This window comes from Cloacibacterium sp., assembly GCF_047601505.1.
In the GTDB taxonomy this organism is placed as follows: domain Bacteria; phylum Bacteroidota; class Bacteroidia; order Flavobacteriales; family Weeksellaceae; genus Cloacibacterium.
Window position 1 is genome coordinate 1,959,024 of the sequence record NZ_JASGJD010000001.1, and the last position, 115,343, is coordinate 2,074,366.

The 115,343-nt window shown below is 32.0% G+C and carries 105 protein-coding genes and 2 pseudogenes (1 of these 107 only partly in view); 50 read left to right on the forward strand and 57 right to left on the reverse strand.

All coding sequences use genetic code 11. The features are described 5' to 3' along the window. The 4 genes from QM746_RS09015 to dnaX form a co-directional block, all read left to right on the forward strand. Positions 1-46, forward strand: the final stretch of a protein-coding gene (locus QM746_RS09015) for a hypothetical protein (RefSeq protein ID WP_414983916.1). It extends 467 nt beyond the left edge of the window; 46 of the gene's 513 nt are visible here — the last part of the coding sequence; its start codon lies off the left edge, out of view; its stop codon occupies positions 44-46. A gap of 28 nt (positions 47-74) precedes the next feature. Continuing rightward, on the forward strand, positions 75-692 hold the full coding sequence (locus QM746_RS09020; protein ID WP_374365172.1) for an inorganic pyrophosphatase: 618 nt from the start codon (positions 75-77) through the stop codon (positions 690-692). A gap of 175 nt (positions 693-867) precedes the next feature. Further along, positions 868-3,147, forward strand: a complete 2,280-nt coding sequence (locus QM746_RS09025) for a sodium-translocating pyrophosphatase (RefSeq protein WP_414983917.1) — start codon at positions 868-870, stop codon at positions 3,145-3,147. A 91-nt stretch (positions 3,148-3,238) separates the two neighbouring features. Beyond that, positions 3,239-4,324, forward strand: a complete 1,086-nt coding sequence (gene dnaX / locus QM746_RS09030) for a DNA polymerase III subunit gamma/tau (protein ID WP_374365169.1) — start codon at positions 3,239-3,241, stop codon at positions 4,322-4,324. On the opposite strand, the gene QM746_RS09035 is transcribed toward dnaX, so the two are convergent. Next, entirely contained in the window at positions 4,305-4,484 is a 180-nt protein-coding gene (locus QM746_RS09035) for a hypothetical protein (protein ID WP_414983918.1), read from the reverse strand. The two genes, dnaX and QM746_RS09035, sit on opposite strands and share 20 nt — an antisense overlap. Before the next feature lie 37 nt (positions 4,485-4,521). Here QM746_RS09035 and QM746_RS09040 point away from each other — a divergent pair, with 37 nt between their 5' ends. From QM746_RS09040 to QM746_RS09090, 11 genes are all read left to right on the forward strand, one after another. Next, the gene (locus tag QM746_RS09040; RefSeq protein WP_414983919.1) at positions 4,522-4,920 is read left to right on the forward strand and encodes a hypothetical protein; all 399 of its coding nucleotides are present in this window, start codon (positions 4,522-4,524) and stop codon (positions 4,918-4,920) included. Between the two features lie 192 nt (positions 4,921-5,112). Then, the gene (locus QM746_RS09045) at positions 5,113-6,189 is read left to right on the forward strand and encodes a chorismate mutase (protein ID WP_414983920.1); all 1,077 of its coding nucleotides are present in this window, start codon (positions 5,113-5,115) and stop codon (positions 6,187-6,189) included. A 78-nt stretch (positions 6,190-6,267) separates the two neighbouring features. Further along, positions 6,268-6,897 carry a hypothetical protein gene (locus QM746_RS09050; RefSeq protein WP_414983921.1) on the forward strand — a complete coding sequence of 210 codons (630 nt, stop codon included), beginning with the start codon at positions 6,268-6,270 and terminating at the stop codon, positions 6,895-6,897. A 75-nt stretch (positions 6,898-6,972) separates the two neighbouring features. Continuing rightward, entirely contained in the window at positions 6,973-7,899 is a 927-nt protein-coding gene (gene rsgA, locus QM746_RS09055) for a ribosome small subunit-dependent GTPase A (RefSeq protein ID WP_374365162.1), read from the forward strand. A 91-nt stretch (positions 7,900-7,990) separates the two neighbouring features. Further along, the gene (locus tag QM746_RS09060; protein ID WP_414983922.1) at positions 7,991-8,917 is read left to right on the forward strand and encodes a mevalonate kinase; all 927 of its coding nucleotides are present in this window, start codon (positions 7,991-7,993) and stop codon (positions 8,915-8,917) included. 168 nt (positions 8,918-9,085) lie between these two features. Beyond that, complete coding sequence (locus tag QM746_RS09065) at positions 9,086-9,973, forward strand: UbiA family prenyltransferase (RefSeq protein ID WP_414983923.1); 888 nt, start codon at positions 9,086-9,088, stop codon at positions 9,971-9,973. Positions 9,974-10,053: 80 nt separating this feature from the next. Next, positions 10,054-11,046, forward strand: coding sequence for a pseudouridine synthase (locus tag QM746_RS09070; protein WP_374365158.1), 993 nt, complete (start codon positions 10,054-10,056; stop codon positions 11,044-11,046). A gap of 79 nt (positions 11,047-11,125) precedes the next feature. Then, on the forward strand, positions 11,126-11,500 hold the full coding sequence (gene ytxJ, locus QM746_RS09075; RefSeq protein ID WP_414983924.1) for a bacillithiol system redox-active protein YtxJ: 375 nt from the start codon (positions 11,126-11,128) through the stop codon (positions 11,498-11,500). Positions 11,501-11,503: 3 nt separating this feature from the next. Next, entirely contained in the window at positions 11,504-12,082 is a 579-nt protein-coding gene (locus QM746_RS09080) for a Crp/Fnr family transcriptional regulator (RefSeq protein WP_414983925.1), read from the forward strand. A 5-nt stretch (positions 12,083-12,087) separates the two neighbouring features. After that, entirely contained in the window at positions 12,088-13,023 is a 936-nt protein-coding gene (locus QM746_RS09085) for an MBL fold metallo-hydrolase (protein WP_414983926.1), read from the forward strand. A 99-nt stretch (positions 13,024-13,122) separates the two neighbouring features. Beyond that, positions 13,123-13,386 (forward strand): GNAT family N-acetyltransferase, encoded by a 264-nt coding sequence (locus QM746_RS09090; RefSeq protein ID WP_414983927.1) that lies wholly within the window; start codon positions 13,123-13,125, stop codon positions 13,384-13,386. 45 nt (positions 13,387-13,431) lie between these two features. Here QM746_RS09090 and QM746_RS09095 read toward each other — a convergent pair whose 3' ends face one another. From QM746_RS09095 to QM746_RS09130, 8 genes and pseudogenes are all read right to left on the reverse strand, one after another. Further along, the gene (locus QM746_RS09095; RefSeq protein WP_414983928.1) at positions 13,432-14,088 is read right to left on the reverse strand and encodes a 3-oxoacid CoA-transferase subunit B; all 657 of its coding nucleotides are present in this window, start codon (positions 14,086-14,088) and stop codon (positions 13,432-13,434) included. A 28-nt stretch (positions 14,089-14,116) separates the two neighbouring features. Beyond that, positions 14,117-14,818: a CoA transferase subunit A gene (locus QM746_RS09100; protein WP_414983929.1), complete on the reverse strand. Its 702-nt coding sequence runs from the start codon at positions 14,816-14,818 to the stop codon at positions 14,117-14,119. Between the two features lie 334 nt (positions 14,819-15,152). Further along, a complete protein-coding gene (locus QM746_RS09105) occupies positions 15,153-15,290 on the reverse strand; it encodes a hypothetical protein (protein ID WP_414983930.1) in 138 nt (45 codons plus the stop codon). 50 nt (positions 15,291-15,340) lie between these two features. Continuing rightward, positions 15,341-16,168 (reverse strand): annotated as a pseudogene (locus tag QM746_RS09110) (IS982 family transposase). Between the two features lie 620 nt (positions 16,169-16,788). Next, positions 16,789-17,832 (reverse strand): acyltransferase family protein, encoded by a 1,044-nt coding sequence (locus QM746_RS09115; protein ID WP_414983931.1) that lies wholly within the window; start codon positions 17,830-17,832, stop codon positions 16,789-16,791. A 374-nt stretch (positions 17,833-18,206) separates the two neighbouring features. After that, the gene (locus tag QM746_RS09120) at positions 18,207-18,416 is read right to left on the reverse strand and encodes a hypothetical protein (RefSeq protein WP_414983932.1); all 210 of its coding nucleotides are present in this window, start codon (positions 18,414-18,416) and stop codon (positions 18,207-18,209) included. Continuing rightward, a complete protein-coding gene (locus QM746_RS09125) occupies positions 18,413-19,300 on the reverse strand; it encodes a hypothetical protein (protein WP_414983933.1) in 888 nt (295 codons plus the stop codon). The genes QM746_RS09120 and QM746_RS09125 overlap by 4 nt, the downstream gene beginning before the upstream one ends. 1 nt (position 19,301) lies before the next feature. Further along, positions 19,302-20,120: an RNA polymerase sigma factor gene (locus QM746_RS09130; protein ID WP_414983934.1), complete on the reverse strand. Its 819-nt coding sequence runs from the start codon at positions 20,118-20,120 to the stop codon at positions 19,302-19,304. A 368-nt stretch (positions 20,121-20,488) separates the two neighbouring features. On the opposite strand from QM746_RS09130, the gene QM746_RS09135 reads away from it, so the two are divergent. Further along, positions 20,489-20,722 carry a helix-turn-helix domain-containing protein gene (locus tag QM746_RS09135; protein WP_213188542.1) on the forward strand — a complete coding sequence of 78 codons (234 nt, stop codon included), beginning with the start codon at positions 20,489-20,491 and terminating at the stop codon, positions 20,720-20,722. 76 nt (positions 20,723-20,798) lie between these two features. On the opposite strand, the gene QM746_RS09140 is transcribed toward QM746_RS09135, so the two are convergent. The 6 genes from QM746_RS09140 to QM746_RS09165 all read right to left on the reverse strand — a co-directional run bounded on the left by QM746_RS09140 (position 20,799) and on the right by QM746_RS09165 (position 24,767). After that, the gene (locus QM746_RS09140) at positions 20,799-21,350 is read right to left on the reverse strand and encodes a hypothetical protein (RefSeq protein WP_414983935.1); all 552 of its coding nucleotides are present in this window, start codon (positions 21,348-21,350) and stop codon (positions 20,799-20,801) included. Next, a complete protein-coding gene (locus QM746_RS09145; RefSeq protein ID WP_414983936.1) occupies positions 21,340-21,873 on the reverse strand; it encodes a hypothetical protein in 534 nt (177 codons plus the stop codon). Before QM746_RS09145 ends, QM746_RS09140 begins: the two co-directional genes overlap by 11 nt. 489 nt (positions 21,874-22,362) lie before the next feature. Beyond that, positions 22,363-23,019, reverse strand: a complete 657-nt coding sequence (locus QM746_RS09150; RefSeq protein WP_414983937.1) for a hypothetical protein — start codon at positions 23,017-23,019, stop codon at positions 22,363-22,365. 602 nt (positions 23,020-23,621) lie between these two features. Then, positions 23,622-23,819, reverse strand: a complete 198-nt coding sequence (locus QM746_RS09155; protein WP_414983938.1) for a hypothetical protein — start codon at positions 23,817-23,819, stop codon at positions 23,622-23,624. 344 nt (positions 23,820-24,163) lie between these two features. Next, positions 24,164-24,475 carry a HigA family addiction module antitoxin gene (locus QM746_RS09160; protein WP_414983939.1) on the reverse strand — a complete coding sequence of 104 codons (312 nt, stop codon included), beginning with the start codon at positions 24,473-24,475 and terminating at the stop codon, positions 24,164-24,166. A gap of 10 nt (positions 24,476-24,485) precedes the next feature. Beyond that, complete coding sequence (locus QM746_RS09165; RefSeq protein WP_414983940.1) at positions 24,486-24,767, reverse strand: type II toxin-antitoxin system RelE/ParE family toxin; 282 nt, start codon at positions 24,765-24,767, stop codon at positions 24,486-24,488. Positions 24,768-24,939: 172 nt separating this feature from the next. Between QM746_RS09165 and QM746_RS09170 the strand changes: the two genes are divergently transcribed. Then, a complete protein-coding gene (locus tag QM746_RS09170) occupies positions 24,940-26,484 on the forward strand; it encodes an IS1182 family transposase (protein WP_414983941.1) in 1,545 nt (514 codons plus the stop codon). 229 nt (positions 26,485-26,713) lie between these two features. Here QM746_RS09170 and QM746_RS09175 read toward each other — a convergent pair whose 3' ends face one another. The 3 genes from QM746_RS09175 to QM746_RS09185 form a co-directional block, all read right to left on the reverse strand. After that, on the reverse strand, positions 26,714-27,097 hold the full coding sequence (locus tag QM746_RS09175) for a VOC family protein (protein ID WP_414983942.1): 384 nt from the start codon (positions 27,095-27,097) through the stop codon (positions 26,714-26,716). 62 nt (positions 27,098-27,159) lie between these two features. Then, positions 27,160-27,957, reverse strand: a complete 798-nt coding sequence (locus QM746_RS09180; protein WP_414983943.1) for a type 1 glutamine amidotransferase domain-containing protein — start codon at positions 27,955-27,957, stop codon at positions 27,160-27,162. Positions 27,958-28,039: 82 nt separating this feature from the next. Then, entirely contained in the window at positions 28,040-28,603 is a 564-nt protein-coding gene (locus QM746_RS09185; RefSeq protein WP_414983944.1) for a Crp/Fnr family transcriptional regulator, read from the reverse strand. A gap of 521 nt (positions 28,604-29,124) precedes the next feature. On the opposite strand from QM746_RS09185, the gene QM746_RS09190 reads away from it, so the two are divergent. Continuing rightward, positions 29,125-30,471, forward strand: a complete 1,347-nt coding sequence (locus QM746_RS09190) for a transposase (RefSeq protein ID WP_414983945.1) — start codon at positions 29,125-29,127, stop codon at positions 30,469-30,471. 152 nt (positions 30,472-30,623) lie between these two features. On the opposite strand, the gene QM746_RS09195 is transcribed toward QM746_RS09190, so the two are convergent. The 13 genes from QM746_RS09195 to QM746_RS09255 all read right to left on the reverse strand — a co-directional run bounded on the left by QM746_RS09195 (position 30,624) and on the right by QM746_RS09255 (position 57,477). Next, a complete protein-coding gene (locus QM746_RS09195; RefSeq protein ID WP_414983946.1) occupies positions 30,624-31,118 on the reverse strand; it encodes a hypothetical protein in 495 nt (164 codons plus the stop codon). A gap of 398 nt (positions 31,119-31,516) precedes the next feature. Beyond that, complete coding sequence (locus QM746_RS09200) at positions 31,517-32,686, reverse strand: DUF5700 domain-containing putative Zn-dependent protease (protein ID WP_414983947.1); 1,170 nt, start codon at positions 32,684-32,686, stop codon at positions 31,517-31,519. 262 nt (positions 32,687-32,948) lie between these two features. After that, on the reverse strand, positions 32,949-33,530 hold the full coding sequence (locus QM746_RS09205; protein ID WP_414983948.1) for a hypothetical protein: 582 nt from the start codon (positions 33,528-33,530) through the stop codon (positions 32,949-32,951). Beyond that, positions 33,508-36,939, reverse strand: a complete 3,432-nt coding sequence (locus QM746_RS09210) for a DEAD/DEAH box helicase (RefSeq protein WP_414983949.1) — start codon at positions 36,937-36,939, stop codon at positions 33,508-33,510. The genes QM746_RS09205 and QM746_RS09210 overlap by 23 nt, the downstream gene beginning before the upstream one ends. Positions 36,940-37,352: 413 nt before the next feature. Further along, complete coding sequence (locus QM746_RS09215) at positions 37,353-38,255, reverse strand: BRCT domain-containing protein (RefSeq protein WP_414983950.1); 903 nt, start codon at positions 38,253-38,255, stop codon at positions 37,353-37,355. 685 nt (positions 38,256-38,940) lie between these two features. Then, positions 38,941-39,222 (reverse strand): helix-turn-helix domain-containing protein, encoded by a 282-nt coding sequence (locus QM746_RS09220; RefSeq protein WP_414983951.1) that lies wholly within the window; start codon positions 39,220-39,222, stop codon positions 38,941-38,943. Positions 39,223-39,993: 771 nt separating this feature from the next. Further along, on the reverse strand, positions 39,994-40,329 hold the full coding sequence (locus tag QM746_RS09225) for a hypothetical protein (protein WP_414983952.1): 336 nt from the start codon (positions 40,327-40,329) through the stop codon (positions 39,994-39,996). A 1-nt stretch (position 40,330) separates the two neighbouring features. Further along, on the reverse strand, positions 40,331-44,308 hold the full coding sequence (locus QM746_RS09230; protein WP_414983953.1) for a DUF6443 domain-containing protein: 3,978 nt from the start codon (positions 44,306-44,308) through the stop codon (positions 40,331-40,333). A 92-nt stretch (positions 44,309-44,400) separates the two neighbouring features. Then, complete coding sequence (locus tag QM746_RS09235) at positions 44,401-47,997, reverse strand: DUF5977 domain-containing protein (RefSeq protein ID WP_414983954.1); 3,597 nt, start codon at positions 47,995-47,997, stop codon at positions 44,401-44,403. After that, the gene (locus tag QM746_RS09240) at positions 47,994-49,715 is read right to left on the reverse strand and encodes a T9SS type A sorting domain-containing protein (RefSeq protein ID WP_414983955.1); all 1,722 of its coding nucleotides are present in this window, start codon (positions 49,713-49,715) and stop codon (positions 47,994-47,996) included. Before QM746_RS09240 ends, QM746_RS09235 begins: the two co-directional genes overlap by 4 nt. 740 nt (positions 49,716-50,455) lie before the next feature. Further along, on the reverse strand, positions 50,456-53,050 hold the full coding sequence (locus QM746_RS09245) for an alpha/beta hydrolase family protein (protein ID WP_414983956.1): 2,595 nt from the start codon (positions 53,048-53,050) through the stop codon (positions 50,456-50,458). Then, entirely contained in the window at positions 53,040-54,476 is a 1,437-nt protein-coding gene (locus tag QM746_RS09250) for a RagB/SusD family nutrient uptake outer membrane protein (protein ID WP_414983957.1), read from the reverse strand. Before QM746_RS09250 ends, QM746_RS09245 begins: the two co-directional genes overlap by 11 nt. Positions 54,477-54,480: 4 nt before the next feature. Next, positions 54,481-57,477: a SusC/RagA family TonB-linked outer membrane protein gene (locus tag QM746_RS09255; RefSeq protein WP_414983958.1), complete on the reverse strand. Its 2,997-nt coding sequence runs from the start codon at positions 57,475-57,477 to the stop codon at positions 54,481-54,483. Between the two features lie 733 nt (positions 57,478-58,210). On the opposite strand from QM746_RS09255, the gene QM746_RS09260 reads away from it, so the two are divergent. Further along, positions 58,211-58,462: a transcriptional regulator gene (locus QM746_RS09260; RefSeq protein WP_414983959.1), complete on the forward strand. Its 252-nt coding sequence runs from the start codon at positions 58,211-58,213 to the stop codon at positions 58,460-58,462. 102 nt (positions 58,463-58,564) lie between these two features. Here QM746_RS09260 and QM746_RS09265 read toward each other — a convergent pair whose 3' ends face one another. Then, positions 58,565-59,710, reverse strand: a complete 1,146-nt coding sequence (locus tag QM746_RS09265) for a hypothetical protein (RefSeq protein WP_414983960.1) — start codon at positions 59,708-59,710, stop codon at positions 58,565-58,567. A 316-nt stretch (positions 59,711-60,026) separates the two neighbouring features. Continuing rightward, positions 60,027-61,244: a tyrosine-type recombinase/integrase gene (locus tag QM746_RS09270; protein ID WP_414983961.1), complete on the reverse strand. Its 1,218-nt coding sequence runs from the start codon at positions 61,242-61,244 to the stop codon at positions 60,027-60,029. Between the two features lie 416 nt (positions 61,245-61,660). Here QM746_RS09270 and QM746_RS09275 point away from each other — a divergent pair, with 416 nt between their 5' ends. Further along, positions 61,661-62,728 carry a tyrosine-type recombinase/integrase gene (locus QM746_RS09275; RefSeq protein ID WP_414983962.1) on the forward strand — a complete coding sequence of 356 codons (1,068 nt, stop codon included), beginning with the start codon at positions 61,661-61,663 and terminating at the stop codon, positions 62,726-62,728. 65 nt (positions 62,729-62,793) lie between these two features. Further along, positions 62,794-63,702 (forward strand): bile acid:sodium symporter family protein, encoded by a 909-nt coding sequence (locus QM746_RS09280; RefSeq protein WP_414983963.1) that lies wholly within the window; start codon positions 62,794-62,796, stop codon positions 63,700-63,702. Between the two features lie 1,068 nt (positions 63,703-64,770). On the opposite strand, the gene QM746_RS09285 is transcribed toward QM746_RS09280, so the two are convergent. Next, positions 64,771-65,427, reverse strand: a complete 657-nt coding sequence (locus QM746_RS09285) for a hypothetical protein (protein WP_414983964.1) — start codon at positions 65,425-65,427, stop codon at positions 64,771-64,773. A 268-nt stretch (positions 65,428-65,695) separates the two neighbouring features. Here QM746_RS09285 and QM746_RS09290 point away from each other — a divergent pair, with 268 nt between their 5' ends. From QM746_RS09290 to QM746_RS09300, 3 genes are all read left to right on the forward strand, one after another. Beyond that, a complete protein-coding gene (locus QM746_RS09290; protein WP_414983965.1) occupies positions 65,696-66,235 on the forward strand; it encodes a C40 family peptidase in 540 nt (179 codons plus the stop codon). Positions 66,236-66,324: 89 nt separating this feature from the next. Beyond that, the gene (locus tag QM746_RS09295) at positions 66,325-67,137 is read left to right on the forward strand and encodes a 2,3,4,5-tetrahydropyridine-2,6-dicarboxylate N-succinyltransferase (protein WP_414983966.1); all 813 of its coding nucleotides are present in this window, start codon (positions 66,325-66,327) and stop codon (positions 67,135-67,137) included. Further along, complete coding sequence (locus QM746_RS09300) at positions 67,137-67,886, forward strand: glycosyltransferase domain-containing protein (protein ID WP_414983967.1); 750 nt, start codon at positions 67,137-67,139, stop codon at positions 67,884-67,886. Before QM746_RS09295 ends, QM746_RS09300 begins: the two co-directional genes overlap by 1 nt. Before the next feature lie 113 nt (positions 67,887-67,999). Here the strand turns inward: QM746_RS09300 and QM746_RS09305 are convergent, their stop codons facing one another. Then, the gene (locus QM746_RS09305; RefSeq protein WP_414983968.1) at positions 68,000-69,184 is read right to left on the reverse strand and encodes a sigma-54-dependent transcriptional regulator; all 1,185 of its coding nucleotides are present in this window, start codon (positions 69,182-69,184) and stop codon (positions 68,000-68,002) included. 116 nt (positions 69,185-69,300) lie between these two features. After that, entirely contained in the window at positions 69,301-69,954 is a 654-nt protein-coding gene (locus QM746_RS09310; protein ID WP_414983969.1) for a YggS family pyridoxal phosphate-dependent enzyme, read from the reverse strand. 120 nt (positions 69,955-70,074) lie between these two features. Here QM746_RS09310 and QM746_RS09315 point away from each other — a divergent pair, with 120 nt between their 5' ends. From QM746_RS09315 to arsB, 5 genes are all read left to right on the forward strand, one after another. Then, complete coding sequence (locus tag QM746_RS09315; RefSeq protein WP_414983970.1) at positions 70,075-70,404, forward strand: ArsR/SmtB family transcription factor; 330 nt, start codon at positions 70,075-70,077, stop codon at positions 70,402-70,404. Positions 70,405-70,413: 9 nt separating this feature from the next. Next, a complete protein-coding gene (locus QM746_RS09320; protein WP_414983971.1) occupies positions 70,414-70,914 on the forward strand; it encodes a GNAT family N-acetyltransferase in 501 nt (166 codons plus the stop codon). An 11-nt stretch (positions 70,915-70,925) separates the two neighbouring features. After that, entirely contained in the window at positions 70,926-71,762 is an 837-nt protein-coding gene (locus tag QM746_RS09325; RefSeq protein ID WP_414983972.1) for an arsenite methyltransferase, read from the forward strand. 71 nt (positions 71,763-71,833) lie between these two features. Beyond that, positions 71,834-72,445: a low molecular weight phosphatase family protein gene (locus QM746_RS09330; RefSeq protein WP_414983973.1), complete on the forward strand. Its 612-nt coding sequence runs from the start codon at positions 71,834-71,836 to the stop codon at positions 72,443-72,445. A gap of 5 nt (positions 72,446-72,450) precedes the next feature. Further along, positions 72,451-73,479: an ACR3 family arsenite efflux transporter gene (gene arsB, locus QM746_RS09335; protein WP_414983974.1), complete on the forward strand. Its 1,029-nt coding sequence runs from the start codon at positions 72,451-72,453 to the stop codon at positions 73,477-73,479. An 18-nt stretch (positions 73,480-73,497) separates the two neighbouring features. Here the strand turns inward: arsB and QM746_RS09340 are convergent, their stop codons facing one another. The 6 genes from QM746_RS09340 to QM746_RS09365 form a co-directional block, all read right to left on the reverse strand. Continuing rightward, positions 73,498-74,178 carry an SIR2 family NAD-dependent protein deacylase gene (locus tag QM746_RS09340; protein WP_414983975.1) on the reverse strand — a complete coding sequence of 227 codons (681 nt, stop codon included), beginning with the start codon at positions 74,176-74,178 and terminating at the stop codon, positions 73,498-73,500. Further along, positions 74,178-74,501, reverse strand: coding sequence for a hypothetical protein (locus tag QM746_RS09345; protein WP_414983976.1), 324 nt, complete (start codon positions 74,499-74,501; stop codon positions 74,178-74,180). The genes QM746_RS09340 and QM746_RS09345 overlap by 1 nt, the downstream gene beginning before the upstream one ends. A gap of 11 nt (positions 74,502-74,512) precedes the next feature. Beyond that, entirely contained in the window at positions 74,513-77,080 is a 2,568-nt protein-coding gene (locus tag QM746_RS09350; protein ID WP_414983977.1) for a heavy metal translocating P-type ATPase, read from the reverse strand. Between the two features lie 108 nt (positions 77,081-77,188). Beyond that, positions 77,189-77,749: a helix-turn-helix domain-containing protein gene (locus QM746_RS09355; RefSeq protein WP_414983978.1), complete on the reverse strand. Its 561-nt coding sequence runs from the start codon at positions 77,747-77,749 to the stop codon at positions 77,189-77,191. Continuing rightward, positions 77,750-78,142 (reverse strand): acyl-CoA thioesterase, encoded by a 393-nt coding sequence (locus QM746_RS09360; RefSeq protein ID WP_374364212.1) that lies wholly within the window; start codon positions 78,140-78,142, stop codon positions 77,750-77,752. Positions 78,143-78,509: 367 nt separating this feature from the next. Then, positions 78,510-79,343 carry an SMP-30/gluconolactonase/LRE family protein gene (locus tag QM746_RS09365; RefSeq protein WP_414983979.1) on the reverse strand — a complete coding sequence of 278 codons (834 nt, stop codon included), beginning with the start codon at positions 79,341-79,343 and terminating at the stop codon, positions 78,510-78,512. Between the two features lie 227 nt (positions 79,344-79,570). Here QM746_RS09365 and hemN point away from each other — a divergent pair, with 227 nt between their 5' ends. The 6 genes from hemN to QM746_RS09395 all read left to right on the forward strand — a co-directional run bounded on the left by hemN (position 79,571) and on the right by QM746_RS09395 (position 86,795). Continuing rightward, positions 79,571-80,998 (forward strand): oxygen-independent coproporphyrinogen III oxidase, encoded by a 1,428-nt coding sequence (gene hemN / locus QM746_RS09370; RefSeq protein ID WP_414983980.1) that lies wholly within the window; start codon positions 79,571-79,573, stop codon positions 80,996-80,998. Between the two features lie 51 nt (positions 80,999-81,049). Continuing rightward, positions 81,050-81,292 carry a hypothetical protein gene (locus QM746_RS09375; RefSeq protein ID WP_414983981.1) on the forward strand — a complete coding sequence of 81 codons (243 nt, stop codon included), beginning with the start codon at positions 81,050-81,052 and terminating at the stop codon, positions 81,290-81,292. A 353-nt stretch (positions 81,293-81,645) separates the two neighbouring features. After that, positions 81,646-84,537: a protein translocase subunit SecD gene (gene secD / locus QM746_RS09380; RefSeq protein WP_414983982.1), complete on the forward strand. Its 2,892-nt coding sequence runs from the start codon at positions 81,646-81,648 to the stop codon at positions 84,535-84,537. An 86-nt stretch (positions 84,538-84,623) separates the two neighbouring features. Beyond that, positions 84,624-85,838: a TCR/Tet family MFS transporter gene (locus QM746_RS09385; RefSeq protein ID WP_414983983.1), complete on the forward strand. Its 1,215-nt coding sequence runs from the start codon at positions 84,624-84,626 to the stop codon at positions 85,836-85,838. A 34-nt stretch (positions 85,839-85,872) separates the two neighbouring features. Then, a complete protein-coding gene (locus tag QM746_RS09390) occupies positions 85,873-86,229 on the forward strand; it encodes a twin-arginine translocase TatA/TatE family subunit (RefSeq protein ID WP_414983984.1) in 357 nt (118 codons plus the stop codon). After that, positions 86,229-86,795: a phosphatase PAP2 family protein gene (locus tag QM746_RS09395; protein ID WP_414983985.1), complete on the forward strand. Its 567-nt coding sequence runs from the start codon at positions 86,229-86,231 to the stop codon at positions 86,793-86,795. The genes QM746_RS09390 and QM746_RS09395 overlap by 1 nt, the downstream gene beginning before the upstream one ends. A 53-nt stretch (positions 86,796-86,848) precedes the next feature. Here the strand turns inward: QM746_RS09395 and QM746_RS09400 are convergent, their stop codons facing one another. Further along, positions 86,849-87,145, reverse strand: coding sequence for a YtxH domain-containing protein (locus tag QM746_RS09400; RefSeq protein WP_374360883.1), 297 nt, complete (start codon positions 87,143-87,145; stop codon positions 86,849-86,851). 501 nt (positions 87,146-87,646) lie between these two features. Continuing rightward, on the reverse strand, positions 87,647-89,272 hold the full coding sequence (pruA, locus tag QM746_RS09405) for an L-glutamate gamma-semialdehyde dehydrogenase (RefSeq protein ID WP_414983986.1): 1,626 nt from the start codon (positions 89,270-89,272) through the stop codon (positions 87,647-87,649). A 182-nt stretch (positions 89,273-89,454) separates the two neighbouring features. On the opposite strand from pruA, the gene QM746_RS09410 reads away from it, so the two are divergent. After that, positions 89,455-89,712 carry a lipocalin family protein gene (locus QM746_RS09410; RefSeq protein ID WP_414983987.1) on the forward strand — a complete coding sequence of 86 codons (258 nt, stop codon included), beginning with the start codon at positions 89,455-89,457 and terminating at the stop codon, positions 89,710-89,712. Positions 89,713-89,750: 38 nt separating this feature from the next. On the opposite strand, the gene rffA is transcribed toward QM746_RS09410, so the two are convergent. The 4 genes from rffA to QM746_RS09430 form a co-directional block, all read right to left on the reverse strand. Continuing rightward, on the reverse strand, positions 89,751-90,872 hold the full coding sequence (rffA, locus tag QM746_RS09415; protein WP_414983988.1) for a dTDP-4-amino-4,6-dideoxygalactose transaminase: 1,122 nt from the start codon (positions 90,870-90,872) through the stop codon (positions 89,751-89,753). 69 nt (positions 90,873-90,941) lie between these two features. Further along, on the reverse strand, positions 90,942-91,637 hold the full coding sequence (locus QM746_RS09420; RefSeq protein ID WP_414983989.1) for a GNAT family N-acetyltransferase: 696 nt from the start codon (positions 91,635-91,637) through the stop codon (positions 90,942-90,944). Positions 91,638-91,645: 8 nt separating this feature from the next. Continuing rightward, positions 91,646-92,755 carry a TDP-N-acetylfucosamine:lipid II N-acetylfucosaminyltransferase gene (locus tag QM746_RS09425; RefSeq protein ID WP_414983990.1) on the reverse strand — a complete coding sequence of 370 codons (1,110 nt, stop codon included), beginning with the start codon at positions 92,753-92,755 and terminating at the stop codon, positions 91,646-91,648. Between the two features lie 21 nt (positions 92,756-92,776). Next, positions 92,777-93,589 carry a glycosyltransferase family 2 protein gene (locus QM746_RS09430; RefSeq protein ID WP_414983991.1) on the reverse strand — a complete coding sequence of 271 codons (813 nt, stop codon included), beginning with the start codon at positions 93,587-93,589 and terminating at the stop codon, positions 92,777-92,779. 50 nt (positions 93,590-93,639) lie between these two features. On the opposite strand from QM746_RS09430, the gene QM746_RS09435 reads away from it, so the two are divergent. The 9 genes and pseudogenes from QM746_RS09435 (at position 93,640) to hisIE (ending at position 102,040) form a co-directional block, all read left to right on the forward strand. Beyond that, positions 93,640-94,482, forward strand: a complete 843-nt coding sequence (locus QM746_RS09435; RefSeq protein WP_414983992.1) for a glycosyltransferase — start codon at positions 93,640-93,642, stop codon at positions 94,480-94,482. 221 nt (positions 94,483-94,703) lie between these two features. After that, positions 94,704-95,561, forward strand: a complete 858-nt coding sequence (gene hisG / locus QM746_RS09440) for an ATP phosphoribosyltransferase (protein WP_414983993.1) — start codon at positions 94,704-94,706, stop codon at positions 95,559-95,561. Between the two features lie 46 nt (positions 95,562-95,607). After that, positions 95,608-96,891 (forward strand): histidinol dehydrogenase, encoded by a 1,284-nt coding sequence (gene hisD, locus QM746_RS09445; RefSeq protein ID WP_414983994.1) that lies wholly within the window; start codon positions 95,608-95,610, stop codon positions 96,889-96,891. A 54-nt stretch (positions 96,892-96,945) separates the two neighbouring features. Further along, positions 96,946-97,995 (forward strand): annotated as a pseudogene (gene hisC, locus QM746_RS09450) (histidinol-phosphate transaminase); the annotation flags it as partial. Positions 97,996-98,049: 54 nt separating this feature from the next. Further along, positions 98,050-99,147: a bifunctional histidinol-phosphatase/imidazoleglycerol-phosphate dehydratase HisB gene (gene hisB, locus QM746_RS09455; protein WP_414983995.1), complete on the forward strand. Its 1,098-nt coding sequence runs from the start codon at positions 98,050-98,052 to the stop codon at positions 99,145-99,147. Between the two features lie 108 nt (positions 99,148-99,255). Further along, positions 99,256-99,882, forward strand: a complete 627-nt coding sequence (hisH, locus tag QM746_RS09460) for an imidazole glycerol phosphate synthase subunit HisH (RefSeq protein WP_414983996.1) — start codon at positions 99,256-99,258, stop codon at positions 99,880-99,882. 23 nt (positions 99,883-99,905) lie between these two features. Continuing rightward, on the forward strand, positions 99,906-100,616 hold the full coding sequence (gene hisA / locus QM746_RS09465; RefSeq protein WP_414983997.1) for a 1-(5-phosphoribosyl)-5-[(5-phosphoribosylamino)methylideneamino]imidazole-4-carboxamide isomerase: 711 nt from the start codon (positions 99,906-99,908) through the stop codon (positions 100,614-100,616). Positions 100,617-100,619: 3 nt separating this feature from the next. Next, positions 100,620-101,372: an imidazole glycerol phosphate synthase subunit HisF gene (gene hisF, locus QM746_RS09470; RefSeq protein WP_414983998.1), complete on the forward strand. Its 753-nt coding sequence runs from the start codon at positions 100,620-100,622 to the stop codon at positions 101,370-101,372. An 86-nt stretch (positions 101,373-101,458) separates the two neighbouring features. Further along, positions 101,459-102,040, forward strand: a complete 582-nt coding sequence (gene hisIE / locus QM746_RS09475; protein WP_414983999.1) for a bifunctional phosphoribosyl-AMP cyclohydrolase/phosphoribosyl-ATP diphosphatase HisIE — start codon at positions 101,459-101,461, stop codon at positions 102,038-102,040. 61 nt (positions 102,041-102,101) lie between these two features. Here hisIE and rplT read toward each other — a convergent pair whose 3' ends face one another. The 5 genes from rplT to QM746_RS09500 form a co-directional block, all read right to left on the reverse strand. Further along, positions 102,102-102,446 (reverse strand): 50S ribosomal protein L20, encoded by a 345-nt coding sequence (gene rplT, locus QM746_RS09480; RefSeq protein WP_414984000.1) that lies wholly within the window; start codon positions 102,444-102,446, stop codon positions 102,102-102,104. Between the two features lie 131 nt (positions 102,447-102,577). Next, positions 102,578-102,775 carry a 50S ribosomal protein L35 gene (gene rpmI / locus QM746_RS09485; protein WP_069799163.1) on the reverse strand — a complete coding sequence of 66 codons (198 nt, stop codon included), beginning with the start codon at positions 102,773-102,775 and terminating at the stop codon, positions 102,578-102,580. A gap of 150 nt (positions 102,776-102,925) precedes the next feature. Further along, a complete protein-coding gene (gene infC, locus QM746_RS09490; protein WP_414984001.1) occupies positions 102,926-103,456 on the reverse strand; it encodes a translation initiation factor IF-3 in 531 nt (176 codons plus the stop codon). Between the two features lie 83 nt (positions 103,457-103,539). Further along, positions 103,540-105,477, reverse strand: coding sequence for a threonine--tRNA ligase (thrS, locus tag QM746_RS09495; RefSeq protein WP_414984002.1), 1,938 nt, complete (start codon positions 105,475-105,477; stop codon positions 103,540-103,542). Positions 105,478-105,607: 130 nt separating this feature from the next. Then, positions 105,608-107,143 carry a hypothetical protein gene (locus QM746_RS09500; protein ID WP_414984003.1) on the reverse strand — a complete coding sequence of 512 codons (1,536 nt, stop codon included), beginning with the start codon at positions 107,141-107,143 and terminating at the stop codon, positions 105,608-105,610. 146 nt (positions 107,144-107,289) lie between these two features. Here QM746_RS09500 and QM746_RS09505 point away from each other — a divergent pair, with 146 nt between their 5' ends. From QM746_RS09505 to leuB, 5 genes are read left to right on the forward strand one after another with little or no spacing between them, the layout of a single operon-like run. Further along, the gene (locus tag QM746_RS09505; protein ID WP_414984004.1) at positions 107,290-108,450 is read left to right on the forward strand and encodes a 2-isopropylmalate synthase; all 1,161 of its coding nucleotides are present in this window, start codon (positions 107,290-107,292) and stop codon (positions 108,448-108,450) included. A gap of 36 nt (positions 108,451-108,486) precedes the next feature. After that, on the forward strand, positions 108,487-109,863 hold the full coding sequence (gene leuC / locus QM746_RS09510) for a 3-isopropylmalate dehydratase large subunit (RefSeq protein ID WP_414984005.1): 1,377 nt from the start codon (positions 108,487-108,489) through the stop codon (positions 109,861-109,863). Position 109,864: 1 nt separating this feature from the next. Beyond that, positions 109,865-110,548: a class I SAM-dependent methyltransferase gene (locus QM746_RS09515; RefSeq protein ID WP_414984006.1), complete on the forward strand. Its 684-nt coding sequence runs from the start codon at positions 109,865-109,867 to the stop codon at positions 110,546-110,548. A 12-nt stretch (positions 110,549-110,560) separates the two neighbouring features. Beyond that, complete coding sequence (gene leuD, locus QM746_RS09520) at positions 110,561-111,160, forward strand: 3-isopropylmalate dehydratase small subunit (protein WP_414984007.1); 600 nt, start codon at positions 110,561-110,563, stop codon at positions 111,158-111,160. Continuing rightward, positions 111,150-112,271: a 3-isopropylmalate dehydrogenase gene (leuB, locus tag QM746_RS09525; protein WP_414984008.1), complete on the forward strand. Its 1,122-nt coding sequence runs from the start codon at positions 111,150-111,152 to the stop codon at positions 112,269-112,271. The genes leuD and leuB overlap by 11 nt, the downstream gene beginning before the upstream one ends. Before the next feature lie 122 nt (positions 112,272-112,393). Here the strand turns inward: leuB and QM746_RS09530 are convergent, their stop codons facing one another. From QM746_RS09530 to QM746_RS09545, 4 genes are all read right to left on the reverse strand, one after another. Continuing rightward, positions 112,394-112,999 carry a DUF4230 domain-containing protein gene (locus QM746_RS09530; RefSeq protein WP_414984009.1) on the reverse strand — a complete coding sequence of 202 codons (606 nt, stop codon included), beginning with the start codon at positions 112,997-112,999 and terminating at the stop codon, positions 112,394-112,396. Between the two features lie 31 nt (positions 113,000-113,030). Then, a complete protein-coding gene (locus QM746_RS09535; protein ID WP_414984010.1) occupies positions 113,031-113,546 on the reverse strand; it encodes a TlpA family protein disulfide reductase in 516 nt (171 codons plus the stop codon). Positions 113,547-113,562: 16 nt separating this feature from the next. After that, positions 113,563-114,030 carry a hypothetical protein gene (locus QM746_RS09540; RefSeq protein ID WP_414984011.1) on the reverse strand — a complete coding sequence of 156 codons (468 nt, stop codon included), beginning with the start codon at positions 114,028-114,030 and terminating at the stop codon, positions 113,563-113,565. A gap of 119 nt (positions 114,031-114,149) precedes the next feature. Continuing rightward, positions 114,150-115,292, reverse strand: a complete 1,143-nt coding sequence (locus tag QM746_RS09545; protein ID WP_414984012.1) for an acyl-CoA dehydrogenase family protein — start codon at positions 115,290-115,292, stop codon at positions 114,150-114,152. Positions 115,293-115,343 lie beyond the last annotated feature (51 nt).

Below are 115,343 nucleotides of genomic sequence, written 5' to 3' on the forward strand. Positions count from 1 at the left end.
AGACACCATAGAAGAACTTAGAAGAGAAGCATTGTTATTAAACTAAATGAATTAAAATAAAATTAAAAAAAATTATGATTCCAAATTTTAAAGCGCATCCTTGGCACGGAATCTCTGCTGGCGAAGATGCTCCTAATGTCGTAAATACATTTATAGAAATAGTTCCTTCTGATACGATAAAATATGAGGTTGATAAGAAAAGTGGTTATTTGAAAGTAGATAGACCTCAGAAATTTTCTAACATTATTCCTGCACTTTACGGTTTTATTCCAAGAACTTATTGCCACGAAGAAGTGAAAAAATTAGCAATAAGAGAAGGCGCTGTAGATGTAAGCGAAGGAGATCATGACCCTCTTGATATTTTGGTTTTATGTAGCCATAATATTCACTCTGGAGGTCTTTTGATGGATGCTATTCCAATCGGAGGTTTCAAAATGATAGATAAAGGTGAAGCTGATGATAAAATTGTAGCTGTAATGGTAGGAGACCAAGTTTATGGGCACATGAGAGATATTTCAGAATTGCCTCAAGCTGAAGTTTTCAGACTAAAACACTACTTTTTAACTTACAAAAATCTTCCTTACGAAGAAGCAAATTGTAGAATCGAAGAAATCTACGGTGCAGAACATGCCAAAGAAGTAATTAATGCTTCTCTTAAAGATTATTCAGATAAATTTGGTGGAGAGCTTTAATAAGCACAAAATCAATCAAAGTTAGTAAAAGCCGGACAATTTGTTCGGCTTTTTGCTTTTTATTTCGTTTTTTCAAGATTAAAATCATTTTTCTTAACATGATAATTGTCATTTTATTTTTCATTTACAGGATTTTATTATATTAGACCTATTAAATGTTAATAAAAATTAATATATGAATACACTATTTTATCTAGTTCCTGTCTTTGGTGTTGTAGCGCTATTCTACACATTTATTAAAAGTTCTTGGGTAAGCAAACAGCCCGCAGGAAACGAAAAAATGCAAACTATTAGCGGACATATTGCAGATGGAGCAATGGCTTTTTTGAAAGCTGAGTATCGTATTTTGACATATTTTGTAATTGTAGTTGCTGTTTTATTAGGAATTATGGGGTATAGCAATGCTAATTCTCATTGGAGTATTGGGATAGCTTTTGTATTTGGAGCAGTTTTTAGTGCGACAGCTGGTTTTATTGGGATGAAAATCGCCACAAAATCTAATGTAAGAACCGCAGAAGCTGCTAAGACTTCTCTTGCAAAAGCTCTCAAGGTTTCATTTACAGGAGGTTCTGTAATGGGAATGGGAGTTGCTGGTTTGGCAGTTTTAGGTTTAGGAGCTTTGTTTTTAATTATTAAACAAATTTTTGCTTCTGGTGCTGAAGTTAATTCTTTAGAAATGGAAAGAACGATAGAAATTCTTACAGGTTTTTCTCTTGGTGCAGAATCTATTGCTCTTTTTGCCAGAGTTGGTGGCGGAATTTATACCAAAGCTGCAGATGTAGGAGCGGATTTAGTAGGAAAAGTGGAAGCGGGTATTCCAGAAGATGACCCTAGAAATCCGGCAACAATTGCAGATAATGTTGGAGATAATGTTGGAGATGTTGCGGGTATGGGAGCAGACCTTTTTGGTTCTTATGTAGCCACGGTTTTAGCAACAATGGTTTTGGGTAGAGAAACTCAATCTATTGATAATTACGGTGGTTTTGCGCCTATTCTTTTGCCAATGCTTATTGCTGGTTTAGGTATTCTATTTTCTATTTTTGGAACTCTTTTTGTTAAAATTTCGGATGTAGGAGAAGATACTACTTCGAAAGTTCAAAAAGCGCTTAATCTAGGAAATTGGGGAAGCATTATTCTTACTGCCGTTTCATCTTATTTTTTAGTGAATTTTCTTTTGCCCGAAAATATGAGTTTAAGAGGTGTTGAATTTACAAAATTGGGTGTTTTCGGAGCAATAATGGTGGGTTTGGTAGTAGGAACTTTAATGAGTTTTATTACAGAGTATTACACGGCAATGGGCAAAAGACCTGTTAGAAGTATCATTAATCAATCTTCAACGGGGCACGCTACTAATATTATTGGCGGAATTTCTGTTGGTATGGAATCTACGTTATTTCCGATGATGGTTTTAGCTGCGGGAATTTGGGGTTCATATCTTTGTGCTGGTTTGTATGGCGTTGCTATTGCAGCCGCAGGAATGATGGCTACTACAGCGATGCAATTGGCGATAGATGCTTTCGGCCCTATTGCAGATAACGCTGGCGGAATTGCAGAAATGAGCGAATTGCCAAAAGAAGTAAGAGAAAGAACAGATATTTTAGATGCTGTAGGAAATACAACAGCTGCTACAGGAAAAGGTTTTGCAATTGCATCTGCTGCACTTACAGCTTTGGCATTATTTGCGGCATTTGTAGGTATTGCTGGTATCGACGGAATAGATATTTACAAAGCAGATGTGCTTTCAGGATTGTTTATTGGTGCAATGATTCCATTTATTTTTTCATCATTAGCCATTAAAGCTGTCGGAAAAGCAGCAATGGCAATGGTAGAAGAAGTGAGAAGACAATTTAGAGAAATTCCGGGAATTCTAGAAGGAACAGGGAAGCCAGAATATGACAAATGTGTGGCTATTTCTACAGATGCTTCTATTAGAAAAATGTTACTTCCAGGTTCTATTGCAATTGTGACGCCATTGTTAGTTGGTTTTATTTGGGGACCAGAAGTTTTAGGAGGTTTCTTGGCAGGAGCTACTGCAAGTGGCGTTTTACTGGGAATGTTTCAAAATAATGCAGGTGGAGCTTGGGATAATGCTAAAAAATCTTTCGAAAAAGGAGCTGTAATTCATGGCGAGACTTTCTATAAAGGTTCAGACCAGCATAAAGCTTCCGTTACGGGAGACACCGTTGGAGACCCTTTCAAAGATACATCAGGGCCTTCTATGAATATTTTAATTAAGCTGATGTCTATTGTTTCTTTGGTAATTGCGCCAACTTTAGCTAAAATTTATTCTGAAAAAATTCAGGAAGACAGAAAAGAAAAAATAGAAATTTTGCAAAAAGCAATGTCTAAAAATGAAGCTAATATTCAAGGTGTTACCTGTACAAAAGAATGTATGGAAGAATGCAAAGAAGAAGGAATGAATTGTGAGGAAAATAGTTTTGAATGTTGTAAATAAATGATAGACCGTCGCTATAAAGTGGCGGTTTTTGTTGAAAACTTTTCACGTTAAATTTTTAAAATATCATTTATTTCCCTATTTTTGACCAATGGAAAATTTTATTGTATCTGCCAGGAAATACCGTCCACAAGAGTTTGACACTGTTGTAGGGCAATCTCACGTTACAGATACTTTAGAACATGCCATAGATAACAGTCAATTGGCTCAGGCTCTGCTTTTTTGCGGACCAAGAGGAGTTGGTAAAACTACTTGCGCCAGAATTTTGGCAAGAAAAATCAACGAAAAATCGGGAGCGTCAGACGATAGTGGTTTCGCTTTTAATATTTATGAATTAGATGCCGCTTCTAATAACTCAGTTGATGATATTAGAGAATTAATAGACCAAGTTCGATTTGCTCCACAAGTAGGAAAATTCAAAGTTTATATTATAGACGAGGTTCACATGCTTTCGGCAGCAGCTTTCAATGCATTTCTTAAAACTTTGGAAGAACCACCTGCGCACGCCATTTTTATCTTGGCAACCACCGAAAAGCATAAGATTATTCCTACTATTTTGTCCAGATGTCAGATTTATGATTTCAAAAGAATTACGATTGAAGACATCCAAGAACATTTAAGGAAAATTGCAGACAAAGAAGGTGTAACCTACGAAGATGATGCTTTGTTTCTTATTGCTCAAAAAGCTGATGGAGCTTTGAGAGACGCTTTGTCTATTTTTGATAGGCTTACCACTTTTACACAAAAAAATATCACTCTTGCTAAAGCTGCAGAAGTTCTCAATATTTTAGATTACGACCAATATTTGAATATTGTAGATTTAGCGAAAGAAAATAATATACCTTCTATTTTAGCTGCATTTAACGAAATCGTAAAAAAAGGTTTTGATCCACATATTTTTATTGCAGGTTTAGGAAGTCATTTCAGAGATTTAATGATGGCACAAAATGCTTCTACATTAGCTTTAATTGAAGTTGGTGAGAAAACGAAAGCCAAATATGCCGAACAATCTCAAAAATGGAATGCTCAACAATTAATAGATGCTATAGAAATCTGTAATCATGCAGATATTAATTATAAAAATTCTAAAAATCCGAGATTAACGGTAGAAATCGCACTAATGCAATTGGCAAGTCTAACGGCAAATGGTGCTGATACTAAAAAAAAAAGTTTCTGATTTTAGCTCCGCTTCTTAAAGGTAAAACTTCAGAAAATAAAGCAGTTGCAGAAAAAACTTCAGAAAATAAAACCGAAATTCCTGCGGAAATTCCCACAAAAACGGTTAAGAAAATCTCCGAACCTATTGCTAAAAAGGTAATTAATTCTGAATTCAGCATTCATGCTGCTCTCAATAAAAAAGAAGAGGAAGAAGAAGTGCATTTGGTTGTTAAAAAAGAAGAAGATTTGCCAGAACATCATTTTTCTGATGTTGATTTACAAAGAGAGTGGAAGATTTTTTTAGATGATTTACAACAAAAAAACACAGTGCTTTTCTATGCCGTAAACACACTGAAAGTTTACAAAAAAGACGAAAATATAATCAATATTCTTTATCCTTCAGATTCTGTAAAGTCTGAATTCGAGAAAGTACAAGGAGAATTTTTTAATCATTTCAAAAGAAAAGTTAACAATTATAAAATAGAAGTAGAGTACAGCAATGATGTAACTCTGAAAAAAGAGATTGTAACCAAACGCTCAATTTTTGAAAAATTTGTAGAAATTAATCCCGTTTTGAAAGATTTAGACGATTTATTAAAATTAGATTTAAGTTAACGAACTTGTAAAATAGCTCTAATTGCCAATTTATAGTTATTTTTTCTTATAAAATAGAGAAAATATCTAAAATCTATCAAAAATTTAAATGAGTTTTAACATTAATTTCTATATTTGAACAAAATTTCAAAATGATTTTTAAAAACGCATCTTTTGCGTTTTTATTTTTAATACTAAGAAGAGATAAGTAGAATGGACTTAAAAGAATTAGAAAGCAATTGGATTAAAGAATTCCCAACTCCGTTGGTAATTGCAGGTCCTTGTAGCGCAGAGTCTGAAGCGCAGATGCTAGAAACAGCGCAAAGGTTGAAGGAAAGTGGAGCAGATGTTCCTGTCTTTAGAGCAGGAATTTGGAAGCCTAGAACTAAACCATTTGGTTTTGAGGGGGTTGGAGTTATTGGTCTTAACTGGCTGAAAAAAGTAAAAGACGAATTTGGTTTTAAAACTGCAACAGAAGTAGCTAATGCACACCACGTTTATGCAGCTTTAGAAGCAGATGTAGATATTCTTTGGATTGGCGCACGTTCTACAGTTAATCCTTTTACTGTTCAAGAAATTGCAGTAGCACTTAAAGGAACAGATAAGCCTGTTTTGGTGAAAAATCCGGTAAATCCAGATTTAGCACTTTGGGTAGGAGCTTTAGAAAGACTTTTGGGACAAGATGTTAAAAACCTTGGAGCAATTCACAGAGGTTTTTCTTCTTACCAAAAAACAAAATATAGAAACGTTCCGAACTGGCAAATTGCTTTAGATTTTAAAAATCAATATCCAAATATCCCAATGTTTGTAGATCCTTCTCACATCTGTGGTAGAAGAGATTTATTGAAAGATATTACCCAAGAAGCTTTCAATGTAGGTTATGAAGGGGCAATGATAGAGTCTCATCCAAATCCTGATGCAGCTTGGAGTGATGCGGCACAACAAATTACGCCAGAAGTTTTGGCAGATATGTTGGGAAGTATCCAAATTAGAAATTCTGATATTTCTGGTTTTGATGAAGAAATGGGCAAACACAGAGCTTTAATTTCTGATATTGATTTTCAATTAATCAACTTGCTTTCTAGCAGAATGAAAATTTCTGAGAAAATTGGTACATTAAAAAAACAAAACAATATTGCTATTTTCCAACCAGACAGATGGAAAGTAATTACTGAATATGCAAACCAAAAAGCTACTGAAACAGGTATGTCTCAAGAGTTTATAGAAAAAGTTTTCAAAGCAATACACGAAGAATCTATTGAGGTTCAAAATAATATTATGATTGATTAATTTTTGTCAAAATATATCATGAGAACGCACCTTTTTGGTGCGTTCTTTTTTTAAGTAGATTTTTGTAAATTGCGTTATATGAATCATTTTTTAATGAAGTATAAAAAAATATTAATTTTGGCTATTGTGTGGATTGTTTTAGTTTTGATGAATTACTATTACACTCCGTATTTTATTCTTCCATTTGTTTGGTTATTAAATATTTTAATTTTTTTAGTTATTGTTTTACTTCAACTAATAAAAATTTTTAAAGAAAGAAATAATATTTCTAGGCAAAGAATTATAATTTTCATTTCAGTTTTATTCCTAACATTTTTATCTTTTTATAATTTTTACGGAATTCCAAATTTATTTATAGAAAAACTAGATTGGATTATTTTAAAAGAGAAGCGTAAAGATATTGTTTCTGATGTAAAAAGGGGAATTTTAAAATCTAACGTTAGTTGGAATAATGTAGTTTGTGAACTTCCTTTTGAGTTTCCTTTTGTTTCTAACGGAGGAAACGATATTTGGATTTTTAAAAATGAAACCAATCAAAAATACACAGTGAAATTTTGGGTTTTTAGAAATTTTTTTGATTCACCTTCTACGTGTTTTATTTATACTGAAGATGAAAAAAATATAAAATATTATAATGAAAAAATAAAAAATGACCCAGAAAGAAACTGGAAAATTGATAATAATTGGTATAGGATTTTTGGAGATTAAAGTTTATTGAACACTCTGAAAAGCGTGTTTTTTTATTGCGAGAAGATTTCGTAAATTGCACAAAAGAATAAAGTTTTGAAAGGACTCATCACAAAATCTACAGGAAGTTGGTATCAAGTTTTAGATTTGGAAACCCAAAAAGTTTTCGAAGCCAGAATTCGTGGGAAATTTAAATTGATAAAAACCAGACTTACCAATCCTTTGGCGGTAGGAGATTTTGTAGAATTTCAACTCGAAAAAGATGACATTGCGTGGATTACCAAAATAGAACCTCGTAAGAATTATCTCATCAGAAAATCAGTAAATTTATCTAAAGAAGCACACATTATTGCGAGTAATTTAGATTTGGCATGTATTATTTTTACTTTGCAATCTCCCGAAACTTCGCTTGGTTTTTTAGACCGATTTTTGGCGTGCTGCGAAGCGTATAATATTCCGGTTTTGATACTTTTTAACAAAATTGATTTGCTCAATTTTGAAGAAGTAGAATTGGTAGAAGAATTGCAAACGATGTACGAGAATTTAGGTTATCAAACGTTACAAACTTCTTCTGAGAATAATTTGAACTTAGATAAACTTCAAGAAATTTTAAAAGATAAAACGTGTGTTTTCTTTGGACATTCTGGTGCAGGAAAATCTACTTTGGCAAATGCACTGCAACCAGATTTGAACCTGAAAACTAATGAAATTTCGGATGTTCATAACAAAGGCAAACATACCACTACTTTTGCCCAAATGCATTTTTGGAGCTTTGGTGGCGCTGTAATAGACACACCTGGAGTTCGAGAATTTGCAATGATAGATGTAGAAAAAGAAGAAATACAACATTATTTTCCCGAAATTTTTGAAAAAGGAAGAGAATGTAAATTTCATAATTGTAAACACATCAACGAACCAAAATGCGCTGTTTTAGAGGCTTTAGAAACTGGCGAAATTTTGGAAAGTAGATATATTACTTATCTTAAATTGATGGAAGAAGCGGAAGAACAGAATCAATTGTAGGTTATTTTGTTAGATTTCAATTGAAATTCAGTATATTTACATTGAAGTTATATTTTTTGTATCTTTGCATCACCAAACATAGTATTGATTAATGACCAATCCATTATTTTACGCTAAAATAATTCTTTTCGGGGAGTATGGCATGATTGAAAACTCCCAAGGTCTTGTTGTACCTTTTAGTTTTTATAAAGGAACCCTTAAATTTTCTGATTCTAATTCTGATTTTGAGAAAAATTCTAATCAACATCTTAAAAAATACGCAGATTTTTTGAGTGATTTAAAACTTTCGCAGAATTTTAAATTAGATATTGATCAATTTAAACAAGATATTGCAAACGGAATGTTTTTCGATTCTAATATTCCTCAAGGATATGGTGTAGGAAGTTCTGGCGCTTTGGTTGCTGCAATTTTCGAGAGATATTCTTTTTCTAAACACAATCCTGAAAATATTTCAAAAGAAGATTTAAAAAATATAAAATCTGTTTTTGGTGAGATGGAAAGCTATTTTCATGGCAAAAGTTCTGGCATGGATCCGCTTATTTGCTACATGAATTTACCAATTCTTATCGAAAATAAAGACAATCTGGATAAAGTTTCTATTCCAAAAGAAGAAGTAGGAAAAGGTGCAATTTTTTTAATTGACTCTGGGAGCGTTGGCGAAACTGGACCAATGATACAAATTTTCTTTGAGAAATTAAAAAACGAAGGTTTTAGAAAAACTTTAAAAGAAGAATTCATTAAGTATAACAATGCGTGCATTGATACTTTCCTTAATAAAGAAATGACTCCATTTTTCAAACACCTGAAAAATCTATCAAAATGGGCTTATGTGCATTTCAAACCGATGATTCCAGAGAATATTTATAACGCTTGGAAAAAAGGTCTGGATAGCAATGTATATTATCTAAAACTTTGCGGTAGTGGAGGTGGAGGCTACATCTTGGGCTTTACAAAAGATTACGAAAAAGCTGATAAAATGCTAGAAGGTTTCAATAAAGAAGTGATTTATAGATTTTAAAATTTGCGAAATCGTTTATTTATAAATTTGTGAGACTTTTTTAAAAAGCATTTTGAAACTCAGTTTTTTTACAATTTTATAATTACTTAAAATAGAATCTTAACGATTTCTCAGCTTTACATTTTAACAGTTTTTCCCTTTTTAACGGTTTCACGATTTTACAAAAAAATGAAGAACAATCCTATACTTTATCGACTGTCTCAATTGATGAGTTTGCTTTTGGGAGCTAGGATTTTCGTACTTTTACTTTTTACTTTTGCGTTGTATGTTTCTACATTTTTTCTGTTCAATCAAGAAGAAAGTCTTAGAAAATTTGTTTTCGATTATAAAGTTCATGGGATTATTTTTTGTTCTATTCTTAGTATTGCAGCTGGCGGAATTATCAATAGATTTTATGATAATGAGAAAGATATGCTTGCAAGACCGTTTAGAACCAGATTGCAGAGTTTTCTAAAGGAGCGATATTTTTTATATTCTTACATTACGCTTAATTTGGTTAGCATAATTATTTCGGCATTGCTTTCGCCAAGAATTTTGTTTTTTTTCTTAATTTATCAGTTTTTTATTTGGTTTTATAGTCATAAACTGAGCAAAATTTTCATTATTAATAATTTTACGTACGTAAGTTTGTCGCTTTATCCTTTTTTTGGGATGTTGGTGTATTATCAGCACTTTTCGTATAAAATTTTTTTAATGGCAATTTTTCTTTTTTTATTGATGCTAAGTATAGATTTAATTAAAGATGTTTTGACACGAAATGTAGATAAAGTATTCGGATATAATACTATAGCGAATGTTTTTAGCAAGAAATTTTCTTATAATAATATTGCTGTTGTTATTTTTTTCAACATCTTAATTTCAATAATAATTGTAATTACTTACCATCAATTCAATATATTTTCTTGGTATTTTATATTGAGTATTTTCTTTTTTCTTTTTTTACTTTTCCCGGTTTTAACTTATCAAAAAAATAAAATGTTTTGGGTAATTAATTTACTTAGAATTTGGGTTTTTATTGGGGTTCTTTTTATGCTTTTTAATGGAATTTATTCTTAAAAATCTATTTTATATCTTCCAAAACATCAAATAAATAACATCCGAGAAAATTCCCTATCTTTGCAGAAATTTAAATTTATATGAGCAGAGAAAGAAATTCAGGTAAAAGCAATAATAGAAATTCTGATAGGAGACCTTCGTCGCCTAAAAGCTCAAAACCTTCTTTCGATAAACCAAAAAGAGCCAGAGGTACAGACACCCCAAAAAGAGGTGGCGAAAGAACTTTTGATTCTAGAGAAAAATACGAAAAAGGAGACCTTAAATTTGGAAAAAAACCTTTCAAAAAATTTGATAAAGATGACGATAGAGCAAAATCTTTCGTTCAAAAAAGACGTTTAGATAAATTGTCAAAATCTGATAACAAAGAAACCATTCGTCTTAATAAATATATTGCTAATTCTGGTATTTGTAGCAGAAGAGAAGCAGATGATTTAATTACACAAGGTTTGGTAGAAGTAAATGGTAAAGTAGTTACAGAAATGGGCTACCAAGTTCAGAAAACTGATAGAGTGGTTTTTGATGGACAAGGAATTACGCCAGAAAAACCTGTTTATGTGCTTCTAAACAAACCAAAAGGTTATATTTCTACTACAAAAGACGAAAAAATGCGTAAAACTGTAATGGAATTGGTAGCCAATGCTTCGCCTTACAGATTATTTCCTGTTGGTAGATTAGACAGAAGTACAACTGGTGTTATTTTACTTACCAATGATGGACATTTAACCAAAAAGTTAACGCATCCATCTTTCGATATGAAGAAAATCTATCATGTTACTTTAGATAGAAAATTAGATAGAGCAGACCTTAATGCAATAGCAGAAGGAATTAGATTAGAAGAAGGTGTTGCAGAAGTAGATGCCATTTCTTACATTGATGGAAAACCTAAAAACGAAATCGGGATTGAATTGCATATTGGCTGGAACAGAGTAGTACGTAGAATTTTCCAAAAAATGGGCTACGAAGTAGAAGCACTAGACCGAGTAATGTTTGCAGGTCTTACCAAGAAAAATATCAAACGAGGACACTGGAGAATTCTTACAGAACTAGAAGTAAATAACTTGAAAATGTTATAAAATAACAAGAGCGCAATTTAAGCGCTCTTTTTTATTTTTTAATTCTGTTTTTTGAATTAATTTTGAAAAAAATTAAAATATGAGTTTTTTTGGTTCTTCCTCAAAAAGTATTTCGGAAATTTGGCACAAAATAGAATCTGAAAACGATTTAAATGCCGCTATAGAAAATTCAAATACTAAGAATGTTGTTATTTTTAAACATTCTACAAGATGTATCATTAGCAAAACTGTTTTGAAGAATTTTGAAAATGAAGCAGAAAATTCTAACACCGAAAATATAGACTTTTATTATCTGGATTTGCTTAATTATAGAAATATTTCTAATGAAATAGCTGAGCAATTTAACATTACACACCAGAGCCCACAAGTGATTTTGATTAAAAATGAAGAAGCCATTTATAATGCATCACATGACGGGATTTCACAGGAAACAATAAAACAACATCTTATATAAATAATGGAAAACTTTCAATTACAAATTTCTGCATTGTTAGACATTCCTATGTCAACAGTAGAATATTGCAGCGAAAAAATTAAAGTTAAAAAAGTGCCAAAAGGAGGCGTTTTGCTTAGGGAAGGCGAAGTTTGTAAAGATACATTTTTTGTAAACAGTGGTTTATTAAGAATGTACAGCATTGATAAAAATGGGAAAGAACATATTTTGCATTTTGCACCAGAAAATTGGATTTTGGTAGATAGATCTAGTTTGTATCTCAATCATCCCTCAGATTATTATATTGACGCGATAGAAGAAACAGAAGTTTTAATTCTTTCTCCAGAATATTTTGATTTTATTGGAGAAAAACAACCGTCTGTATTTTCCAGACAAAATGTTCTGTTGCACAATCATATCAGCAGTTTGCAAAAAAGAATTAATCAATTACTAGGTGCAACAGCCGAAGAAAGATATCTAGATTTTCTAAAAACATATCCTAGTATTTTCGAAAGAGTACCGCAATGGATGGTAGCTTCTTATCTTGGCATTACACCAGAAAGCTTGAGCAGAGTAAGAAAAGAATTGGTGAAGAAAAAATAATTTTAATGAAAAGATTAGTAATATTTTGTTTTATAGCAATATCTTTTTTTGCAAAATCTCAATCGTTTGACGTCGTTCCTTTGGGGATTTATGGTGGCGAAAAAGAAGATAATTTGTCTTCTTATTTGGTTTCGGTTGCTGGGAAGAACAATTTCCTTTGTTTAGATGCAGGAACTATTAATTCGGGCATTCAAAAAGCAATAGAAAATAAAACTTTTGCAACAGACGAAGCTACAGTTCTAAAAGATTATATTAAAGCGTATTTTGTTTCTCACGGACATTTGGACCACGTTTCTGGTTTGGTTATCAATTCACCGGCAGACAGTAAAAAGAATATTTACGCCATTCCGTTTGTTAAAAATATTTTACTTCAAAAGTATTTTAGTAATGATGTTTGGGCAAATTTTAGTGATGAAGGAGCTAATGCAATTGGGAAGTATCACATCAATGCAATAGAACCTCAAAAGAATTTTAATATCCCTGAAACTGATTTTGAAGCGCAATTGTTTGAGCTAAGTCATACCAAAACGCATTTGAGTTCTGCTATTTTAATTCAACATCAATCAGATTATTTACTGTATTTGGGAGATATTGGTGCAGATAGAGTAGAGCAAAGCAATAAACTAGAAAATCTTTGGAAAAATATATCTCCTTTGATTAAAAATAAATCTCTAAAAGCCATTTTAATAGAAGTTTCTTTTCCGAATGCTCAGAAAGAAAATCTGTTATTCGGACATTTAACACCAAAATTGTTAAACGAAGAACTATCAAAATTAGCAAATTTTGTAGGAAAAGAGAATTTGAAAGGTTTAAATATTGTAATTACACATAGAAAACCAACAGGAAAAAATCCTGAAATTATTGCTGAAGAATTGAGGAATGATAATCCTTTTCAGGTCAATTTAGTCTTTCCTGAACAAGGCAAAAAGTTGAGTTTTTAAATTCAAAATATGATTTTTTTAATAATTTGAAAATAATTATTGCATGGTGTTATTTTTTGCTATAACTTTGATTAGTAGCAAACTATAAAAGACACAGTGATGGAATTTAAAGAAATAATTAAAGGATTTGAGTTGTTCGACTCTGGTGATAAGATTGGTCACATAGAATTTTCTGAAAGAGAAGGTGTTTTGAAAATTACTCACACAGAAGTTCATGATAAATACCACGGTAAAGACCTTGTGAAAAAATTAGTAATGGCTGTTGTAGAGCACGCCAAAAAACATAATTTTAAGATAAGACCATTGTGTTCTACAGCACATCAGGTTCTCAGAAATGATGAATTTTCTGATGTCTTAGCTTAAATAATTAATAAATTAAAGGAATTTCGTAAGAGATTCCTTTTTTGTTTAAAAACTCATTTCTGGTACGTTTTCATCAATGATTAATTTTCCTGCTGTTGCTTTTTTTATGTCTTCTACTGAAATTCCCGGAGCTCTTTCAATGCAATGAAATGCACCATTTTTTACTTCGTAAACTCCTAATTCGGTTACAATTTTTTTAATACATTTTACACCAGTTAGTGGTAATGTACAATTGTGTAAAAGTTTGCTTTCTCCTAATTTATTAACTTGTTGCATGGCTACAATTATATTTTTTGCCGAAGCCACCAAATCCATTGCTCCTCCCATTCCTTTTACCATTTTCCCTGGGATTTTCCAATTGGCAATGTCTCCATTTTCAGAAACTTCCATAGCGCCTAGAATCGTTAAATCTACTTTTTGAGCTCTAATCATTCCAAAACTTGTAGCGCCATCAAAAATGGAAGCACCTTTAAGTAAAGTTACGGTTTGTTTTCCGGCGTTAATTAAATCTGCATCTTCTTCGCCTTTGTAAGGGAAAGGTCCCATTCCCAAGATTCCGTTTTCAGATTGTAAAACTACATTAAAACCTTCTGGGATGTAATTCGCAACCAATGTAGGAATCCCGATTCCTAAATTTACATAGGTGTTATTTTGTATCTCTTTTGCAATGCGCATCGCAATTTGTTCTTTTGTAAGTCCCATTTTTTTAATTTTTCAAATTAGCATATTTTCAAATTTTATCGCGAACTGTTCTTTTTTCGATGCGTTTTTCGTAGTTTTTACCTTCAAAAATTCTGTGAACGTAAATTCCCGGTGTGTGAATTTGGTCTGGCTCCAATTCGCCAGCTTCTACCAATTCTTCCACTTCTGCAATGGTAATTTTACCAGCCATTGCCATCATGGGATTAAAATTTCTGGCAGTAGATTTGTAGATAAGATTTCCTGCGGTGTCGCCTTTCCAAGCTTTTACAATGGCAAAATCCGAATCAAAAGCATATTCCAGAAGATAATCTTTTCCGTTAAAATTTCTAATTTCTTTTCCTTCGGCTACTTCCGTTCCTACTCCAGCTGGTGTAAAAATGGCAGGCATACCATAACCTGTTGCCATACATCTTGTGGCAAGAGTTCCTTGCGGAATGAGCTCTACTTCTAATTCTCCAGAAAGCAATTGGCGCTCGAATTCTGCGTTTTCGCCAACGTAAGAAGAAATCATTTTTTTGATTTGTTTTTGATGGAGAAGTAATCCCAATCCGAAGTTGTCAACACCAGCATTATTGGAAATGCAAGTAAGATTTTTAACATTCATTTTTACCAATTCAGCAATGCAATTTTCGGGAATTCCGCATAAACCAAAACCGCCAAACATAATGGTTGCGCCGTCTCTAATGTCTGCACAAGCTTCTGAAACGTTTTTTACTGTTTTGTTAATCATGAGATTTCATTTTGCCTAAAATACAAATTTTTTGGATTGACAAAGTGATTGATTGAAAATTTTGAACAAAAGACAATTAGACTGCTTATATATATAAACTTTTTCTGAGTTTTTCGAACAGCTAAAGAGGTTGTAATTTGTGTTTTCAAAAGTATATTTTAAAAAATTGGTGTTGTGGAACAGCTACCAATGTTTTTCGCTGTTTTTCTTATGAAGTATAACATTTATCGGTTTTGTAGTATATTCCGTTGCTTTTATACTCAATCTCTTGAGTTTTTCTATTAATTTTAATTATAAAGGATTCACGACTTACTTGGCAACTGCTAAATTTTACTTAATATAAATACACAAAATTATTTTCCATTTTGTAAGAACCTCCATTTTTTTCTTTCTTATCAAACCAAAAGTCATAAGTCTTAGCAATCAAAAGAGCTTCTGGTATATTATCTATAAAGCCAATAAAATCTCTCAATTATTTTTCATTGGGGATAATAAATTTATAAATTCTACCCGTTGTGCATTTTAGATAATATTGACTTTTAAATTATTGATATTTCGCTTGAAATAGACTTTATTGATGAATTGCACAACGGTTAAAGCTGTTATTTTAGCTAATATTCTGGTTTTAAATCCCTCAAAACTCTTTGCATAATTACGTCTAATCATAAATTGGTCACATAATTGCGAAAACAGTGTCTCAATTCTCTTTCTCTGTTTTTTGAACAAATAAAATTGAGGTCTGTAATCTTTCTGATTCACTCTTTTGGGCGTTTCTAATTCTATATTTGCATAATTGAATAAATCAATTTGAATTTCAGATGACAAATATCCTTTATCCCCAAGTAATGTACAATCTGACAATTGTTCTTTAATATCTTTTAAATAGTGAATGTCGTGAACAGAGGCTGGACTTAAATCGATACTTTGGAAAATTCCACTTATAGAACAAACCGCATGAAGTTTGTAACCATAAAAATGCATTTGTTGGGAGGCACAAAAACCTCTGTTTGGATAACAATATTAAGCATCTTTACAAATTTTTGAGGTGTGACTTCTGGAAAGTTTGCAAACTTCTACAGGCATACTATCAATGATAAAGAACTTCTCATGTTCGTTAAAACTTCTTGCCAGTTTCATTCTTATTTCATTAATCTTACTGGCTAATCTGCGTTTCCGTCGATTATATACACTTCGATCTATTTTTTGCCCAAGTGTATCGGGGATATGGCGAAAAAGATGGTTTTCACTATCAATTCCCATAAATTCAACAGTTAGAACGAGACTAATCAATTCCAAATCTTTTAGTTTTGGCACTCGTCTTTGGTAAGATAGAAGATTTTCACTGGATATTTTTCTTAAAACTTCCAAAATTGACTCCGTCGAACCACTTCGTTAGGTTTCTTTCGTAATTTGCTTGCAAGTTGTTCATTGTAAATGTTTTGTGGTAAAAACAATTTACTGATTTTAAATCGAATGAACAACTTTATTCTTTTTATTCATAATGCACAACGGGTTAAATTCTATATCTATAGAAAAGACAGTAAGGATTTTTTTATAATCATCTCCAACTATTATTTGAGAAAATAAAAGTTTTTAAAACATCAATATAATTATAAAGATTATTTTTTGGAACGTATTTTTTATAAAATTCTGACTAACGAAAAAATATTTGCGAAGGCAGGCGAAAAGAGAACTACAAGTTCAATTTAGAGCCAAACGAAGCCGAAGTTTTTCCATGAACTAAGTTAATAAAAAATGTGATTGGAAATAAGAGGATACATGAAAATATTTAGACTTTATCTCGTCATTTAGCAAATATATAATGCTTGTTGTTTTTATAGAATTATAAAAAAACTCTCCAGTATCTGTTTTCTGAGTGTACAGAAGAACTAAAGTGCTAGGATTTATATTTTAAATGAATATTTTTTTAAATTAGGGTTTTGTAATGATTTTCAAAGTCGTAAGCCTTTTCATTTTGTAGGTTTTCCAAAGTATTGAGGTAAATATTTGTTAAACAAATTTATAAATGGATAACATATTATCAATGAAATTAAACAATATAGAGTTGAATTAATGGATAAATCAAACCAAGAATTATGAGTAAAATTTATTGTTAAATTAGAGATGTCTTTGTTTAAAAAATGAAAAAAAAATCCATTTAATCCTAAAAGTATTAAAGTATTTTTACCATAAAATGATAATATTTTATTTGATGGAATAACCATTCCCAAAATAATAATGGTTATTGATCCTAAAATTGCATGAATGATAAAAGGAAAAAATTTACCATGCGAAGAGTTTACCATAGAATTAATATCATTTTTGATAAAATAATATGAAAACATAAATAGTAAGCAGGATATTATTAATAAAAAGATTTTTAAATTTTTTTGATTGTTTAATTTTTTTAAATAATCAAAAATAACATAACCTAAATATAAAAAACCCGATGCAATAATTCCTTCATGAATGTACCAAAAGTTTTTTCCTATTTTAGTGTAATTTTGAATTAAATTTATATTATTGGTTATAAAATATCCTGCAGATAGCAATAAAATAGATGTTATTATATTCTTATATAAATTTTCTTGTAATCCAATTATAAGAGTGAAAATTTTTGCAGAAAAAAGACAAAACAAAAACCAAGTTGTTATATTTAAAGGTGCGCTGCCTCCTATATAATATAGTGCTTTTGTTAAAATTTCTTTTAGGCTGATATCATTGTAAAAATACCAAAACGGCACAGTTAAAATTGCGAACGAAATTATTGGAATAATAATCTGTTTAAATAGATGTTTTATTATTTTTATATCAAATTGATTTTTCTTTAAAAAGAAACCTGAAATAATAAAAAAAAGAGGCATATGAAATGAATATATTAATCTAAACTGATGTCTAGCGATGTTATACTCTTCTTGCCTTCCGAAAAATTCAATATAATGTCCATAAAATACTAAAAAAATGCCAATTGCCTTAGCATTGTCAATCCAGTTAATTCTGTTGTTTAATCTCATACGTTCTTAGCATTTAGTTTTTAATATTTTATACATTGTTAATTTGGTCAAAAATAAAAATTAAATCAAACGATGTATTTCGACGTTGTCAAAGTTCAATTATCAACTATAAGAAGCCTATTTTTTCCATAAGCTAAATTATGAAAAAAAATGTGGATGATAATTCACCAATTTCTAACAAAGTAGAGTAGTTTTATCTAGACTTTAGCCCCTCATTTCATAAATACACTGCGTTTGTAGTTTTCCCTTTCTCACAATCACTATTTCAGAAAAAAAAAGAGACCCACGCCGTTGTATATACTGCTAGAGTATTTAGTGAGTGTTCAATACCTCACCTTACGGGTGTACAAGCACCCTCGTTATGCTGCTTGCTGCTATCCTATAATCAATTCAATACCTGCTTTTTCAGCTTTGTATTTTATTTTGGCTTGCAATTCATAATAACTCCAATTGCGAAGCACAAATTTCTGTTCTTTGGCAATCCCTATTTTGTCCTCCTGATTTTTAAGAATAAGAGTCGCTGCCTGTTGTTCAATACAAAAATTAATAAGTTGTTTGCTGTACAAATGAAGTCGATGATTCACATACCTACTTTCAATATTTTCTCTATTGTAAAGAGCTTTTTTTTGCGTTTTGCCCCTTTTCCAGAACGGGCAGAAGCAATACCATTTTGAATCCTTTTCAGGCTAGCCTGTAAAGCAAGTCTTCGGTAGAGAAACTCCTCCTTTGTGCCAATATTGATGCGCACATTATTCGCTTTTGCTACAATAGGATGTTCCAGAGACAAAGAAGCTTCAGCAATGATTTCGGGTTTTAAATGATGCTCCTCTTTTTCAAATTCAAATACAGCAAGCCAATAGATTTTCTTGTCTTTCAATTGAATCTGCGAGGTACAAAGTTTTATTTCATCTCTTAAAAGGCGTTCCATAATCAAACGCTTATCCGTAAAGTCTTTTCCCAAATACGTTTTTACAGGAATAGCAAATGCATTAAAACAAAATGCCTTCGTTTCCTCTTCATATCTCATTTTGCTGATACATTTAACAGGAAGCGGAATAGGAATATCTTTTCTAAAGTTCCTCAAAGATTTTAAACCTCGCCAATAGTCAGATTTTTCTTTTGAAAAAACAGATTGAATCGTATTATTCAAACTTCCCAATATATCAGTAGGGATTTCCCCTTTGAATTTATCAAACACCATTCGTGCTGTAGTATTGGTTTTTGAGCGGTTAAACATTCCCATTTCATCTTTATTGATGTCCGCCAACTTGTATTGAATGTCTTCTGTAAAATAAAAGAAATCCTTCATCATTTCCTGAACATACAAATGAGATACAATAAAATTAGCAGCTCTATAACACCTGTTCTGATAGCGATACAGTTTTTCCCACATCGCTTTTTTCTCATCACTAGAAACATCTAGGAGCAACTGAATTCTTCGGGTAAGAGTAATTGTAGATTTTTCCATTTCAAAGAATTGTTTCAGTGTTGTTTTTTTTACTTTGTAGAAATTGATACGCAAATAGAAATTCCCGATGAACATCCTTTTCAGATAAATTGAGTTCTTGAGCAATCACCGAGAAAGACGATTTATGCTCAAACCTTCTTTTCAAAATCTCAAGTTGTCGACTGCTGAGTTTATTGGGTTGTTTTTCATGTTCAGAGACTTTTATTTTAGGTTGTTCAAAAGCACTTCCTTTAATAATGTCCCGAAGGTCATTGATGGCTCTGTTCACTTCATTGCTAATGTCTTTTACACTGCTTCCCATAGCTTCTGCAATAGGTTTGTACTGAAAGCCATATTCAAGACAAAGTTCTATGAGGTGTTTCCTTTTAGAATCCAAAACATTTAAAACCTTCTTCACTTCATCTAAATTTTTCTGTTCAGATTCCTGAAGGAGGAGAAGTTCCTTGTCTTGAGCAGGGTCGTAACCAGCCAAATAATCCTGATAGTTCTCGTAACGTTCTAAGGAGTTAATAAGGCGAGTGAATTTATTTCTTGGAGAACTGTAATAAGTGAGGCAATCTCTTTTTAAAACAAAACGTAAAAACCCCAAAATATGATTGGGTGTTTCAATAGAATCACGTTGCAACCAAAGTTTGAGAAAAACATCCTGAACAAGCGTTTCCACCACAAAATCATCCTCCACTATTTGTTTTCCTATCCAGAAAAGAAGTCTTTTGTAACGCAAATAAATATGTTCTAAAGAATTTGGGTCGCCTTTTTTCAGCAGTTCATAGAGCTGAGCATCTTTCAGTATCCGAGGCAAAGAGTCTGTTCTTTTCATAAGCAGTGTGTTTTAGCTGGAAGAAACTGCTTCGATCTTTAAGATGAATTCTTTTGTACCATTCAACACACATACTCACTGCATTTTGCCCAATAGAAAAGGCGTGGAACTCAACTTATTGACTAGAGGTACTGGTATACCCGTGTACGATAAGTGAGCCCACGCCGCGGTCGTGAGCACATTTACTTATCTTCTCGTACACATAAAATTACCAGTTTTCTAGTCGAGAATCTAAGCAATAGCTTCTATATTTCTTTGAACTATTGCAAAATTACATATACATTGTAATTTTTACAAATATAAACAAAATAATTTAATTACGGTCGTTCGACCGTAATTTTTTATTCATAAAGCATTTCTTTTGTTATATGATTGACATAAACGAGAAAATCTGTACTTATATAACTAAAAACTGGTTAATTCCATGGCTTAAAGAAAATAAGTCACAGAACTCATTTGCTAAAAATCATGATATTGAAGAAAGTACTGTAAGAAAGATTAAAAGTGATACTACTTATAGAATTCCAGTTGAAACTCTTTATAAAATCTGTAAGGCAAGAAAAATTACTCTTGAACAGTTTTTTAAACTTATAAATGAATAAAACACCGACGAAAATTGGTTTTTTATTCATTTATTTTTCTCTTGTTTTTTGACATAGAATATGTTAGCTGTAGTTTTTATTTTCCACGCCAATACCATATTTCTCGATTAGTTTTGATAAATTCTTTTGCAGTTTTATCTACTTCTTTTTTAGGAGTACCATTCTTTTTCAAAATACGTTTAATATAATCTAATTGGACAGAATCCCATGTTGAACCAAAAGATGTCCTTGGTACTTCAATTAAAATTTGACCGCTTTCAGAAGTCATAAATTTATGTCCGTATTCTCCAGTATCTAGGTATAGTGCTTGAGAAATTAAAATTCCATCAATTAGTTCATGATGCTTATCTATGTCAAACCTTATACCGAAAGTTAATTCTTGTGGGATTGTGAATCTTAGTTTTAATGTAAATTCTTTGGTTTTAAAAATTGACATTTTTTTTGTCCAGGTTGTTTCAATGTCTCCGGGTGGTGTTTCCATATGAATTTCGATTAATTCAACAACCTCTAAGGCACTATTGTGTATGGTAACAAAAGGGATGAACCTTGATTCTCCTGTTATAGGAGATGAATATTTTCCATGAGAGATTATCTCGTATGATTTATATGTGTCATTATCAAATTTCATCTGGTAATTTCTTTAAGATTATAGAAGTAACGCTTTGAGAATAATTGTGAGGGTCTATGAAATTTAATTCATATTTGTCTATTATCGCTCCTTCAAGTTTACTTGGAATTTCAAAAATCAACCACTTTGTGGTTGTTTCTTTTTCAGACACTGTTATGTTTGTTTCGTAGAACGTATATTCTAAGTTTTTTACTTTAGTCAGAGTTTGTCTATCATAAGGAATTTTTACTTTTGATAATGAATCGCTAAAACTATATGTTATTTCAAGAGTGGCAATGAATGAATTTTTTGTTTCTGACTTATTTAAAATTGTAACATTAAAAAGCGTATATTTTTTATCATCCTTTATGTATGCGTAGCTATTGTTTAAATATAGGCTAAACATAGATTGTCTGTTCAAAAATTGTTTTTCTGAAATCTTTCTATTCAGTTTTACATTGAAATAATTCAAAATGGAAACAATTAATGCTAACAGAGAAATAAATATTGCAATTATTGGTAGGAAATCCTTCAATGTGTCCATTTCGTTTTCGTTGGGGAAAAATTACAGCTAACGGAAAAAGTATTTGCGAAGTGCGGGCTTTTGAAGAACTTTAGTTCAAGGAAGTCTGAACTGAGCATATGTTTTTTCAATGGAACTAAATTACAAAAACTTGTGGAATTGAAAAGCATATGCGGCAAAATATTTCTGCTTTTCAATTCAGGACTTTAATTCCACATTTTGCAAATACAATGTGCCTGTTGCACAACCCCTGCTCTCCGAAGTTTGTAACTTCGGAGCGTGATAATAAAAATGTTCAACATATCAAAACTCTCTAAATTCCCCTCTTTCAGAGGGGTGGCATTCCTATGAAATAGGAATGACGGGGTGTTTAAAACAAAAAAAATCCAACACCGAATGAATCTTAAAAAAAACAAATATCCTAAAAATCGAAGAAGAGAGCCCAAAGCAAAGTCGAAGGGCAACCAGAGTTTCGTTTCGTGTCCTGCGGATAAGACGAAACTCTGGTTGTTATCTGCTGTTTTTTTTCTTAACAATTATGAATACTATAAAGAATACGAATAGAATTGAAATCGAATAAAGAATGACTTTAAGTAAGTTATTTTCGCTCTTCAGTGAATCAATATCACGCTTTTGTCTCTCAATTTGTTTATTTGGAATATTTCCTTCGTAATTTAAATCTACAGTAATTTCATCATTTTTCTTTGCTTTTTCAATTTCTATTTGGTGCTCTTTTTTGAGTTTCTCTAATTCTTCAAAGTCAGATTTTGTTATTTGATTTAGTGGTTTGGTTTTAAAGCAATATTCAGAATAAATAAATCCTGTATCTGGTTCAATATATCCAAATATTAAGTATTCTTTGTTATCGTCAAAAATAATATCACAAGATCTTAACTGAGATGAAAATATTGTTGCAAAAGTATTTTCAAGATACAATTCATCGTAATAATCAAGTTTATAAATCTTTTCGATTTTTACATTACTCAATTGATTTTGGAGCGTTTTAAAACCAGAAGATACTTTTTTAATACCATTTAATTTTCCAACAAATACAATTTCTGCATATTTAAAAGATTCTTTTAAATCTAAATCTTCACATTTACATCCGAAAATATTAATTGAAATAAATACAAAACAGAATGAAATTTTTAGGGCAATCGTTTTCATAAAATGGCAGATAATGGTTTATGGCTTTGCGAAGTGGTGTATTATTATAACGTATGTTTTATTATATAAATTAAGTTTTATATCATAATAAAAGAGTTAATATTTGTAATAAATCAAACCATTTTGCAAAACCTATGTGCCTGTTGCACAACTCAAATATAGTTAAAAACTGTTATTTATGATATAAAATTTTCGTAAATTTAAATATGCAAGGACGAAAACACTTTACACCACAACTATTCTACGAACTCAGTCTAGATATGCTAGTTCCGGAGGATAATTATTATAGAAAATTGTTAATGTGGACACGAGCATGATGCTCGCGCCAGCAACGGGCGAGCGCAATGTCATTAAGTTAAGCAAAAATCACAACGTATTTTAGCTCAAGTACTATCTCTAAAACAAGGGAAGAACTTTGCTTTTATAAAATCAGTCTTTCCAAGCATCAATAACTCAATTTTAAGCACCCCCAATTTTTAGCATTATGAATCTTAATAAATAATCAACCTCTCTAAAATTGCTTCTAAAGAGGTTGATTTTTATCTTTTTTAATGATTATTTTCTAAAAAGTGGAGTTGTGCAACAGCTACCGTTAGCAGAAGTTATAATCTTTCTTTTATTTCTTCGATGTATTCTGCAATACTTATTTTTTCAATATAATTCTTTGCTAACTTTTCACTTCCTAATTCAGCTAATTTTTGCTCAAAAAGACTTGCATTAAAGTCTATGAAATCATAAAACGTTTTTAAAGGGGGATTTTGTTTTTTTATTTTTAAAGTTTCACTTCCCCAAGTATACAAGCATTCAAGAATTTTTTCAGTATCATTTCCATGAACTTTAATATCAAAACCATTAATACCCTGCTCTCCGAAGTTTGTAACTTCGGAGCGTGATAATAAAAATGTTCAACGTAATTTCAAATTTCTTAAAACCTTAATTCAAAACTCTCTAAATTCCCCTCTCTCAGAGGGGTGGCATTCCAATGAAATAGGAATGACGGGGTGTTTAAAACAAAAAATTTTCAACACCGAATGAATCTTAAAAAAAACAAATATCCTAAAAATCGAAGAAGAGAACCCTGAGCGAAGTCGAAGGAAACAGGAGTTTCATCTCATGTCCTGCGGACAAGACGAAACTCTGGTTATTAGGCGACGTTTTTTTCTTTATCTTTTCTAATTCGAGTAATTCTTTTTACTTCATTTGATTTTTCAGACAATTCCTTTTCAATATCATAATCATCTTGAAGTCCTAGCCAAAATTTTGCAGAATTTCCAAAATAAGCACTAAGTCTTACTGCCGTATCTGCAGAAATTCTTCGATTACCTTTTATGATTTCCGAAACTCTTGTTTGTGGAATTTCTAAATCTTTTGATAATCTATATTGTGAAATTTCAAGAGGAATTAAAAATTCTTCTAATAAAATTTCTCCTGGAGTTATGTTTCTTAATTTTTCCATTTTTTTAATTTTAATGATAATCCATAATTTCAACGTCAAAAGCATTGCCATTTTTCCATTTGAAAATAATTCTCCACTGATTATTAATTCTTATGCTATAGAATTCTTTTAAATCTCCTATCAATTTTTCAAGTCTATTTGCTGGAGGAATTCTTAAATCAGTTACATCAATCGAATTATTTATCATTCTCAACTTTCGTTTTGCAACTTCCTGAATTTCTCGTGGAAGTTTTTTGGAAACAATTCCGTTCCATATTTTTTCGGTCTCTTTATTTCCAAAATTAACAATCATACTTTTAACGTTACTAACGTCAAAGATAAGTAAAATATTTCAAATTTTGATTTTAATGTAGAATTTTTGTAAAATGTCGCTTAACGTCAGACTGTGAAAAAACCTCACAATCTTTCTAAACAAAAATAGGGAAAAAAGCCGATGAAACGGAATAAAATTCGTAAATTTATTAATGCAATTTATCCAGGGAATCCCACGCAATCAGCTGCAAATCGTAAGTTTAGAAGATAAGATCAGTAATGATAATCCGGTGCGTTTTATCGAAGCTTTTGTCCGGTATATCGATTTAGAAAAGTTAGGCTTTCGTTTAAAAGTTTTAAAATCAGAAGGCAGGCCATGTTTTCGAACCGAGGTTTTTCTAAAATTGTATTTATATGGCTATTTAAATGGCGTTCGGAGTTTGCGCCGACTAGAAAAAGAAAGCCAAAGAAATATAGAAGTTCAATGGTTATTAGAGTGTGTTTGCCCAAATTATCACAGCATAGCAGATTTTAGAAAAGAAAATCCTAAAGCTTTAAAGCAATTGTTCAAATTGTTTGTTTTGTTTTTAAAAGATGCCGATTTGGTATCAGGAGAAACCTTGGCGATAGATGGCACAAAATCTAGAGCGCATAACGGAAAAAAGTCTAACTACAATCAAAAGAAAATCGACAAACATAAAGCTTACATCGAAGAAAAAACCCAGGAGTATCTAGAAGCATTAGAAGAAAATGATGCGAGAGAAAACCCAGTGAAAATTGCTCAGATCCAACAAAAGATAGAACGCTTACAACAGAACAAAATTAAATACGAAGTTTTAGAAGAACAACTAAAAGAAAGCGGCGAACCTCAAGTAAGCACTACCGATCCAGACTCTAGAGCCCTTCTGGTACAAGGGCAAGTAGTAGAGGTAAGTTACAACATACAAGCAGCCGTAGATAGCAAACACAATTTGGTGGTAGCTACCCATACCATCAATCGGAACGATAAAAATGCACTTTCATCCATTGCATTAGAGGCCAAAGAAAATCTAGGCTTGGAAACATTCACCGTTTTGGTAGATAAAGGCTATCATAATGGCAGAGAACTCGAAAGCTGTAAAAACAACAACATCACCACCATCGTAGCGGTTCCTGATCAAGGGAAAAGTAACGAAAACGGCACCCAACCCGAGTATTTGGTATCGAAGTTTACGTATGATAAAGAAAGTAACTCCTATACTTGTCCACAAAACAAAATATTAGCCACCAGTGGAAGTTGGCACAAGAAAAGCGGTCGCACCGAAGAAAGTGGTTATATGTACCAAAAATACCGAACGCCAGCTTGTAAAACCTGTCCTGCAAAAGACCAGTGCACCAGCAGAAAAGGCGGCAGGGAGGTCGATAGAAGCCAGTATGCCGATGCAGTTGAAGAGAACCACCAACGTTACAAAGACAATGCTAAATTGTACCGAAAGCGACAGGAGATCAACGAACATATCTTCGGTACAATCAAAAGAAAATGGGGCTACAATTACACCGATTTGATAGGATTAGAAAAAGTAAATGGCGAACATAGTTTGATAATGCTGGTGTACAACATCAAACGGAGTATCAAAATACTGGGCGTTAGAGATTTGATAGCCAAACTCCAGAAATGGAACAGTCCTTACAAGAGAAAAGGATTGTTTTTACTGAAAGTGACTTATTTAAAGCTGAATATAGGCATTGTTTTTAGTAAAACTCTATATGCTGCCTAAAAAAACAGCCTTCTGTAAAAGGCTTTATTGGGCTTGTAATCAAAGAAAATTTATCAAATTTTTTGTAAAAAAGAGATTTTTTCACAGCCTGACGTTCCCCGGCTTAGCGAAGTGCGGGCATTCGGGGCTGTGTCCGCCCGTTAAGGTACAGAAGCCAAATAGAATTACCAAAGCCGAGTTTAAGTACTGTTCGCCCGCATTTTGCTAAACCGGCGTTGTATGCCGTTTTTTATATTTCATACAATTCGATTGGCAATTTATCTGGGTCTTCAAAAAAAGTGAAGCGTTTTTGGGTAAACTCGTCTATTCGTATCGGTTCAGTCTTTATATTGTAAGTTTCAAGTCTTTTTATTGCTGTTTCTAAACTTAATACTTCAAAAGCTAAATGTCTCATTCCACAAGTTTCAGGTCTTGAAACTCTTGCTGGTGGATTGGGAAACGAAAATAATTCAATAACATAAACATCATTTAATGCTAAATCAAGCTTGTAAGACAGTCTTTCTTTTCTATAAACTTCTCTTATGATTTCCAGCCCTAAAATTTCAGTATAAAAATGTTTCGACTTTTGATAGTCAGAACAAATAATAGCTATGTGATGAATTCTTTTTAGCATAACTTACTTTAATAAAAAATGAGGCAACTTAGTCTGTTGCCTCAAATGTATTTTGAAAATACTTATAGTTTTTGAAGTTCTTTTAGAACAGCTTCACCAACACCATGAGCTGATTGTGGATTTTGACCTGTTACTACTCTTTGGTCAACTGTTACATGTGGCTGCCATAATCCAGATTTTTCAAATTTTGCACCACGTTCAATTAGTTTTGTTTCCAAACTAAATGGTACAACGTTTTCAAGTTTTACCGCAATTTCCTCTTCATTTGTAAAGGCATTGATTTTTTTGCCGTCAACTAAGTACTTGCCATTACTTAATTTGATATTTACCAAACCGGCTGGTCCGTGACAAACAGCACTTACAATACCATTATTTTCATAAATCTTTTGTGCGATTAATGCCAGCTCAGTATTATCTGCAAAATCCCACATTGTACCATGTCCACCAGCATATAAAATAGCTGTGTAGCTAGATGGATTTACTTCTGATGGTTTCATTGTGTTTTGAATTTTAGCTTGATATTCCTTATCGGCTAAAAATCTTTGATTAATCGGGTCTTCATTGTTCGCTCCATAATAGGGTGGATTACCTCCTTTAGGGCTTACAAAATCAATTTCATAACCTGCATCAACCAATACAGCCCAAGGATGCGTTACTTCACCCAAATAATAACCAGTTGCTTCGCCTGTTTCTCCCAATTTGTTGTGGCTTGTTACCACAAATAAAATTTTCTTACTCATTTTTTTTGAATTTAAAATTTGTGCAGTTGCTTGATTTAATCCAAGAAAAATGGTGCAACCTGCAATTACCATTATTCCTGCCAAGATGTTTTTAAATACTTTGTTCATTGCTTCATTCATTTAATTTGATGATGCAAAATTCGGAACATTGTCAATCTTGGCACAGGAGGTAAATCACAAGTTTGATGTGACGTACATCACACTAAGATGAGAGTCGGCTAAGGGTTTCTCGTGAAACACCTAAATAAGAGGCTATTAATGTTTTGGGAACTCTTTGAAAAAGCGTTGGATATTGTTGAAGAAGCTGCTCATATCGTTCTTTTGCATTGCTATTGAGTAAAGAAAGGATTCTACGTTGTAATGCTACATAACCTGAATTTGATTTCTTTCTGAAAAAATGCTCTATCTTGTGCATATCTGCACAAAGTTTCTCCCGATTGTACAGAGATAAACATAGTACTTCAGTTGCTTCAATGCAGTCGATATTCAACGAAGCCTTTGTTTCATTAAAATAGGCTTGATAATCCGTTATCCACCAATCCTCCATTGCAAACTGCATGATATGCTCTTTGCCCTCCTCATTTACATAGTATGCTTTCAAAAGACCTTTGATTACGAAATAGTCATTTTGAACGAAATCACTTTCTTGTATTAGGAATTGATGTTTCTTTAATTTTTTTGTAGTAAAGTGGGAGAGAATGTAATCAAATTCCTTGTCCGTCAATGGAGTGATTTTTTCTATTTGTTGTTTAAGTATTTCACTCATCTTATTTTGTAGTCTGTCTCTTAAAATGGCATACAACGGAAAAAGTATTTGCGAAGTGCGGGCTAAAAATGAACTTCAGTTCAATTTTCGACCAAACGTAGCATATGCTTTTTCAATGAAACTAAATTACAAAAAAAAGTGGAATTGAAAAGCGTATGCGGCTAAATATTTCTGCTTTTCAATTCAAGACTTCATCCCGCATTTCGCCAATACATTGTGCCTGTTGCACAACTCAAATATAGTTAAAAACTGTTATTTATGATATAAAATTTTCGTAAATTTAAATATGCAAGGACGAAAACACTTTACACCACAACTGTTCTACGAACTCAGTCTAGATATGCTAGTTCCGGAGGATAATTATTATAGAAAATTGTTAACGGAACTCGATTTACATTTCATTTATAAATCTACTCAAAAATATTACGGTAAAGAAGGTCAAGAGAGTATAGATCCAGTGAACTTCGTTCGCAATCTTCGTAGAAAGCTATGCTTTCTTCTCACTTGTCTTCAAGATTTTGTTGGTAGGATATTTAAACAATATCAACTCAGATAGACAGTTGATAGCCTTTTGTAGCGATAGTTTGTCTATACGCTTGTATTTAGGATACGATATTCATGAACAATTACCTTGGCACAGTACCATCAGTAGAACACGAGGTTTGTATGGCGAAAAAGTCTTTTTAAATTTATTTAAACAAGTACTAAAAATGTGTGTAAATAAAGGCATGGTTCGTGGAAAACGCCAAGCTGTGGACAGCATTTTTATCAAAGCCAACGCCAGTATGGATAGTTTGGTAGAGAAGGAAGTTTTGGAAGATGCAAGTGCATTTGTCAACGAATTAGAAGAAAATAGCGAATTTAAAACCACCAGTACCAGAAAGAAACTCGTAGAACAGCACCACGCATGGAAAAAAGAAACCTACAAAGGAATGCCCGGCAATAGCAATGGTAAAAAGCTAGACGAAAACAGGAATCTAATCCGCCCGAAATATCTGTCCAATCACACCCATTATTCTCCTACAGATAGCGATGCCAGAGTGAGCGTAAAACCAGGTAAAGCTAGACAACTCAACTATTTTGGACAAATTGCAGTAGATGATGCGCATCATGTCATCACCGGCGCATGTTCAGATTTTGCAGATAAACGCGATAGCCAATGTTTAGAACAAATAGTAGAACTTACCGAAGAAAACTTAAACGAAAACGGAATAGAATTAGAAGAACTCTTAGCAGACGGCGGTTACAGCAGTGGCGAAGCATTGGCATATTTACATGAAAAGAAAATCGATGCCTATGTCCCTAACTTTGGACAATACAAAGCAGAGCGAGAAGGTTTTACCTACCACAAAGAAGAAAACTATTACCAATGTACAAAACCCGAAGGTAAGCAAGCCAAACTCCTTTTCAAAGGCGAAAAAATGGATAGTAAGGGTTACACCAAACGAACGTACCGAAGCAGTGAGAGTGATTGCAAAAACTGCCCACTAAGAGAGCCTTGTTGTGGCAAAAGTACCAAGTTTAAAAAAATAGACGACAGCATCCACAAAGAACATTACGATAGGATGCATCAAAAGCTTACCCATAATGCAAATTATGCCAAGAAAATGGTAAGAGTACGCAGTAAAACCGTGGAACCCGTTATTGGAACGTTGGTCAACTTCACCAACATGAAAAGAGTAAATACAAGAGGCATCAAAAATGCGAACAAACATGTACTCATGGCAAGTTTAACTTACAACTTGAAAAAATACTTGCGCTTTATCACCAAAAAATCGAGTATTTTAGCTCAAGTACTATCTCTAAAACAAGGGAAGAACTATGCTTTTACAAATCAGTCATTCCAAGCATTAATAACTCAATTTTAAGCACTCCAATTTTAAGCATTTTGAATCTTAATTAAAAAACAAACCTCTCTAAAATTGCTTCTAAAGAGGTTAATTTTTATCTTTTTTAATGATTATTTTCTAAAAAGTGGAGTTGTGCAACAGCTACCCATGTTAGCTGTAGTCGTAATTCTTCAAGATTTTTCAATTTTTCTTTTTTTTAAGTTTAGAATTAAATAAAGAATTATGAATGTTATAATTTCAGCTATAAAAATGTATAAAATGTAATGTAAATTTTCTATTTCATAAAATGGTTTCCCATATTTAATTTTATTATCTGATTCTAAAATTACAGTTTTTGTAAATGGTATTTGGGTTATAAATATTAATAATCTTGTTCTTAGGATTAATGCAATAATGGAAGAAATTATAAAAGCCAAAATTATATAAAATCTATTTTTAGATTTCTCAATTTTGAATTTGTGCCATAAAATGTAACTTAGAAATGGAATAATTGAAATAGTTAGTCCAAAATAAATAGGTTGAAATATTTGAGTACTTAATTTTCTATACTGTATTTCAACTTCGGGAATAAAACTTAACAAATAATATTGTAAATTTTGGTAAAAATAAAATCCTACAAAGAAAAGTATTAATGAAATTATTCCAATTAAAATTTTAGTTTTCAATTTGTTGCGTTTTTATTTTATACGATTACAGCTAACGACTCGGCGGCTTTGCGAAGTTTTCACAGGAAGCAAGGCTTCCATGAGGAAATTTTGCAAAAGCGCATGATGTGCGAAGTCTGCGAAGCGGAGAGCACATCAGGCGGTGTGAGCCGCCGAGTCGATGTGGTCGGAAGTAGCGGAGCGGATTTCGACCACATCGGGAAACGCATTGGTGAAGTGGCGGATAAATTGGACTAAAAGTTCAATTTAACACGACTGCGAGCCGATGTGTTTCCACATCGCTAACTTACAATTTTTTTGCGAATGTGGAACACATTCGGCGGGAAAAATAGAGTAGAAGTTAAACTTTGCACTTAACCCGCCATTTTGCCAATGCGATGTTATCTGTAGTTTCTCTTTTATTTTAAGGATTCAATATAATGAATAAATTCATCACTAAATATATAACCGTTTTCTTTTTTTGCAGCTTCATTATATGTTTTAATAAATTCAGTTGGGGAATAAAAATTATTAATCATTTCATTTTTTAAACCTGCCTTTTCGATTAATCTTGCCATAAAATATCCATTGGGATGTCCTCCAGAGAGGAAGAAGTTGTTTACCTTAGATTCCATTTGTTCTTGACTTATTTCTTTACTAAGAAAAGAATTTACGATATTATCAAATTCTTTCAATATATCCGAAGTATTTTGAAATGCTTCGTAATATTGCTTCACAAAAATTTCAGGAAGACCTTTATTATTTATGGATTCGAGTAAGTTTTCTTTTTTGTCTATTAAATCAGCAATTCCTTCATCTTGTAACTTATCAATTTCTCTCAGGACAGCATTAGATTCTATTAATTTAGTATTTATAAAATTACGTCTGTATTTATGAAATGTTTCGTGGGCTATAAAATCTATTCTTTCAGATGGATTTTGTTTATAAAACAAGTTAAAATCTACAACAATTCCTTTTTCTTTACTTTGAGCATCTGGTTCATAACAAAGAAAATTAATAGTTGGAACCTTGATAAGAGAATCTACCGGATTTATTAGAAAGTTTTTTAATTTAATTTTTGAATATTCAGGGATAGCTTTAAAATCATATTCACTTCTAAAACGTTTCAAATTCTTTTCATTTTTTGAATAATCAATAAAATTTGAAAGTGTCATATTACATAATAATGCATAAGGATTTTTCAAATTTTCTTCGATTGAAATATTAAGAATACTGTCTTTTTTCAATTTAAAATTGGGATTATAAGCTGCAATCATCATTTCTTTTATAATCTTTTTTCTCATAGAAGATGTTGCTGATATTTTATATCCGTTTGTGTTAAATAGAGTTTTCCAATCATCCTCAGTAATACTTTTTCCCAAAGAGATTTTATCTTTGATTGTGAAAAAATAATCAACGGAAGATAAATTGACTTTTTGAATACTTGGGCTTTGGGCAAAATTGTTTAGTGTAAAAATTGTAGAGAAAATTAATGTCAAAATTTTTTTGTTCATATTCTGTTTTTTTGTGAAATTACAGATAACGACTCGGCGGCTTTGTGAAGTTTTCACAGGAAGCAAGGCTTCCATGAGAAAATTTTGCAAAAGCGCATGATGTGCGAAGTCTGCGAAGCGGAGAGCACATCAGGCGGTGTGAGCCGCCGAGTCGATGTGGTCGGAAGTAGCGGAGCGGATTTCGACCACATCGGTTTGGGTATTGCCGAAGGCGGGGATTTTTAGCACAAAAGTTCAATCGAAGAACGAATGTTGAACCTTGCACAAATGTCCAATCGAAGCCGTTTCGCCCCGCTTTTGGCAATACCTTGTTATCGGCTGGCGTTTTTGTCAGGCGTTATGTCCATAGTTTTATTACTGCTAAAATACTCATTATTAAAGTCAGTCCACCAATTACCCAAACAGAAATCTTAATTGTCTTTTGGTTGTCTGTAAGTAACTGTGTCTGCTTGTTGGTTTCTGCTTCAATAACTTGTCTTAATTCTTTTGTGTTTTTTGCAAACTCAATTTCAAAAATTTGTTTGATTTGATTTCGCTCGCTCTCAATTAGCTTTTTTATTTCTGATTTATTGTCGTCAAGTTTTATTTTGATTGTACTTTCAAGGTCTTTGTAAAAATCCTTGTTTTCTTTTCGGATTTGGTCAGTTTTCTCCTCAATAAGTTTTGCAAGCTCGGTTTTATTCTGCTTGTTAGAGTTTTCAAGTTCAACTAAACTTTGAGCAACTTTTTCTTGCTGTGCTTTTTGAAGCTCATTTATTTTGTCAAGCGTTTTGCTGTTTTCGTCAAATTGCTTGCTTATTTCGTTATATGTTTCTGTTAGTTTTTGTAGCTTTTTATAAGCATCTGAAACGGCTTTAAGCTGTCCAACTTCTTGATTGAACTCTTCAAGCGTTTCATTAAATTTCTGCAAGTTGCTCATATAATGTCTTATTTAGTTTTTTTAGTTCTTGTAATTTTTGTGCATAAACATCATTGAGCAAATATGCCAAATCGTAATATTCTGCAAGCTCTTCCAACATTTCAGGATAGTATTCTGAAATAGATTGGCTCAATTCCATTTTTTGTTCTTCGGTCAAGTGTTTGCCTAAAACTTTCAAGCGATATAAAAAATCGCTTTGTTCTTCTTCCGTAAAAGTTTGTTTGATGCTTGACAAAGCACTTTCAAAACGTTCTTTTCCGTCACTATCTTCATAGTCATTCAATGCTAAGCGAACAAAACCGCTTAAAAAATTTAGACCGACATTATTACGATAACTTTCTAAAAATCGGCTGATGCTATCTTTTAATTTTTCAAATTCAATCTTGTTTGGGAATTGGTTGTTAGATGTCAGAACTTCAAACCATTTTTCATATTCCTTTGGATTTTCAGCAATATGTTGAAGTACAAATGTTGTTTCAGAAAATATAAAATAACTGTCAATTCTTTGCTTGAAACTTTCGCTGTCTTCAAACTCCGAACACCAATCTGAAAGTGTTTTTAAAGATTGTTTACGACCATAAGCAATATTTTCAAAAGTCCAATTCAGTAAATACCAAACTGATTTTTCTAAAATTGAATTTTGAGGAATTTTCTCAATTTCGGTTTTTACATCTGTGTTTGGTTCATACTTTGTAATGTAATCCGAAACGCTTTTAATAATGTGATTTTCTTCAAGAGTTTTGAACTGAACTTCAAAATGGTCAATAAAATTTGTTGTCCAATCGGAAACAATTCCTAAAAGACTTAAACGATAAATTGCTTTTTGTAAAGTGTCGCTATTGATGTGTAAATTGTTACGAGCATCATTCCAAAATATCCGAAGTTTTGCATTTTCTCGGAAGTATTTTGTGATTACACCTAAAATGATTTCAAAGTCTTTTTCAATATCATTTTGCCCTTGTGTAAAGAGAAAAACTTGTTTAAAAATATCTCTTCCGTTCCATCTTACTTCATCGCTTATTTCTTTCATTTCGGCAAAAGTTGTGTCTTTATGAAACAATCTTTGCACTCGTTCTTCATCGTGAGTTTCGGGCGAATAAAGCACAAAACATTTTCCTATTTTATTTTTGTTTTCCTTTTTTCGTTTGTCCCAACGTCCTGCTCTTCCTGCTTCTTGATATAATGCTTCAACCGAACTGGGCAAACCGTAATGAAAAGTGTAATGAATATTTTGTTTGTCAATACCCATTCCGAAAGCTTTGGTCGCAACTAAAAGCTGATATTTATTTTCTTTAAAATCCTTTTGAATTTTTTGCTTGTATTTATTAAATTCATCTCTTGCCATTACTGGCTCTGTTCCAATTTTTCTTCCTGTATTTTCGTCTATAATATCACGTTTTGGAATATCTCCCGAAAACCAACCTACTTTGTTTTGATAAATAGTATTTAATGTGTTTGAAACTTGATAACAACCATAAGCACCGTTTACGTTGGGTGTAAATACCAAACCTGCTTTTTCTGTTGTTTCAATAAAGCTTTCCGTATCTTTTAAATCTTCAAGAATTTCTCGGATTTTTTGGCTTTTATTTCCGTTGTCGTTGATAACATTAAATTGTAATTCCTTTCTGCTATAATCCAAAAGCGATTTAATATTTTCATCTTCCAAACATTGCTTTTGTCTTGAAAATTCAATTTTGATGTCTTTTAAAACATTTACGGAAGCGGTTGCAGTTAAACCAATAAATTTTATTTTACCTTCTCCGTTTTCATCTTTCGGGCTTAATTTGTCGATTGTTTTGGCTAAATTCAAATACGAAGTTCTAAAATCGTGTCCCCATTCTGAAAGGCAATGCACTTCGTCTACAACTGCGTAAGCTATTGAGAAATTTGCAACAATAGCACTTATCTTTTCTCGGAAGGTTGGGATTTGGAATTTTTCAGGCGAAATCCAAACAAATAAATATCGTCCTTGCTCAAAATTTCTTTCAATATCTCGTCTTTCGTCTGCTTCCAAATCGCTGGTAATAAAACTCACATTGGTTACAAGAGTTTTTACCAAATTATCGTTTTGGTCGTACATCAAAGATTTGATAGGGCAAACAACAAAATTGATACTTGGTTGAAGCAAACAAGGAAGTTGATAGCACAAAGATTTTCCGCCACCTGTCGGTAAAAGTCCGATTGTGTCTTTTCTGTTCAATACATTGGAAACTATTGGGAATTGTCCTTCTCTAAAATTTGTTTTGTCGAAAATATTATCAAGGAAAAACTCCAAAGTAGTTTTGTCTTCATCAGTTACATTATAATTGATTGGTTCAGTTGTGCTAACTCTGAAATAGTTTTTGTCTTTTACAATGTCAAAATAATCTGTGCGGACAAAAATCACATCTTCGCTGATTTTGTTTTCGTCTGTGTAGCGTTTGAATAACGAAAAGTCAATATTTACTGCTTTTGTTGTTGGTTGAAATTTCTTTTTGTCGTTTGTAATTTCAATTTTGAAATTTGGCTTTTTTAGTTCTTGTTTATTTTTAAGTTGCCAAAGTTTATCAATCCAAATGAGCAAATCGTTTATAGCCAATTCAGCAAAATCGGGTAAATTTTCGTGAGCTAAAATATTGAAATTCCAATCTTCATCAAATGTCAAATATTTGTGAGTAAGCAACTCAATGAGCAAAACTTGAAAACGGATTATTGCCGTAGGCAATAATTTCGTTTTAATTTCTTCTTCACTCATTTGGTTTTCTTCTATTTTCTCACAAGCATTTTTGTAGTAGGATAGAAGTTTCTCAAATCTTTCAAGATGATTTAAAATAGTTTCAACTTTTGAAACATAAGAACCGTTTCGCAATTCTCTAGTGTCAATTCTTACGGTTGTAATTCCTTTGTTGGATAAAAAGTTGTCTCTTGTACTGTCAGAAAATCGGGTTACTTCATCAAGTTTGTGTTGTTGTCCGTCAATTTCAATTACAAGTTTGGCTTGTGGTAAATAGAAATCAACTTGTTGGTTGATGAAGTTTTTATCATCTTCTCCAATAATTTCATTGATTTGAATTTCGGGAATTAGCAACGATTGAATAAAAGAATATTCGCCAAATTCATTTGGAATAATTCTTTCAAAAAAATCTTTTGCTGGGTAATAGTTATTGTCTTTGTCGCCTTTTATTGTGTCGTTCCAAATTGGTGTTTGGTTTGTCGCAAACAAAAAACGCTCTTCAAAGTTGTCAAGTTTATGAATTTCTCCTAATTCAGATTGTAGATATTTTGAAAGAGTTGTCGGAAAGCCACGTTGCAATATATTCTTTGTCACATACAAAATTGGCAACAAGTCAGCATTTGTCTGATTTGTTACGAGGTTCTGAATTACAAAATTTGGATTAGTATATGTGTAGTTTGCCGTGTATTTCTTCATTCAATATTTCTGTCGTTTGGTTTTGTCGGTGCGGTCGGATACGCTTGCCGATAACGACTCGGCGGCTTTGTGAAGTTTTCACAGGAAGCAAGGCTTCCATGAGAAAATTTTGCAAAAGCGCATGATGTGCGAAGTCTGCGAAGCGGAGAGCACATCAGGCGGTGTGAGCCGCCGAGTCGATGTGGTCGGAAGTAGCGGAGCGGATTTCGACCACATCGGAAAAAGTATTGGCGAAGTGCGGGCGAAAATGAACGAAAAGTTCAGTTTCAACCAATCGTAGCCGATATTTTTTTCGTGGAACTAAGTTATAAAAAATTGTGGAATGAAAAAATAGCGGCGGCAAAAAAAGTAGAGTAGTTCAACTTAGACTTTAACCCCGCATTTTGCCAATACAATGTTAGCTGTAGTGGCAATTATAAACTTTCTAAAGTATCAAACAAGTCAAATTCGTGTACAATAATTAAATTAACTCCATTTTTTCTATGTTTCATTGCTTGTTCAATTTTCTTTCCATAACAAGTGAAAGCCCAACAAGTATTTTTTTCGTCACAAACAATTAAATAATCTAATTTTGAACTTACAGAGTTAACTACAAAACCACCATAAAGTTCAATTTTTTCGGCAATTTCTCTGCGTTTATAAGTTTGAGAAACACCTGTAATACAAAATGTCTTTTCTTGAATTTTTATTTCTGGATCAATTTGATAAAATCCCATTTTTAATGTTTCGATTAAAGAATTGTTTGAACTATTTTCGGAATCTCCAGTAATACTTTTACAGAAATCTAAAATTGTCTTGTGTTCATCTTCTGTAATTTTCTTATCAAGAATTATATTTAAAGTTAGATTATAAATTTCGTCATAAGGATAAGTATTTTTTAAATATTCATTATCGTCTAACCAATCTTTTAGATAGCGTAATTCTTCAATATTAATTTCGTTGTCAATTGAGATTCCCATTAAAATTCCAATCAACCTTTGTATTCCAGCTGTGATTGCTGTGTAATAACCTTTTTTATCAATGTATTGATTACAAAACCAAATAATATTTTCACATTCTTCTTCTGTTAATACTTCATCAGATAAACTTTCTCTTAAAAGTTTTATGACTTCTTGATATGGATTTCTATTTTCATATTCACGAGCTGAATTTATCCATTTTTGAATTTCAGATTTCTCAAGTTCGGTAATTTTGTTATCGCTTTTTATTCCGCTAATAATTCCAACCAGAGTTTGTAAATCTTTTTCAATAATTGCTGGATTTAAAAACTGTTTATGTTCTTGATTATCGAATTTGTCAAAATTTGCGGTATTCATTTCTATTATTGGTTTTGCGGTATTTTTGTGCCATTACAGCTAACGACTCGGCGGCTTTGTGAAGTTTTCACAGGAAGCAAGGCTTCCATGAGAAAATTTTGCAAAAGCGCATGATGTGCGAAGTCTGCGAAGCGGAGAGCACATCAGGCGGTGTGAGCCGCCGAGTCGATGTGGTCGGAAGTAGCGGAGCGGATTTCGACCACATCACTCAAATATAAACAATATTCTTGCAAAAGCTTATAAATAGGGTAGTTTTTTATATTTTTATACGATTAGGTTCAACATAAGTACAACATTTCAGAAATGCTCTACAAAACAATAGATTTTCTTCTTTTGTACTTATGCTAAGTTACAAATATCTTGGTAATAAGACAAATGCGAGCAAAAAAAAGAATTTTGAACTTTTTTAAATTTATTACTAAAAGTTACTCTTTTATACTTTTTTTGGAAAGTAGGTTAGTATAAACGAGCTTACGTTTCAAAAAAATTATGCCATTTTCTGTAATTGTTAATGAAATATGATTTAGATTTTTTTCATTTACCTCAAAGCTGAATGTCAAAAGAAATATAATTAATACAGCTTGCTTAATTCAATAGAATTAGTTTTGAAGTATCATAATATGTAAAAAGGACAAGCAACTAATGCTCATCCTGTATATTAATGTTTAAAAAACAATTTGTCTAATTATCTCTTCAAAAAAGCTTTGTTGTAATTTTCGTTCAAAAATTTTTCAACATCCGAGAGTTTGTAGTAAATTTTATTGCCAACCTGCGAAAAGGAAATACGCCCTTCATCACGCCAAGTTTGTGCAGTACGTTTGGATATTTTCATGAGTGTTTGAAATTCCTGATTATCCATAAATTTGTCTTTTGTAGATTCATTCTTATTATCCAAACGTTTGGTAATATCATCTAAACGGTTTATTAATTCCATATACTGTTCTTTGGATATAATATATACTTCCATCTGTAATTTTTTTTAGATTATACCTGTAAAATTGAAACTTAAAAGCTTTAAGAGCAATAGCAACAAAGGGACTTGGGTTAAATAAAAACAATCTGGATAAAGCAGAAATTGATAAAGATTAAAAAATAATAAATTGGAATAATCTAAAAAATTAAATTCGATTTGTTGAGAAAAGAAAAGCTAGTTCCGCAGCTTTTCCTCCCTTTTTGAAAAAAAGGCAAGAAGGTCTTTGAGCCAAAATTTTGCAAAAATTTGTGGGTACAAAGACACATCTTGCCAAAATAAATGTCAATGGATTTCACGCCTTTAAAAAATATCGTAAAATGCTAATTATAAACGATTTGGAATTAATTTCTTTGGGAATAAAAAAAACTCAAAAGAAATGGATATCTAGCCTGTACCTATTTTACGCAGGTTTGTGATTAGGCTGTATTTCAAATACGCAGGTTTGTGATTAACCTGCATTTATTTTACACAGATTGTAGCTCAACCTGTATCTTTTTTACTCACCCTTCACGGTTTGGATGTATCAAATAAACACAGGTATAAAGCGAGTTTTTTAGGGAAAGCCTATGAAAAAGTTCCCTTACATAGTCTTTTATACCATTTACGAAAATTTAAAAATTATCTTCATAAAAGCCGTCTTTAACACCAACCAAGATGACCAAAAATACACCAACATAAAATAAACAAAAAACGCTAACCTCTTACAGTTAGCGTTTTCTTTTATTTATGGCTCAAAGTTGCAAACTTTGCAGTAGCGGGGGATCATTATTCTTTTTTAAGATAAAATTTTTTATTTACAATTCCATTTTTTATAGGAAATAATTTTTTATTCTGTATTTTAAAGCTTAAGGTGTCAGCAGGAAAACCTGTTTCAGATGAATCTAAATAGCAAATTATTTTGTCATTTTCTTTTTTCCATTTACCCTTTGAAAAAATGCTAATCGTATGTATTTCTTTTTTTTCAACAGTATTATCAGTATTAAGTATTATTTGAAAAAAAACACTCTTATCTTTTGAATATTTAGTGTTATATACACCATAAATATTTTTATTACAAGATAATAATAACACTAAAAAAATAATTGTTAAAAAAGACTTCATTTTATTGTGGTTTATATGTTGTTCCATTTATTCTAAAAGCAGCATTATATTTATTAGAAATTGATTGAGGATTTTGTTGAATTTTTGTAGCATCAGGATGATTAGCCGCATTTATTGGACCTGAAGGGATCCTTGAATCATATATTCCCTTTGTTAAAACATCCGCAACAGAAGTTATATTCTCTCTTTGCCCAAATAACGCACCTCTTTTATAAGCATCAACTTCGTCCGATAAATCATAAAACAACATATTTCCACCTTTTAAATACGAACCTCCTTGGTTTTTAGTTAATCCTAAAGAAGTTTGTCCCGTTTCAAATTGATACATATGTTTTAGTTCGTGAGCAAAAAGACCTAAATCAGTTCCTGAAGAAGTTGTTAACTGAACCCTATTATTATCACTATTAAAGGTAGTTTGATTTGTAGTTGTAGAATTACCTAATACATCTCTCTCTGTTCCACCACTATCTGAAACAACATCATAAACCTGACTAGAAGCAGCCAAAGTCGCCGTTTCGCCTCTCGTTGTTTCTAATTCTGCATTATTTGCCTGTAATCTGGCAATTGCATTTCTTGCAGTTTTTTCCGAACCCAAAAATCCATATTTTCCTGATTTTATTTGAGCCTCGTATTTAGCAATGTCTTTATTGTTGCTTGCCTGTCTAGAATTTATATCGGCTATTAGTTTGTTAACCCATTTCCAAGCATCCTCTGTAAATTCATTTCCATCAACATCTAAATACATAATCGGGTTATTTCCTGCATAATGGTAAGGAGACAATGAAAAATATTTTTCAGATTTTCCGTCAATCACGCCCCATCTACCAATATCAGGCATATAGAACCTTGCGCCATAATCATACATTCCTGTCTCAGTCTGGAGTTCTTTGCCGTTGTACTTGTAGTTATAACTCTGGTTTCCAGCTAGATTATTGTATCCTTCGTGTTTTAAACCAAAGGGATAGTAGTTGTTTTCTTCAATGATCTCTGTGCTCGGGTCTATTACACCATTTTTATTGCTGTCTGCATAACTCAATCTTACATTTCCTAAATGGTCTGTGTAATTGTATGTGTATCTATTATTTGCAAAGTCATAATAACCTTCAGCGGTTGGCATAAACTGCAATACAGCATTCTCATACTGAAAACCATCTAAATAGTCAGTTACTTTTGTTCCATATGTTTTCTTTACTTTTACGCCGTCTGCTCTGTAAAGATAACTGGTACTGCTTGTTGTCTGCGTAATTGCATTGGGTAAATTTAAAAAATTATATGATATGGCAGAAATATTTTTATCTAAATTTTTGGACATATTACCATTGGCATCATACGTTATCAGATTGGGCGTAGCAAAATACGGATAGCCACTTGCATTACCTGTAGCATCTACTACTTTGGAGAGTTGGTTACCCGTGTAGTTGTAAGAGAGTTGGTCTATTTTTAGTGCCGTAGTTCCAGATGAAGGTCTGCCATATCTTTGTAAGCTAGTAATGTTACCATTTACATCATAAGTGAGAGATTCATTATAAAAATCAGTTTCCGGATTAGAAGCTAATGGTGTTCTAAAGTTGGCAGATTTTAATCTATTGAGGGCATCATAATCATAGAGGTAGTTTCTCTGTACACCATCTTTAGTTGATTTCCAAAATATTTCTGCTATGTTACCATTGTATTTAGCGGGTGCAAGAGTGAGGTTAGATGATGTGGTGTAATTTATTTTATACCCAAATAAGTCTGTCCCAAGTGTAGCTGGGTCATTAATCTGTGTCATCCAACCACGTATATTGTATGTATAATCTACAGTTTGCAGTGGTGTAGTAGAAGTATTGCCAACTTTTTTATTTTTTAATTGCCCTAGCTCATTGTACTCATTAAATGTAAGGAGTTCGTCATTAGCTGCATTGTTTACGTTGTGCCAATGTTTTACCAATCTATTCTGACCATCATATTCAAATCTTTCTTTGATAACAATTTCTGTATCAGTAGAGAGGCGTTTGTGATAGGTGTAGGTTTTCTGAGGTACACCTGCAAAATCTAACTCTGTCTCTGTTTTGGTATAACCTCCCAGGTAATTATAACTGTGTGTTCCCACCGGTCTTGCCTTTAAATCATAGAAGGTGTAGCTCTTTGTCCAGTTATCAGTATCTATGTTCTTTACAAAACTTGCCAGTGGTAATGATTTAGTACTTCTTTGCTCAGTTGTTTGAAAGGCAGCAGATAAAAGAGTTTCACCTTGGATACTGGTTGGAACAGTGACTAAATCTGCGGGGTATTGATCGTAATAATTAACCGAAAGAAGTGTTGTGAAAGACATAGGATAAGATGTTCCTCCTGTTGGCTCTCCATAATATACTCCCAATCCATTTTGAGTAAAACTAACTGAAGTTTTTCTTTCTACATAATTAAGTGTTGCCGTATTTGCATTTGATTGTTCTAATGTTCTATCTCCTCCTGTAGCAATACCTGTATAAGCAACTCTTCCTAATTTATCATATTTGGTAAATAACCATTGATTATTTGCTCTCATATTAGCATCCTGAGTGGCTACTAATCTATTTTGCTTATCATACACCATATATTCCCAGCCTTTTCCAGGAAGTTTTTTTTCTATCAATCTGTTTTCTCCATCATATTTATATTGATAACATAGATTATTTAAATCTGTAGCGTTTGTGGAACTTATTATTGTTCCCTCACTCAAATTTTTAAAACTTTCAGCTGCTAAAGGTGAGATCACATACGCCAAAAGATTGTAATCATTATATATATAATAAGTATCTATATCGTTTGTTCCATCATTTTTTCTTACTAAAATAGTCTGTCCTAGTCCATTTTTAAATTCTGTAGAAATATTGCCATCTTCATCTGTTACTTTGTTTTTGTATAACAGATTGGATTTGTAATAACCATTGCTTGCATTAATGTCTGTCGTTGGTGCTATAGAAAGACTCCCTGTAAAAGTGCCATAATTAAAACTAGCAATATATTTTCTGACTTCATTATCCTCATTTGCGGTATATTCAAATTTCTGAGTATGAGATGTCCCAATATTCCAATCCGTTCCAGGATGCCCAATTTCAAGCAATCTATCTAGAGGTGATAACTCTAGTTTTTTTTCAGAATATAGTCTAGCTCCAGAAAAATCATTAGTGTAGTAAATAATCTCAGGAGAATTAATGAGTTCTCCATTACTTGATGAAGACTGTGGTAAGGGTAAATAATCTTTTACTTGTCTACCAAAATTATCATATTCTATCGGAGTTACCAAATCGTTACCTAGTGGAGTAGTCTTAATTGCAATGTTTTGTTTTGGTCTTCCCAGACCATCAAAATACTGGATTGTCTTCATCTGTTTTTTGGTATCATCTGAAGTTAAAGTGGGTTCTAAATAAGTTCGGCTATATATATAATTCTCACTAGAACTTATAGTACCTGTTGATCCACTACTCGCTGAAACAATTGAAAAACTCATTTTATAATTGTTCCCATAGTTTCCTACATAGTAAGTAGTTTCACATCCATTACCAGTATTTATAGACCCATTAAAAGAAATGTATACTTCTAAAATGTAATTTGCAGGAGAAAGATTACTTAGATCAATATTTTGAGCTGATTCACTCCATTTTTGATCTCTTGGGTTACTACATTGACCTCCTGAAGGATAACTACTTCCTGAACAATTCTCCTTCCATGGTAATACAATTTGACTAAATACAGGGGATAAAGGTCTTTCATTCTCCTTGTAAATTGTATAATACAAAGTTGCTCCACAAACATTCGCAGAATATTCTTTCCAAGTTTTAATATTGGCTCCTTTTATAGAAAGTTTACCACTATTTTGTGTAAAAGTACCTAAGTTTCCTGTAAAGGAGCTATTTCCAATTAGATTAGAACCGCTTCCTGATAAATTATAATAATTGTCAATTGCGTCTTTTTGTATAAGCACTGCTGATCCAAATTCACCAAATTGAGCATTCATAATTACTACAATAATAAATGTCAATATAAAGCTTAATATTTTTTTGAACTGATTTCTCATATCTTATGTATCTCAAAATTAATTAACAAAATTTAGTTTATAGGGAAAACCAAAGGATAATTAAAAATTGTATTATTAGGAAGGACTCCACTGTGTGATCTTAAAATAATATCACCGTTAGTTTTGATGGTGTAATATATTTGTCCATTATAAGAATTATAATCTGTTAAAGGTGTACATGTTCCCTGTATATTTGCAACTAAAACTCCAGTAGTCCAAGGCAAGTTATTTGAATTCGAGCCTGTATCGAATGAAAGAGTAACTTTATAATAATTATTATTTTGGACGGTAACATATCCTCCTCCAGAAAAATAAAAAGAAATAGGACAATTAAATGGTGTACATATGCTATTAGCATTTGCAGTATTTTGTCCATTATTATCTAATTCATTCTGTGCCATTTGATCCGCAGCTGCTTGACTGGAATAAGAAATATATTTCCCATCAGGAACAATGTAGGTATAAACTCCTCCTATGGCACTAGATCCACAATTATTTCTTGTAAATGTTTGTTTTTTTTGTGTACTCAAGAAAATATCTGACACGGTTAAAGAACTGTAATTATAATCCCATTCCTTGACAATTTTATTATTAGAATCAAGAATTTTTTGTAATCTATTTCTATTGTCATAAACGTAGTTCTCTTTTTGACCAGATGGATGTATTATTGTTTTAAGACCAATTCCTCCTTTAAAATAGGTATATGCTGTAATTTGAAAATCTTTTAAATTGGAATTAGTTCGAAAATCATTAAGTTTAGAAATTAAATCATCATTGTTATAATTTGAAGTTATCATTGCATCATTAGATGTATTAACAATTTCTGAAATATAAGATTTGATTTGACTATAAGTAGCACCTTCAATCTTAGCAATTACACGTGTTTTGTTATATCCCCACACTAATGATACAGGTATATTAGATTGTGTTGTATACTGTAAAATATTTCCAACATCATCATATAAGTCATAACTAACCTTATTAAATTCTTCATTTGAATTTAAATTTATCTGATTATTTTGTGAAGAAGCCAAAATGGTTGTTGATTGATTTAAAATGGGCTTAAAGTCATAACTAGATATCTCTCTGGCTATATTTTTTGCGTTCAAATAAGTGTCTTTTTGTATTACTGAAAGATAACGCTTATCCAATAATGATGTATATATTGAACCACTTTTTTGAAAAGGATAAATAAATGACTCTTTTACAACTTTATCTGATGTAGAAATTGTTTTTGAAGTTAAAAAATTATCCCCAAAATTGTCATTTTTAGCATATTCATAACTTTCAGTTTCTTCGACACTTTTGTTGCCAGAAAAATAATTTGTAACTTTTTTGCTAATGACATCAAAGTCAGAAAAATATATATTATAAGAAGATCCATTAATAATTGGAGCATTAGTAGCGCCAGAACAAGGAGCAATAGAAGTATAACTAAATCCTCTAACGTTTTGGTTATTATTATCTTGATAACTGTAATCCTCTTGTCTAATTTTATTTCCTAGATTGTCAAAATATTGCTTTTGTTTAATTTTACCTCGTTTATATCCATATTCTGTATGAGGATCAAATTTATTTCTATCTTGTGCTATATATGTGTCATTTTTAAAATCTGGATAATCATTAAATGAAGAGTAATGATTAACTATAGTTCCTTTACCATCATCTTCTATTACTGTAGGATATTCAATAGTACTTCCCATTAAATTTGATAAATAAACAATTGGAGAAATATTAAAATATGTTTGATATATAGTTGTACCTCCTACTGTAGTAGGCATTTTATAGTCTGGCATAAAATAATTATTTTTTTGAAGCAAAATACCAGAAGATTTATTTGTCTGCAAATCAGTTACATAATAGAATTTTTTAATTTCAGGTGCACCAACTCCATCATAATTAATTATTGATTTTATTCTAACCCCTCCTATTACTCCGTTTTCTTGTTTAAGCATTAAATCATTCCCAACATACTGAGAGTATGTATGTGGTTCATAAAGAAATTTAGTATATCCTTTTGTGGGATAAGTTATTTTTGATAATGTTCCATATGCTACTGTATTGGGATCAGTTGCTCTAGATGCTTCATGAATTGAAGGATTGTTATAATCTAAAACAAAAGGAGTTGACTTATAGTAACCAAAATGATCAATGTTATTACTCGTGAACAAAGGTAAGGAGTCAAAATTATTGTAATCAAACGAATAAGCCTGTTTATTTTTGCTATCAAAATTATTAATCGTAATTTTATCCAAACGTAATCTAGCATTTACATTGTCATTATAATCAAATGTTGCGGAAAACAATGCGCTTTGATCTGAACTTAAAATATTAATTCCCGTTAATTTTCTCCATTTCAATGCTTCTAAGTATGGATATATATGTAAGTTCCCCCCTGTTACTGATGGTAAAACATTTAAATTTTGGTCTCTCCTTATATAATAAAAATAACTATCATCTAATGAATTCCATAAATGAGATTGTGAACCACTTTGCATATCTTGTCTAAATTTATCGTAAGTCTGAATAATTGGAGTATCATTTGCACCATATTTTAAGGAGTTATTAGTTGTTGAATTAAATAAGATTTGTTTAGATGAATAAGTAGTAATTTTTTTCAAATAGGATGGAATAATTAAATTACCATTGGCATATACATTATTACCATCTGTACTCCCATAAGAACATCCCCCTCCAGCATAATAACCTGTTGTTAAACTCAATTGCTGGAAACCGTTTCTATTATAAAAAGAAGCTAAATAATCTCCTCTTTCATAGTTTAAGTCGTAAACTAATTGATTATATTTATTGTAAACTTTTGTTAAATACCATGCACTAGCGACAATTGGTGTATCAATCTGATTAAAAAAATTTTGAAAAGTCAATTCGATAGAATTTTGATTTACTAAATCTCCAAAAATAAATCTATTACCCTGATCATCAATCATAGTAATTTTTCCCAATACTTTTGGGAAAGGCATATTATTATAATTACCATAAGCTACATAATAATAATTATTTGGTTGTATCTTATCATTAATATCAATAATTACTTTTAGGTTATTAGATGAAGATACCTTCCATTCGCCATCTTGTCCTAAAAAGAATTTACCACTATATCCCATAAAATTAAATGTAAAAACATCTGGCTCATAATCTGGATAAGAGGTTGCATACGTTGCCAAACTTTCTAAATAAGATTTTGAATTCCAATTAGAATTATTTAATGCATCTTTATAATAATAATAACCTTTCCAATCATTTGTATATCCATAGCTAGATGAGTTCCAATTTAATTCATCAGATGCTTTACCTCTTACGGATCTTGTTACAACTCCTCCTGCTTGTAAAGCCCAATTTTGCCCTACCCATCCTGGAACATCATTAACTCTTACTCCTCCAGTATCATAAGACATAGAAATAACCATTGGAATTCCCCCTTCCTCTAATTGATATAAAGGAACACTTACATTTGCCCTTCCTGTATTTAAATCCATTGATAAATCTCCATATTTACCTAATGACGAAGCATTTGGAGACTGTATATTAATTGGCAATTCTCTATTTTGTGCTAGAAACAAAATACTTGTAAAAAATGTCATTAATGTATAAGTGATCTTTCTCATCATTTCTTCACAATTTTATTGGTTATAGATTTGTTTTCTGTTTTGGCGGTTACTACGTACATTCCTTGGGGTAGGTTTGCTGTGTTAAGCTTCGTAACGCTATTCTTCGTTTTCGTCTGATAGGCTAACTTACCTGTCATATCATACACACTTATCGTGGCTTCTTTAAATTCTACGCCTATCTCTACATAGCAATAATCTTCCACTGGATTCGGGTAAATTCTTATCTCTTGCTTTTCTATCAGCTTTTCCAGTTCTTTATCTCCCAGTTTTACTACCTTCCAGTTTTCTTTGCCCAGTTCTTCGGCGCTGGTACCTGCTAATATGTACGTACCATCATTGTTAAGCTTGGCATCTACCAATCGCTCTTCCTGTTTCTTCTCTTTACCTTCTACATATTTCCTCCAAATTTCTTCACCTTTATTATCAATATACAGCATCCAAAACGTTTCGTCTTCTTTTTGAACCTTGCCTTCTGCTTGGGTGTAACCGCCTAATAAGTAACCTTTGGTTTTATTACCTGTAACGTCATTTATTGTATTAAGACTCATCAATACATCTCTATTCTTAAAGTTGTAGCCCTTTTGCCATAATTCATTGCCATTCTCATCTAAAGAGATTACCCATAAATCTGTTCCTTCTTTGATATTGGATTTTTTGTTCCCCGAATTTCCACTTCTGCTTTCACCTGCTATAATATAACCTGCATCTGTGTTGGCTAAAGTTCTGATGTGGTCATCATCTTTACCTCCATAGTTCTTTTGCCATTCTACCTTGCCTTCTTTGTTCAGTTTCACTACCCAAAAATCACCTTCTCCATAGTTTTCTGTCGTTTTAGGTTGGTAGGTGGTAGGAATTAGGTTGGAGGGATTTGATTCTTTAGTTGTTAGTTTTTGGTTATTGGTTGATGATTGGTTATTGGCTAGATTAGTTTCTTCTTTTAGGTCTTCATCAGGACTTGTCTTATTTTCAATTTTCAACTCTCCATTTTCAATTGAAGCGCTTCTGGAATAGATTCCGACTATTGCGCCGCCATCTTTCGTTGGAATAATCTTCTCTACTTCATCTAAGCCTTTACCACCTAAATAAAGTTGATTCAAAACTTTTCCTGTTTTATCGAGTTTAACTAACCATACATCTTTTGAACCAAAACCTTCAGAATTTTGAGTTTGTTTAATCTGTGCATTTCCTGCGATGAAATATCCTAAATCAGTGGTTTGGATTACGGATTTGGCTTCTTCATCTACATTTGTTCCCAATGTCTTTTGCCATTCTTCTTCTCCGCTTTCATTTACTTTAATCACCCAAATATCTGAACCTCCTTTTTGTTTGCCTTTTTTCTGTAAGCCTAATGTAGAATAGCTCGTACCTGCCAATAAAAATCCTCCTTCTTGTGTGGAGGTAGTGGCTGTTAAAAAGTCGTGGTTATTGCCTCCAAAGTATTTGTCCCAAACAATTTGTCCTTGTTGGTTGAGTTTTACAATATGATAATCATAACCATTGTTTTGAACATTGGCAGATGACTGACCGTTGCTGGAGGTTGATTTTGGAGTTTGAATGGTACTTCCTGATAGAAGGTGTTGTCCATCAATTGTAGTAGTGAGCTGGCTTAGAAAATCCTGCGATGCCGACTTGATGTCTTTTTGCCAACGTACTTCTACTTCTTGGGCGCATGCAAGGATTCCTACCAAACCTAGTAGGCTCATGTAGAGTTTCTTCATAGAATATTGTTTATATAGGTAACTTGAGAATTACAAAATAACAGACGTTACTTTAGAACTCCTCATGCTTAATTATTACATTAGTTGATAATGCGTATTTGCGTTTTATGGTTAAAAATATAGTAAAGCAAATGTATCATTTTTTTTAACTCCTGCAAAATTAATTGTTTGTGAATTTTATAAAAAAATTGTTTTTATTACTGAGCTCATCATATTAATCCTGAATATCATTATACTCAGCAATAGGAAGAGGATTTATTACATTTACTCAGAATAGAATAGGGGATAAATTTCACCTATCTAGCAGAAAACCTCGGTAATAGGGTAGTGCAAAAAGTACCCAAAGTTTACAATAAGCGTAGCCGCTAATTGCAAAATTGGGATTTTTGATTTCTTCCTATCGTCAGAAATATCTTGAAAAACTTTTTAAGGACAAATTGAAATTCAATTAAAAACTAAATGCACACAAATTTGTGAAAAGAATTTGTGAGCAAAACTGTCGAAGCAAATGAAAAGAAAGAGGATGGTGAAAAGAGAAAAAAACACATCAATTTTAAAAAAAATCTCCGTAAGATTAACCAAAAAGAATTGAAGATTAATGAATTTATAACCGAAGATTGATAAGATTGTATTTTTTATTTTTTCACCTTGTTACCTCAGGAGAAAGACCTTGTAGAGTCATTGTACCGACGGAAGTTCTCTTAGCACTGTTCTAGATTCTAAAACCAAGGCTCAGATATTTAATTTTTCAAGTAATAATTCCACCAATTCATTACCTGAAAAGTATATTCCAGTTGGTTATTTTTTCTTAGAAGCCCATGTCCATCTTTTGGAAAAAGCAATAGTTTCACTTCTTTTTTTAAACTTGCCAGAGCAAGATACATGGCAACACTTTGATTCCAATTCACATGGTAATCTTCTTTTCCTGCCCAAATCAATAAAGGAGTTTGAATTTTTTCAGCATTGAATACAGGGTTATTTTCATAAAAAACATTTTTCATTTCATAGAAATTACCTGTTAATCTAAAACTTTGGTCTGTCAATCTCCATATATTTGGACGCAAAAAATTGATGTTGTAAGAAAAATAAAAACTTGTTATATCTCCAATAGACACTCCACTTACAGCTGTTTTAAATCTATTGGTTTTTGTGATGATATAATTCGTTTCAAAACCTCCAAAAGATTCTCCTGCTATACCCATTTTGCTTTTATCAATACTGTAATATTTTCCAACTTCTTCTATAGCTTCTTCTACAGCTCTTAAAGCAGATGCCCCAGGCTCATTTTGGGTATAGATAATTCTAGGTAAAATAACAATATAGCCATTCTCTGCCAAAAGACTTCTATTTATCCCTTGCTGATTGTACCAAGATGGATAAACAAAATCTTTATATTCTCTGGCTTTATTCTCGTAAATATGAACAATTGTGGGATATTTTTTTTGAGGATTGTAATGTGGCGGAAGGATAACGGCAGCGTAGTTTTTAAAGTTTTCTTTATCAGAGATTGCTTTATTCCATGTTAAAACTATGGTCTTCGGAAAATTTTCAAAGTGAAAATTTTCTTGATTAGACTGATATAAAATTTCTGCGGTTGCTTTTTTTTGTTTTAAATCACTAGATATCCATTGATATTTTTTTATTTGAAAAGGAGTATTTCCATTTTCAAAAGTATAGCTCATGCCTGTTTCAGACATTGCTATTGTTTCAAAAGAACTTCCTTGAAGAGGCTCTACGCTTTTAAGTTTTCCTTGTGTATAAACCATGAGTCCCTCTTTTAATTCATCTGTCGTTTTTACTCTTAATACTATTTCTTGTTGTGGTAATGTAGGCAAATCATACCATTGGAGCATCTCCACTTTAGAGCTGCCAAACTTCTGTATTTTATATTGAAGATTAGGGTCTTTGTTTTGGGTTATGTTCAGCAATTTCTTTTTTTTAAGGTCATATTCCCATACATTATGAACTCCCGTAAAATAAATTTTTTGTCTATTTTTAGAAAACAAAGGCTTATCTACAGGATATATATTTTTCTTACTTTGTCTGCTGAAAAAATAGAAAGGTTCCTCTGCTTTTTCTGTTATGTTAGAAGTCTTTTGGGTAATACAATGATAGCTCCACCAATGTCCTTGGTCAAAATAATAGATGGTGTTTTCATTTTCTAATACATAAAAATCAGTAGTCTTTTCTATTGCCCATTCTATATTTTGGGTTTTCAAATTTCTAAGTTGTATTTTAGGCATCAAGTGTTCATCTGTAAAATCTTCATTTGCTAAATCTAAAACTTCTAATGTATAGTTATTATTAAAAACAATATATCTTCTGGTTATCCCTTCACCTGCCTTGCTTTCTTTTATCTCTTCATTGCTATAATCATACAAAAGGGCATTAACCTGTGATTTTTTATACCTTTCTATAAGTGGCTTTAGCCCTTTGTCATTGCTATTCCATTCTTCTACTTGCAATGTAGCATCTTCTGAATTAGAAATTGATGCTAGGTCTTTATAAGCCAACTGGGTTGCAAGAAGAGTATGAGGTTTTAAAAATTTAAAACGATTAAAGTTTTTTAGCTTTTCAGTAATATTTTTATTTACTATTTTTTCTCCCGAAGCATTATAGATTTGCAGGATATATTCCTGTCCTTTTTTCCATAAAAATAGACTGTGAATTTCATTTTCAATCTTTTGCTCCCCTTTTGCGAGTAACTGTCCTTGTTGTGTGTGGTTTAATGTTACTTCTTCTTTTTGGGTTTTAAGGTTTACTAGTAGGAGTTGTTCTTTCTGGTGAATCATAAATCTATCTTCAGTATTTAGGCTTTCCAGTTCTTTTATATTTGCATATTTTTTGAAGAGGTGATTCTTTTCATCTAACCAATATAACTCATCCCCTTTTAGTATTAGAAGTGTTTTATTCCCCTTGTGGTATATGTATTTTTTGACGTGAGTTTCTTTCCATTCTTGGCTATTGGACAAATTTCTTACGGTGAGATTTCCAGATGGGTCTCTTAGTATAAAATGTTGATTGTCTAAATAGGCATCAGCAGGATTTGGAAAAACAGCAATAGCTTTATTCATTGTATTTTGCAACAGTCCCTCTGTTCTTCCATCATCATATTTTTTGATAAAATAACTCCACTTCCCATCAGGACTTAAACTTACATTTATCAATTTATGCCAATTTCTATAGGGGAAGGCTTTCTTTTGAAGCTCTTCGGTAGTTACTTTAGTTTGCTCTTGTTGAGCTTTTTGAGCTTTTTGAGCTTGTTGTTCTTGAGCTGTTATTTTTGTCTGTAGAAAAAGGCTCATCAAAACATATACAATATTTCTAATACCCATTATTTTGAGGTTTTAGATTTGGATTGGCTAATAATTCACGTTCGGGTAATGGCAATACTGCCATATAGGTTTTCCAATTGGACTTTAAAGCGCCCATCACGTTATCTAGCTGTCCACTTCTTTTTAAATCAAAAAAACGGTGTCCAAATTCTGTAAAAAACTCATGTCGCCTCTCGTTAAAAATTGCAACTCGTATATCATTTTGCAATGTAGAGCTATATACATTAAGTCCTGCTTTAGTTCTGATGATGTTTAAATTTGCCAACGCTTCAAAGGTGTTCCCGAGTTCATTGTTGCTTTCTGCTAGAATGAGGTAGGCTTCTTCTACTCTTAGTACAATGCTGTATTCTTGTGAGGTAGTGGTTTTATTATTGAGTTTGTATTTGTAGGCATGGCTATAGCTGTTTTGACTATTGCTAAGTGTTTTTATCCATTTTTGTTTCCTTTGGTCGTTAGATTCAAAAGAATTGAGCAAAGATGAACTCAAGGCTACATTTGCCGGAGGAATTGTTGTAAAAGTAAAATATTGTCCTTCCAAAGTATTGATGCCTACATCTGCTGGCATCCACTGTAGAATAGCACTTTTACTGTCTTTTAGAAATGTTTTACTGAGGTCTTGCTCCATTAAATAGAGGGAGTTATTGACCACTTTTGTAGCATATTCTTTGGCATTAGACCAATCTTTTTGATAGAGATAAACTCTTGACAACAATAGCTGTGCGGCGGCTTGGTTGGCTCTTACTCTACTGCTGGAGGGATAGTTTGCTGGAAGCTGTTGTTCTGCTTGCTTGAGGTCGGATATAACTTTGGTGTACACTTCTGTGATGGGTATTCTTTCTGCAAGTTGATTATCTTGGTAATGGGTGGTTTCTATATATGGAATTTCTCCATAGAGATTTACCAAATAAAAATGTAAAAGAGCTCTTATAAAATAAGCTTCGCCACTGATTTGATTAGAGGTGTTTTCATCTAAATAATCATGGCTTTCTTCTATACCTTCTATAATATTGTTTACTGCATAAATCTGTTTATAGGCATTAACCCACATTGCATCTACAACACTGGTGTTTTGTTGTACATTGAGTTCATAAAAAGTTCTATAATCTAACGCTTGATTGGTATATGATGTAATTTCGTCAGTATAGCATCCCAACAGGTTATTAATACCATATAAGTCACCTTTCAGCATGCCATTGGCTCGCAAGTTGGTATAGACATCTAATAAAGCTGAAAGGGCTAGTTTTTTATCTTTAAATACGGTTGTTTGAGAGATTTGGTTGGTAGGTTCACTTACTTCTAAAAATTTCTCACAACTCTGCGGCAAGATGCTAAGGTGTGCCAAAAGCATTCCTGCGGCAATAATAGGCAATCTTTGTTTAAAAGAATAAGGATTTTTTATTTCATTTTCTGTATTGATTCTTTTCATGGTTTTAAAATTTAAGGATGGCTGTGATGGAATATGTTTTCATGGAAGGCAGATATACTCCCACTCCTTCGGGGTCTATCCCTTTATAAGAGGTTATCGTTGCGAGGTTTTGACCTTGCCCTATTAATGTGAGACTTTCTATCCCTTTTGTTTTTAAGGGGATTTTATAACTCAATTGTACATTATTGAGTCTTATAAAAGAAGCATCTACAATTACGGCATCACTGGAGGTATATCTCGAAAAAGCGGTTAATGCTGCTGAGTTTCCTCCAGTGGTGGGTCTCTGGTAGCGAGCATCTGTATGCTCAGGAGTCCAATAGTCGAGCATATAGGTGGGGATATTTCTTTGTATGCCAAGTAATGAAAGGTTATAATCCATGCTGTATTGTCTTTGTTTTACCCATTGAACTAGAAAACTGAAGCTAAGATTACGATAACGGAACTGGTTGCTAATGCCTCCAAAATGTTTTACCCCTATTTCTGCTACTTTCTGGCGGTCATTGGTATCCAATTTACCATCTCCATTCATGTCACTAAACTGATAAACTCCTGTTACAGGATCAACTCCTTTATATTCATATACTTTTTTAATATTCATGGGCTGTCCTACCACATAGGTATTGGCATAGGAACTACTGCTGAGATTGTAATATTCTAGAAGTTTGCTTTTGGGAAGAGAAAAGTTGGCACTTAACTCCCATTTAAAAGAGGTATTTTTATAAATGGATGCACTCATCTCTGCCTCTATTCCTGTGTTTTGTACTTTTGCTGGAAAGTTACTCTGTAAGGTTAAAAAGCCTGTAGTGGCAGCTAAAGGTACGCCTACCAATTGATTGCTTGAACGATTTCTATACCATGAAAAATTAATGTTTATTCTTTCTTTTAAAAGTCCCAATTCTATGGCTGCTTCTAGCTTGGTTGTTTTCTCCCAACTGAAATTTGGATTATAGAGTCGTGATGGATACATCCCTACAACGCCATCATACAATAAGGTTGCTGTGGTGTAGGTGTCTAAATATTGATAGTCTCCAATTAAATCACTTCCTGCGGTTCCTATACTTGCTCTGAGTTTTCCAAAGCTTAATAGTTTTTTTAATGTTTCGTTGTTTTGGATGATATTTTCTTTGCTAAATATCCATGCTGCGCCTATGGCTCCGAAATTGGCAAATCTATTGTTCGCACCAAATCTACTCGAACCATCTCGCCTTGCTGTAAGGTTGATGAGATATTTTCCTGAATAGTCATAATTAAATCTTCCATAGAAGGCTGAATAACGGTATTGTACTCTTGTATCTTCATTTACTTTTTGAACTTTGGCATTGGAAATATTTTGAAGCAAATCATTTGACGCAAAATCACTGCCTTGCAATCTTAATAGATGGTCTTTCTTTTCTTCTAGGGTGAGCCCTATTAAGGTATTGACGTGGTGTTTTTGCCATTCTTTATTCCATGTGATTTGTGGCTCGGCAATCCAACTATTTCTTTGAACATTCCCTAAGTAAATAATGCTATTGGTACTGGTATAATTCAGGCTTGGATTATAGGCTGTTGAAGGATTGGTTCGCTCTTCTTCCTGAAGGGTTTGGGTATATCCGGCATTAAGTTTTAGGGATATACTAGGAAATAATTGATAATAGGTATTTACTTGCGCGGATAAGGTTTTTAGCTCTGAGTTGTATTGATTTTCTAATTTAGAAATGGGATTGTCAAAAGTGTTATTTTCCCAGTTGACGGCTCCTGTACTTGTATATAATGCTGGTGCATTAGGACTCAGAATAATTTGGGTGCTAAGGTCTCTTTCTATAAGGTTATTGTCTTGTAAAGTATAATAAATCGTTGGGCTGATGCTAAATTTTTGGTCTGCACTATGATGTACCATATTCAAATTAAACCCTTTTCTCTCATAGCCATAGTCTTTTCCATAGGGGGTAGCTTGTTCTTGACGGTGGATACTCATATACCATTGCGTTTGTTCACTTCCTGAGGAAAGAGAGAGTTGCTGTTGCATATTCAGATAGGGCTTGCCTATGAGGGTTTTAAACCAATTGGTATTTCTTTGGCTGTCCCATTTTCCATTTACATCGTATGCTGTAGCGGGATAATTGGTAATATTATCTAATCGATAAGCATCTTGTCGCATCTGTAAATATTGTGGCGTATCTGCAAACGTGATAAACTGATTGGATTTTGAAACTGAAGTATTTAGCAATAACTCAGCACTAAGGCGTTGACTTTTTCCTCTTTTCGTGGTGATGAGAACTACACCATTTGCTCCTCTGCTTCCATAGATGGCGGTAGCATCGGCATCTTTTAATACTTCAAAGCTTTCTATATCATTTGGATTGATGCTGTTTAGTGGGGAACTTTCTCCTTTGGATAGCATTCCCGAAGATAATGTGCTGATTGAGTTGTTTTGAGCATTTAAGGGGATGCCATCTACTATTATTAAGGGATAGCTTCCATCTGACCTTAGGCTGTTCTTTCCTCTAATCTGAATGTCAAAACCGCCTCCTGGTGCTCCACTATTTTGAACAATGCTTACTCCTGAGATTCTTCCCTGTGCTGCACTCAGCACATTGATTACAGGTTGATTTTCGAGTTGCTTATTGCTAAGTTTTGCTATATTTCCGGTTCTTTCTTTGTCTTTCACTTGGTAGTAACCGGCATTCAATATCACCTCATCTATTTGCTTTTCTTTTTGTAAGTGGATATTGAGGATATTTTGCTCTCCTACTTCTACTCTTGTCTCAGAATAATCGGGGTGTTTAAAAATTAAAATGGCGTTATTGCCTGTGATTTTAAATTGATATTGTCCTGATGAATTGGTGGTGGTTACGCTGTTATTTCCTTCTTGTGATACTACTACTCCTGCTATTGGTTTTTGGTTTGTGGTTACCGTTCCTTTGATGGTTCTTTCTTGCCCTTGGGCTGAACCATACAACACCATAGTGGCAACCAGGCTTACTTTGAGAAAGCCCAATTCCATTTGGTTTTTTTTCATAATTTTGTTTCAGTTTTTTTATTAAACTAGCCGCTCTTCCTTGCTCCTGTCGCCAAACTTTGCAGGAAGGGCTTTTTCTTTTTACATTCTCATATTCTATCAAATAAGTTCACGAAGCCTGTCAGACTAAGCACAGACCGAAGGTCTGCGAACAAAGTTCACGAAAACTGTCAGGCTGAGCACTAACCGAAGGTCTGCGAACGAAGTTCACGAAGCCCACTTTGTACTTCTAACTTCTAAATTTTTACTTTTTACTTCCTTAGGTTGGGAGACATTATATTACATCTCCCTTTCCTAAAGGTCAATAATAAAATTTGATATGAATGTTGAATGTATGTTTCCCGTGTAAGCCCGAAAGCCGCAATGGTGCGCTGCCATTGTATCCGTCTATTTGATACTGTATTTTGAAAAGCAGCTTAGAAAAATGTAAAGAATGCAGACAGCATAAAAAAGAAAACGGCATGGAACTCTACAAATCAGCTTTTGAGGCACTGGTATACCATGAGACAGATAAGAGAGCCCACGCCTAGGTCGTGAGCTTCAAGCTTATCATCTTGTCTCTATTTAAAAATTACCAGTTTTCAAAAGCAAGATTCTAAGCAATAGCTTCTTTTATTTCTTTGAAGTATCGCAAAATTACATCATTGGATGTAATGTTTTTACAAATATAACAAAATTTTATTATTGCGCACAGAAAACCGCATTATTTTTTTACTATTTCAATTAATTTGCTATGATGAATGAAGATAAGGATGTAATTATAGCTATTTGCAAGTATATTTATGTAAACTGGATTTCCAAGGCAAAATCACAGCGAGAATTTGCGTCCAAATGTGATATAGAAGAAAGTACTGTTAGAAAAATTAAAAATATTGCATTAGGAACATCAAAGACAGAGTACAATATGTCCTTAAAAACCTTAGTGAAAATTTGCAGAAAAAAAGAAATTACGATAGAAGAATTTTTTAGAAATATAAAAAAATAAAAATTCTTATGAGAGTTGGGATTTTTTGTTTGTAAACACTTGAAATAATTATTTAAAAAGAAATTAGATTTGTACAACAACTACCAATATTAGCTACTGTTTTTATTTATAGCGATTATCAACTTTTTTTTCACTTGTTTTCCGAAATGGAAAATCATCAGTTAATAGTTTTTCTAATTCTTCATCAAAACTCCAAACTTCATCTGCAAACTGCCAAAAGAATTCATAATGTTCAGTCTTATCTTTATACACAACAACTCCAACGCATTTTGTAGCTTTCATGTCATATTTATGAGCCATTGTGAAATTATGTAATGCTGTCATTGCATGTTGTGATTTACTTGAATGTAACGGAATAAATACAAAAGCGCAATCTGTCCTTTGTATATAAATGCGATAAGGAATTATTACTTCAAATTTTTCACATTTTTCAATTGATAGTGATATTCTTTTTTTAAATTCAGTTAATTCAGTTCTGTTCAATTTTGCAATTTCTTTAATTATCGGATAATACTCAGTTTGGTGAGAAATCAATTTTATACTTTTATTAAAATTTTCAATAATTAGTGAAACATCAAATTCCGATTTCCTCTCATATTGATCTGTCAAATTCGATATATATTTAGCATTAAAATGATCTGCATTTGGTGTTTCAAAAAAATGCCCCATAAGATATTGTTCAGGTAACTCATTAATCATTTTTTCGTTATAATAATAAAAATCTTCTCTAAAATATAGGTATTCAAGTATTTCGACAGGAGTTATTAAATATTTGCAAATCCAATAATAATCTTCTGAATGAAAGAGATGAATTAAACCAATGTCTGTACTTTTATAAAACTTGAGTCTTCTTAAATCTTCTGGAAAATCATCATTTGGATGAAAAATTATTATTTTTTTTATATCAGAATTCTCACGAGCTTCTTTTATATTAAGCTTGTGCCCTTTTTCATTTTCGACTATTATTTCAGAAAATTCATCAAAGTATTTTAATGTATTTTTGATTTGCTTGACTGCTTTGTTTTTAACCTTATTCTTATACCAAGACTCATTATTAGTTGAGTTCTTTTCCATTTCCTTTATTTGATAAATAAATAAAATGTCATCTAACCAGATAATATTATCAGCGAATTCTAATTCTTGGTTTGTCATGGCATCTTTAAAATCATTTTTACTGAATGAAAATTCTTTAAAAAAGACATTTGAATTGATTTCGGAAATTATATTTTCGGAATTAGTTTTAGGCATAATCTTCTATAATATTTACGCTAACTCATAAATGTATGCAATACAAAACTAAATTATTGATTACTTAAAAAGTATTCATTTTTAAACAATTGTAAGTAATTTATTGGCTATAGATTTTAGTTTATGCTTATTTGTTTTGTACAAATATAATAAAATCAGTTGATTATAAAATGCATACCTCTGCTTTTTTATCAATAATTTAAATTATTAAAGTAAAGTTAAATTAAAAAAATATTTCTCGTTTACGGAAAACTGTAATGTGACATAAAAAAGACGTATGCTTTGATTTTTATTATGCAATTTTAATATTAAAAATCTAAATCACAAATTCATCAACCGCCTTATCAAGTTCCTCGTCAATAATCTTGGCATAAATTTGCGTGGTAGATATTTTGGCGTGATCCATAAGTTTTGAGACGTGCTCGATACGCATCCCTTTGTTCAGAGCCATTGTCGCAAAAGTGTGACGACTCAAATGAAACGAAAGTGTAAAAGGCAATTCAAGTTCTTTCCCTATTTTTCGCAAATGGAATCCGCAAATGTTGTTGCAACTGTTCATAATTTTTTTCTTATCTTTTTCAGAAAGCAGAAAAAAGTTTTTCTCGGAAATTGCAGGGAAAACAAAATCTTCTGGAACTGGATTCTGAGGGAGGTATTTTGAAAGAATCCCTAATGCCGTTTGCCCAAATTTCAAACGGTGTGTTCTCTTGGTCTTTTTAACCTCTTTTCTTATGGTGCGCTCCTCCAAATTCACATCCTGCCAACGAAGTGTTACCACATCCGAAAAACGAAGTCCTCCTGCGGAAACTGCAAAAACGAAAAGGTCTCTGTAAAGTTTTGCCTTGCCTCGTTGTGTTGTTTCATGAAGCTGCAATTCCTCAAATTGTTCTGCAGAAAGAAATTGTCTTTTGCTTGGTGCCACTTTTAACTTAAGTTTGTTGAAAGGGTAGAGTGTTTCGGGAATGAGCTCTTCTTCCTGTGCATGTTTGAACATCACCGAAAGTACAATTGTACTCAATTTTTGTGAAGTTTCGTTATTTTTGAGTGTATGAGCTAAATAAATCAGGTAATCTTTCAATAATGAAACCGTAATGTCGTCAAACATCAGTTCATCATCTTTTACAAATTTTTTAAACTTGTCCAACTGCATCTTGTAGATAGCATAAGTATTCTCGGAATAGTTGGGACGGACTTTCTCTAATTTGTTATAAGAATAGTTAAAGAAATTCAAAGCGTCCTTTCCTTTGATTGCCTCTTTTAATTTTCTTGCTGTAATGTGTTTAGACTTTCTTTCAGTATCTGCAATCATTCCAGAAGCATCGGCAATTTTCTGAGCAAGGATGGCGTTCATCCTCGCACTGTTAGAATGATTTTTTTTTACTTTCTGTTTTTCTTCGTCCCATTCATTAGAATTCAGTTTTATTCCGGTAGTGATAAATTTTGCTTTGCGGTCTTTAATAATCCTGATGTAGAGAGGACAAAGTCCCTGCTTATCCTGCTGGTTGTTTCGTAGAATTAATTTAATTGAAGCCATAATAATAATTTTTTAGTTGAAAATTGTTATTAATGCAAAACAAAGAAAACAAATGAAAGCTTATTAAAAGGCAGATTTTCAAAGTAGTGCAACCTAAAACAAAGGTACAACATTTGGTTTAACAAATGCCATATTTTCTTGCATTTTTCTGCACTTGTTTATATTGAAGAAATATAGAAACCCTTTAATAATGGGCAATTAGGAGAAATTTAATACCTCAAAAGAATAAATTAGTATAACACTCAAATATACGAAAGTTTTGTGAAACCACAAATATTTTTATTATTTATTGTAAATGTTTATTTTATATATGTTTTTTACGTATTTTTGGTTTCGTATTTTGTATAGAATTAGTAAGTTGTCTGTCTTGTTCTATTTTTTAATCTATATAAAATGCGAAGTTAAATTGCTATGTTATGGATATAAATTTGTATCGTTTCGAAATGGGGCAGCACCATCATAAAAATGTAATTTGGATAAAGTTTAATAAAGATTTTGAGTTGATTAAAAAACTTAGAGAAGCTTTTCCTTCTGCTAAATGGAGTGCTTCTCAAAAAGCATGGTACCTCCCAGATTTACCCGCTGTTCGTTCTGCTCTTCAGTTGCCACAAAAAGAAACAGGAGCAGATTTGTTGGCTCTTATTCATCCTAATAATCATCTGGCTTTTCAGCGTTTTATTAATCAATTAAAGTTAAAGGCTTATAGCAAAAATACCATCAGAACTTATGTTACAGAATTTGCTCATTTGCTCAAAACGATTAAAAAAATTAATGTTGATAGCCTTACAGAAAATCGACTGAAAGACTATTTTCTCTATTGTGTGAAAACAGATAAAATTAAAGAAAATCATCTCAATAGCAGAATTAATGCAATTAAATTTTATTTTGAACAAGTGCTTCACAAGCCTAAAATGTTTTTCGATATTCCCAGACCCAAAACGCCGAAACAATTGCCCAAAATGCTATCAAAAGCAGAAATTAAGAAAGTTTTTAAAGCTACCGAAAATTCCAAACACTTGCTAATGCTTCAATTGTGCTACGGTATGGGATTGCGTGTAAGCGAAATTGTGGCGCTGAAAATTGAACATATAAATTCTGAAGCAATGCTGGTAATGATAGAAGGAGCTAAAGGCAAAAAAGACCGATATACCAATTTGCCAGAGTCTGTTTTACCGTTATTGAGAAATTATTACAAAGAATATATTCCTAAAAATTACCTTTTCGAAGGACAATACGGAGGTGCTTACTCTACCAGAAGCGTTCAGCTTGTCTTTAAAAATGCAATGAAAAAAGCCAAAATAAATAAAACAATTGGGATACATGGTTTGAGGCACAGCTATGCAACGCATCTTATAGAAAGTGGTGCAGATATTAGATTGTTGCAAGAACTTTTGGGGCATAATTCCGTTAAAACTACTCAAATTTATACGCATATTACAGATGTTTCTAAATCTAAAGTGAAAAGTCCGTTAGATTTTTTATGAAGATTAAATCAAATAAAATTTTCAATTTGTCCATCGGTCAGTAATCATTAACTAGTTTTCCTCTAATGTCTAATTTTTCGCATTTTATAGATAAATTAAAAGCTTACATGATGCCTATAGCAATGTTGCTAGGAGTGTGTTTTCATAAGCAAGTTGCTTACTTCTCTTTTTTGGTGCCTTATCTTATTTTTTCGATGCTTTTATTCACTTATATGAGGATTTCTTGGCGTGGAATGAATTTTACGCTAATGCACCTTAAATTACTTGTCATTCAAATTTTAGGAAGTGTATTGGTTTTTGCTATTCTATTTCCATTTGATAAAATTTTGGCACAAGGCATTATGATTTGTATGCTTGCGCCTACAGCTACTTCAGCTCCCGTAATTGCAGGAATGTTAAAAGGAAATGTTACCAGCCTTATAAGTTATTCTTTGGTGAGTAATTTTACGGTAGTAATTGTAGCTCCTATATTTTTTTCGTGGATTGGTTTTCATCAACTTCCTTTCTATACCTCGGCAATGCAGATTTCTCAAAAAGTAATACTCCTTCTAATTGGTCCACTTTTCTTAGCAATGCTATTCAATAAATTTCTACCGAAGGTTTCTGAAGTTTTTCAAAAAAAAGCACAAATTTCTTTCTATTTGTGGAGTTTGGCTTTGGTTGTTGTTTCGGGCAGAACAATAGAATTTATTATTTCTCAAGACAAGTCAAATTATACAATCGAAATTTTACTAGCCATATTCTCCTTTTTCGTTTGTGTTTTACAATTTTGGTTAGGCAGAAAAATTGGCAGGAAACACCAAGATACAGTAGCGGGCGGACAAGGTCTCGGACAAAAAAATACCATTCTCGCAATTTGGATGGCGCAAGTATATCTCAATCCCATTGCATCAATAGGTCCTGGCGCTTATGTACTTTGGCAAAATATCATCAATTCTTGGCAAGTTTGGCGCAATAGGAAAAGCTTGCAATAAAATGGGGTAATAGCTCTTTCTAATTTTTTTTATCGATTGTCAGCTTTTCGTATTGCTTAAAATAACATTAAGTACTTAGCTAAGAGCAAAGGCTTTGCAAAACTTAAAAACAGCGAATTGTTAAAAAATTTTTGAGGACATCTATTAATCTAATCCAAACATTAAGAAAGTCAGTTTTTTTTATGAAGCGCAATCTTCAAAGTGAATTTATTCACAAAACTTATTACGCTAAGCACAAAAACGGAGGCTAATTACTAACGCTGAGGCGAGTACATGTGCGGTGGCAGAGAATAGACTTGGCGAATTCTGTGGTTGAGCATAAGTGTGGTGGTTGAGCGGAGTCGAAACCACCATCCGCAAACGAAGTTCACGAAATGGTGGCTGAGTACAGACCTAAGGTCTGCGAACGAAGTTTAAGGAACGGTGGCTGAGCGGAGCCGAAGCCATCCGTAATCGAAGCCCACGAAATGGTGGTTGAGCGGAGTCGAAACCCTGTCCTATGAAACCGCAAGCGTAAAGAAAAACAATATTTTTTTTGTTAAAAAAAATCCGTTGTTTGAAGAGCGAGTAAATCCGACAAAGAAAAGAGAAATCAAACAATCACTCAAGTTCTGGAATTTTTAGAAAAAAAGATAGTTTTTTAGCTGAGGATTTCTCGACTTGATCTTTTGGTTCTTTTGCATCAAGGCAAAAGAACGGGATATCAATAATTTCACTTTTCTGACTTTAGATATTCTTAATATATACAAAAATTCCACAATTGAAGCTCACCATCCATCTTCCGACTTTTAACTTTCACAATTTCACACTTTTACGATTTCGCACTTTTACACTTTTACAATTTTGTCAATCTGAGCTTTGTCGTGCGAACTTAGTATATATCCGTTGGCTAATTACTTACATGGTGGCTGAGCATAAGTGCGGTGGTTGAGCGGAGCCGAAACCACCATCCGCAAACGAAGTTCCCGAAACGGTGGCTGAGCACATAAACGGTGGCTGAGCGGAGTCGAAGCCAAAATTCCCCTCTTTTAGAGGGGTGCCCGTAGGGCGGGGTGTTAAAAAAAACTTTTACTTCTCGTCACAAACAAACCCCATTGCCAAAATGTCTTTTCCCTTTGTAAGAGCTACAAAATACAGAATATCGTCACTATCAAAATATTTTTCAAAAGAAAATTCAAGAGTACTATTAATAGGAAGAATTTCTTCGTTTTTTTCAAAAGTATATTGTTGATAATTAGGTTTTATAGAAATAAGGTGAATTTGTTCTGCTTCAGTTGTAACGTTGATTTTTAACGAAATTTTTTCATCAATTAAAAAAGATTGCAGAGAATATTTTATAGAATTTACATTTCCAAAACCAAATTCATGGAGCATTTTTTTTCCTTCAATAGTTCTTAGACCTACTTCCACCGTTCTTTTTCCTCTATCCGAAAAATGGTCACAATCCTTTATTTTGGTCATCAATTTAGCAAAACTTTGATATAGAAATTTGTCTCCACTTTTATTAGAAAAAGTGAAAGTAGCTCGCCTTAGCATTTTCCCCACTTTAGAACAATGCCCAAACTCGGTGCTATTTTCTCTCACACGTGCATAATTGTCTTTGGTTTTAAAATCTTTTTTATTAAAACCGCTCTTTTTTCTCACCACAGGTATGCCGTTTAGTTTATAAAAAACCAAACCATCTAGCGAGCCAGTAAGTTGTAAAATGCTCTTATAACGTGCCATAATATTCTAAAGAAAGTCAAAGGTAAGCAATAGGTTACACATATACAAGTTTGATGTATAGTTAAAATATAGTTGTAGTATAGTTGAAGTATAGAAAATTAATCTTATATTTGTATTAAAGTCTTACCTAAGAAAAGTGATAGGGTAGAAAAAAGATAGGTATGTTAATGCTCTTTTCAACAGTTCTTCGTTTACACTTATGAGAAGTATTGGTTAAGATTTTACAGTAAAACAGCTAATTTACAACACCAAAATAGTAGAAGAGAAAATGAAGTACTTAGAAAAAATAATGTTCCTTGCCATGATGTCATTATTGTTATGGTCTTGTGGTGCTTCTAAGCCTGCATATACCAAAACAACTTCTAAGTCTTCAGCGTCTTCTAATCTTAGAAATCTCAAATCATCCTCATTCGGGAATGTTTCTTATAAAGTAAAAAAAATCCTCAACGATGCCGAAGATTACTTAGGGACGCCTTACAAATTCGGTGGTACTACCAAGAAAGGACTAGATTGTAGTGGTTTGGTAATTACTGTTTTCTCAGAAAATGATTACAAATTACCAAGACGTTCTGAAGAGCAAGCCAAAGAAGGAACTAGAGTAGAAGTACAATCTGTAAAACCTGGAGATTTACTTTTCTTTGCTACTTCTGGTGGTTCTAAAGTAACGCACGTAGGTATTGTTAATGAGATTTCTTTCCGTGGAGATATTACTTTTATTCATGCTTCTACCAGCAAAGGAGTTGTTATTTCTTCTCTCAATGATGCTTATTGGAATAAAGCTTTCTTGTTTGCTAGGAGAGTACTATAATTTTCTTATTTTTGCATAAATTATTAATAAATTAAAGTAAAAGCATTTTATTATCGAGCTTTTAACTTTTTAACTTTTAACTTATTCAAATGTCACTACAACAAACCATCGAACAAATCTGGGATAACAGAGAATTATTACAAAATCAAGAATCACAAGATGCAATAAGAGAAGTTGTAAAACAACTAGACTTAGGACAGTTGCGTGTTGCAGAGCCTACAGATAATGGCTGGCAAGTGAACGAATGGGTAAAGAAAGCTGTGGTAATGTATTTTCCTATTCAAAAAATGGAAACCATAGAAGTGGGGCCATTTGAGTTTCATGATAAAATTCCTTTGAAGAAAAATTATGCAGAAAAAGGAGTTCGTGTTGTTCCTCATGCTGTTGCCAGAGAAGGTGCTTATGTTGCGCCAGGTGTTATTATGATGCCTTCTTATGTTAATATTGGTGCTTATGTAGATTCTGGTACTATGGTAGATACTTGGGCTACAGTTGGTAGTTGTGCTCAAATTGGTAAAGATGTACACTTGAGTGGTGGAGTTGGTATTGGTGGCGTTTTAGAACCATTGCAAGCTGCTCCTGTAATTATAGAAGATAATGTTTTTGTAGGCTCTAGATGTATTGTTGTAGAAGGAGTACACGTAGAAAAAGAAGCTGTTTTAGGCGCTAATGTTGTATTAACAGGTTCTACCAAAATTATTGATGTAACTGGTGATACTCCTGTAGAATATAAAAGCAGAGTACCTGCACGTTCTGTTGTAATTCCGGGTTCTTATACCAAAAAATTCCCAGCTGGAGAATACCAAGTTCCTTGTGCTATAATTATTGGAAAACGTAAAGAATCTACCGATAAGAAAACTTCTCTAAACGATGCCCTTAGAGAAAATAACGTGGCGGTGTAATGAAAAAAATAGTAGTTTATACAGCTATTTTTGGTGATTATAGCGCTTTGATAGAGCAACCAAAATTTGAAAATGTAGATTATGTTTGTTTTTCAGACAAGTTTATTGAGTCTAAATCATGGAAAATAATAGTGGTTAAAGATTTTCCAATGGGTGATGATAATACTAGAAACAATAGGTATTATAAAATTTTGCCTCATATTCAATTTGATGACTATGAATATAGTGTTTATATTGATGGTAATTTTCTGTTAAAGAAGAATCCTAATGTATTGGTTGAAGATTTTTTAAAAAATAATTATTCAATGGCATGCTTTGACCATAATCAAACAGTATTAGACAAAAGAAATTGTATATACAAAGAGTACGAGGCAATATTGGAATTAGGTAATAAGAATGGAAACTATAAAGATAGTTTGGAGACGATGAAAAACTATATAGATTTTATAAAATCTGAGAAATATCCTGAAGAAAATGGCTTAATTAAAGGGAGTGTTTTAGTAAGAAAGCATCATGAAAGTGGATTGGTGAAAATTATGGAAGAGTGGTGGTATTTTGTGAAAAATCATTCTCGTAGATATCAATTAAGTTTTAATTATGTAGCTTGGAAAAATAATTTTAAATACAATACAATTCCTGGAGATATTAGAAGAAAAAACAAATATGTTTATTATTTGGGAAAGCATAAGCAAAATATAAATTTCGATTTATTAAAGTATAAAATAAGAAAAATATTTTTTTTAGATTAAAAGTAAAAATCTTTTTGGTCATTAATTTTATATTTTAAAACTTTAAAATTAAGAAAAACCACACAGATTTGTGTGGTTTTATATATTTAATTAGAATTTAAACTCTAGATTTTTTATTTTCTTACAAAAGCAGTTACATCATCAGAAGTTACAGGATTATTACCAAGAATAATAAGTCTTTCTACAACGTTTCTGAGTTCTCTAATGTTACCAGTCCAACTGAAATTTTGAAGTGCTTCAATTGCTTTTTTATCAAATATTTTTGCAGAATTGCCTTGCTCATCTGCAATAGATTGAGAAAAATATTCAATCAAAAGTGGAATGTCTTCTTTTCTTTCGTCTAATGCTGGAACGTAAATTTCGATTACTGATAAACGGTGATACAAATCTTCACGGAATTTGCCTTGCTCAATTTCTTTTTTTAAATCTTTATTGGTAGCAGCAATTACTCTTACGTCAACTTTTATTTCTTTATCACTACCAACCGGAGAAACTCGACTTTCTTGCAAAGCTCTTAGCACTTTTGCTTGAGCTACCAAACTCATATCACCAATTTCGTCTAAAAAAATGGTGCCTCCATTGGCTTGTTCAAATTTTCCTTGTTTGTCTTTAATAGCACCAGTAAAAGAACCTTTTACGTGTCCGAAAAGTTCACTTTCTATTAATTCTGAAGGAATTGCGGCACAGTTTACTTCAATCATAGGACCTCTGCTTCTTTCACTTTGTGCATGGATTGCATGGGCTACGAGTTCTTTTCCGGCTCCATTTGGTCCTGTAATCAAAACTCTGGCATCAGAAGGAGCTACTTTTTCTATCATGTCCTGAATTTTCGAAAGTGCAGCAGAATTACCAATCATTTGATATTTTTTGCTTACTTTTTTCTTCAGTTGACTGTTTTCTTTTTGTAAAGTATTCGCTTTTTGAACTAAATTTTTGCGGTCTAATGCATTTCTAACACTCGTGATAAGTCTGTTAATATCAATAGGTTTCGAGATGAAATCATACGCTCCATCTTTAAGAGCAGTAACAGCGGTGTCTATATCAGCGTGCCCAGAAATCATTACAAAAGTAGTTTCTGGCTTTAGTTGAAGTGCTTGTTTTAAGAGTTCGGTTCCTGATAATTTTGGCATTTTTATATCAGAAATAATTAATGCGAAATCTTCTTTTTCTAATAATTTATAAGCTTCTAGACCATCTTCGGCTACCAATATTTCATAATCTGTAAGTTCGTCTGAAAGAATGCTGTGAAGGACACCAGAAATGGCTTTTTCGTCTTCTACTATTAATACTTTTTGCATAAGGCAAATTTAGTTAAATTTATAAGCTGTTATTTATAGAATTTTGATGTTTTTTTTCAAAAAAATGTGATTTTGAATTCTATTTCCGTTAGGTAACCAAAAATAATACCAAAAAATTAGTAATTTCTAACTCCGAAAATTGCCGAACCTATTCTCACAGAGTTAGCACCACATTCTATCGCGATTTTGAAATCATCACTCATTCCCATCGAAAGTTTTTCCAAATGTTTGAATTTAGAAAGCTCGTCAAATAGAGATTTTAAGATAAGAAATTCAGATTTTACTTGATTTTTGTTATCGGTAAAAGTCGCCATTCCCATCAATCCGGTAATTGTTATGTTTGGATATTTGTTTTCCAGATAATTACTGAATATTTCTTTAGCTTCTTGTACTTCTAAGCCATATTTACTGTCTTCTTCGGCGATTTTTACTTGAAGCAAAACATTAATTTTTTTATTGATTTTGGCTGCTTCTTTGTCTATTTCTAATAATAATTTTTCAGAATCTACACTTTGAATAGTATCTATAAAAGGAACAATAAATTTTACTTTATTGGTTTGAAGATGCCCAATTAAATGCCATTTTATATCATTTGGGAGTTCGTTTACTTTAGATAAAAGTTCCTGAACTTTATTTTCGCCAAAAACTCTTTGTCCGCAACCGTAAACTTCTTTTATTTTTTCTACAGGATGAAATTTAGAAACAGCAACTAATTCTACAGGCTCTGGAATTTGAGATTTTATTACTTGGAAATTGTTAGAAATGCTCATATATCAAATTAAAGTTCAAATTTAGGAATAAATATTTTGTTTTTAAAATTAATATCGTAATATTGCAATATGAAAATATAAATAATTTTCAGTTTTCAACTTTTAAATTTTTAATTAATTATGGGAGTTACAAAAACCGAACATTTTACGGAAGAGCAAAATGAAGTTGCCAAATTAATGAAAGCTCTTGCTCATCCTGCCAGAATTGCAATTGTAGAATATTTACTTTCGGTAGATACTTGCATTTGTAATGATATTGTAGATGAAATAAAATTGGCTCAACCAACGGTTTCTCAACATTTAAAAGAATTAAAAAACGCCGGAATTATACAAGGCGAAATAGACGGAAAAGCAATTTGCTACTGCATTAATCCTGAAACTTTGAAGAAAATGGAGCATTTTATCTCCGAAATTTTTATCAAAATAGCTAAACAAAAGTCTTGTTGTTAATTTTTTATTATGGAAAATGTATTGTTTAGAAATATGATTGAAGAAGATTATCCTTCAGTTAAAAAAATATATTTAGAAGGTATTGCAACAGGAAATGCTACTTTTCAAACAGATGCTCCAAATTGGAAAGATTGGGATTTTTCTCATTTAAAACATTCTAGAATAATTGCAGAAATAAATGGTGAAATTGCTGGTTGGGCTGCTTTATCAGCTGTTTCTGGAAGATGTGTCTATGCTGGAGTTGCAGAAGTAAGCGTTTATATAAATTCAAAATTCAGAGGAAAAAACTTAGGGACTAAAATTTTAGAAAAATTGATAGAATCTAGCGAAGAAAATGGAATTTGGACTTTAACAGCAGGTATTTTTCCAGAAAATGTAAGTAGTGTTAAAATTCACGAAAAAAATGATTTCAGAATTCAAGGTTTTAGAGAGAAAATAGGAAAATTGAATGGAGTTTGGAGAGATACACTTCTGTTAGAAAAAAGAAGTAAAATAATAGGAATCAATTAAAAAATATAATTATGAACACCAACGAAGAAATTAAAGAAATGGTAAAGCAAAAATATGCCGAAATTGCTTTGCAAAATCAAGAAACTAATGCGTCATCTTGCTGTGGAAGTGGCGGTTGTAGCACAGAAGTGTATAATATTATGACAGATGATTATGACCATCTTGAAGGCTATAATCCTGATGCTGATTTGAAATTAGGTTGCGGTTTGCCAACAGAATTTGCCAAAATAAAAAAAGGAGATTATGTAGTAGATTTGGGAAGTGGTGCAGGAAATGATTGTTTTGTAGCACGTGCAGAAACTGGCGAAACTGGCAAAGTGGTTGGGATAGATTTTACACCAGAAATGATAGAAAAAGCGAGAAATAATGCAGAAAAACTAGGTTTTAATAATGTTGAATTCAGACAAGGTGATATAGAAAATATTCCGTTGACGAGCAATGTTGCAGATGTGGTGGTAAGCAATTGTGTGATGAATTTGGTGCCGAATAAACCTAAAGCATTCTCAGAAGTTCACAGAATTTTAAAAATTGGTGGTCATTTTTCAATTTCAGACATTGTTTTAGAGGGAGACTTACCAGAAAAAATAAAAACGGCTGCCGAAATGTATGCTGGTTGTGTGGCTTCGGCAATTCAAAAAGAAGAATATTTGCAAATTATTAAAAATTCTGGCTTCAAAAATATTACTTTACAAAAGCAAAAACCAATTATTGTTCCGGATGATATTTTGAAAAATTATCTTACTGAAGAAGAAATTCAAACGTATAAAAATTCATCTACAAGAATATATAGCATTATCGTTTTTGCACAAAAACAAGATGCTTGTTGTGGACCAAATTGTTGTAATTAGAATAAATAGGAGCGGGCTTTAGCCCGTTTCTTTCTTGAAATTTCATTAGACTTTAGTCAAAATCTAAACGTATGAATCTTAAAATTAAAGAAATTATTGCTCAACTTTCAACAGAAAATATATCCGAAGAAAGAAGAAATATTCTTCAACCTTTGGTGGAATTTATTCAAAATAAAATTTCTAAAAATGAAGAAATAAGATTGAATTTTATTTGTACACATAATTCCCGAAGAAGTCATCTTTCGCAGATTTGGGCACAAACAATGGCACGTTTTTTTGGAGTGAAAAACGTTTTTTGCTATTCTGGCGGAACAGAAGCTACAGCAATGTTCCCGAAAGTTGCAGAAACTTTACAAAATCAAGGTTTTGAGATTTTAAAATTATCCGAAACAGAAAATCCCGTTTATGCTGTGAAATTTGCTGAAAACGAACACGCTATCATTTGTTTTTCTAAAAAATATAATGATGATTTTAATCCTAAATCTAATTTTGCAGCGATTTTAACTTGTGATTCTGCTGATGAAAATTGTCCAATTGTTTACGGTGCAGAAGCTAGAATTCCAATAAAATATAAAGACCCAAAATCTTCTGACGGAACTCTCGAAATGAACGAAACTTATTTTAATAGAAGTCTTGAAATCGCAACTGAACTTAAATTTGTTTTTGAAAATATTAAAATTTAAAAATCATGCAACCCAAATTAAAATTCCTCGACAGATATTTAACTTTATGGATTTTTTTGGCAATGATTTTTGGAGTTTTGCTCGGGAAATTTATTCCAGCGATTCCAGAAATCATCAATCAATTTTCTAGTGGAACTACCAATATTCCATTAGCAATTGGATTAATTTTGATGATGTTTCCGCCTTTAGCAAAAGTAGATTATAGTCTTTTACCAATCGCTTTTAAAGACCGTAAAACCATGAGTATTTCTTTACTTCTCAATTGGATTATAGGGCCTGTTTTGATGTTTGTTTTAGCCATTATTTTCCTAAAAGACGAACCCAATTATATGGTTGGCTTAATTTTGATTGGCTTGGCAAGATGTATTGCAATGGTAATTGTTTGGAATGATTTGGCTTCTGGAAATAGAGAATATGCAGCAATGTTGGTAGCGCTTAACAGTATTTTTCAGGTTTTTACGTATAGTTTTTACGCTTGGCTTTTCATTAATTTTTTACCAAAATATTTTGGATTTGGAGATTTTTCTATTTCTGTTCCAATGAAAGATGTGGCAATTAGTGTTGCAATTTATTTAGGAATTCCTTTTGTTGCAGGTTTTTTGACGAGATTTTTCTTGGTTCGTTTTAAAGGAAAAGAATGGTACAACAGAAAATTTGTTCCCAAAATTTCTCCAATTACTTTGTATGCCTTGCTTTTTACAATTGTGGTAATGTTTAGTTTAAAAGGTGATAAAATCTTAGAACTACCATTTGATGTTATAAAAATTGCTGTACCATTAGTGATTTATTTTGTTTTGATGTTTTTCTCTAGTTTCTACATAAATCATAAATTAGGTATTGAATATGATAAAAACGCTTCAGTTTCTTTTACCGCTACAGGAAATAATTTCGAATTGGCGATAGCTGTTGCCATTGCCGTTTTTGGTATTCATTCTAAAGAAGCTTTTGCTGGAGTAATTGGTCCATTAATTGAAGTTCCTGTGCTTATTTTATTGGTGAAAGCAAGTCTTTGGTTAAAGAAAAAGTGGTATTAATTCTTTAATTTTTTAATTCTATCTTAATAACTTTTCTCTTAAAATCTTCATTCCTTCGGTAGCAGAAGTTTTCAAGAAATTTTCATGTTTTGTAAATTGATTTTCAAGATATGGGTCTATTATAAAAATTTCACAATTTTTTGGAACATAATGTATTAAACCAGCAGCTGGATACACTTGCATAGAAGTTCCAATAACGATAAAAATATCAGCTTTAGAAGCTATTTCTGCTGCGTTATCCATTTCTGGAACCATTTCTCCAAACCAAACAATATGTGGACGAAGTTGGTTTCCGAATTCATCACAATCTCCCAAATTACAATCTTTTTCCCAATCGTAAATTTTGGTTGAATTTTTTACAGAACGTACTTTTTTTAATTCTCCATGAAGGTGAATCACTTTTGTAGAACCCGCTCTTTCGTGTAAATCGTCAACATTTTGAGTGATAATGTGCACGTCAAAATGTTGTTCTAAATCTGCAAGAATTTCGTGAGCAAGATTGGGTTTTACCTCTTTTAGTTGTCTTCTTCTTAAATTATAAAAATCTAAAACCAATTTAGGATTTCTAGCAAAACCTTCTGGCGAAGCCACATCTTCAATTTTGTGATTTTCCCATAATCCGTTAGAATCTCTAAACGTAGAAATCCCGCTTTCTGCCGAAATTCCTGCTCCTGATAAAACAACGAGTTTCTTTTTCATTATTCAATATTTTTCTTGCCAAACATTTTTCGAAATTCTAACTTTTGAAGTTGTCTTTCAATGATGAGTTTTGCGATGGTTTTTCCAGAACTATTCAATTTATCTTCGTTCTGTAACGCTAATTTAAGCTTTTCTTCGCTAATGTCAATTCTGTATAACAGATTTACCAATCGATTAAAATCTTTATCAATCAGTTCATTAATATAAACTGCCAATTTGTTTTCTAAATCTTGGTCACAATAATTTTCGAATACTTTTGGGAAATTATTGCTCACCAACAGATTCATTAAATCTTCAGAAGTTATTTTTTGAATATCTGTCATGGTTTTGAAATTTAAATTTTCAGTTTTATACTATTCAATCTCAAAGAATTTGCAATTACCGAAACTGATGAAAAACTCATCGCAGCTGCTGCAAACATTGGTGATAATAAAACTCCGAAAATAGGGTAGAGTAATCCTGCCGCAATCGGAATTCCGAGCGTATTGTAAGCAAAAGCAAAAAATAGGTTTTCTTTTACATTTTTCATCATTTTTTCACTTAAAATTTTAGATTTTGCCACTCCAGAAATATCTCCTTTTAGTAAAGTGATTTCCGCAGAATTCATTGCAATATCTGTTCCTGTTCCCATTGCAATTCCTACATTGGCTTGTGCAAGAGCTGGAGCGTCATTAATTCCATCGCCAGTCATGGCAACTATTTTCCCTTGTTTTTGCAATTTTTTTACTTCATTAATTTTGTCTTGAGGAAGACAATTGGCAAAGTAATTTTTAATGCCAAGGCTTTCTGCTACGTGTTTTGCGGTAGCTTCGTTGTCGCCCGTCATCATTATTACTTCTATGCCTTTTTGATGAAGAAAATCAATAGCAGATTTTGCATTTTCTTTAATTTGATCTTTAAATCCAAAAACGGCAACTGCTTTTCCGTTAATTGTTAAGTAAGAAATAGTATTGGCTTCGTTTTCTAAGATTTGAGCTTTTTGAAGGATGTTTTCAGAAATCTCGAAATTATTTTCTTTGAGATAATGAATGTTTCCTAAAAATATTTTTTTACCTTCAATTTCTCCCAAAATTCCTCTCCCGGAAATGTTTTCAAAGTTTTTAACTTCTTTTAAGTTGTCATTCTGAGCGGAGTCGAAGAATTTAGCTTTATTTAAAACCGCTTGAGAAAGTGGATGTTCAGAATTTTTATTGAGAGCTGCTGCAAATTGTAACGCTTCGTTTTCAGCTATATTTTCTGCGAAAATTTGAGTTAAAGACGGTTTTCCTTCGGTTAAAGTTCCGGTTTTATCGGTAATAATTACGTTTACTTTTTGCATTTCTTCCAAAGCTTCGGCATTTTTAATCAAAATTCCGTTTTTGGCGCCTTTTCCAATTCCTACCATTACAGACATTGGCGTTGCTAAACCAAGAGCACACGGACAAGCCACAATAAGAACGGCTAAAGCATTCACCAAAGCAAAAATGGCTCGGTTTTCTCCTCCCAAAAAGTACCAAAGAACAAAGGTAAGAACCGAAATGGCAATTACAACTGGAACAAAAATTTTAGAAACTTTGTCTGTTAATTTTTGAATAGGCGCTTTACTTCTGCTGGCAGAATTCACCATTTCTATAATTTGAGAAAGTAATGTGTCTGAACCAATTTTTTCTGTTTTCATGAGGAAAACTTGGTTTCCGTTGATGGTTCCGGAGGTTACTTTGTCTCCTAATTTTTTCTCCGCAGGTATCGGTTCTCCCGTAATCATGCTTTCGTCAATTGTGGTGTTTCCTTCAGTAATTTCTCCGTCCACGGGAATTTTTTCTCCAGGTTTTACTCGCAAAATATCACCGATTTTTACCTCGGCAATCGGTATGTTTTTTTCAGAATTATTGATGATAAGATGTGCTTCTTTTGGCGAAAGATTCATCAATTCTTTAATGGCACTTCCTGTTCTTTGATGGGCTTTTGCTTCCAACATTTGACCGAAAATTACCAACGTTAAAATTATAGCTACTGCTTCAAAATATAATGGAACTTCGTGGTGATTTTGCATGAATTCGTGAGGAATTAAACTCGGGAAAAACAATGCAAAAATACTATAAACGAAAGCAGCACTCGCTCCCAAACCTATTAATGAAAACATGTTGAGATTCCAAGTTTTAAATGAAATCCAAGCTCTTTTGAATAAAAACCAACCTGTGAAAAATACTACAGGAAGCGTGAAAAGCAATTGTAAAAAACCTGAAATTTTAGAACTGAAAGGAAACTCAAAAAACATTCCTCCCATTGATAAAATTAAAATAGGAACCGTGAAAACCACAGAAATCCAAAGTTTTTTTCTAAGATTTTTGTAAGTGTCATCTTCAGAATCGTCGTCGGTGCCAGTTATTTTTACCAAATCCATTCCACAAACGGGACAACCTACATTTTCGGGATAAGTTTTGTCTCCTTCGCAAAACATCGGACAATAATATCTTCCTTGGTTATTAGTTGATAGTTGATAGTTGATGGTTTTATGTTTGCTATCAACTGACAACTGATAACTATCAACTAATTTTTTTTCCTCAATCGGAACACAGTACATATTACAAACTGGGCAACGTTTGCCTTGTGTAAAGTACACTTTGTCTCCTTCGCATTCCATTGGGCAATAGTAAACAGAACTTGGCGAAACCCTGTCTTGTGGCGGAATAAAAGTTGTAGATTTTGGTTTTTCTGGGTCTTCTAAAACGTAATTTCCTGCATTTTTGAGTTCAGAATTGAGTTTTTCTAAGTCTATTTTAGAATCTGAAGAGATTTCTACTGAACTTTCTGCTAAATTTATTTCAGCTTTTATTCCTTCAATATTGTTTAAAGCAGTTGATATTTTTTTCTGACAGCCTTCGCAAGACATTCCGAGAACGTTATATTTTTTGGTATTCATCTTCTTTTATTTTGATACAAATTTCAAAATTAATGAATTAAAAACCATTATCAAATCTTGGGAGAATGTTATGGAATTTAGATTTTTTGGATTGAAGGAAAATGAATTTTAAATAAAATCAATAGGAAGTCTCTTTTTCTCTTTAAGTTCTTGAAATTGAGAGGGCGAAAAACCTGTTGTTTTTTTGAATTGTTGAGACAGATGCTGAACGGTTTTATAACCCAATTTGTCGGCGATTTGAGAAAGCGTAAGTTCTTTGTAAGCGAGCATTTCTTTTACTTTTTCTGTTTTTTGGAGAATAAAATATTGCTCTAAAGTAATGTTTTCGGTTTGAGAAAATGCTTTAGAAATACTGCTGTATTCTTTGTTGAGTTGCTCTGAAAGGAATTTAGAAAGCAAGAAATCTTCATCAATGTCTAAGTTTTGAACTTTTTCTAGGATGAGTTTTTTAATACTTTCGATAAGTTTAAGAGAAGCGTCTTCCAAAATTTCGAAACCAATTTTTTGTAGATTTTCATTGAGTTTTTCTACATCTTTTTTAGAAAGGGGAGTGTTGGTTTCTACCCAACCCAATTGCACCGAAAAATCTTTAATTCCGAAATTTTGTAAAACGTTTTCCACTGCAGAGATGCAGCGGTTACAAACCATATTTTTGATGAAAATTTGCATTTAACCTTTGCCCAATCTTTCTTCTACGTACTCAATTTTAGTTTTTCCGTGTGCTTTAGGATGACCGTTTTCGTCCAAAGATACAAAAACAATTTTGTCTATGGTAATGATGGTTTGGTGTGTCATTTTGTTTCTTACTTCGCAGCTTAAGGTGAGAGAAGTTCTCCCAAAATTTACTACTTCTATACCAATTTCTATAATGTCTCCTTGTTTTGCGGAATTTACAAAATTAATTTCGGACATGTATTTGGTAACGGTTTTAGGATTTTCGAGCTGTATAATAGAGTATAGTGCAGCTTCTTCGTCTATCCATTGTAATAATTTGCCTCCAAAAAGAGTGTGGTTGGCGTTAAGGTCTTCTGGTTTTATCCATTTTCTAGTGTGATAGTTCATCTTCATTAATTTTTCTGGCAACAAAATTAGGTTATTAAGATGAACAGAGTGTTAATTTAAGATACTTTATTTTCATTAATTTTATTGAGGAAAACTATTATGGAGCGGCGGTTTGATAGAAATTTTTTGTTTTAGAATGTCTTGGAAATTTAGTTTTAAGTTTAGCAACGCAAGAATATATAACCGCAACGCTAAAATATAACTCCACAACATAAAAATATAAAACCGCAATGCAAGAATATAACTCCACAGCGTAAGAATATAAAACTACAATGCGAGAATATAACTTTGTAATGTAAGAATATAAAACTGCAACGCTAAAATATAACTCCGCAACGCAAGAATATAAAACCTTGTAGGTAGAATGTTATTTCAACTTATATCCAATCACTGTTTTATATAGAGTAGGTATTATTAATAATTTTTTATTGACAATATATTCAATGTCTGCTGAAATAATTTTTTCTTTTCCTAAATCAAGAATTAATTTTTTGTTTCCATTCGAGTCTATGTGAAATATCTGTCCCTGCCAAGCTCCTGACACAAAAAAACCGTTGTTGCCATCACTAACAATACCATCTAAATTATCAATTCCGCTAAAAATTATGTTATATTTTTTGGTAGATTTATTTATAGTATAAGCGGTTTTGTTATTCATATTGAGCAATAAGAGATTATCTTTTGAACAATATAATCCATTTGGAGCTGAAAGGAAATTCTCATCTAGCCATACTTCAATTTTCCCATCGGATATTTTATAAATTTTATTTCCAAAGCAATCTGAAATGTATATATCGCCGTTTGAATCGGATGCGATATCGTTAAAAAACTTTGCGTCTTCAACTATAAATATATTCTCAATTTTAGAAGTTGTTGTATTAATCTGAATAATTCTATTAATGTCTGCTATGTATAATTTATTCTTGTATAGACCCATACCTTGTGGGTTATCTAATCCTTCAATCCATTTTAAGGTTTCTATTTTGCCATTTGTTTTGATTTTGGAAATAAATCCATTTCCATCCTTTGCAAGATATTCACCGTTAATATTGGAGATGTAAACTATATTTTTTGAAGGGTCATAAAGTGCTGATTCAGGTTTAAGAAATAGTGAATCTGAAACCCATGCTTTGGAAAGGTTCTGACTAAAACAAATTGTAGAACTTATTGTAAGTAAAGCTAATTGTATTATTTTTTTCATTTAAATTGTGAAAAATGTTTCTTGCAAAATTGCATGTAGCAGAGTAGATTTAACTATGTTATTCAAATATACAAAAGATTCAAACACCTACAAAAAAGAGAATCTCTCTGTAGAAAAGGTGTTTTAAAAAAGGTTTTAAAGAAACAAGTGATGAAGAAAAATGTATAGTTTTTATAAAATTTAAAACTAATTCCTAAAAACTAAAACCTAATTCCTAATTTTGCAAAATGAATTCACTTATTAATAAATACAATATTCCTGGTCCTAGATATACATCTTATCCTACTGTTCCGTATTGGGAAAACGAAAGTTTTACTTCGGAAAAATGGCAAAATACAGTGGTAAGAGCTTTCAATGAAAGCAATGCAGACGAAGGAATTTCTATCTATATTCACCTTCCTTTTTGTGAAAATCTTTGTACTTTTTGTGCATGTCATAAACGTATTACCAAACAACATTCTGTAGAAACTCCTTATTTAGAAAGTGTTCTTAAAGAATGGAATTTGTACTTGGAATTATTTAAACAACAAAAAGTCTTCGACTACGCTCAGACTGACAATTCTGAATTAAGCAATGTCACACTGAGCGAAGTCGAAGTGCCCAAACTAAAGGAATTACATCTTGGTGGAGGAACTCCCACTTTTTTCTCTGCTGAGAATTTGAGAATTTTGTTGGAAGGAATTTTTGCAACGGTAGAAATTGCAGAAAACCCAGAATTTTCTTTCGAAGGACATCCTAATAATACCACTAAAGAACATTTGCAGACTTTGTACGATTTGGGGTTTAGAAGATGCAGTTTTGGCGTGCAAGATTATGATTTGAAAGTTCAAAAAGCCATCAATAGAATTCAACCTTTCGAAAATGTAAAAAATGTTACCGATTGGGCTAGAGAAATTGGTTATAGAAGTGTTTCTCACGATTTGGTTTTCGGTTTACCGCATCAATCTTGGGAAGCGATGGAATTTACAATTAGAAAAACCATGGAATTGAAACCTGATAGATTGGCGTTTTATTCTTACGCGCACGTGCCTTGGATAAAAGGAGTTGGACAAAGAGGTTTTGACGAAAATGATTTGCCAAGTGGCGAAGAAAAACGAAAACTCTACGAAAATGGTAAAAAATTGCTAGAAGATTTAGGTTATATAGAAGTTGGGATGGATCATTTTTCTTTAGAAAGTGACGATTTGTATCAATCTTTAATTCATAAAAAATTACACCGAAATTTCATGGGTTACACTTCTAGTAATACCCAATTGATGGTAGGTTTGGGCATGTCTGCAATCTCAGATTCTTGGTATGGCTTTGCTCAAAACGAAAAAACGGTAGAAGAATATCAAAAAAGAGTAGAAGAGGGCAAAATTCCGGTTTTCCGTGGACATATTTTGAATGAAGAAGATTTAATTATCAGAAGGCATATTCTTAATATTATGTGTCAGTTAGAAACTACTTTTACAGATAAAAATACTTTTGCAGAATTGCCGGAAGCATTAGAAAAACTAAAGGAAATGCAAGAAGATGGCTTGGTAGAATTGTCTGAAAATTATGTAAAAATCACCGAAAAAGGAAGAGTTTTTACCAGAAATGTGGCAATGGCATTTGACCTTAGAATGATGAGGAAAATGCCAGAAACAAGATTGTTTTCAATGACGGTTTAATTTTTAGTGGGAGAGTTTTAGAGTGTTAGATTGGGAGGTAAATTTTATATTATGAAATCATTTTTAATAAATTTTGTTTCTCTAGTTTTGTTAGTTTCTTGTAATAAAATAGAAACTAATAATACATTGAATAATTCTGATATTGCTTTAATTCAGAGTTTAAAACTTTTAGATAAAAATAAAAGATTATTAAGTTCTATTCAGAATATAGAAAAGAAAATGCAGGGAATTTTTTCACTAATAAGAGAGTTGCAAAATATTGGATTGACAAAAGAGATGAAACTAAAAGTGTAACTAATAATGCCTATTATAAAGATATAAAATTCATTTATACAGTTTATAATGCAGGTGTTACTTATTGTCCTTATTTAACGATAAACAAAACAGATGGAACTTCTTTTAAAGTAAGTGTAGAAGGTAGTAAAACTGAAGTGAAATCTTTTTTCGAAGACTTACTTTTAGAATGGCATAAAAACAAGAAATAATATTTAATTTATTTTATTTGATTATCATATATTTAAATCTTTGATTCTTCAAAGATTTTTTATTTTGCTATTTATCAAAAAATCATATCGGCAAAATTCTTATTTCAACTGAAAATCATTATATTTGCCGACTATAATTTAAAATGTTGTAAACTATTAACAATGCAAGGAAAAGGACTTATTACGATTGTAGCAATTGTTCTTGGGCTTATTTGTATCAATGAATTACTGCCAACTTGGTACACAAGTAAGATTGAAAACGAAGCTAAAGCGGTTGCTGGAGATGATGATGCTAAATATCTAAAAGAAATAGCACGTCTTTCTAAAGATACCTTAAACTTAGGTTTTACTAAACTAAATTACCCTGAAGCTAAGCAAAAAGAAATGAAGCTTGGTTTGGACTTAAAAGGGGGGATTAACGTTTTACTAGAAATTAATCAAAGAGATTTGGTGAATGATTTAACCAATTATTCTACCAATCCTATTGTGATTGAAGCGCTAGATAAAACAGATTTAGTTCAGAGACACTCTTCAAAACCTTATATAGAAGATTTCTTTACAGAATTTGAAAAACTAAACCAAGAAAAAGGAGCTAATTTAAGATTGGCAAGCCCAGAGGTTTTTGGAACTCAAAAATTGAGTGCAGAAATTAAATTCAATACTCCTGATGATAAAGTAAAATCTATTATTAGAAATAAAATTGATGCTTCTGTAGGTACTGCTTTTGAAGTAATAAGAACCAGAATTGATAAAATGGGAGCGGTACAACCAAACGTACAACGTGTTCCTGGTACTGGTAGAATTGCGGTAGAAATGCCGGGGATTAAAGATAAAGATAAAGTGAAAAAAATGCTTTCTACTTCTGCTAAATTGCAGTTCTGGGAAGTACAACAAATTCAGGAAATTTATCCTTATTTAGAACAATTGTCTAAAATTGTTCCTCTTAAAGCAGATTCTATTGGTGTTCCTAAAAATACCAACTTGGTAAATCTTTTACAATTAGACAAAAGAACTTCTTCTGCAATCGGAAATATTAAACTTTCTGATACAGCTACTATTAATAAAATTTTCAACAGTTCTATTGCTGTGAAATTAAGACCTGCTAATCTTAAATTTACTAAATTTATGTGGGGGTATAAGCCACAAGCCGAATCTCCAGACAATTTAGAGTTTTATGCAATTAGAGGTAATATTAATGGTAAAGCTCCTGTAGATGGTGCCGTAGATAAAGCAAACATCAACTATGATAACCTTGGTAGAATTGTAGTAGATATGCAAATGGATACCGAAGGTGCAAGATCTTGGGCTACTCTTACAGAAAAAAATGTAGGAAAACCTGTTGCCGTTACACTAGATAATATTGTTTATACTGCGCCTAACGTAAATCAAAAAATTACTGGAGGTAGATCTCAGATTTCTGGTAATTTTACTCAAGAGGAAGCTAAAGATTTAACAGACGTTCTTGGTGCTGGTAAATTGCCAGCTTCTGCTAAAGTAGTTCAGTCTGATGTAGTAGGGCCTTCTCTAGGGCAAGAATCTATTAATGCAGGTTTAATGTCTTTCGGTATAGCATTTTTAATTATTGTAGTTTACATTATTTTCTATTACGGTGGAGCAGGTGTTTATGCAATTATTGCGATGATATTCAACTTATTCTACCTTTTTGGTATAATGGATTCCATCAATGCTACGCTTACATTGCCGGGTATAGCAGGTATTGTACTTACAATGGCAATTGCGGTAGATACCAACGTAATTATCTACGAAAGAACCAAAGAAGAATTATTTGCTGGTAAATCTATAAAACAAGCATATACAGATGGTTTCAAACATGCTTTGAATGCAATTATAGATGGTCACCTTACTTCATTACTTACAGCATTAGTATTGTTTATTTTTGGTACTGGACCTATTAAAGGTTTTGCTGTAACTACAGGTATTGGTCTTATTATGACTTTCTTTACTTCAGTATTATTGTCTAGAGTAATGATATTCCATAGATTAAACAAAGGCAAATCTCTTTCTGTTTGGACTCCAGTTACTAAAAATTGGTTCAGAAATTTATGGATTGACTTTATTGGTAAAAGAAGATATGCTTATATATTCTCAGCAGTACTTACTACAGCTTGTATTATTTCTATGGTTAAGTTAGGATTTAAGACAGGGGTAGATTTCAAAGGAGGTAGAAGTTACGTTGTAAGATTCGATAAAAACATTGAATCTACAAAAGCTCATGAATCTTTAGTGAAATTATTTGTAATAAACGGAGAACAACAAGCGGTAGATGTTAAGACTTTTGGTAACGAAGACCAATTGAAAATTACTACAGACTACAAAATTAATGACGAATCTATTGCTGCTGACCAAGATATAGAACAAAAATTATATCAAGGTTTAGTTCAATATTTACCAGCTGGTACTTCTTTAGATGATTTTAAAGATGCTCACAAAGGTGAAGTAGGAATCGTTTCTTCTACTAAAGTAGGCCCAACGGTAGCTGATGATATTCAAAAGGGTGGTACTTTGGCAGTATTAGCATCACTATTAGGAATCTTTATTTATATCTTATTCAGATTTGATAAATGGCAATTCTCTTTAGGTGCTGTAGCTGCATTGGCTCACGATGCTATTATCATCCTAGGCTTCTTCTCTTTCTTTAAAAATATATTGCCATTCAATATGGAGGTAAATCAAGATTTTATTGCGGCTATTCTTACTGTGGTTGGTTATTCTATTAATGACACGGTAATTGTATTCGACAGAATTAGAGAATACCTTAAAGAGAAAAAATCTCTTACATTGGCAGGATTGTTTGATGATTCTATTTCTAGTACATTAGGTAGAACATTCAATACATCTTTCACTATTATCTTAGTAATTTTGGCAATCTTCTTCTTCGGAGGTGATAATCTTAAAGGATTTATGTTTGCCTTATTCTTAGGTATATTCTTCGGAACTTATTCTTCGGTATTCGTAGCATCAGCTATTGCTTATGATTTCTTGAAGACGGGCAAAGAAGAAGCACCGCACGAAAAAACAACAACAGATAAATAAATATTGAAAGCGCTCTTCGGAGCGCTTTTTTATTGCAAAAATTTAACAATTGATATTTCCAAAAATTATCTATCTTCGTTTTTATTATGAAAACATCTCAGAAAAAAGCGGCAATTGGATTTATATTTATCACCATGTTGATAGATATTACTGGTTGGGGAATTATTATTCCTGTAGTTCCAGATTTAATTAAAGAATTAATTCATGCAGACATCGGCGAAGCCGCAAAATATGGCGGTTGGTTAGGTTTTGCTTACGCCTTTACTCAATTTATTTTTTCGCCCGTTGTTGGCAATCTGAGTGATAAATATGGCAGAAGACCTATTATTCTAATTTCTCTGTTTGGCTTTACCATAGATTATATCTTTTTAGCGCTTTCGCCTAATATTTATTGGCTTTTTATCGGTAGAATTATCGCAGGAATTACAGGTGCTAGTATTACCACAGCAAGTGCTTATATTGCAGATATTTCAACCAATGAAGATAGAGCTAAAAATTTCGGATTAATAGGAGCTGCATTTGGTGTAGGTTTTATTATAGGGCCTGTAATTGGAGGTTTGTTGGGGCATTATGGCTCTAGAGTTCCTTTTTATGCAGCAGCAGTTTTGTGTTTAATCAATTTTCTTTATGGTTATTTTATATTGCCCGAAAGTTTAGACCAAGACCACAGAAGACCTTTCGATTGGAAAAGAGCAAATCCTATTGGTTCTTTAAAATTTCTTGGGAAACATCCCGAAATCTCTACCATGGTTATTTCTTTAATTCTGATTTATATTGCAGGTCATGCTGTACAAAGTAACTGGAATTATTTTACCATGTATCTCTTTAATTGGGATGTGAAAATGGTAGGTATTTCTTTAGGTATAATTGGTTTTTTGGTAGGTTTGGTACAAGGATTATTAATCCGATGGATTAATCCTAAAATCGGCAACGAAAGAAGCATTTATTACGGTTTACTTTTGTATGCAATTGGGATGTTACTTTTTGCTTTCGCTACAGAATCTTGGATGATGTTTGTCTTTCTTATTCCGTATTGTTTGGGCGGAATTTGTGGCCCCGCGCTTCAATCTGTAATTACACAAAATATTCCTTCTAACCAACAAGGAGAATTGCAAGGCGCATTAACCAGTTTAATAAGTGCTACCTCAATTGTTGGGCCGCCATTAATGACGAATTTGTTTTATTATTTTACTCATAAGTCAGCACCGTTTCAATTTCCAGGTGCGCCATTCTTTTTAGGATTTATTTTAATGTTAACGAGTGCATTTTTTGTATATTTTGCTTTTCAGAAGAAAAAATAGAATAAATTTGTAGCTTCAAAAAAATATTTGAGGTATGGAACTAAGTTTTGGAGAAATGATGGTGATTGTTTTGGCAATCGTAGTTTTATTCGGTCCTGATAAAATCCCAGAAATTGCACGTGGATTGGGGCAAGGCATCAGAAAAATGAAAGGCGCTATGGAAGACGTAAAGTCCGAAATTATGAAAGATACAGACAATCCAGTCTCTGATATTAAGAAAGAAATAGATAAGGTAAAGAAAGCAGCTCAGGAATACGACCCTACTGAAAAAATAAAACAAGAATTAGACCTTAGAAAACAGCTAGAACTCAATTCTTCTGAACCTAAAAAAGAAACAGAAGAAAAAATAGACCAACTAAGAGATGATTATAACGGGCCTGTTAGCAGATAATGGAAGAATTAATTTTAGAAGATAAAAAAGCAATGATTTTCCTAAATAATTTAGGAAATCCTTCTTTCGACCAATTTTGGATTCTAATCTCAGAAAAATGGTTTTGGATTCCTCTTTACGTTATATTTCTTTATTTTTTATTCAAAAATTTTAATAAAAAATCTTTTTTCTACATAATTCTTTTTGTAGCATTAGGAGTTACCGTTTCAGACCAAATTGCTAATATTTTTAAATTGGGTTTTGAAAGGTTAAGACCTTGTCACGACCCTTCCTTAAAAGGATTAATAAGAGAAGTACAATGCGGTGGACAGTTTGGCTTTTATTCGGCGCATTCTTCCAATGCATTTTTTCTTACTGCTTACCTCACCATCTTATTGAGAAGTAAAATAAAATGGTTGCCTTATTTTCTAATTATTTGGGCTTCTACCGTTGCTTATAGCAGAGTATATCTTGGGATGCATTTTCCGGGAGATATTTTAGCAGGAGCTGTAATGGGAATTTTACTGGGTAGTTTTTTCGGTATTTTGGCACTTAAAGTGGTTAATAAACCCGAAACCAAAGAATAATAAATGATTCATATAAATACAAACAAAAGCCATCAATTTGATGGCTTTTGCTATTAAGAATTCTGATATTCAGCTTTTACCTCGTCTATCTTTTCCTCGGCTTTTTCTTTTAAATCTGCCATTTTTGTTTCTGCATCAGATTTATACTCATTGTATTTAGATTCAGCCTGAGATTTCAATTCTTCAGCTTTATTTTTTAATTCATCACTGAATTTACTGATGTTATCTTTTGCATTGTTGATAAAATCATTTACTTTCTGTTTTTCTTCTGGAGTTGCTTTTTTGTATCTCCAAAAAGCTAATGCACCTAGACCAGCTAGCAAACCTAATATTTTTACTCCTTTTTTCATGACGTTTAATTTTTTGTGTTAATATGAAGTGATTGATATTGACAAAGTTACTGCTTTAGTACTCTATAAAGTTACAAAATTTATTATTATCATTATAGAATTTAAAGAATAAATTTATCTTTGCTCTAAATGACAATCAAAATGCTTAATTATCTAGAAATCAATAGAAAATGTTAATATAAGAAAGTAGAGTATCACCTCATTTCTGAGTTCTATTTCCTTGTCTTAAATTGGCTTTAGTTTTCATAAAATCCCCTTTATAAACATCCTAAAAGTCTAAAAAATAGGTTAACTTATTGTTATGATGGGTTAAAGAATTCAATTTTATTTTTACAATATCAAAAAAATACTTATATTTGGGATATAATCTGAGTTTGATTATAAAAATACAATGAAAAAATGTTCCTCTCGTGAAAGCGAGAGGAATTTTTGTTTTCAAAGAAAAACCACCACTCAAAATGTTGAGTGGTGGTTTGTTTTTATCTTATATTTTTAAGTTGATTAACCTAAAAATGGGTATTTGTAATCTGTAGGAGACACAAAGTTTTCTTTAATACTTCTTGCAGAAACCCAACGAAGAAGATTCATTTTAGAACCCGCTTTGTCATTAGTTCCAGATGCTCTAGCACCACCAAATGGTTGCTGACCAACTACTGCACCTGTTGGTTTATCATTAATGTAGAAATTACCTGCTGCGTTTTCTAATGCTTTGGTAGCCTCGTTAATGGCATAGCGGTCTTGTGCGAAAATTGCTCCTGTTAATGCATACGGAGAAGTTTCATCTACTAATTTTAAAGTTTCTTTCCAATTTTTGTCTTCATATACGAAAAGAGTAAGCATAGGGCCGAAGATTTCTTCTTCCATACTTTCATAATGAGGATTGGTAGTTTCTATAACGGTAGGCTCTACAAACCATCCTTTTTTGTCATCACATCCACCACCGAAAACTATTTTAGCTTCTTTAGATTTTTTAGCTCTTTCAATATAACCTTTGCATTTTTCGAAAGAATTTTTATCAATTACAGCATTTACAAAATTGCTAGGATCTTCTGGGCTTCCCATTTTAATATCTGCTAATTGTTCGCCCATTATTTTTTTCACTTCTTTCCAAAGAGATTTTGGTACATAAGCTCTGGAAGCTGCAGAACATTTTTGACCTTGATATTCGAAAGAACCTCTTACCAAAGCAGTAGCTACTTGCGCTGCATTAGAAGAAGGGTGTGCTAAAACAAAGTCTTTTCCACCTGTTTCTCCTACAATTCTAGGATAAGTTTTGTATTGGTGAATGTTTTCTCCAATTTGCTTCCAAAGGCTTTGGAAAACACTTGTAGAACCTGTAAAATGGATTCCTGAGAAATCTGGATGAGATAATATTTGTTTTGAAGTTTCTGCTCCATCAGCAAAAACCATATTGATAACTCCCGCAGGCAAACCAGCTTCGGTTAATACTTCCATAATTACTTTTGCCGAATAAATTTGCTTGTCAGATGGTTTCCAAACCACTACATTTCCCATCATTGCCATAGAAACAGGTAAGTTAAGAGAAATTGCAGTAAAATTGAATGGAGTAATAGCATAAGTAAAACCTTCTAAAGGTCTGTATTCTGCACGATTCCAAATGCCAGCATCAGAAATAGGTTGTTCTGAGTACAATTCGGTCATAAATTGTACATTAAATCTAAGGAAATCTATTGCTTCACAAGCACTGTCTATTTCTGCTTGAAAAACATTTTTCCCTTGCCCAATCATGGTAGCAGCATTTATTTTGTCTCTATAAGGTCCAGCTAATAAATCAGCAGCTTTCAAGAAAATTGAAGCTCTTTGTTCCCATGGTAAATTTGCCCATTCTGTTCTTGCCTCAAGACAAGAATTAATAGCTTCCGTTACTTGTTTTTTTCCTCCTTTATAGTAGAAACCTAAGTTATGCTGATGGTCTTGTGGCGAATTTATTGTAACTTTTTCGTCAGTTTTTACTTCTTTACCATTAATAATCATAAAAACTTCTACTTTTTCTTTCCACATTTTTTTGTAGGTAGAAATTAGAGATTTTACCTCTTTAGAACCTGGTGCGTAACTTCTTACCGGTTCGTTTTTAGGTGCAGGAACTTGCGAAATTGCGAATGACATATTTATTAGATTTAAATTTTTAAAATTAATTCATTTATAATTCACAAATTTACAATTAATACAAGAGTCCTACAAATTAGACGGGGTATATTGTATTTTTTTAACTGAAAATTATGAAACCTTTATATTTAGATTTGTAAGAATACTATTCAAAATACTTTTTTAATTTGTAAAAAAAGAACATGAAAAAAAATAGAATACTATTAGGATTAGGAATTGCTTTTTTAGCATTTAGCATTATTCAATCTTGTGCAGATATACCAGATGGTGTAAAAGCTGTACAGAATTTTCAAAAAGAAAAATACCTGGGAAAATGGTACGAAATAGGAAGGTTTGATTCTCGTTTTGAAAAAAATATAGACAATGCTACGGCTTTTTATGCTCTAAATTCAGACGGAACAATTAAAGTAGTAAACAAAGGTTTTGATTATAAAATATGAAAAAAATAGGCTGTCTAAATTTTAGGCAGCCTATTTTTTTAAATTAAATCCGTAATCAAATTGACCTGCTCTATTTCTAGTTCATAATATAAAGGCAATCTCAATAAACAATCTGTGAATTTGTCTGAATTATTTAATATTCTACCATCATGTTTATCTTTATAAAATTCGCTTTTATGAAGAGAAAGATAATGGAAAACAGATAAAATGTTATGCTCTTTAAGTTTAGAAATAACAGCGGTTCTATTCTCTATATTATCAAAAGTAAGGTAAAACATATGTCCGTTATTAGTAGCATAATCAGGTATAACTGGTAAGCTAAAATTAGGATTCTTCTTTTTGCTTAAATTATTGTAATAAGTTTCCCAAAGAAGTTTTCTTTTGGCTTGAATTTTTTCTAAATTTTCTAATTGAGCCCATAGAAACGCAGAAATAATCTCACTTGGTAAAAATGAAGAACCAGTATCTACCCAACCATATTTATTTACTTCACCTCTAAAAAAAGAAGCTCTATTGGTTCCCTTTTCCCAAATAATTTCGGCTCTATGAACTAATTTTTTATCATTTATCACTAGCATTCCGCCTTCTCCAGATATAATATTTTTAGTTTCATGAAATGAGAATGTAGCCAAATGTCCTATGCTTCCGAGGTTTTTTTTTTCTCCAATTTTATTGATATAAAAACTGTCAATAGCTTGTGCAGCGTCTTCTATAACAATAAGATTATATTTATTCGCCAAGCTCATCACTTCGTCCATATCACAAGCGATACCGGCGTAATGTACGACTACGATTGCTTTGGTTTTTGGCGTAATTAATTTTTCGATTTTAGAGATATCTAAGTTAGGATTGTCTTTATAAGAGTCGGTAAAAACTATTTTTGCGCCTTGTCTTACAAAGGCTAATGCACTAGAAACAAAAGTGTAGCTTGGTACTATTACTTCATCTTCAACGCTAATATTTGCTAAAATAGCACACATTTCTAAAGCATCTGTACAAGAGGTGGTGAGCAAAGTTTTCTTAAAACCGTAAGTAGTTTCAAAAAAATCTTGACATTTTTTAGTGAAAATACCGTTGCCCGAAATCTTTCCAGAATTTACAGCTTCTTCTATATATTTGGTTTCGTTACCTGTGAGATATGGTTTGTTAAATGGAATCATTGTAGTTTAGTTTAATAGATACAATATTATCTTTTATTTATTTATTTATTTATTTATTTATTTATTTATTTATTTTTTCCAAAAATGTTTGATGATTATTTTTCCAGAAATTTCGTAACCTAATTTTGTGTAAAAATTGCAAGCAGTGATATTTTCTAATTGTGTTGGTATATGAAGTGTTTTTACATTATTTTCGAGACAGAAATTTTCTACCTTTTTTAATAATTTTTTACCAAAACCTTTTCCTTGAGAATTTGACGAAACTGCTATTAAACCAATTTGTGCTTCTTTTTGTTTTATTTTAAAAGTTACAAATCCTAGCATTATATCATTTTCTTTGATGTAATAAATTTTGTCTGCAAAGTTTTTGTTGATACTATTTTTTATCCAAAGTTGATAAAGTTCTTTAAATTTGGTTTCAGAGATATTATGGTCTTGTTTATATCTACTGTATTTTCCGCTTTCATATGCCAAATCATAAAGTAAATTTTCTTCTAAAGGTGCTTCTTCAAAATCAATAATTTCAATATCTATATCAGAAATTTTAGTTATATTTTTGCTAAAAATGATTTTTACTTCCGAGTAAGATAATGAATGGGTTTCAGAAATGATATTTATAAGATACTTGCTATTAATTTGTATTAAAGTATAAATGTCAGAATTTAGAATTTTTGAAAAATTAGAAGATGGTTCTTTGTTAATAAAAATGTATCCTATAGGAAATCCGAAAAAATGAGAATCCCAGTCTAGTTTTCTAATTTCCATACCTTATTTTATTTTTGCATAAAATTTTCTTTAATTAAAGATTTAAGTCTTTCAAGATTATATAATTTTAGAATTATATCTCTATTGTGAATTCTTGATTTTATATCTAATGGCGCATCTATTTCTTCTTGATTAATAGATTCTAATTCAAATAAAATTAAACTAAGTTTTTTTGCCCAAAAAAAGACAGGGTTATTTCTAGGAATGAAAACTTTTGCACCAAGATATAGTGAGATTAAAATGTTGCCTACAGCTTCTTGACGGAAATTTCCATATATAGCAATACCAAAACTCAACATTAATCTATTATATTCTTCCAAAGGGAGAAAATCTTCTAATGCAATGAATTTATCTCCAAAATATTCTAAGCCTTTATTTTTTACAGATTCTTTATATTCTTTTGTACCAGAGTAACTTAACGGAATATATATATATTTATTATCCAGATTAAGTTTAGATAGAGGTCTCATTGCATATTCATGATTATTAGTAATAGAAGCAGAATTACCTATTTGTATATTATTGCGATCTACCCATTTTTGCATTAATTTTTCACTTAAAACAGAATCAATTGGATAATAAAAAAATTCTTTCCAAGGTATATTTTTAAGTTTTGGGTAATATTTTAATAGCATTTCATGGTCATTTTCTGTAGTATCTGTTACAATGTAACTGATGCGTTTAGAAATGAATTTTTCTATTTTAATGGTTTTAAAATTATTAATTATTTTATTAAAAGCTTTACTGAAATATGATTTTTTGTTATTTTTATAATAGTCGCTTTGTTTATCATATAACTCAAAACCTTTAGGAGAAAGCAATTTGTTATATAAATCATTTCCCCAAATTATCCAATAAATAGGAAGATTTTTATCAATGTATTTATTAATAAATCTAATTTTTCTAGAGTTTAGGAAATGAACAATTACTGAAGAAAAGTCCTTACTAGAATATTTTTTTTCAAAATCTTTAAAAAGAATTACATTTTCTTGTTTATTTACATACTTTAGTTGATGTCTTGTAAATACAACAAATATATTTTGATGCGGATTTACTTCTTCAAAAATAGCAATAGTTCTATTGATAATTTTTTCGTCGTGTACTAAATGTAAAATCATTGTGAAATTTTAAAATGAAAATTAATTAGAATCTATTCCTTTTTCCGTCCAAACTACTTTTTTATCTCTAGTATTTTTTCTGATGGCGTTATTTTTAGCCCAAGTTTCTGGGGTTACATATCCTCTTGCATGATCCAGATGAACACAGATTGCGCTGTATCTTATCTGTTTTCCTCTAATTCCTGTATTTTCTAATCTTTCTCCCAATTCTCTGTCTTGTCCGCCATATTGCATTTCTTGGTTGAAACCATTGATTTTCACCAAATCTTTTTTCCAACCAGAAGCGTTATGTCCGTTCCATGAAGGTTTTGTAGGAGTAAGAAAATTAAGAAATTTAGCTTTAAAACCTTTAGAAGTAAGTTTATTATTTTTAAATGATTTTTTCAAACCATTTTTTAAAAGCCAATCTACACTGAAACAATTTTGTTCTATCACATCATTTTGATTAATGAGCTTCGAAATATTCATCGGCAGTATAAAATAACCACCAGAAAGAAATCTTCCTTTCTCTCGATATTGAAGATGTGTTTCTACAAAATCTTTTCTCGGGATACAATCTCCATCAGAAAAAATAAGATAATCTGTAGTAGAAGCGAGTATTGCTTTATTTAAAATTTGAGATTTCTGAAAACCATTATCTTCTTGCCAAACATGAATTATAGGGAAATCTACTAATTTTTGATATTTTTCGATAAGATTTTTGGTAGCTTCTTTAGAGCCATCATCAGCAATTATAATTTCAAAATCTTTTGTAGTTTGCACGCTATAACCCCAAATTACTTTCTCTAGCCATTCTTCAGAATTATAGGTGCTGAATATTACTGATGCTTTCATATAATTTATTTCTCACAAAATTAGTAATTTTGTGAATAAAGAAAAAATTTATGTTTAAACACTATATTATTACTCGTTTTAATCTTAAAGCAAAAGAATGGACTGTCACTAAAAATAAAACTAAAGTTTTAGATAATAATTGGCTTAAAAATAGATTTGAACTCTTCGAAAAATATTGTTTACCATCTATTATTTCGCAGACTAATAAAAATTTTGAATGGGTTATATTTTTTGATACAGATACTCCTCAGTTCTTTAAAGATAAAATTGAAGGTTATAAAAACCAATTTTCTAATTTGGTTCCTATATATGCAGAAAATATGGAACTTTTTTTGCCGTCTATTCAAGAATACATTAAAGATAATAATGAACAATATGTTATTACAACAAGATTAGATAATGACGATTGTGTAAGTAAATTCTTTGTACAAGAAATTCAAAATAATTTTAATAAACAAGATTACGAAGCTCTAGATTTCATAGATGGATATTCACTTCAAATAAGTCCAGAATACAAATTGGGTAATAAAAAACATCTTTATAACCCATTTATATCGTTAATTGAGAAGAACGAAAATCCCACATCTGTTTGGAGTAGAAGTCATACGATTTGGAAAAAAGAAAAAAGAATAAAGAGAATTACAAATAATAAAATTTGGTTAGTTATAATCCATAATGAAAACAAAGTAAATGAATTTGACGGTTATGGAAAAGTAGATATAGAAGCCGTTTTAAATGATTTTATCATAAATGACGATATTAAAAATGATGTTCTAGCAAAAAATATTCCTATGGAAAAGTGGTATTTTGAAAGCCTAAAAAATCAAATTTTTACTGAAGTGAATATATTTTTTAAAGATTTAAAGAAAAAATTAAATTTTTATAATAATTAGATATTTATTTAGATTTTTTTATATATTTGCATCATAATTCAATCAAAAATGAACAATATTAACTTAATTCATCACCATCATCATCTCATCTAAAGGCGAGTTGATAATGTGTTATGTTTCTTAAGTTATAAAAATATTAACAATCCGCCTTGAGTTTTTCAGGCGGATTTTTATTTAAGATTACTGCAAAAACTCAAGGTTAACAAAAAATAAAACCAAAAATGAGAACACTCAGAATTGCAGTTCAAAAAAGCGGAAGACTTTTCGAAGATTCTATCAAACTTCTTAAAGATTGCGGAATTACTTACGACAACGGAAAAGACCAATTAAAAGTACAAGTAGAGAATTTTCCAATAGAAATTTTCTTTCTTAGAAATTCGGATATTCCTCAGTATGTGGAAGATGGAGTGGTAGATGTTGCCATTGTTGGAGAAAATTTACTCATCGAAAAACAAAAAGACATCGAAACTGTTCTGAAATTAGGGTTCTCAAAATGTAGAGTTTCTTTGGCTGTTCCAAAAGACGTTGACATCAATGATTTACAGTACTTTCAAGGGAAAAAAATTGCAACTTCTTATCCAAATACCGTTAAAACTTTTCTTTCCGAAAATAATATTGAAGCAGATATTCACGTGATTTCTGGTTCGGTAGAAATTGCTCCAAACATTGGTTTAGCAGATGGAATTTGTGATATTGTAAGTTCTGGAAGTACGCTTTTCAAAAACGGATTGAGAGAAACGGTTACCATTCTGAAATCTGAAGCTGTTTTAGCAAAAAATAAAAACCTTTCTGCTGAGAAATTAGAAATTTTAGATAGACTTTTGTTTAGAATTCAAGCGGTATTAAAATCTAAAAATACCAAATACATTTTGATGAACGTTCCTAACGATAAAATTCAAGAAGTTTCAGATATTTTACCCGTTTTAAAAAGTCCAACTATTGTTCCTTTGGTAGAAGAAGGTTGGAGCAGTTTGCACTCTGTAATCGAAGAAAAAAGATTTTGGGAAGTGATAGACCAACTCAAAAAAGCTGGTGCAGAAGGTATTCTTATCATCCCAATCGAAAAAATGATTTTGTAATTTATACTTTCACATTTTTGCGGATTAACGATTTTACGAATAAACAATGAAAACAATAGAATTTCCACCTAAAAATACTTTCAGCAGCCTTACCAAAAGACCTGTTTTTGAGAAAAATGACATCGAAAATTTGATTAAAGGAATATTTGAAAAAGTTGAAAAAGAAGGCGATGAAGCGCTTCAGTTTTACGCTGAAAAATTTGACAATCAATCTTTAGAATCTATCGAGGTTTCTCAAGAAGAAATTACCGAAGCGATAAATTTGGTTGATGAAGAACTAAAAACTGCCATCAATACAGCTAAAAGTAATATTGAAAACTTTCACCAATCTCAGAAAGAAATTTCAAAAAAAATAGAAACAACAGAAGGCGTTGTTTGTTGGCGAGAAAGCAGAGCAATTGATAAAGTTGGTTTGTACATTCCTGGCGGTACGGCGCCGCTTTTTTCCACAGTTCTTATGTTGGCAGTTCCCGCTCAGATTGCGGGTTGTAAAGAGATTGTTCTTTGTTCGCCACCTCAAAAAAATGGTAAAATAAATCCTATTATTTTATATGTTGCCAACCTATGTAGAGTTTCTAAAATTTTTAAAATTGGTGGAGCTCAAGCGATTGCTGCAATGAGTTTAAGCACAGAAACAGTTCCTAAAGTGTATAAAATTTTCGGGCCGGGAAATCAATTTGTTACAGAAGCTAAAATTTTTGCCCAAAAATTAGGAATTGCCATCGATATGCCAGCTGGTCCGAGTGAAGTTTTGGTTATCGCAGATAATACTGCAAACCCAAGTTTTGTAGCGTCAGATTTACTTTCTCAGGCAGAACACGGCGTTGATTCTCAAGTGATTTTTCTTACCACTTCTAAAGAAATTTTAGAAAAAGTAAAAACCGAAACCATTGCTCAATTAAATGAGCTTCCAAGAAAAGAAATTGCTGAAAAAGCTTTAGAAAACAGCAGTTTTATTTTGTTGAATTCCCTTCAAGAATGTATTGAATTTAGCAACAAATATGCTCCGGAACACTTAATTCTTTCTATAGAAAATCCTGAAAATATTTTACCTGAAATTACCAATGCGGGTTCTATTTTTTTAGGAAATTACACGCCAGAAAGTGCAGGAGATTACGCCAGCGGAACCAATCATACGTTGCCAACCAACGGAAATGCAAGAGCTTACAGTGGAGTTTCTTTAGATAGTTTTGTGAAGAAAATTACCATTCAAAGAATTTCTGAAAAAGGAATTCAGAATTTGGGAAAAACCATTGAAAAAATGGCAGCAGAAGAAGGACTTTTCGCTCATAAAAATGCAGTTACTCTTCGTTTGAAAAATTTAAAATAATTGTGAAATTGTAAAAGCGTGAAACTGTAAAGTTGTAAATTAAATACCAATCAACCATCAATCATCAATCAAAAAATGAATATACAAAATTTAGTAAGAGAAAACATCAAAAATCTCACGCCATATTCTAGTGCTAGAGACGAATTTTTTGCAGATGCAGGCGTTTTTCTCGATGCCAACGAAAATCCTTTTGGAGATTTTAATCGTTATCCAGACCCGTATCAAAAAACTTTAAAAACCGAAATTTCTAAAATTAAAAATATTGAAACCAACAAAATTTTTCTAGGAAATGGTAGCGATGAAGTTATCGATTTGTTGATGAGAATTTTCGCAGAACCTAAAAAAGATAAGATTTTGGTGTTCAATCCAACTTACGGAATGTACGAGGTTTCTGCCAATATTAATGATGTAGAAGTGGTTTCTTATCCTTTGAATGAAGATTTTCAAATTGAATTCACCAAAGATTTGGAAGAAATTTTAAAGGATGAAAATTTGAAATTGGTTTTCGTTTGCTCTCCAAATAATCCTTCTGGGAATTTAATTGCGAGAAAATCTGTTTTAGAAATTTTACAAAAATTCAAAGGAATTGTAGTGGTAGATGAAGCGTATGAAGATTTCAGTAATGAGCAATCTTGGATTTCAGAAATTGATAATTTTCCACAATTGGTGGTAATGCAAACCTTTAGCAAAGCTTGGGGAATGGCTGGTTTACGAGTTGGGATGGCTTTTGCTCAACCCGAAATTTTAGATTTGATGAACAAGGTAAAACCGCCTTATAATATTAGTATTCTCAACCAAAAAGAGGTGTATAATTCACTTCAAAATATAGAAAAATTTAGAGAAAATTTGAATGAAATTCTGGAACAAAGAAGTTTTATAGAAAATGAGCTCTTAAAATTTAACTTTGTGAAGAAAATTTATCCTTCGGATGCCAATTTTCTATTGATTAAAGTGGAAAATGCAGACCAATTGTACAATTATTTAGTTGACGAAAAAATTATTATCAGAAACCGAAATAAAGTGGTAGAAAATTGTGTGAGAATTACGATTGGAAATCAAGAAGAAAACCAAAAACTATTGCAATCACTCAAAAATTATCAATAAAAACGTTGTCACTCTGAACGAAGTAGAAGAGCAGCGCTTAAAAACTAAAATATTATGAAAAAGAAAGTATTATTTATCGATAGAGACGGAACTTTAATCTTAGAACCACCAATTGATTTTCAGGTTGATTCGCTAGAAAAACTAGAATTTTATCCAAGAGTTTTTCAAAATTTAGCCAAAATCGCTAAAGAATTAGATTACGAATTGGTGATGGTAACCAACCAAGACGGTTTGGGAACCGAGAGTTTTCCGTATGAAGATTTCATCAAACCTCAAGAAAAAACGATGAAAGCTTTTGAAAATGAAGGAATTTTTTTCAGTGAAGTTTGTGTAGATGACAGTTTCGAATACGAAAATTCTCCAAACAGAAAACCAAGAACAGGAATGCTTCAAAAGTATATTTTTGGGAATTATGATTTAGAAAATTCTTTTGTGATTGGAGACAGAAAAACCGATGTGGAATTGGCGAAAAATTTAGGTTCAAAATCGATTTTTATTTCAGAAGAAAGCATTGATGATGCAACTTTTGTAACAAAAAGTTGGGACGAAATTTATCAATTTCTCAAACAAATTCCAAGAAAAGCAAAAGTAAAAAGAACAACGAAAGAAACGGATATTTTGGTTGAATTAAACCTTGACGGAAGTGGAAAATCTAGTATTGATACAGGTTTGAAGTTTTTTGATCACATGCTTGAACAGATTTCAAAACACGGAAATTTTGATTTGTTGGTAAAAGTTGATGGAGATTTAGAAGTGGATGAACATCACACCATTGAAGATACCGCAATTGTTTTGGGAGATTGTTTTTTACAAGCTTTGGGAAGCAAAAAAGGCATCGAAAGATATGCTTTTGTCTTGCCGATGGACGATTGTTTGGCGCAGGTTGCGATTGATTTTGGAGGAAGACCTTGGATAGTTTGGAACGCAGAATTTAAGCGTGAAAAAATTGGAGAATTGCCTACAGAAATGTTTTATCACTTCTTCAAATCATTTTCAGATAGCGCAAAATGCAACTTAAATATTTCTGTGGATGGCGAAAATGAACATCACAAAATTGAAAGTATTTTCAAAGCTTTTGCTAAAGTTTTGAGAAATGCTGTTGCTCAAACCGACCAAAATTTTAATCTTCCAAGTACAAAAGGAACTCTTTAAATTAGTTGATAGTTGTTAGTTTTCAGTTGATAGAATTTTTATTTTTAAGTTATTTTATATTGAAATTTTTACCATTAACAAACAACCATCAACCATCAACAAAACAATATGATTGCAATAATAGACTACGATGCAGGAAATGTGAAATCTGTTCAAAATGCCCTGAAGAAATTGGGTTTTGATGCAGAAATTACTTCCGATATTGAAACGATAAAAAATGCTGAAAAAGTGATTTTCCCTGGTGTGGGAGAAGCTTCTTCGGCGATGAAAAAACTTCATGAAAGAGGTTTAGATGCAGTAATTCCGAATTTGAAACAACCCGTTTTGGGAATTTGCCTCGGAATGCAGTTGATGTGCAATTCTTCGGAAGAAGGCAATACAAATGCACTGGGGATTTTTGATTGTGAAGTAAAATTGTTCCCCAATTCGGACATTGTTCCACACATGGGCTGGAATAACGTTTCTGAAATTAAAGGAAAATTGTTAAAAAATATTTCGGAAACGGATAATTTTTATTTCGTTCACAGTTTTTATGCAACGATTTGCAAAAACACAAGTTCTGTTTGTGATTATATTACGCCATTCAGTGCAACTTTAGAGAAAGATAATTTTTTCGCAGCTCAATTTCACCCAGAAAAATCTGGAGATGTTGGTTTTAAATTATTAAAAAACTTTTTAAATTTAAGATTTAAGATTTCCGATTTTAGATTAAAAAAATCAAATCGTGATTCATAAATCGTACTTCGTAAATAAAAAATATGAAAATTATTCCTGCAATAGACATCATCGACGGAAAGTGTGTAAGGCTTTCTAAAGGTGATTATGATACCAAAAAAATATACAACGAAAATCCTGTTGAAGTAGCTAAAGAATTTGAAGATTTCGGGATTCAATATTTGCATTTGGTAGATTTAGATGGTGCAAAAGCCAAGAAAATTATTAACCAAAAAGTAATTGAAAATATTGCTAAAAATACAAATCTTATCATCGATTTTGGAGGAGGAATTCGTTCTGAAGAAGATTTGAAAATAGCTTTTGATAGTGGTGCAAAAAAGGTAACTTTAGGAAGTATTGCTGTCGTAAATCCAGAAATGTGTTTGGCTTGGTTAGAGCAATTTGGAACTGAAAAATTGATTTTAGGGGCAGATTGTTTGGATAGAAAAATTAAAACTTCGGGTTGGTTAGAAAATTCTGAAACAGATGTGGTAGATTTTATTAAAGAATATCAGAAAAAAGGCTTCAAAGAAGTGGTTTGTACCGATATTTCAAAAGACGGAATGTTACAAGGTCCGTCCACTGCATTGTATCAAGAAATTATAGAAAATTCAAGTATTGAACTCATTGCAAGTGGTGGAATTTCGAACATTGAAGATGTACAAAAAATGAAAGAAATTGGTTGCGCTGGAACCATCATTGGAAAAGCGATTTATGAAGGACGAATTTCTTTAGAACAACTTTCAAAAATTTAAAAAATGCTCAAGAAAAGAATCATTCCTTGTTTGGATATAAAAGACGGAAGAACCGTAAAAGGCGTTAATTTTGTTGGATTGATTGATGCGGGAAATCCTGTAGAATTGGCAAAAAGATATGTAGAAGAAGGCGCGGATGAATTGGTTTTTCTCGATATTACGGCAACTCATGAAAACCGAAAAACTTTGGTTCAATTGGTGGAGAAAATTGCTGAAGAAATCAATATTCCTTTTACTGTTGGTGGCGGAATTTCAGAAATTTCTGATGTTGACAATCTTCTAAAAGCTGGAGCTGATAAAATCAGTATCAACTCTTCGGCTGTTAAAAATCCTGATTTAATTAAAACTTTTGCAGATAAATTCGGGAGTCAATGTGTGGTTGTGGCGATAGATTCAAAACAATTTGGAGACGAAGATTATGTTTTTGTAAACGGAGGAAGAATAAAAACCGACTATAAAACACACGATTGGGCAAAAAAAGTGGAAGAATTGGGAGCTGGCGAAATATTGCTCACTTCTATGGATTTTGATGGGACCAAACAAGGCTTCGATGTGAGATTGCTGAATGAGATTTCTAATTTGGTTAATATTCCGATTATCGCTTCTGGAGGTGCAGGAAAAATTGAAGATTTTACAGAAGTTTTTTCTGAAACCAAAGCTACAGGAGCTTTAGCTGCAAGTATTTTCCATTTCGGAGAAATTAAAATCAACGATTTAAAACAAGTTTTAAAACAAAAAAATATAGCGATAAGATAAAGAGAAAAGTACAAAAATTCAAACAACATCAAATTTGTCACACTGAGCGAAGTTGAAGTGTAAAACCATGTTAAAAAACAAATATTATGATAAATTTTGAAAAAGGAAACGGATTAGTTCCTGCCATTATACAAGACGAAACCACATTGCAAGTGCTAATGCTCGGTTTTATGAACGAAGAAGCTTTAAAATTAACAGAAGAAACAGGGAAAGTTCACTTTTTTAGCAGAACCAAAGATAGAATTTGGCTTAAAGGTGAATCTTCTGAAAATTATTTATACGTGAAAAGTATCAAAAAAGACTGTGATGATGATACTTTATTGATTAAAGTAAAACCTACAAATGTGGTTTGTCACACCGGAAGTTTTAGCTGTTTCGGAGAAAAAGATACCAAGGGTTTTCTGTATGAATTAGAAAGCGTTATTAGCCAGAGAATCGACGAAAATGTTGAAGGTTCTTATACTTCAAAACTTTATCAAAGAGGCATCAATAAAGTGGCTCAAAAAGTAGGAGAGGAAGCTGTAGAACTCGTAATTGAGGCAAAAGATAATAATGATGATTTATTCAAAAATGAAGCAGCAGACTTGCTATATCACTTTTTAATTCTATTGAAAGCTAAAAATTTTAAACTAGAAGATATTGAAGAAGTCTTGAGAAGCAGACATTAAAAATAAAAAATCCCGAGAATTTCTCGGGATTTTCTATATTGATAACAAAAATTGTTTTACATTATTTTACTTGATCTACAACAGCTTTGAAAGCTTCAGGGTGATTCATTGCAAGGTCTGCAAGAACTTTTCTGTTAAGCTCGATGTTGTTTTTCTTAAGAGCTCCCATAAATTGAGAGTAAGACATTCCGTATTCTCTAGTTCCAGCGTTAATTCTGGTAATCCAAAGAGCTCTGAAATTTCTTTTCTTCTCTTTTCTACCACGGTAAGCATATTGCATTGCTTTTTCAACCGCGTTTTTAGCAACAGTCCAAACATTTTTTCTTCTACCGAAAAAACCTTTAGCTTGTTTTAAAACTTTTTTTCTGCGCGCTCTAGACGCTACAGCGTTTACTGATCTTGGCATAATTAATTAATTTTGTTTTTTTGAAAAGGGCGGAATTGCGTTTAAAATTCTCTTTTTTGCTCCGTTTCAGGGTTAAACTTTTTTAGTTGAATTTTTTAGAATTCTTATAAACCGATATTGATTTATAAAAACTACTTAATTGCTAATTGGCGAAGAACGCTTTTCTCGTCCACAGTAGCAACATAAGAAGTTTGCGTAAGATTTCTCTTTTGCTTAGTTTCTTTTTTAGTTAAGATGTGGCTTTTGTAAGCATTTTTTCTTTTGATTTTACCAGTTCCGGTAAGAGCAAAACGCTTTTTAGCACCTGATTTAGTTTTTAATTTTGGCATTTTTTTGCTTCTTTTATATTTTGTTATCAATATTCTTGTTAAAAAAATGTGTTCTACACATTCAAGTGTGCAAAATTACAAAAAAATATAATACAAAAAGAGATTTCGAAAAAGAAATCTCTAATTTTATATCTCGTTGAATAAGAATAATTATTTCACCACTTTTTTAGGGCTCATCATCATAATCATTCTTTTGCCTTCTAATTTTGGCAATTGGTCTACTTTTCCTACATGTTCTAGCTCTTGCGCTAATTTTAGTAATAAAATTTCGCCTTGGTCTTTAAAAATGATAGAACGACCTTTAAAGAATACATAAGTCTTCAATTTAGAACCTTCTTCTAAGAACTTTTCTGCATGTTTTTTCTTAAACTCGTAATCGTGGTCATCTGTTTGAGGTCCAAATCTGATTTCTTTAATTACTACTTTTACTTGCTTAGCTTTCAGTTCTTTCTGCTTTTTCTTTTGCTCATAAAGGAACTTTTTGTAATCTAAAACTCTACAGATATAAGGTTCTGCTTTGTCTGAAATTACTACCAAATCTAGTTCTTGCTCTTCTGCAATTTGCAAAGCTTTAGATAAAGGATAAACTCCTGGTTCTACATTGTCTCCAACCAAACGAACTTCCTTTGAACGGATTTTTTCGTTTATTTGATGTAAATCTTCCTGAACAGGGCGGCGCATTGGGCCTCTTCCTCTGTTGTTAAATTTCTGTGCTATAGTATTAAATTTTAAAGTTATCTTATAATTTTAATTTTTGATTCGAATTAAGCTTTAAATTCAAATCCTGTTTCAGATGCTTTTTTGAAATAAGAAACAAAATCTTCCAATTTCATTACACCTAAATCTCCTTCTCCACGTCTTCTTACAGATATTGTGCCATCTTTTTCTTCATTTTCTCCTACTACTAGCATAAATGGTAATTTTTTCAATTCTGCATCACGGATTTTTTTACCCGTTTTTTCGTTTCTGTCGTCAATTAATCCGCTAATATCGTGATTTTCTAATAATTGTGAAACTTTTTTTGCATAATCCACATATTTTTCAGAAATCGGCAAGATGATAAATTGTTCTGGACTTAACCAAAGTGGGAAATCTCCAGCTGTATTTTCAATCAGAATCGCAATGAAACGTTCCATAGAACCAAAAGGTGCTCTGTGAATCATCACTGGTCTGTGTTTTTCATTATCGTTACCTGTGTACCAAAGATCGAATCTTTCTGGTAAGTTGTAATCTACTTGTATGGTTCCTAATTGCCAACTTCTTCCTAAAGCATCTTTTACCATAAAATCTAATTTAGGGCCATAGAAAGCTGCTTCTCCGTATTCAGTAATGGTTTTTAATCCTTTTTCTGTAGCTGCTGTTACAATAGCGTTTTCTGCTTTTTCCCAGTTTTCATCAGTTCCGATGTATTTTTCTCTATTTTCTGGGTCTCTTAATGAAATTTGAGCCGTAAAATCTGCAAATCCTAAAGAACCGAAAACATATAATACCAAATCAATAGTTTTTTTGAACTCGTCCATCAATTGATCTGGTGTACAGAAAAGGTGAGCGTCATCTTGAGTGAAACCTCGTACACGTGTTAAACCGTGTAATTCTCCAGATTGTTCATATCTGTAAACGGTACCGAATTCTGCATATCTTTTTGGCAAATCTCTGTAGCTCCATTGCGATGTTTTGTAAATTTCGCAGTGGTGAGGGCAGTTCATTGGTTTTAATAGAAACTCTTCACCTTCGTTTGGCGTTTTTATCGGTTGAAAGCTATCAGCTCCGTATTTGTCCCAGTGACCAGAAGTTACATACAATTCTTTAGCACCAATATGCGGAGACATTACGAATTCGTAACCTGCTTTTTTCTGAGCTTTAGAAAGAAATTCTTCTAATTTTCTTCTCAATTTTGTTCCATTAGGTAACCAAAGTGGCAAACCAGCACCTACTTTTTCAGAAAAAGCGAAAATACCTAATTCTTTACCTAATTTTCTGTGGTCTCTTCTTTTAGCTTCTTCTAATCTTTCGAGATATTCTGTTAAATCTTTTTGTTTAGGGAAAGAAATACCATAAACTCTAGTTAACTGAGGATTTTTCTCGTTTCCTCTCCAATATGCGCCAGCTGCATTAAGAATTTTAACAGCTTTTACAATTCCTGTTGATGGGATATGCCCGCCTCTACAAAGGTCTGTAAAGTTGTCGTGAGTACAGAAGGTAATTTCTCCATCTTGCAGATTTTCAATTAATTCTGTTTTGTAAGGATTGTCAGCATATTCATTTAGTGCGTCTGCTTTTGTTACCGGATAAAGTTTAAAAGTAGCATCTTTTCTAGCGTTTTCCAGCATTTTTTTCTCAATCTTTTCAAAATCTTTTTCAGAAAGAGAATCTTCACCGAAATCTACATCATAATAGAACCCACTTTCGATGGCAGGACCAATGGTTAATTTAGCGTGAGGATAAAATTCTAAAATCGCTTGCGCTAAAAGGTGCGCCGAAGAGTGCCAAAAAGCTTTTTTTCCTAAATCATCATTCCATGTAAGAAGCGTAACCGTGGCATCTTGCGTTATTGGTGTGGTAACTTCTACTTGTTTACCGTCCACTAATGCAGAAATGGTGTTTCTAGCCAAACCTTCTGAGATTGACTTAGCTACTTCTAAAGGCGAAACTGCGCCTTCGAATTCACGGATGCTTCCATCTGGAAGAGTAATTTTAATCATTATGCTTAAACTTTTTTTTGATTTGCAAAAATAGTAAACTTTTAGGAAAGAAACGTAATTTGTTTTGAAGTTGTTTCAATAGATTAAAAATGGTTTGATTTTAGAAATTCTCCGTTACAACTTCCAATTTTTATCCTTTCTTCACTTTTCCTTTAATAATTTCTACCACATCTACATTTTTTACTTTAGATTTTGCCCAGCCGCGTATATCTATGTAGAGTAGAGTACGTTTGTAATATTCGTTTTCTGAAAATGTATCGAGTTGATTTTCAAAGTTTTTGAATAATATTTGTTGCTCTGAAGAAAGTGCGCCATCAAGATTTTTGAAAAATTCTATAATTACTTGATGAATTTCATCCGAATATTTCATCTTCTGAACAAATTTCTGTGTTGCTTTTACAAATTCATCATAATCTTCATCTATTCCAGATTCAAATTTTGCCATCAAAACCAAAATCCTAGTATGGAAGAGCAAATCTTCTTGCACATTTCCTTTAGAATTGATGATTTTCATTGAATACGAAATACATTCCTGATATTTTTTAGAACCAAATAACAGCGCAGCCATTTTTAGATAAAGAATCAGATAATGGTGTTCGTCTATTTTGTCTTTAAATTTCTCCATTTTTAACTCTACTTCAGGGATTAATTTTGTGCCAGTAAAAAATTTGCCTTTCACAAAATGAATATTCATTAAAGTGTTGTAGTGTGTTAAAAAAATTAAAGATTGAAGATTGTCGTTTTGTATAAAATTTTCAGAATTTATTGTTTTCAAGAAATGATTAAACGTTTCCTCTAATTTATCAATATGTCCGTACAAAAAAAGAACTTTCATTAGATAAGTACTTCCTTTGATGTACCAGACAGGATGGCTGATAATCATTTCGGGTTTTTGGTGGAAAAGTTCTACCCAATTATAAGCGTATTTTAATGTGTATTTATAATCTTGAAGCAATTGGTTTTTCCAAACGTGAGCTTTGTAATACCATAATTTTTCGGTGAAATTTAATTTTTCAAGCTTTATTTTTTTGATTTGTGGTTCAAAAATTTGCATTATTTTCTTTCGGTCTTCATCGTTTTTTACATATCCATGAGTAAGCATTTCGCTGTACAATTTCAACGAAAGATTAGAAAGTTGAGTTGCATATTGATTTTGGATGTTTATTTCGGTAGATTCTTTAATTAATTCGTCTGCACGTCCGTCAATACTTCGGGTAATAAATTGAGATTCAATTACTTTTTCGAGTTCTATGATTTCTGATGCGATGGTTTTTTCGTCTAATTCTAAAGCAGATTGCTTAGATTTGTCCAAAATTTTCAAAGCTTGCTTATACAATCCTTTTTGATAAAGAATATTGGCAAAATCTAATTGTTCTCTCAATTGAATTCTATTGTTTTGATGAATAGGATTCATCCTGAGACTTACCAAAATTTGCTTGTAAAGATGTGCTTTGAGGTTAGAAAGTTGTTGTTTTGTAGAAATTTTTTTCTGAATGATAATTTCTTCCTGATATTCATTCATTTTATCTAATTCATTAAAAAGGAGCAGAAATTTTGCATCTACATTAATTCCGAGACGGTTTACATACAACTTAAATTGTCGTTTTTCTGATGTAGAAAGCGATTTTATAAGAACAAATAAAAAGTCTTTTTGTAATTCTGCCATTGTAAATTTTAATGATTTAAAAATTTGTAAATCAATTATTTAATTGCTAAATTAAATGCTTGAGTATTGTAATTTTTAAGGTTTTGTTGTTACGAATAATCTAATCAAATCTTAGTTTTGACCAAAATTAGTTAAAAAAGTTGATTATGAATCCCGAAAAGATTGAAATTTTTGATACAACATTGCGAGATGGGGAGCAAGTCCCGGGATGCAAATTAAATACCGAGCAAAAATTAGTCATTGCCGAAAAGCTAGACGAATTGGGCGTAGATATTATTGAAGCTGGTTTCCCAATTTCTAGTCCGGGAGATTTTTATTCGGTTACCGAAATTTCTAAAATTGTAAGAAATGCAACGGTTTGTGGTTTAACCAGAGCCAACAAAAAAGATATAGAAACTGCCGCTGAAGCTCTAAAATTTGCTAAAAAACCAAGAATCCATACAGGAATTGGTACTTCTGATAATCATATTAAATTCAAATTTAATTCTACCAGAGAAGCCGTTTTAGAAAGAGCAGTAGAAGCAGTGAAATATGCTAAAACTTTTGTAGAAGATGTAGAATTTTATGCAGAAGATGCTGGAAGAACAGACAATGAATTTTTAGCAAAAGTCTGCGAAGAAGTCATAAAAGCAGGCGCTACAGTTCTTAACATTCCTGATACCACAGGATATTGTTTGCCAGAGCAATACGGCGCAAAAATGAAATATTTACGAGAAAACGTAAAAGGTATTGAAAAAGCGGTGCTTTCTTGTCATTGTCATAATGATTTAGGTTTAGCAACCGCTAATTCTATTTCTGGGGTAATTAATGGAGCTCGCCAAATAGAATGTACAATCAATGGTTTAGGAGAAAGAGCTGGAAACACAGCTTTAGAAGAAGTGGTAATGGTTTTGAAACAACACAAAGATTTAGATTTATATACAGACATTAATTCTAAAATGTTGAACGAAATGAGCCTTTTGGTTTCAGAATTAATGGGAATGCCTGTTCAACCGAACAAAGCAATTGTAGGTTCTAACGCATTTGCGCACAGTTCTGGTATCCACCAAGATGGAGTGATTAAAAACCGTGAAACTTACGAAATTATAGACCCCGCAGAAGTAGGCGTTAACGAATCTTCTATTGTTTTAACAGCAAGAAGCGGACGTTCTGCTTTAGCGTATCGATTTAAAAATATAGGTTTTGATGTTACTAAAAATGAATTGGATTATTTATACCAAGAATTTTTGAAAATTGCTGATACAAAAAAAGAAGTCATCAACGAAGATTTACACATTATGATGGCTGCTTTTAGTCAGAAAATCTAATTTTTTTGAATTTTAACTATTGAATTTTAATTTAGAATGAAAACATTATTTGATAAAGTTTGGGATGCTCACGTTGTAGATACTGTTCCAAACGGACCGCAAATTATTTATATCGACAAACATTTGATTCACGAGGTTACAAGTCCGCAAGCTTTTGCAGAATTGGAATCTAGAAATCTAGAAATTTTTAGAACAAAACAAATTGTTGCAACAGCAGACCACAATGTGCCTACATTACAACAAGAATTGCCCATTCGTGACGAATTATCTAGAACGCAAGTTCAGCAATTAACCGAAAATTGTAAAAAAAATAATATTGAATTATATGGTTTAGGGCATCAATATCAAGGGATTGTACACATTATTGCGCCAGAATTAGGCGTTACACAACCCGGAATGAGCATTGTTTGTGGAGATAGTCATACTTCTACGCACGGTGCTTTTGGTAGTATTGCTTTCGGTATTGGTACAAGTCAGGTTGCGCAGGTTTTTGCAAGCCAATGTTTGCTTTTGAACAAACCAAAATCAATGAGAGTTACCGTGAATGGAAAACTTAATCCAGAAGTTCAGCCAAAAGATGTAATTCTTTATATTATTTCTAAAACCGGAACAGATGCAGGAACAGGTTATTTCTGTGAATATGCTGGTGAAGTTTTCGAAAATATGTCAATGGAAGGTAGAATGACGGTATGCAATATGAGCATAGAAATGGGAGCTAGAGGTGGAATGATTGCACCAGATGAAACCACTTTTAATTATGTAAAAGGAAGACAATTCGCACCAAGAGGGGAAGAATGGGAAGAGAAATTAGCCTATTGGAAAACTTTGAAAACCGATGAAGGTGCTATTTTTGATGCGGAATTTACTTTTGATGCAGCTGATATTCAACCGATGATTACTTACGGAACAAACCCGGGAATGGGAATTTCTGTAAACGATTCAGTTCCAACTCCACAAAACGAATCTGAGGAAAAAGCTTTGAAATATATGGGCTTGAATGCAGGGCAATCACCGTCTGAAATTAAAGTGAATTATGTTTTTATCGGAAGTTGTACCAATGCAAGAATTGAAGATTTTCGTTCTGCTGCAGATTATGTTAAAGGAAAGAAAAAAGCGGAAAATATTACAGCTTGGTTGGTTCCTGGGTCGCAACAAGTTGCAAAACAGATTTACAAAGAAGGTTTGGATAAAATATTTAATGAAGCAGGTTTTCAAATTCGTCAACCGGGATGTTCGGCTTGTTTGGCGATGAATGACGATAAAATTCCAGAAGGTGAATATTGTGTTTCTACCTCAAACAGAAATTTTGAAGGAAGACAAGGGCAAGGTGCCAGAACCATTTTGGCAAGTCCGTTAACTGCTGCAAAAGTAGCTGTAGAAGGTAAAATAACGGGTTATCATCATTTGAATTAAAATGATTGTAGAAGATATTAAAAGACAATTTAACGCAGTTTCTGAAGTTTATGATAGACAAAGAAGAGAATTAATTCCTTGTTTTGATGAATTTTACAAAGTTTCTGTTGAGATTTCTAAACAAGTTAAAAATCATAAGAAGATTTTAGATTTAGGAGCTGGAACGGGACTAATGAGTGCTTTTTTCTTTGAAACATATCCAGAAGCTGAGTTTACGCTAGTAGATTTGTCAGAAGAAATGTTAAAAAAAGCCAAAGATAGATTTGTTAATTTCTCGAATTTCAATTATAAAGTAGAAGATTTTTCTGAGTTAAATTTTGAAACAGAAACTTTTGATTTGATTATTTCTGGTTTAGCAATTCATCATTTGGATGATAGTTTAAAGAAAAAATTATTTCAAAAAGTTGAGAAATTTTTAAAAAAAGATGGATGGTTTATTAATGCAGACCAAGTTTTGGGGAAAAATCAAATTTCAGAAAAAATATACACAGAAACTTGGAAAAATAAAGTCTTAGAAAATAAAAATTTAACAAAAGAAGAAAAAGAATCTGCTTTTGAAAGAATTAAGTTAGATAAAATGTCGAGCTTAGAAAATCAACTTAAGTGGTTAGAAGAAACAGGATTGCAATCTCCTAATTGTTATTATCAATATTACAATTTTGTAGTGTTTGCAGCAAAAAAATAAAAATAAAATAGGATGGAAAAACTGATAAAATTAGCAACTACAGCTGTACCATTGCCTGCGGAAAATATAGATACAGACCAAATAATCCCAGCAAGATTTCTAAAAAGCATCAACAAAGAAGGCTTTGGAGATAATCTTTTTAGAGATTGGAGATATAATGTTCATACGAATGAACCGAATCCAGATTTTGTATTGAATAATCCAAAATACAGTGGAGAAATCTTAGTTGCGGGTAATAATTTCGGATGTGGAAGTAGTAGAGAACACGCCGCTTGGTCTTTAACAGATTATGGTTTTAAAGTGGTAGTTTCGAGTTATTTTGCAGATATTTTTAGAGGAAATGCGCTTAATAATGGTTTGCTTCCTGTAAAAGTTTCTGATGAATTTTTGAAAGATTTAATGGCTGCAATTACTGCAAATCCAGAAACTGAGGTGAGTGTAGATGTAGAAAATCAAAGCATAAGTTATAACGGGAAATCTGAAAATTTTGAATTAGATGCTAACAAAAAAATCTGTCTGATGAATGGTTATGACGATATAGATTTCCTTATCAGTAAGAAAGCAGAAATAGAAAAATTTGAACAAAAAACACAAAAAGTATATGAGCAATAGTTATAAAATTGCGGTACTTCCTGGTGACGGAATTGGTCCGGAAGTTACAGCAGAAAGTGTAAAAGTTTTGAATGTAATTGCACAAGCATTTCAGTATAAATTTGAATTTGAATATGCTAAAATGGGAGCTGAAGCTATTTTTGAAACAGGAAATCCTTTGCCAGAAGAAACCTTAACTGTTTGTAAAAATGCTGATGCTGTACTTTTTGGAGCAATTGGCGACCCTTATTTCGATAATAATCCTGATGCGAAAGTAAGACCAGAGCAAGGTTTGTTGAAATTGAGAAAAGAATTGGGACTTTTTGCTAATATTCGTCCGATTAAAACATATTCTTCTTTAATTAAAAAGAGTCCGCTAAAACAAGAAATTGTAGATGGAACAGATATTCAAATCTATAGAGAATTGATTAGTGGAATTTACTTCGGAGAAAAATTTACAGACGAAAACGGAGAATATGCTTATGATATTTGTAAATACAACAAAGACGAAATTGTTCAGATTGCACATTTAGCTTTTCAAGATGCACAAAAAAGAAGAAAAAAAGTGACTTTGGTAGATAAAGCTAATGTTTTGGATACTTCTAGACTTTGGAGAAAAGTGGTGCAAGATATTGCCAAAAATTATCCAGATGTTACATTAGAATTTTTGTTTGTAGATAATGCTGCAATGCAAATGATTCTTAATCCTAAACAATTTGACGTAATTCTTACCGAAAATATGTTTGGAGATATTATTTCTGATGAAGCTAGCGTAATTGGAGGTTCTATTGGTTTGCTTCCATCTGCTTCAATTGGCGATGATAATGCGCTTTTCGAGCCAATTCATGGTTCTTATCCTCAGGCAAAAGGAAAAGGCATTGCTAATCCTATTGCATCTATTTTGAGTGCTGCAATGTTGCTAGATTATTTAAAATTAGACGCAGCTGCTAATAAATTGAGAGAAGCGGTAGAACACGCTTTAGATCACAGATACGTAACCGAGGATCTTAATAAAGAACAAAATTATTCTACTAGCGAAGTAGGAGATTTTATAGGAGATTTTATCAAGTTTTCGGGAGAGTCTTATTATAATTCTGAAAACGTAAAACTTGGTAAATCTACGATTGTCTAGATTAAAATAGACATAGAATTATTGTTATTTGTACTACTTTAGAAGCGGAGAGTTTATTTCTTCGCTTTTGTTTTTTAATTCTAAAAAAAGAAAAAAAGACGCTTTTTTGAAGCGCCTTTGTATTATAATTTTGAGAAATCAAAACTGTTTGTTTCGTCTATAATGTCGTAATGAAGAGCTTTTGCCAGTACAAAAATTTCATTTAGATTTTTCATCAGTTGTTTTCTTCCTTCGTTTCTTAGTTTGGGTTGGTCTATATTTTTTTCTGCATTTTTCTTAGCATTAGTCGTAATTCTTTTAAAATCTTCTTGAGAAAATCTGTTAAAAAAAGAATCGTCTAGCGAAGAAATTTCAGCATCTGAAAATATTTTGATTTCAGCATTTGGTAATTCTTTAATAATAAGTTTTTTGTTTGTAGAATCTACCTCTATTTTCATTTTGTGCAAATCATAAGAAACCTGTGCTTTTGCTTTGGTAAAGATTACAATTTCTTTTTCCGAAACGGGCAATGCGTCTAATCCTAATAATTTATTGGTAATTTTAGTTTTCTGCATGTTAGAGAAATCTTGCTCTAAAACCACCATTTTATTCATTTTAGAAATCTGATTGGTTAAGATGTAATAATCTGTATTAGCATCGTCATTGCCAACGTTTCTGAAAAAATAAACGGTAAGCAATGTAATAATCACACCAAGAGAAAATCCGATAATTTGTTTTATATAATTCATAATTAAAATATATTATGAACCATGCCGGAATTTATTTTTTAATGATTTGTAGCAAATCTTTTTCAATGTATCCGCTTTCTGGTTCTTCGGTTATTCTACCAATTTCCTTGCCATACTTTTGTACGATAATAGTTGGTACTTTGGTAATGTTGTATTTTACCTCTTCACCATTTGGAGATTGTTTTTTTCTGTTAACCGCAATAATGTGCAATTTACTTTCCGGGAATTTTGTTTCGTCTAGAATTTTCATTAATCTAGGGAAGTTTTTGTGGCTATCTCCGCACCAAGTTCCTAAGAAAACAGTGATGTTATAAGAATTTATTTTTGCTTTTTTTAATTCTGAAATCGTAGGTTTATCTGTAGGATAGATGTTGTAACTTTCGTTGTACCAAGGTTTGTAGGGTTCTTTTTTAAATTGATTTAAAGATTGTGCTCCAAGAAGCATTTTTCCATATTCTGTAGTATCTACTTCTCTGTTTATTACTACTTTTTCGGCGCAAGAATTAAGTGTCATAACTAAAACGATTAAAGCGATTATTTTTTTCATATTTTATTAAAAGTGTTTATTTTTCTATAATATTTTTCAAATTGGCGGCAGAATAGTATTTGTTTTTAAGAACTTTATTATCCGAAATTCGGTGAACATTAAATTTGTCGCCAGATTTTTCGTAATGAGCTTCTTCGCCTTTTGTTTTGTAGTGTTCTACTGTTTCTTGTGCTTGTTCTTCGGTTTCGCAAGCTTTAGACATGTTAGAACGTTGCACTTCGTTAAATAATTCTACAAATTTTTCGCCTAAACCAAATTCTAAAACCGCTCCACTCAATACATATTGTAAATCGCAAAGAGCATCTGCAATTTCAACAATGTTATTGTCTTCAATGGCTTGTTTCAACTCATTGAGTTCTTCTTGAAGCAGAGAAACTCTTAGTTCGCATCTTTCTTTAGAAGGGATTGTTGGCGTGTTAAGAATTGGCGCATTGAAGGTTTTATGAAATTCTGCAACTTGATTTAGACTATCTATCTTTTCCATTAAATTTTATTTGAATTCAAAATATATAACAAAAATAGAGTTTTAAAGTTGATATAGAAACAAAAGCAGCCAAAAATTTGACTGCTTTTATTATTTTGTGATAATTTAAAATTTATAGATTATTCTCTAGAAATTTCTCTGCCAATTACTAATCTTTGAATTTCAGAGGTGCCTTCTCCAATAGTACAAAGTTTAGAGTCTCTGTAATATTTTTCGGCAGGAAAATCTTTTGTATAACCATATCCTCCAAAAATTTGAAGTGCATTATTGGCAATTCTTACACATGCTTCGGATGCGTATAATTTTGCCATTGCGCCTTCTTTGGTTAGTTTTTGTTTATTATTTTTTAGTTCACAAGCTCTTTTAATTAGTAATTCTGCGGCATCTATTTCTGTTGCCATATCTGCCAACATAAAATTAATTGCCTGAAAATTTGCAATTGCTTTCCCAAATTGATGTCTTTCTTTTGCATATTTTAGAGCAGCATTGTAAGCTCCTTTTGCAATACCAAGAGATAAAGCGGCGATAGAAATTCTTCCACCATCCAAAATTTTCATAGCTTGTTTGAAACCATCACCAACTTCGCCTAATCTGTGAGTGTCTGGAACTCTTACATTATCAAAAATTAATTCTGCAGTTTCAGAAGCGCGCATTCCTAATTTATTTTCTTTTTTACCCGAAGAAAAACCATTCATTCCCTTTTCCAGAACAAAAGCGGTGGAATTGTTAGGTGTTCCTTTTTCTCCTGTTCTCGTCATTACAACCGCTATATCGCCAGAAATTGCATGTGTAATAAAGTTTTTAGCACCGTTTATAATCCAATATTCTCCATCTTTTATGGCTGTAGTACTCATTCCTCCTGCATCCGAACCGGTATTGTGTTCGGTAAGTCCCCAAGCTCCAATTGTTTTTCCTGTAGCTAACTTTGGGAGCCATTTTTTGCGTTGTTCTTCATTTCCAAATTCATAAATATGATTGGTACAAAGAGAATTGTGTGCAGCAATAGAAAGCCCAATTGAAGGGTCAACTTGAGATATTTCGTCTAAAATTGTAACATATTCGTTGTAGCCAAGTCCAGAACCACCGTATTCTTCTGGTATAATAATTCCCATAAAGCCCATATCTCCCATTTGATGGAAAAGTTCTTTCGGAAAGGTTTGGCTTTCGTCCCATTCCATGATGTGTGGACGTATGTTGATTTCTGCAAAATCTCTTGCTGTTTCTGCAATCATTTTAAAATTATCCATAGTTTCTGTTTGCATTTGAAATAGTTTTTTCAAATATAAATAAAAGAAAATAATTCTCAATTTTTT

Bases quoted from the DNA above. Each gene is read 5' to 3' on its own strand.
- QM746_RS09130 (WP_414983934.1), bottom strand. From the start codon at position 20,120: ATGAAAAGAACAGACTCTTTGCCTCGGATACTGAAAGATGCTCAGCTC.
- leuC (WP_414984005.1), top strand. From the start codon at position 108,487: ATGAAAACATTATTTGATAAAGTTTGGGATGCTCACGTTGTAGATACT.
- hisD (WP_414983994.1), top strand. From the start codon at position 95,608: ATGAAAACAATAGAATTTCCACCTAAAAATACTTTCAGCAGCCTTACC.
- hisB (WP_414983995.1), top strand. From the start codon at position 98,050: ATGAAAAAGAAAGTATTATTTATCGATAGAGACGGAACTTTAATCTTA.
- QM746_RS09185 (WP_414983944.1), bottom strand. From the start codon at position 28,603: ATGAGTGAAATACTTAAACAACAAATAGAAAAAATCACTCCATTGACG.
- QM746_RS09180 (WP_414983943.1), bottom strand. From the start codon at position 27,957: ATGAATGAAGCAATGAACAAAGTATTTAAAAACATCTTGGCAGGAATA.
- QM746_RS09435 (WP_414983992.1), top strand. From the start codon at position 93,640: ATGTTTAAACACTATATTATTACTCGTTTTAATCTTAAAGCAAAAGAA.
- QM746_RS09280 (WP_414983963.1), top strand. From the start codon at position 62,794: ATGTCTAATTTTTCGCATTTTATAGATAAATTAAAAGCTTACATGATG.
- QM746_RS09340 (WP_414983975.1), bottom strand. From the start codon at position 74,178: ATGAAAAAGAAACTCGTTGTTTTATCAGGAGCAGGAATTTCGGCAGAA.
- QM746_RS09070 (WP_374365158.1), top strand. From the start codon at position 10,054: ATGAGCAGAGAAAGAAATTCAGGTAAAAGCAATAATAGAAATTCTGAT.
- hemN (WP_414983980.1), top strand. From the start codon at position 79,571: ATGAATTCACTTATTAATAAATACAATATTCCTGGTCCTAGATATACA.
- QM746_RS09095 (WP_414983928.1), bottom strand. From the start codon at position 14,088: ATGGGACTTACAAAAGAACAAATTGCGATGCGCATTGCAAAAGAGATA.
- QM746_RS09150 (WP_414983937.1), bottom strand. From the start codon at position 23,019: ATGAAAACGATTGCCCTAAAAATTTCATTCTGTTTTGTATTTATTTCA.
- QM746_RS09390 (WP_414983984.1), top strand. From the start codon at position 85,873: ATGGAACTAAGTTTTGGAGAAATGATGGTGATTGTTTTGGCAATCGTA.
- rplT (WP_414984000.1), bottom strand. From the start codon at position 102,446: ATGCCAAGATCAGTAAACGCTGTAGCGTCTAGAGCGCGCAGAAAAAAA.
- QM746_RS09365 (WP_414983979.1), bottom strand. From the start codon at position 79,343: ATGAAAAAAATAATACAATTAGCTTTACTTACAATAAGTTCTACAATT.
- QM746_RS09325 (WP_414983972.1), top strand. From the start codon at position 70,926: ATGAACACCAACGAAGAAATTAAAGAAATGGTAAAGCAAAAATATGCC.
- QM746_RS09535 (WP_414984010.1), bottom strand. From the start codon at position 113,546: ATGAAAAAAATAATCGCTTTAATCGTTTTAGTTATGACACTTAATTCT.
- QM746_RS09230 (WP_414983953.1), bottom strand. From the start codon at position 44,308: ATGAATGCTCAATTTGGTGAATTTGGATCAGCAGTGCTTATACAAAAA.
- QM746_RS09285 (WP_414983964.1), bottom strand. From the start codon at position 65,427: ATGGCACGTTATAAGAGCATTTTACAACTTACTGGCTCGCTAGATGGT.
- QM746_RS09045 (WP_414983920.1), top strand. From the start codon at position 5,113: ATGGACTTAAAAGAATTAGAAAGCAATTGGATTAAAGAATTCCCAACT.
- QM746_RS09140 (WP_414983935.1), bottom strand. From the start codon at position 21,350: ATGAAATTTGATAATGACACATATAAATCATACGAGATAATCTCTCAT.
- QM746_RS09115 (WP_414983931.1), bottom strand. From the start codon at position 17,832: ATGAGATTAAACAACAGAATTAACTGGATTGACAATGCTAAGGCAATT.
- QM746_RS09500 (WP_414984003.1), bottom strand. From the start codon at position 107,143: ATGGCAGAATTACAAAAAGACTTTTTATTTGTTCTTATAAAATCGCTT.
- QM746_RS09310 (WP_414983969.1), bottom strand. From the start codon at position 69,954: ATGAGCATTTCTAACAATTTCCAAGTAATAAAATCTCAAATTCCAGAG.
- QM746_RS09515 (WP_414984006.1), top strand. From the start codon at position 109,865: ATGATTGTAGAAGATATTAAAAGACAATTTAACGCAGTTTCTGAAGTT.
- QM746_RS09290 (WP_414983965.1), top strand. From the start codon at position 65,696: ATGAAGTACTTAGAAAAAATAATGTTCCTTGCCATGATGTCATTATTG.
- QM746_RS09420 (WP_414983989.1), bottom strand. From the start codon at position 91,637: ATGGAAATTAGAAAACTAGACTGGGATTCTCATTTTTTCGGATTTCCT.
- QM746_RS09135 (WP_213188542.1), top strand. From the start codon at position 20,489: ATGATTGACATAAACGAGAAAATCTGTACTTATATAACTAAAAACTGG.
- QM746_RS09305 (WP_414983968.1), bottom strand. From the start codon at position 69,184: ATGCAAAAAGTATTAATAGTAGAAGACGAAAAAGCCATTTCTGGTGTC.
- hisA (WP_414983997.1), top strand. From the start codon at position 99,906: ATGAAAATTATTCCTGCAATAGACATCATCGACGGAAAGTGTGTAAGG.
- arsB (WP_414983974.1), top strand. From the start codon at position 72,451: ATGCAACCCAAATTAAAATTCCTCGACAGATATTTAACTTTATGGATT.
- QM746_RS09090 (WP_414983927.1), top strand. From the start codon at position 13,123: ATGGAATTTAAAGAAATAATTAAAGGATTTGAGTTGTTCGACTCTGGT.
- QM746_RS09080 (WP_414983925.1), top strand. From the start codon at position 11,504: ATGGAAAACTTTCAATTACAAATTTCTGCATTGTTAGACATTCCTATG.
- QM746_RS09320 (WP_414983971.1), top strand. From the start codon at position 70,414: ATGGAAAATGTATTGTTTAGAAATATGATTGAAGAAGATTATCCTTCA.
- QM746_RS09385 (WP_414983983.1), top strand. From the start codon at position 84,624: ATGAAAACATCTCAGAAAAAAGCGGCAATTGGATTTATATTTATCACC.
- QM746_RS09315 (WP_414983970.1), top strand. From the start codon at position 70,075: ATGGGAGTTACAAAAACCGAACATTTTACGGAAGAGCAAAATGAAGTT.
- QM746_RS09220 (WP_414983951.1), bottom strand. From the start codon at position 39,222: ATGGAAGTATATATTATATCCAAAGAACAGTATATGGAATTAATAAAC.
- ytxJ (WP_414983924.1), top strand. From the start codon at position 11,126: ATGAGTTTTTTTGGTTCTTCCTCAAAAAGTATTTCGGAAATTTGGCAC.
- QM746_RS09545 (WP_414984012.1), bottom strand. From the start codon at position 115,292: ATGCAAACAGAAACTATGGATAATTTTAAAATGATTGCAGAAACAGCA.
- QM746_RS09165 (WP_414983940.1), bottom strand. From the start codon at position 24,767: ATGATTGTTAATTTTGGAAATAAAGAGACCGAAAAAATATGGAACGGA.
- QM746_RS09260 (WP_414983959.1), top strand. From the start codon at position 58,211: ATGATGAATGAAGATAAGGATGTAATTATAGCTATTTGCAAGTATATT.
- QM746_RS09210 (WP_414983949.1), bottom strand. From the start codon at position 36,939: ATGAAGAAATACACGGCAAACTACACATATACTAATCCAAATTTTGTA.
- hisF (WP_414983998.1), top strand. From the start codon at position 100,620: ATGCTCAAGAAAAGAATCATTCCTTGTTTGGATATAAAAGACGGAAGA.
- pruA (WP_414983986.1), bottom strand. From the start codon at position 89,272: ATGTCATTCGCAATTTCGCAAGTTCCTGCACCTAAAAACGAACCGGTA.
- QM746_RS09175 (WP_414983942.1), bottom strand. From the start codon at position 27,097: ATGCTAAAAAGAATTCATCACATAGCTATTATTTGTTCTGACTATCAA.
- QM746_RS09250 (WP_414983957.1), bottom strand. From the start codon at position 54,476: ATGAAAAGAATCAATACAGAAAATGAAATAAAAAATCCTTATTCTTTT.
- QM746_RS09265 (WP_414983960.1), bottom strand. From the start codon at position 59,710: ATGCCTAAAACTAATTCCGAAAATATAATTTCCGAAATCAATTCAAAT.
- QM746_RS09355 (WP_414983978.1), bottom strand. From the start codon at position 77,749: ATGCAAATTTTCATCAAAAATATGGTTTGTAACCGCTGCATCTCTGCA.
- QM746_RS09425 (WP_414983990.1), bottom strand. From the start codon at position 92,755: ATGATTTTACATTTAGTACACGACGAAAAAATTATCAATAGAACTATT.
- QM746_RS09100 (WP_414983929.1), bottom strand. From the start codon at position 14,818: ATGATTAACAAAACAGTAAAAAACGTTTCAGAAGCTTGTGCAGACATT.
- QM746_RS09145 (WP_414983936.1), bottom strand. From the start codon at position 21,873: ATGGACACATTGAAGGATTTCCTACCAATAATTGCAATATTTATTTCT.
- QM746_RS09255 (WP_414983958.1), bottom strand. From the start codon at position 57,477: ATGAAAAAAAACCAAATGGAATTGGGCTTTCTCAAAGTAAGCCTGGTT.
- QM746_RS09410 (WP_414983987.1), top strand. From the start codon at position 89,455: ATGAAAAAAAATAGAATACTATTAGGATTAGGAATTGCTTTTTTAGCA.
- QM746_RS09235 (WP_414983954.1), bottom strand. From the start codon at position 47,997: ATGATGAGAAAGATCACTTATACATTAATGACATTTTTTACAAGTATT.
- QM746_RS09330 (WP_414983973.1), top strand. From the start codon at position 71,834: ATGAATCTTAAAATTAAAGAAATTATTGCTCAACTTTCAACAGAAAAT.
- QM746_RS09400 (WP_374360883.1), bottom strand. From the start codon at position 87,145: ATGAAAAAAGGAGTAAAAATATTAGGTTTGCTAGCTGGTCTAGGTGCA.
- rffA (WP_414983988.1), bottom strand. From the start codon at position 90,872: ATGATTCCATTTAACAAACCATATCTCACAGGTAACGAAACCAAATAT.
- QM746_RS09160 (WP_414983939.1), bottom strand. From the start codon at position 24,475: ATGGAAAAATTAAGAAACATAACTCCAGGAGAAATTTTATTAGAAGAA.
- QM746_RS09530 (WP_414984009.1), bottom strand. From the start codon at position 112,999: ATGAATTATATAAAACAAATTATCGGATTTTCTCTTGGTGTGATTATT.
- QM746_RS09360 (WP_374364212.1), bottom strand. From the start codon at position 78,142: ATGAACTATCACACTAGAAAATGGATAAAACCAGAAGACCTTAACGCC.
- QM746_RS09245 (WP_414983956.1), bottom strand. From the start codon at position 53,050: ATGGGTATTAGAAATATTGTATATGTTTTGATGAGCCTTTTTCTACAG.
- rpmI (WP_069799163.1), bottom strand. From the start codon at position 102,775: ATGCCAAAATTAAAAACTAAATCAGGTGCTAAAAAGCGTTTTGCTCTT.
- QM746_RS09270 (WP_414983961.1), bottom strand. From the start codon at position 61,244: ATGGCTTCAATTAAATTAATTCTACGAAACAACCAGCAGGATAAGCAG.
- QM746_RS09170 (WP_414983941.1), top strand. From the start codon at position 24,940: ATGCAATTTATCCAGGGAATCCCACGCAATCAGCTGCAAATCGTAAGT.
- QM746_RS09300 (WP_414983967.1), top strand. From the start codon at position 67,137: ATGAAAAAAATAGTAGTTTATACAGCTATTTTTGGTGATTATAGCGCT.
- leuB (WP_414984008.1), top strand. From the start codon at position 111,150: ATGAGCAATAGTTATAAAATTGCGGTACTTCCTGGTGACGGAATTGGT.
- secD (WP_414983982.1), top strand. From the start codon at position 81,646: ATGCAAGGAAAAGGACTTATTACGATTGTAGCAATTGTTCTTGGGCTT.
- QM746_RS09200 (WP_414983947.1), bottom strand. From the start codon at position 32,686: ATGGAAGCCTTGCTTCCTGTGAAAACTTCACAAAGCCGCCGAGTCGTT.
- QM746_RS09065 (WP_414983923.1), top strand. From the start codon at position 9,086: ATGAAGAACAATCCTATACTTTATCGACTGTCTCAATTGATGAGTTTG.
- infC (WP_414984001.1), bottom strand. From the start codon at position 103,456: ATGCGCCGCCCTGTTCAGGAAGATTTACATCAAATAAACGAAAAAATC.
- dnaX (WP_374365169.1), top strand. From the start codon at position 3,239: ATGGAAAATTTTATTGTATCTGCCAGGAAATACCGTCCACAAGAGTTT.
- QM746_RS09295 (WP_414983966.1), top strand. From the start codon at position 66,325: ATGTCACTACAACAAACCATCGAACAAATCTGGGATAACAGAGAATTA.
- QM746_RS09050 (WP_414983921.1), top strand. From the start codon at position 6,268: ATGAATCATTTTTTAATGAAGTATAAAAAAATATTAATTTTGGCTATT.
- QM746_RS09275 (WP_414983962.1), top strand. From the start codon at position 61,661: ATGGATATAAATTTGTATCGTTTCGAAATGGGGCAGCACCATCATAAA.
- QM746_RS09240 (WP_414983955.1), bottom strand. From the start codon at position 49,715: ATGAAGAAACTCTACATGAGCCTACTAGGTTTGGTAGGAATCCTTGCA.
- QM746_RS09345 (WP_414983976.1), bottom strand. From the start codon at position 74,501: ATGACAGATATTCAAAAAATAACTTCTGAAGATTTAATGAATCTGTTG.
- QM746_RS09430 (WP_414983991.1), bottom strand. From the start codon at position 93,589: ATGAAAGCATCAGTAATATTCAGCACCTATAATTCTGAAGAATGGCTA.
- hisH (WP_414983996.1), top strand. From the start codon at position 99,256: ATGATTGCAATAATAGACTACGATGCAGGAAATGTGAAATCTGTTCAA.
- QM746_RS09085 (WP_414983926.1), top strand. From the start codon at position 12,088: ATGAAAAGATTAGTAATATTTTGTTTTATAGCAATATCTTTTTTTGCA.
- QM746_RS09215 (WP_414983950.1), bottom strand. From the start codon at position 38,255: ATGAATACCGCAAATTTTGACAAATTCGATAATCAAGAACATAAACAG.
- hisIE (WP_414983999.1), top strand. From the start codon at position 101,459: ATGATAAATTTTGAAAAAGGAAACGGATTAGTTCCTGCCATTATACAA.
- QM746_RS09035 (WP_414983918.1), bottom strand. From the start codon at position 4,484: ATGCTGAATTCAGAATTAATTACCTTTTTAGCAATAGGTTCGGAGATT.
- thrS (WP_414984002.1), bottom strand. From the start codon at position 105,477: ATGATTAAAATTACTCTTCCAGATGGAAGCATCCGTGAATTCGAAGGC.
- QM746_RS09225 (WP_414983952.1), bottom strand. From the start codon at position 40,329: ATGAAGTCTTTTTTAACAATTATTTTTTTAGTGTTATTATTATCTTGT.
- QM746_RS09025 (WP_414983917.1), top strand. From the start codon at position 868: ATGAATACACTATTTTATCTAGTTCCTGTCTTTGGTGTTGTAGCGCTA.
- QM746_RS09505 (WP_414984004.1), top strand. From the start codon at position 107,290: ATGAATCCCGAAAAGATTGAAATTTTTGATACAACATTGCGAGATGGG.
- QM746_RS09020 (WP_374365172.1), top strand. From the start codon at position 75: ATGATTCCAAATTTTAAAGCGCATCCTTGGCACGGAATCTCTGCTGGC.
- QM746_RS09125 (WP_414983933.1), bottom strand. From the start codon at position 19,300: ATGGAAAAATCTACAATTACTCTTACCCGAAGAATTCAGTTGCTCCTA.
- QM746_RS09540 (WP_414984011.1), bottom strand. From the start codon at position 114,030: ATGGAAAAGATAGATAGTCTAAATCAAGTTGCAGAATTTCATAAAACC.
- QM746_RS09395 (WP_414983985.1), top strand. From the start codon at position 86,229: ATGGAAGAATTAATTTTAGAAGATAAAAAAGCAATGATTTTCCTAAAT.
- hisG (WP_414983993.1), top strand. From the start codon at position 94,704: ATGAGAACACTCAGAATTGCAGTTCAAAAAAGCGGAAGACTTTTCGAA.
- QM746_RS09060 (WP_414983922.1), top strand. From the start codon at position 7,991: ATGACCAATCCATTATTTTACGCTAAAATAATTCTTTTCGGGGAGTAT.
- QM746_RS09375 (WP_414983981.1), top strand. From the start codon at position 81,050: ATGAAATCATTTTTAATAAATTTTGTTTCTCTAGTTTTGTTAGTTTCT.
- leuD (WP_414984007.1), top strand. From the start codon at position 110,561: ATGGAAAAACTGATAAAATTAGCAACTACAGCTGTACCATTGCCTGCG.
- QM746_RS09205 (WP_414983948.1), bottom strand. From the start codon at position 33,530: ATGAGCAACTTGCAGAAATTTAATGAAACGCTTGAAGAGTTCAATCAA.
- QM746_RS09350 (WP_414983977.1), bottom strand. From the start codon at position 77,080: ATGAATACCAAAAAATATAACGTTCTCGGAATGTCTTGCGAAGGCTGT.